This window comes from Arthrobacter sp. NEB 688 (genome assembly GCF_013201035.1).
GTDB lineage: Bacteria > Actinomycetota > Actinomycetes > Actinomycetales > Dermatophilaceae > Phycicoccus.
In genome coordinates this window covers 1,240,333-1,354,374 of record NZ_CP053707.1, presented here as the reverse complement: position 1 = coordinate 1,354,374, position 114,042 = coordinate 1,240,333, and the positions used below count along the sequence as shown (strand labels likewise).

General features: G+C 74.4%; 106 protein-coding genes, 3 tRNA genes and 1 other RNA gene (2 of these 110 cut by a window edge). 44 read left to right on the top strand and 66 right to left on the bottom strand.

Features of this window, described 5'->3' with window-relative positions; translation table 11 throughout:
- Nucleotides 1-266, bottom strand: the start of a protein-coding gene (gene tdh, locus HL663_RS06435; RefSeq protein WP_173027583.1) for an L-threonine 3-dehydrogenase. It extends 775 nt beyond the left edge of the window; only the first 266 of its 1,041 coding nucleotides appear in the window; it begins with the start codon at nt 264-266; its stop codon lies off the left edge, out of view.
- 212 nt (nt 267-478) lie between these two features.
- Between tdh and HL663_RS06430 the strand changes: the two genes are divergently transcribed.
- The 3 genes from HL663_RS06430 to HL663_RS06420 all read left to right on the top strand — a co-directional run bounded on the left by HL663_RS06430 (nt 479) and on the right by HL663_RS06420 (nt 3,201).
- Complete coding sequence (locus HL663_RS06430; protein ID WP_173027582.1) at nt 479-817, top strand: DUF485 domain-containing protein; 339 nt, start codon at nt 479-481, stop codon at nt 815-817.
- Between the two features lie 2 nt (nt 818-819).
- On the top strand, nt 820-2,469 hold the full coding sequence (locus HL663_RS06425; RefSeq protein WP_216842692.1) for a monocarboxylic acid transporter: 1,650 nt from the start codon (nt 820-822) through the stop codon (nt 2,467-2,469).
- 150 nt (nt 2,470-2,619) lie between these two features.
- On the top strand, nt 2,620-3,201 hold the full coding sequence (locus tag HL663_RS06420; RefSeq protein ID WP_173027581.1) for an AMIN-like domain-containing (lipo)protein: 582 nt from the start codon (nt 2,620-2,622) through the stop codon (nt 3,199-3,201).
- A gap of 28 nt (nt 3,202-3,229) precedes the next feature.
- On the opposite strand, the gene HL663_RS06415 is transcribed toward HL663_RS06420, so the two are convergent.
- On the bottom strand, nt 3,230-4,135 hold the full coding sequence (locus tag HL663_RS06415; protein WP_286175983.1) for a phenylalanine 4-monooxygenase: 906 nt from the start codon (nt 4,133-4,135) through the stop codon (nt 3,230-3,232).
- A 335-nt stretch (nt 4,136-4,470) separates the two neighbouring features.
- Between HL663_RS06415 and acs the strand changes: the two genes are divergently transcribed.
- From acs to HL663_RS06400, 3 genes are all read left to right on the top strand, one after another.
- Nucleotides 4,471-6,438 (top strand): acetate--CoA ligase, encoded by a 1,968-nt coding sequence (acs, locus tag HL663_RS06410; protein WP_173027580.1) that lies wholly within the window; start codon nt 4,471-4,473, stop codon nt 6,436-6,438.
- Between the two features lie 189 nt (nt 6,439-6,627).
- Nucleotides 6,628-7,998 (top strand): Na+/H+ antiporter NhaA, encoded by a 1,371-nt coding sequence (nhaA, locus tag HL663_RS06405; protein WP_173027579.1) that lies wholly within the window; start codon nt 6,628-6,630, stop codon nt 7,996-7,998.
- Between the two features lie 50 nt (nt 7,999-8,048).
- Nucleotides 8,049-8,438: a phage holin family protein gene (locus HL663_RS06400; RefSeq protein WP_173027578.1), complete on the top strand. Its 390-nt coding sequence runs from the start codon at nt 8,049-8,051 to the stop codon at nt 8,436-8,438.
- A gap of 16 nt (nt 8,439-8,454) precedes the next feature.
- Here the strand turns inward: HL663_RS06400 and HL663_RS06395 are convergent, their stop codons facing one another.
- The 3 genes from HL663_RS06395 to nth are packed head-to-tail and all read right to left on the bottom strand — an operon-like array spanning nt 8,455 to nt 11,207.
- Nucleotides 8,455-9,666: a MarP family serine protease gene (locus HL663_RS06395; RefSeq protein WP_173027577.1), complete on the bottom strand. Its 1,212-nt coding sequence runs from the start codon at nt 9,664-9,666 to the stop codon at nt 8,455-8,457.
- Nucleotides 9,663-10,358: an NUDIX hydrolase gene (locus HL663_RS06390; RefSeq protein WP_286175982.1), complete on the bottom strand. Its 696-nt coding sequence runs from the start codon at nt 10,356-10,358 to the stop codon at nt 9,663-9,665. Before HL663_RS06390 ends, HL663_RS06395 begins: the two co-directional genes overlap by 4 nt.
- A 60-nt stretch (nt 10,359-10,418) precedes the next feature.
- Complete coding sequence (nth, locus tag HL663_RS06385; protein ID WP_173027575.1) at nt 10,419-11,207, bottom strand: endonuclease III; 789 nt, start codon at nt 11,205-11,207, stop codon at nt 10,419-10,421.
- 114 nt (nt 11,208-11,321) lie between these two features.
- On the opposite strand from nth, the gene HL663_RS06380 reads away from it, so the two are divergent.
- Nucleotides 11,322-11,999: a Crp/Fnr family transcriptional regulator gene (locus HL663_RS06380; protein WP_286175981.1), complete on the top strand. Its 678-nt coding sequence runs from the start codon at nt 11,322-11,324 to the stop codon at nt 11,997-11,999.
- A gap of 176 nt (nt 12,000-12,175) precedes the next feature.
- Here HL663_RS06380 and HL663_RS06375 read toward each other — a convergent pair whose 3' ends face one another.
- The 4 genes from HL663_RS06375 to sp36 form a co-directional block, all read right to left on the bottom strand.
- Nucleotides 12,176-13,030 (bottom strand): MBL fold metallo-hydrolase, encoded by an 855-nt coding sequence (locus tag HL663_RS06375; protein WP_173027574.1) that lies wholly within the window; start codon nt 13,028-13,030, stop codon nt 12,176-12,178.
- Nucleotides 13,031-13,134: 104 nt separating this feature from the next.
- Nucleotides 13,135-13,842: an NUDIX hydrolase gene (locus tag HL663_RS06370; protein ID WP_286175980.1), complete on the bottom strand. Its 708-nt coding sequence runs from the start codon at nt 13,840-13,842 to the stop codon at nt 13,135-13,137.
- Nucleotides 13,835-14,308, bottom strand: a complete 474-nt coding sequence (locus HL663_RS06365; protein WP_173027573.1) for a RidA family protein — start codon at nt 14,306-14,308, stop codon at nt 13,835-13,837. Before HL663_RS06365 ends, HL663_RS06370 begins: the two co-directional genes overlap by 8 nt.
- Nucleotide 14,309: 1 nt before the next feature.
- Nucleotides 14,310-14,462, bottom strand: a complete 153-nt coding sequence (sp36, locus tag HL663_RS06360) for a Sp36 family protein (protein ID WP_173027572.1) — start codon at nt 14,460-14,462, stop codon at nt 14,310-14,312.
- A gap of 47 nt (nt 14,463-14,509) precedes the next feature.
- Between sp36 and HL663_RS06355 the strand changes: the two genes are divergently transcribed.
- The 3 genes from HL663_RS06355 to bagB are packed head-to-tail and all read left to right on the top strand — an operon-like array spanning nt 14,510 to nt 17,517.
- Nucleotides 14,510-15,298, top strand: coding sequence for an alpha/beta hydrolase family protein (locus tag HL663_RS06355; protein WP_173027571.1), 789 nt, complete (start codon nt 14,510-14,512; stop codon nt 15,296-15,298).
- A 30-nt stretch (nt 15,299-15,328) separates the two neighbouring features.
- Nucleotides 15,329-16,342, top strand: coding sequence for an ATPase BagA (gene bagA / locus HL663_RS06350; RefSeq protein WP_173027570.1), 1,014 nt, complete (start codon nt 15,329-15,331; stop codon nt 16,340-16,342).
- Entirely contained in the window at nt 16,342-17,517 is a 1,176-nt protein-coding gene (bagB, locus tag HL663_RS06345) for an ArsA family ATPase (protein ID WP_173027569.1), read from the top strand. The genes bagA and bagB overlap by 1 nt, the downstream gene beginning before the upstream one ends.
- A gap of 166 nt (nt 17,518-17,683) precedes the next feature.
- Here bagB and HL663_RS06340 read toward each other — a convergent pair whose 3' ends face one another.
- Nucleotides 17,684-18,007: a WhiB family transcriptional regulator gene (locus HL663_RS06340; RefSeq protein WP_173027568.1), complete on the bottom strand. Its 324-nt coding sequence runs from the start codon at nt 18,005-18,007 to the stop codon at nt 17,684-17,686.
- 236 nt (nt 18,008-18,243) lie between these two features.
- On the opposite strand from HL663_RS06340, the gene HL663_RS06335 reads away from it, so the two are divergent.
- A complete protein-coding gene (locus tag HL663_RS06335) occupies nt 18,244-20,658 on the top strand; it encodes a transglycosylase domain-containing protein (RefSeq protein WP_173027567.1) in 2,415 nt (804 codons plus the stop codon).
- Nucleotides 20,659-20,732: 74 nt separating this feature from the next.
- On the opposite strand, the gene HL663_RS06330 is transcribed toward HL663_RS06335, so the two are convergent.
- Complete coding sequence (locus HL663_RS06330) at nt 20,733-21,197, bottom strand: GatB/YqeY domain-containing protein (RefSeq protein ID WP_173027566.1); 465 nt, start codon at nt 21,195-21,197, stop codon at nt 20,733-20,735.
- 80 nt (nt 21,198-21,277) lie between these two features.
- Between HL663_RS06330 and HL663_RS06325 the strand changes: the two genes are divergently transcribed.
- A complete protein-coding gene (locus HL663_RS06325) occupies nt 21,278-22,258 on the top strand; it encodes a metallophosphoesterase (RefSeq protein ID WP_173027565.1) in 981 nt (326 codons plus the stop codon).
- A 109-nt stretch (nt 22,259-22,367) separates the two neighbouring features.
- Nucleotides 22,368-22,441, top strand: a tRNA-Pro gene (locus tag HL663_RS06320).
- A 280-nt stretch (nt 22,442-22,721) separates the two neighbouring features.
- Here HL663_RS06320 and HL663_RS06315 read toward each other — a convergent pair.
- Nucleotides 22,722-24,626, bottom strand: a complete 1,905-nt coding sequence (locus HL663_RS06315) for a potassium transporter Kup (protein WP_173027564.1) — start codon at nt 24,624-24,626, stop codon at nt 22,722-22,724.
- 55 nt (nt 24,627-24,681) lie between these two features.
- On the bottom strand, nt 24,682-25,851 hold the full coding sequence (locus HL663_RS06310) for an ROK family transcriptional regulator (RefSeq protein WP_173027563.1): 1,170 nt from the start codon (nt 25,849-25,851) through the stop codon (nt 24,682-24,684).
- A gap of 94 nt (nt 25,852-25,945) precedes the next feature.
- On the opposite strand from HL663_RS06310, the gene HL663_RS06305 reads away from it, so the two are divergent.
- Nucleotides 25,946-27,241, top strand: coding sequence for a DUF1479 domain-containing protein (locus HL663_RS06305; RefSeq protein WP_173027562.1), 1,296 nt, complete (start codon nt 25,946-25,948; stop codon nt 27,239-27,241).
- Nucleotides 27,242-27,301: 60 nt separating this feature from the next.
- On the opposite strand, the gene HL663_RS06300 is transcribed toward HL663_RS06305, so the two are convergent.
- The 5 genes from HL663_RS06300 to HL663_RS06280 are packed head-to-tail and all read right to left on the bottom strand — an operon-like array spanning nt 27,302 to nt 34,293.
- Nucleotides 27,302-28,891 carry an alpha-amylase family glycosyl hydrolase gene (locus HL663_RS06300; protein ID WP_173027561.1) on the bottom strand — a complete coding sequence of 530 codons (1,590 nt, stop codon included), beginning with the start codon at nt 28,889-28,891 and terminating at the stop codon, nt 27,302-27,304.
- Nucleotides 28,892-28,917: 26 nt separating this feature from the next.
- On the bottom strand, nt 28,918-31,083 hold the full coding sequence (locus HL663_RS06295; RefSeq protein ID WP_173027560.1) for an alpha-galactosidase: 2,166 nt from the start codon (nt 31,081-31,083) through the stop codon (nt 28,918-28,920).
- Nucleotides 31,080-32,012 carry a carbohydrate ABC transporter permease gene (locus tag HL663_RS06290; protein ID WP_216842691.1) on the bottom strand — a complete coding sequence of 311 codons (933 nt, stop codon included), beginning with the start codon at nt 32,010-32,012 and terminating at the stop codon, nt 31,080-31,082. The genes HL663_RS06295 and HL663_RS06290 overlap by 4 nt, the downstream gene beginning before the upstream one ends.
- Complete coding sequence (locus tag HL663_RS06285; protein ID WP_173027559.1) at nt 32,009-32,917, bottom strand: carbohydrate ABC transporter permease; 909 nt, start codon at nt 32,915-32,917, stop codon at nt 32,009-32,011. The genes HL663_RS06290 and HL663_RS06285 overlap by 4 nt, the downstream gene beginning before the upstream one ends.
- 20 nt (nt 32,918-32,937) lie before the next feature.
- On the bottom strand, nt 32,938-34,293 hold the full coding sequence (locus HL663_RS06280) for an ABC transporter substrate-binding protein (RefSeq protein ID WP_173027558.1): 1,356 nt from the start codon (nt 34,291-34,293) through the stop codon (nt 32,938-32,940).
- A gap of 235 nt (nt 34,294-34,528) precedes the next feature.
- Between HL663_RS06280 and HL663_RS06275 the strand changes: the two genes are divergently transcribed.
- The 5 genes from HL663_RS06275 (at nt 34,529) to HL663_RS06255 (ending at nt 40,156) form a co-directional block, all read left to right on the top strand.
- Complete coding sequence (locus HL663_RS06275) at nt 34,529-36,517, top strand: beta-galactosidase (protein ID WP_173027557.1); 1,989 nt, start codon at nt 34,529-34,531, stop codon at nt 36,515-36,517.
- A complete protein-coding gene (locus HL663_RS06270) occupies nt 36,517-37,323 on the top strand; it encodes a DeoR/GlpR family DNA-binding transcription regulator (RefSeq protein WP_173027556.1) in 807 nt (268 codons plus the stop codon). The genes HL663_RS06275 and HL663_RS06270 overlap by 1 nt, the downstream gene beginning before the upstream one ends.
- On the top strand, nt 37,320-38,438 hold the full coding sequence (galT, locus tag HL663_RS06265; RefSeq protein ID WP_173027555.1) for a galactose-1-phosphate uridylyltransferase: 1,119 nt from the start codon (nt 37,320-37,322) through the stop codon (nt 38,436-38,438). Before HL663_RS06270 ends, galT begins: the two co-directional genes overlap by 4 nt.
- Nucleotides 38,439-38,691: 253 nt before the next feature.
- Entirely contained in the window at nt 38,692-39,366 is a 675-nt protein-coding gene (locus HL663_RS06260) for a ScbR family autoregulator-binding transcription factor (protein WP_216842690.1), read from the top strand.
- A 100-nt stretch (nt 39,367-39,466) separates the two neighbouring features.
- On the top strand, nt 39,467-40,156 hold the full coding sequence (locus HL663_RS06255; protein WP_286175979.1) for an HNH endonuclease family protein: 690 nt from the start codon (nt 39,467-39,469) through the stop codon (nt 40,154-40,156).
- Between the two features lie 22 nt (nt 40,157-40,178).
- Here the strand turns inward: HL663_RS06255 and HL663_RS06250 are convergent, their stop codons facing one another.
- From HL663_RS06250 to HL663_RS06220, 7 genes are all read right to left on the bottom strand, one after another.
- The gene (locus HL663_RS06250) at nt 40,179-40,484 is read right to left on the bottom strand and encodes a hypothetical protein (RefSeq protein WP_173027554.1); all 306 of its coding nucleotides are present in this window, start codon (nt 40,482-40,484) and stop codon (nt 40,179-40,181) included.
- Nucleotides 40,485-40,531: 47 nt separating this feature from the next.
- Nucleotides 40,532-41,254, bottom strand: coding sequence for a cysteate racemase (cuyB, locus tag HL663_RS06245; RefSeq protein WP_173027553.1), 723 nt, complete (start codon nt 41,252-41,254; stop codon nt 40,532-40,534).
- Complete coding sequence (locus HL663_RS06240; RefSeq protein WP_173027552.1) at nt 41,251-42,495, bottom strand: carboxylate--amine ligase; 1,245 nt, start codon at nt 42,493-42,495, stop codon at nt 41,251-41,253. Before HL663_RS06240 ends, cuyB begins: the two co-directional genes overlap by 4 nt.
- Nucleotides 42,496-42,607: 112 nt before the next feature.
- Nucleotides 42,608-43,354, bottom strand: a complete 747-nt coding sequence (locus tag HL663_RS19340) for a class F sortase (RefSeq protein ID WP_173027551.1) — start codon at nt 43,352-43,354, stop codon at nt 42,608-42,610.
- Nucleotides 43,351-44,322, bottom strand: coding sequence for a DUF4397 domain-containing protein (locus HL663_RS06230; protein ID WP_173027550.1), 972 nt, complete (start codon nt 44,320-44,322; stop codon nt 43,351-43,353). Before HL663_RS06230 ends, HL663_RS19340 begins: the two co-directional genes overlap by 4 nt.
- A 71-nt stretch (nt 44,323-44,393) precedes the next feature.
- Nucleotides 44,394-45,911, bottom strand: a complete 1,518-nt coding sequence (locus HL663_RS06225) for a hypothetical protein (RefSeq protein ID WP_173027549.1) — start codon at nt 45,909-45,911, stop codon at nt 44,394-44,396.
- Between the two features lie 282 nt (nt 45,912-46,193).
- Nucleotides 46,194-47,873: a phospholipase D family protein gene (locus HL663_RS06220; RefSeq protein WP_173027548.1), complete on the bottom strand. Its 1,680-nt coding sequence runs from the start codon at nt 47,871-47,873 to the stop codon at nt 46,194-46,196.
- A gap of 103 nt (nt 47,874-47,976) precedes the next feature.
- On the opposite strand from HL663_RS06220, the gene HL663_RS06215 reads away from it, so the two are divergent.
- Nucleotides 47,977-48,675, top strand: a complete 699-nt coding sequence (locus HL663_RS06215; protein ID WP_173027547.1) for a response regulator transcription factor — start codon at nt 47,977-47,979, stop codon at nt 48,673-48,675.
- 4 nt (nt 48,676-48,679) lie between these two features.
- Nucleotides 48,680-49,900, top strand: a complete 1,221-nt coding sequence (locus HL663_RS06210; RefSeq protein ID WP_173027546.1) for a sensor histidine kinase — start codon at nt 48,680-48,682, stop codon at nt 49,898-49,900.
- Nucleotides 49,901-50,128: 228 nt separating this feature from the next.
- Here the strand turns inward: HL663_RS06210 and HL663_RS06205 are convergent, their stop codons facing one another.
- The 5 genes from HL663_RS06205 to HL663_RS06185 all read right to left on the bottom strand — a co-directional run bounded on the left by HL663_RS06205 (nt 50,129) and on the right by HL663_RS06185 (nt 54,798).
- Nucleotides 50,129-50,362, bottom strand: coding sequence for a hypothetical protein (locus tag HL663_RS06205; protein ID WP_173027545.1), 234 nt, complete (start codon nt 50,360-50,362; stop codon nt 50,129-50,131).
- A gap of 13 nt (nt 50,363-50,375) precedes the next feature.
- Entirely contained in the window at nt 50,376-51,575 is a 1,200-nt protein-coding gene (locus HL663_RS06200; protein WP_173027544.1) for a pyrophosphate--fructose-6-phosphate 1-phosphotransferase, read from the bottom strand.
- 169 nt (nt 51,576-51,744) lie between these two features.
- The gene (locus HL663_RS06195) at nt 51,745-52,431 is read right to left on the bottom strand and encodes a YoaK family protein (RefSeq protein WP_173027543.1); all 687 of its coding nucleotides are present in this window, start codon (nt 52,429-52,431) and stop codon (nt 51,745-51,747) included.
- Nucleotides 52,428-53,522 carry an aspartate-semialdehyde dehydrogenase gene (locus HL663_RS06190; RefSeq protein WP_173027542.1) on the bottom strand — a complete coding sequence of 365 codons (1,095 nt, stop codon included), beginning with the start codon at nt 53,520-53,522 and terminating at the stop codon, nt 52,428-52,430. The genes HL663_RS06195 and HL663_RS06190 overlap by 4 nt, the downstream gene beginning before the upstream one ends.
- Before the next feature lies 1 nt (nt 53,523).
- On the bottom strand, nt 53,524-54,798 hold the full coding sequence (locus HL663_RS06185) for an aspartate kinase (RefSeq protein WP_173027541.1): 1,275 nt from the start codon (nt 54,796-54,798) through the stop codon (nt 53,524-53,526).
- 407 nt (nt 54,799-55,205) lie between these two features.
- On the opposite strand from HL663_RS06185, the gene HL663_RS06180 reads away from it, so the two are divergent.
- On the top strand, nt 55,206-56,336 hold the full coding sequence (locus tag HL663_RS06180; protein WP_173027540.1) for an NAD(P)/FAD-dependent oxidoreductase: 1,131 nt from the start codon (nt 55,206-55,208) through the stop codon (nt 56,334-56,336).
- A 25-nt stretch (nt 56,337-56,361) separates the two neighbouring features.
- On the opposite strand, the gene HL663_RS06175 is transcribed toward HL663_RS06180, so the two are convergent.
- The 5 genes from HL663_RS06175 to HL663_RS06155 form a co-directional block, all read right to left on the bottom strand.
- Nucleotides 56,362-56,937, bottom strand: coding sequence for a DUF5063 domain-containing protein (locus HL663_RS06175; RefSeq protein WP_173027539.1), 576 nt, complete (start codon nt 56,935-56,937; stop codon nt 56,362-56,364).
- Entirely contained in the window at nt 56,930-57,532 is a 603-nt protein-coding gene (gene recR, locus HL663_RS06170; protein ID WP_173027538.1) for a recombination mediator RecR, read from the bottom strand. The genes HL663_RS06175 and recR overlap by 8 nt, the downstream gene beginning before the upstream one ends.
- An 85-nt stretch (nt 57,533-57,617) precedes the next feature.
- Complete coding sequence (locus HL663_RS06165; protein WP_173027537.1) at nt 57,618-57,839, bottom strand: heavy-metal-associated domain-containing protein; 222 nt, start codon at nt 57,837-57,839, stop codon at nt 57,618-57,620.
- A gap of 73 nt (nt 57,840-57,912) precedes the next feature.
- The gene (locus tag HL663_RS06160) at nt 57,913-58,608 is read right to left on the bottom strand and encodes a lysophospholipid acyltransferase family protein (protein WP_173027536.1); all 696 of its coding nucleotides are present in this window, start codon (nt 58,606-58,608) and stop codon (nt 57,913-57,915) included.
- Nucleotides 58,605-60,788, bottom strand: coding sequence for a DNA polymerase III subunit gamma and tau (locus HL663_RS06155; protein ID WP_173027535.1), 2,184 nt, complete (start codon nt 60,786-60,788; stop codon nt 58,605-58,607). Before HL663_RS06155 ends, HL663_RS06160 begins: the two co-directional genes overlap by 4 nt.
- An 85-nt stretch (nt 60,789-60,873) precedes the next feature.
- Between HL663_RS06155 and HL663_RS06150 the strand changes: the two genes are divergently transcribed.
- Genes HL663_RS06150 through HL663_RS06140 form a run of 3 tightly spaced genes read left to right on the top strand, consistent with a single transcriptional unit; the run spans nt 60,874 to nt 63,824 of the window.
- The gene (locus HL663_RS06150) at nt 60,874-61,518 is read left to right on the top strand and encodes an ABC transporter ATP-binding protein (protein WP_173027534.1); all 645 of its coding nucleotides are present in this window, start codon (nt 60,874-60,876) and stop codon (nt 61,516-61,518) included.
- Nucleotides 61,515-62,963, top strand: coding sequence for a hypothetical protein (locus tag HL663_RS06145; protein ID WP_173027533.1), 1,449 nt, complete (start codon nt 61,515-61,517; stop codon nt 62,961-62,963). The genes HL663_RS06150 and HL663_RS06145 overlap by 4 nt, the downstream gene beginning before the upstream one ends.
- A gap of 36 nt (nt 62,964-62,999) precedes the next feature.
- The gene (locus tag HL663_RS06140) at nt 63,000-63,824 is read left to right on the top strand and encodes a DsbA family oxidoreductase (RefSeq protein ID WP_173027532.1); all 825 of its coding nucleotides are present in this window, start codon (nt 63,000-63,002) and stop codon (nt 63,822-63,824) included.
- A gap of 37 nt (nt 63,825-63,861) precedes the next feature.
- On the opposite strand, the gene ffs is transcribed toward HL663_RS06140, so the two are convergent.
- Nucleotides 63,862-63,958, bottom strand: an RNA gene (ffs, locus tag HL663_RS06135) — signal recognition particle sRNA small type.
- A gap of 235 nt (nt 63,959-64,193) precedes the next feature.
- Between ffs and HL663_RS06130 the strand changes: the two genes are divergently transcribed.
- From HL663_RS06130 to HL663_RS06120, 3 genes are all read left to right on the top strand, one after another.
- A complete protein-coding gene (locus tag HL663_RS06130) occupies nt 64,194-65,555 on the top strand; it encodes an MFS transporter (RefSeq protein WP_173027531.1) in 1,362 nt (453 codons plus the stop codon).
- Nucleotides 65,556-65,813: 258 nt separating this feature from the next.
- On the top strand, nt 65,814-66,938 hold the full coding sequence (locus HL663_RS06125) for a ScyD/ScyE family protein (RefSeq protein ID WP_173027530.1): 1,125 nt from the start codon (nt 65,814-65,816) through the stop codon (nt 66,936-66,938).
- Nucleotides 66,939-67,093: 155 nt separating this feature from the next.
- Entirely contained in the window at nt 67,094-67,558 is a 465-nt protein-coding gene (locus tag HL663_RS06120; protein ID WP_173027529.1) for a DUF3817 domain-containing protein, read from the top strand.
- Between the two features lie 18 nt (nt 67,559-67,576).
- On the opposite strand, the gene HL663_RS06115 is transcribed toward HL663_RS06120, so the two are convergent.
- Nucleotides 67,577-68,389 carry a hypothetical protein gene (locus HL663_RS06115; protein WP_173027528.1) on the bottom strand — a complete coding sequence of 271 codons (813 nt, stop codon included), beginning with the start codon at nt 68,387-68,389 and terminating at the stop codon, nt 67,577-67,579.
- A 112-nt stretch (nt 68,390-68,501) separates the two neighbouring features.
- On the opposite strand from HL663_RS06115, the gene HL663_RS06110 reads away from it, so the two are divergent.
- A tRNA-Ser gene (locus HL663_RS06110) sits at nt 68,502-68,589 on the top strand.
- Between the two features lie 184 nt (nt 68,590-68,773).
- Here the strand turns inward: HL663_RS06110 and HL663_RS06105 are convergent.
- From HL663_RS06105 to HL663_RS06055, 11 genes are all read right to left on the bottom strand, one after another.
- Nucleotides 68,774-69,859, bottom strand: coding sequence for a hypothetical protein (locus HL663_RS06105; protein ID WP_173027527.1), 1,086 nt, complete (start codon nt 69,857-69,859; stop codon nt 68,774-68,776).
- Nucleotides 69,860-69,873: 14 nt separating this feature from the next.
- Nucleotides 69,874-70,806, bottom strand: coding sequence for a BadF/BadG/BcrA/BcrD ATPase family protein (locus HL663_RS06100; RefSeq protein WP_173027526.1), 933 nt, complete (start codon nt 70,804-70,806; stop codon nt 69,874-69,876).
- A 13-nt stretch (nt 70,807-70,819) separates the two neighbouring features.
- Nucleotides 70,820-71,764, bottom strand: a complete 945-nt coding sequence (locus tag HL663_RS06095; RefSeq protein ID WP_173027525.1) for a carbohydrate ABC transporter permease — start codon at nt 71,762-71,764, stop codon at nt 70,820-70,822.
- Nucleotides 71,761-72,660: a carbohydrate ABC transporter permease gene (locus tag HL663_RS06090; RefSeq protein WP_173027524.1), complete on the bottom strand. Its 900-nt coding sequence runs from the start codon at nt 72,658-72,660 to the stop codon at nt 71,761-71,763. Before HL663_RS06090 ends, HL663_RS06095 begins: the two co-directional genes overlap by 4 nt.
- A gap of 97 nt (nt 72,661-72,757) precedes the next feature.
- Nucleotides 72,758-74,050: an ABC transporter substrate-binding protein gene (locus HL663_RS06085; protein ID WP_173027523.1), complete on the bottom strand. Its 1,293-nt coding sequence runs from the start codon at nt 74,048-74,050 to the stop codon at nt 72,758-72,760.
- Entirely contained in the window at nt 74,047-75,027 is a 981-nt protein-coding gene (gene murQ / locus HL663_RS06080) for an N-acetylmuramic acid 6-phosphate etherase (RefSeq protein ID WP_173027522.1), read from the bottom strand. The genes HL663_RS06085 and murQ overlap by 4 nt, the downstream gene beginning before the upstream one ends.
- Before the next feature lie 57 nt (nt 75,028-75,084).
- Nucleotides 75,085-75,960 carry a MurR/RpiR family transcriptional regulator gene (locus HL663_RS06075; RefSeq protein ID WP_173027521.1) on the bottom strand — a complete coding sequence of 292 codons (876 nt, stop codon included), beginning with the start codon at nt 75,958-75,960 and terminating at the stop codon, nt 75,085-75,087.
- Nucleotides 75,961-75,969: 9 nt separating this feature from the next.
- Complete coding sequence (locus HL663_RS06070; RefSeq protein ID WP_216842688.1) at nt 75,970-77,694, bottom strand: serine hydrolase domain-containing protein; 1,725 nt, start codon at nt 77,692-77,694, stop codon at nt 75,970-75,972.
- Entirely contained in the window at nt 77,691-78,995 is a 1,305-nt protein-coding gene (locus tag HL663_RS06065) for an exo-beta-N-acetylmuramidase NamZ family protein (RefSeq protein ID WP_173027520.1), read from the bottom strand. Before HL663_RS06065 ends, HL663_RS06070 begins: the two co-directional genes overlap by 4 nt.
- A 32-nt stretch (nt 78,996-79,027) precedes the next feature.
- The gene (locus HL663_RS06060) at nt 79,028-80,845 is read right to left on the bottom strand and encodes a glycoside hydrolase family 3 protein (protein ID WP_286175978.1); all 1,818 of its coding nucleotides are present in this window, start codon (nt 80,843-80,845) and stop codon (nt 79,028-79,030) included.
- Between the two features lie 105 nt (nt 80,846-80,950).
- Nucleotides 80,951-81,793: a helix-turn-helix domain-containing protein gene (locus HL663_RS06055; RefSeq protein ID WP_216842687.1), complete on the bottom strand. Its 843-nt coding sequence runs from the start codon at nt 81,791-81,793 to the stop codon at nt 80,951-80,953.
- Nucleotides 81,794-81,850: 57 nt separating this feature from the next.
- Here HL663_RS06055 and HL663_RS06050 point away from each other — a divergent pair, with 57 nt between their 5' ends.
- Entirely contained in the window at nt 81,851-82,222 is a 372-nt protein-coding gene (locus tag HL663_RS06050) for a VOC family protein (RefSeq protein ID WP_173027519.1), read from the top strand.
- Between the two features lie 21 nt (nt 82,223-82,243).
- Here the strand turns inward: HL663_RS06050 and HL663_RS06045 are convergent, their stop codons facing one another.
- Both HL663_RS06045 and HL663_RS06040 read right to left on the bottom strand, forming a co-directional pair.
- The gene (locus HL663_RS06045; RefSeq protein ID WP_173027518.1) at nt 82,244-84,331 is read right to left on the bottom strand and encodes an acyltransferase family protein; all 2,088 of its coding nucleotides are present in this window, start codon (nt 84,329-84,331) and stop codon (nt 82,244-82,246) included.
- A complete protein-coding gene (locus HL663_RS06040) occupies nt 84,328-84,810 on the bottom strand; it encodes a hypothetical protein (RefSeq protein WP_173027517.1) in 483 nt (160 codons plus the stop codon). Before HL663_RS06040 ends, HL663_RS06045 begins: the two co-directional genes overlap by 4 nt.
- A gap of 201 nt (nt 84,811-85,011) precedes the next feature.
- Between HL663_RS06040 and HL663_RS06035 the strand changes: the two genes are divergently transcribed.
- Both HL663_RS06035 and HL663_RS06030 read left to right on the top strand, forming a co-directional pair.
- Entirely contained in the window at nt 85,012-86,919 is a 1,908-nt protein-coding gene (locus tag HL663_RS06035) for a propionyl-CoA synthetase (protein ID WP_286175977.1), read from the top strand.
- Between the two features lie 148 nt (nt 86,920-87,067).
- On the top strand, nt 87,068-87,460 hold the full coding sequence (locus tag HL663_RS06030; protein WP_173027515.1) for a hypothetical protein: 393 nt from the start codon (nt 87,068-87,070) through the stop codon (nt 87,458-87,460).
- Nucleotides 87,461-87,503: 43 nt separating this feature from the next.
- Here HL663_RS06030 and HL663_RS06025 read toward each other — a convergent pair whose 3' ends face one another.
- Entirely contained in the window at nt 87,504-88,976 is a 1,473-nt protein-coding gene (locus HL663_RS06025; protein WP_173027514.1) for a hypothetical protein, read from the bottom strand.
- 2 nt (nt 88,977-88,978) lie between these two features.
- Nucleotides 88,979-90,628, bottom strand: coding sequence for a helicase HerA-like domain-containing protein (locus HL663_RS06020; RefSeq protein ID WP_173027513.1), 1,650 nt, complete (start codon nt 90,626-90,628; stop codon nt 88,979-88,981).
- Between the two features lie 70 nt (nt 90,629-90,698).
- Here HL663_RS06020 and HL663_RS06015 point away from each other — a divergent pair, with 70 nt between their 5' ends.
- Nucleotides 90,699-90,989, top strand: coding sequence for a type II toxin-antitoxin system VapB family antitoxin (locus HL663_RS06015; RefSeq protein ID WP_173027512.1), 291 nt, complete (start codon nt 90,699-90,701; stop codon nt 90,987-90,989).
- Between the two features lie 7 nt (nt 90,990-90,996).
- Nucleotides 90,997-91,542, top strand: a complete 546-nt coding sequence (locus tag HL663_RS06010; RefSeq protein WP_173027511.1) for a LytR C-terminal domain-containing protein — start codon at nt 90,997-90,999, stop codon at nt 91,540-91,542.
- 24 nt (nt 91,543-91,566) lie between these two features.
- On the opposite strand, the gene HL663_RS06005 is transcribed toward HL663_RS06010, so the two are convergent.
- From HL663_RS06005 to HL663_RS05990, 4 genes are all read right to left on the bottom strand, one after another.
- On the bottom strand, nt 91,567-92,187 hold the full coding sequence (locus HL663_RS06005; protein WP_286175976.1) for a DedA family protein: 621 nt from the start codon (nt 92,185-92,187) through the stop codon (nt 91,567-91,569).
- 440 nt (nt 92,188-92,627) lie between these two features.
- Nucleotides 92,628-92,717 (bottom strand) — tRNA-Ser (locus HL663_RS06000).
- 126 nt (nt 92,718-92,843) lie between these two features.
- Nucleotides 92,844-93,098, bottom strand: coding sequence for a GlsB/YeaQ/YmgE family stress response membrane protein (locus HL663_RS05995; protein WP_173027509.1), 255 nt, complete (start codon nt 93,096-93,098; stop codon nt 92,844-92,846).
- 105 nt (nt 93,099-93,203) lie between these two features.
- On the bottom strand, nt 93,204-93,653 hold the full coding sequence (locus HL663_RS05990; RefSeq protein WP_173030027.1) for a nucleoside deaminase: 450 nt from the start codon (nt 93,651-93,653) through the stop codon (nt 93,204-93,206).
- Nucleotides 93,654-93,705: 52 nt separating this feature from the next.
- Between HL663_RS05990 and upp the strand changes: the two genes are divergently transcribed.
- The 5 genes from upp to HL663_RS05965 all read left to right on the top strand — a co-directional run bounded on the left by upp (nt 93,706) and on the right by HL663_RS05965 (nt 98,295).
- The gene (gene upp / locus HL663_RS05985; protein WP_173027508.1) at nt 93,706-94,347 is read left to right on the top strand and encodes a uracil phosphoribosyltransferase; all 642 of its coding nucleotides are present in this window, start codon (nt 93,706-93,708) and stop codon (nt 94,345-94,347) included.
- Nucleotides 94,348-94,479: 132 nt separating this feature from the next.
- Nucleotides 94,480-94,647, top strand: a complete 168-nt coding sequence (locus HL663_RS05980) for a hypothetical protein (RefSeq protein WP_169742028.1) — start codon at nt 94,480-94,482, stop codon at nt 94,645-94,647.
- Between the two features lie 3 nt (nt 94,648-94,650).
- Complete coding sequence (locus HL663_RS05975) at nt 94,651-95,640, top strand: PH domain-containing protein (RefSeq protein WP_173027507.1); 990 nt, start codon at nt 94,651-94,653, stop codon at nt 95,638-95,640.
- Between the two features lie 75 nt (nt 95,641-95,715).
- Entirely contained in the window at nt 95,716-97,203 is a 1,488-nt protein-coding gene (locus HL663_RS05970; RefSeq protein WP_173027506.1) for an amino acid permease, read from the top strand.
- A gap of 156 nt (nt 97,204-97,359) precedes the next feature.
- Nucleotides 97,360-98,295, top strand: coding sequence for a putative endonuclease domain-containing protein (locus HL663_RS05965; protein ID WP_173027505.1), 936 nt, complete (start codon nt 97,360-97,362; stop codon nt 98,293-98,295).
- A 156-nt stretch (nt 98,296-98,451) separates the two neighbouring features.
- Here HL663_RS05965 and purF read toward each other — a convergent pair whose 3' ends face one another.
- On the bottom strand, nt 98,452-100,068 hold the full coding sequence (gene purF, locus HL663_RS05960) for an amidophosphoribosyltransferase (RefSeq protein WP_173027504.1): 1,617 nt from the start codon (nt 100,066-100,068) through the stop codon (nt 98,452-98,454).
- 89 nt (nt 100,069-100,157) lie between these two features.
- Nucleotides 100,158-100,400, bottom strand: coding sequence for a hypothetical protein (locus HL663_RS05955; RefSeq protein ID WP_286175975.1), 243 nt, complete (start codon nt 100,398-100,400; stop codon nt 100,158-100,160).
- A 187-nt stretch (nt 100,401-100,587) separates the two neighbouring features.
- On the opposite strand from HL663_RS05955, the gene HL663_RS05950 reads away from it, so the two are divergent.
- From HL663_RS05950 to HL663_RS05935, 4 genes are all read left to right on the top strand, one after another.
- The gene (locus HL663_RS05950; RefSeq protein WP_173027502.1) at nt 100,588-102,174 is read left to right on the top strand and encodes a molybdopterin-dependent oxidoreductase; all 1,587 of its coding nucleotides are present in this window, start codon (nt 100,588-100,590) and stop codon (nt 102,172-102,174) included.
- A 425-nt stretch (nt 102,175-102,599) separates the two neighbouring features.
- Entirely contained in the window at nt 102,600-103,247 is a 648-nt protein-coding gene (locus HL663_RS05945; protein ID WP_173027501.1) for a fasciclin domain-containing protein, read from the top strand.
- Nucleotides 103,248-103,269: 22 nt separating this feature from the next.
- Entirely contained in the window at nt 103,270-103,872 is a 603-nt protein-coding gene (gene sigK / locus HL663_RS05940) for an ECF RNA polymerase sigma factor SigK (protein WP_286175974.1), read from the top strand.
- Nucleotides 103,869-104,651: an anti-sigma factor gene (locus HL663_RS05935; protein ID WP_173027499.1), complete on the top strand. Its 783-nt coding sequence runs from the start codon at nt 103,869-103,871 to the stop codon at nt 104,649-104,651. Before sigK ends, HL663_RS05935 begins: the two co-directional genes overlap by 4 nt.
- Nucleotides 104,652-104,670: 19 nt before the next feature.
- Here HL663_RS05935 and HL663_RS05930 read toward each other — a convergent pair whose 3' ends face one another.
- Both HL663_RS05930 and HL663_RS05925 read right to left on the bottom strand, forming a co-directional pair.
- On the bottom strand, nt 104,671-105,528 hold the full coding sequence (locus tag HL663_RS05930) for an LLM class flavin-dependent oxidoreductase (RefSeq protein ID WP_353654114.1): 858 nt from the start codon (nt 105,526-105,528) through the stop codon (nt 104,671-104,673).
- Nucleotides 105,525-105,902, bottom strand: coding sequence for a sterol carrier family protein (locus HL663_RS05925; RefSeq protein ID WP_173027498.1), 378 nt, complete (start codon nt 105,900-105,902; stop codon nt 105,525-105,527). Before HL663_RS05925 ends, HL663_RS05930 begins: the two co-directional genes overlap by 4 nt.
- A gap of 43 nt (nt 105,903-105,945) precedes the next feature.
- On the opposite strand from HL663_RS05925, the gene HL663_RS05920 reads away from it, so the two are divergent.
- Complete coding sequence (locus HL663_RS05920; protein ID WP_286175973.1) at nt 105,946-106,752, top strand: spermidine synthase; 807 nt, start codon at nt 105,946-105,948, stop codon at nt 106,750-106,752.
- A 20-nt stretch (nt 106,753-106,772) separates the two neighbouring features.
- Here HL663_RS05920 and HL663_RS05915 read toward each other — a convergent pair whose 3' ends face one another.
- From HL663_RS05915 to purL, 6 genes are all read right to left on the bottom strand, one after another.
- Nucleotides 106,773-108,893 (bottom strand): xanthine dehydrogenase family protein molybdopterin-binding subunit, encoded by a 2,121-nt coding sequence (locus HL663_RS05915; protein ID WP_286175972.1) that lies wholly within the window; start codon nt 108,891-108,893, stop codon nt 106,773-106,775.
- Nucleotides 108,890-109,891 (bottom strand): FAD binding domain-containing protein, encoded by a 1,002-nt coding sequence (locus tag HL663_RS05910; RefSeq protein WP_173027497.1) that lies wholly within the window; start codon nt 109,889-109,891, stop codon nt 108,890-108,892. The genes HL663_RS05915 and HL663_RS05910 overlap by 4 nt, the downstream gene beginning before the upstream one ends.
- The gene (locus HL663_RS05905) at nt 109,888-110,394 is read right to left on the bottom strand and encodes a 2Fe-2S iron-sulfur cluster-binding protein (protein WP_173027496.1); all 507 of its coding nucleotides are present in this window, start codon (nt 110,392-110,394) and stop codon (nt 109,888-109,890) included. The genes HL663_RS05910 and HL663_RS05905 overlap by 4 nt, the downstream gene beginning before the upstream one ends.
- Nucleotides 110,395-110,477: 83 nt before the next feature.
- The gene (locus tag HL663_RS05900; RefSeq protein WP_173027495.1) at nt 110,478-111,596 is read right to left on the bottom strand and encodes a winged helix DNA-binding domain-containing protein; all 1,119 of its coding nucleotides are present in this window, start codon (nt 111,594-111,596) and stop codon (nt 110,478-110,480) included.
- Nucleotides 111,593-112,042 carry a DivIVA domain-containing protein gene (locus tag HL663_RS05895; protein ID WP_173027494.1) on the bottom strand — a complete coding sequence of 150 codons (450 nt, stop codon included), beginning with the start codon at nt 112,040-112,042 and terminating at the stop codon, nt 111,593-111,595. Before HL663_RS05895 ends, HL663_RS05900 begins: the two co-directional genes overlap by 4 nt.
- A gap of 20 nt (nt 112,043-112,062) precedes the next feature.
- Nucleotides 112,063-114,042, bottom strand: the 3' portion of a protein-coding gene (gene purL, locus HL663_RS05890; RefSeq protein WP_173027493.1) for a phosphoribosylformylglycinamidine synthase. 1,920 nt of this gene lie beyond the right edge of the window; 1,980 of the gene's 3,900 nt are visible here — the last part of the coding sequence; its start codon lies beyond the right edge, outside the window; its stop codon occupies nt 112,063-112,065.

The following is a 114,042-nucleotide window of genomic DNA, read 5'->3' as shown; positions in this document are numbered from 1 at the left end:
CCCTCGCCGGAGACACGGTCACCGACGGTCACGTGGTCGACGTCCGCCCCGACCTCGACGACCTCGCCGAAGAACTCGTGGCCGAGCGTCATCGGGACCTGCACGGTGGCGGCGGCCCACTCGTCCCACTGCTCGAGGTGGAGGTCGGTGCCGCACAGGCCGGCCCGCAGCACCCGGATCTTGACGTCCTTCGGGCCGCAGACGGGTTCGGGCACGTCGACCAGCGACAGCCCCGGACCGGCGGAGACCTTCCTCAGCGCACGCACGGCGCCCATCATGCCGGGACGACCGCTCGGCGCACCACGCGCCCCGTTCGGCGCAGTGTGACCCACCGCACACCGTGGTCCGCGGCCCGCCCACCGACCCGGGGCGCCGCCCGCCGCGGGACCCGGCGCGGGGTCTCGCCAGCGCACCCCCGGCGCGACCACCCTTGGGGCGTTCCGGGCAGAGCCGCTCGGACCCGACCCTGGAGGTGACCGTGAGCAACGAAGCTCGCACGCAGGCCGAGGACCCGTACCTCGCCCTGCAGACCACGTCGGAGTTCCAGGAGCTGCGCCGCAAGTTCCGGGGCTTCGTCTTCCCCATGACGGCGTTCTTCCTCGCCTGGTACTTCCTCTACGTCCTGCTGTCGATCTTCGCCCCGGGGTTCATGGGCACCAAGGTCGTCGGCAACATCACCATCGGCCTGCTCTTCGGCCTCGGCCAGTTCGTGACGACCTTCGCGATCACGATCATCTACTCGCGCTGGGCCACCCGTGAGTTCGACCCGGCCGCCGACGCCCTCGGCGCCCGCCTCGACGCCGACAAGGAGCACTGACCATGGCGCTCACCCTCCCGATGGCCGACGCGGCCACGACGGTCGGCTCGCCGGCCCTCAACATCGGCATCTTCGCGGCGTTCGTCGTCGTCACGCTCGTCATCGTCATCCGCGTCGCCGCGGGCAAGAAGACGGCCGAGCAGTACTACACCGCCGCCGGCGCCTTCAACGGCCGCCAGAACGGCATCGCCATCGCCGGCGACTACCTCTCGGCGGCGTCCTTCCTCGGCATCGCCGGCGCCATCGCCCTCCAGGGCTACGACGGCTTCCTGTACTCGATCGGCTTCCTCGTCGCGTGGCTCGTCGCGCTCCTGCTCGTCGCCGAGCTCCTGCGCAACACCGGCCGCTTCACGATGGCCGACGTCCTCAGCTACCGCCTCAAGCAGCGCCCGGTGCGCATCGCGACCGCCATCTCGGTCATCGCGGTGTCGTTCTTCTACCTGCTCGCGCAGATGGCCGGCGCCGGCGGCCTCGTGTCGCTGCTGCTCGGCATCTCGGGCGAGTTCGCGCAGGACCTCGTCATCGCGATCGTCGGCATCATCATGATCGCCTACGTCCTCATCGGCGGGATGAAGGGCACGACCTGGGTCCAGATCATCAAGGCGCTCCTGCTCATCGCGGGCACCTTCGTCATCACGGTCTGGGTGCTCGGCAAGTACTCGTTCAACATCAGCTCGCTCTTCCAGGCCGCGGCCGACAACTCCCCCAAGGCCGGCGAGAAGCTCTTCGAGCCGGGCCTGAAGTACGGCAAGAACCTCACGACGAAGATCGATTTCATCTCGCTGTCGATGGCGCTCGTCCTCGGCACCGCCGGCCTGCCGCACGTGCTCCAGCGCTTCTACACGGTCCCGACGAGCAAGCAGGCCCGCAAGTCGGTCGAGTGGGCCATCTGGCTCATCGGCGGCTTCTACCTGCTGACCCTCGTCGTCGGCTACGGCGCCGCCGCCCTCGTCGGCCCGGCGACCATCAACGCCGCCCCCGGCAAGGCCAACGCGGCCGCCCCGCTGCTCGCCTACGAGCTCGGCGGCTCGGTGCTCCTCGGCATCATCTCGGGTGTCGCGTTCGCGACGATCCTCGCGGTCGTCGCCGGCCTGACCATCACCACCTCGGCGACCTTCGCCCACGACCTCTACAAGGAGGTCTTCAAGCGGGGCACGGGCAGCCAGGAGCAGGAGGTGCGGGTCGCCCGCATCGCCGCGATCGTCATCGGCGTCGTCGCGATCGTCGGCGGCATCTTCGCCAAGAGCCAGAACATCGCCTTCCTCGTGGCGCTGGCCTTCGCCGTCGCCGCCTCGGCCAACCTGCCGACGATCCTGTACTCGCTGTTCTGGAAGGGCTTCAACACCCGCGGCGCCCTGTTCTCCATCTACGGCGGCCTCGTCAGCGCGATCGGCCTGATCATCTTCAGCCCGGTCGTGTCGGGCAAGCCGCCGCTGGAGCCGGGCGGCCCGAGCCAGTCGATGATCCAGAACACCGCGATCGACTTCCACTGGTTCCCGCTCGACAACCCGGGGCTGGTCTCCATCCCGCTCGCGTTCTTCCTCGGCTGGCTCGGCTCGGTGACGAGCAAGGAGCACAACGCCGCGAAGTACGCCGAGATGGAGGTGCGCGCCCTCACCGGCCACGGGGTCGGGGAGGCGATCGACCACTGAGCGGTCGGGGTCGGGGGACGCCTCCCCCGACCCAGACCCACGGGACAGCAGCGGCCGCGGGGCTGGAGAGCCCTCCGCGGCCGCTGCGTCGTCCCCGGGGTCTGGCGGGTCGCGCCGAACCGGCGTATACCGGCGGTGAAGGAGGCGACCATGTCCACGACCCGACCCGCCCACCGCCGCTCCTCCCGCACCACCCGGGGCCGGGTCACGGTCCTCGCCGCGGCGCTCGCCGTCGCGGCGCTCCCCGCGCTCGCCACCGCCGCCCCGGCCGGCGCCACGGCCACGGCACCCGCGGCGGCCACCGCGTGCTCGACCGCGTGGGGGTCCCTCCCGAAGACCTCGGCGCCGCTCGCGACCGGCCGCCTCACGGGCGTGCGCGCGGGGCACCACGCCTGCTACGACCGGCTCGTCGTCGACATGACGGGCGTCGCCCCGGGGTACGACGTGCGCTACGTCAGCCAGGTGCACGCCGAGGGCTCGGGAGCCGTCGTGCCGGTCGCCGGCGGCGCGCGCCTCGCCGTCGTCGTCAAGAAGGGCGCGACGAGCGTGCCCGCGATGCCGTCCGTCGCCGGCTACCCGACCTTCCGGCAGGTCCGCTGGGCCGGCTCGTTCGAGGGGTACACGACGATCGGGCTCGGCGTGCGGGCCCGACTGCCGTTCCGGGTGTTCACCGTCGACGACACCGCGACCCGCACGAGCCGCCTCGTCGTCGACGTCGCCCACACCTGGTGAGCACGTCGGCGGGCGAGCGGGGTCGGGGTCAGACCGCGGCGCCGGCCTGCGCCCGCAGGCGCGCCGCGAGGTCGTCGTCGACCGTCTCGAAGAACGCCCCGACGACGTCCTCGAGGTGGTCGACGCCCTCGGCCCGGAAGAGCACCGGCTGGTAGGCGGTGATGTCGTAGTTGAGCGTCCCCATCGCGACGAGGTCGAGCGGGCGGATCTCCATCGAGCGGAACTCGTCCATCTCGCCGTAGCTGCTGAGGATGCCGGCGCCGTAGGCCTTGAGCTCGTCGCCGTCGGCCATGACGCCGAACTCCATCGAGAACCAGAAGACGTCGGCGACGAACTTGACGGCCTCGTCGGTCTCGAGGCGGGTCGTGGCCTCGCCGGCCGCCTGCGTCACCGCGGCGAAGCGGGGGCTCGCGAGCTGGTTCCCGTGGCCGACGACCTCGTGGAGGATGTCCGGCTCGGGCGTGTAGAGCGGCCGGCTGTCGTGGCGCAGGTACTGCGTCGAGCTGAACACCCGGTGGCCGAGGTCGCGGTAGAAGTCGCGCAGGGGCACCAGGCCCGGCGCGCACGTGTAGGACCAGCCGGTCAGCGGCAGGAGGCGCTCGGTGACCTCGTGCAGCTGGGGCACGTGGTCGACGGGCAGGTCGAGGGCGGCCTTGCCGCGGAGGAACTCGGGGTGCGCGTAGCGCTCGTGCTTCGGCGCGAGCTCGGTGCTCACCGTGCGCCACACCGCGTGCTCGGCGTCGGTGTAGTCGACCGTCGGGACGGGGTCCCCGGGGCGGTGGGCCAGCGACACGGCGGCGATCTCGCCGCGGCGGAGCAGGTAGGCCTCGTCGTGCAGCCCGGGGTGGTTGTCCGACAGGTGCACCCTGACGGTGCCGTCGTCCTCGGTCGTCACGGCCGAGTACAGCTGTCCTTCCTCGAACACCGCGCTCACCTCCTCGTGAGTGGTCGTGGCCTCGTGGGCCGGACCCCCACGGAAGCACGGGAGCGCGCACAGCGGAACCCTTGACCCCGTCGGTGGTCAACGAGCGCACAGTTTCGCCAGCCCGATGGGCGTGTCACTGGGCAGGATGTCCAGCCGGCGGCGAGGCCGCCGATCCCTCGCGCTGCCGCCCCGATCTCGCCCCGCCGACCCCACCTCGTCCGGCCGGCGACCCGCTCGGCGCGCCGCACGCCCCGCTGGACCGCTCCCTCCGGACGGACGGTTGCCTCGCCCGCCCGCGTCGGGTTGGCTGTGGCCGTACCCGCACTCGACGACGAGGAGGACCCGTGAGCGACGACAGCCTGTCGAGCCACCTGCACGAGCTGGACCTGAGCCCGGACCCGGCGTTCACCGCCGCGGCCAACGGCACCGCGGAGATGTACGACGAGGCCGCGGCCGACCACGAGGGCTTCTGGGCGCGACAGGCCCGCGAGCGGATCACCTGGGCCAAGGACTTCGAGCAGACCCTCGACTGGAGCGGCGCCCCCTTCGCGAAGTGGTTCGTCGGCGGCGAGCTCAACGTCGCGTACAACTGCGTCGACCGCCACGTCGAGGCCGGGAACGGCGACCGCGTCGCCATCCACTTCGAGGGCGAGCAGGGCGACACCCGGACCATCACGTACGCCGACCTCCAGCGCGAGGTGAGCAAGGCCGCGAACGCGCTGGCCGCGCTGGGAGTCACCACGGGCGACCGCGTCGCGGTCTACATGCCGATGATCCCCGAGACCGTCTTCACGATGCTCGCCTGCGCCCGCCTCGGCGCCCCGCACTCGGTCATCTTCGGCGGGTTCTCGGCCGAGGCCCTGCACACCCGCATCGCCGACGCCGAGGCCAAGGTCGTCGTGACCACCGACGGCCAGTGGCGCCGCGGCAAGCCCGCGCCGCTCAAGGCCGCGGTCGACGCCGCCATCCACCACGGTGACGACGAGTCCCCCGTCGAGAAGGTGCTCGTCGTCAAGCGCACCGACACCGAGGTCGAGTGGGACGACGAGCGCGACGTCTGGTGGCACGACCTCGTCGAGGCGCAGTCCGACTCGCACGAGGCGGTGCCCGTCGACAGCGAGCACCCCCTGTTCATCCTCTACACCTCGGGCACGACGGGGAAGCCGAAGGGCATCTTCCACACGACCGGCGGCTACCTGACGCAGGCCGCGTACACGAACGCCGTCGTCCACGACCTGCACCCCGAGAGCGACGTCTACTGGTGCACGGCCGACGTCGGCTGGGTCACCGGCCACAGCTACATCGTCTACGGGCCGCTCGCCAACGGCGCGACCCAGGTGCTCTACGAGGGCACCCCGGACACCCCGCACCAGGGCCGCTGGTGGGAGATCGTCCAGAAGTACGGGGTGTCGATCCTCTACACGGCGCCGACGGCCATCCGCACGTTCATGAAGTGGGGCACCGAGATCCCCGCGAAGTACGACATGAGCTCGATCCGCGTCCTCGGCAGCGTCGGCGAGCCGATCAACCCCGAGGCGTGGCTCTGGTACCGCAAGCACGTCGGCGGCGACAAGGCCCCGATCGTCGACACCTGGTGGCAGACCGAGACCGGCGCGATCATGATCAGCCCGCTGCCCGGCGTCACGACCCTCGAGCCCGGCTCGGCGCAGCGCCCCATCCCGGGCGTCTCGGCCGAGATCCTCGACGACGACGGCAACCCCTTCACCGAGGCCGAGAAGGTCGGCTACCTCGTCCTCACCAAGCCGTGGCCCTCGATGCTGCGCGGGATCTGGGGCGACCCGGAGCGCTACCAGGAGACGTACTGGTCGCGGTTCGGCCCGAAGTACTACTTCGCCGGTGACGGGGCGAAGTACGACGAGAAGGGCAACATCTGGCTGCTCGGCCGGGTCGACGACGTCATGAACGTCTCCGGCCACCGGCTCTCGACCGCCGAGATCGAGTCGGCCCTCGTGTCGCACCCGTCGGTCGCCGAGGCCGCGGTCGTCGGCGCGGCCGACGAGACGACCGGCCAGGCCGTCTGCGCGTTCGTCATCCTGCGCGGCGGCGCGGCCGACAACGGCGAGGAGACCGTCCAGGAGCTGCGCAACCACGTGGCGAAGGAGATCGGCCCGATCGCCAAGCCGCGCCAGGTGATGATCGTCCAGGAGCTGCCGAAGACGCGCTCGGGAAAGATCATGCGCCGCCTGCTCAAGGACGTCGCCGAGAACCGCGAGGTCGGCGATGTCACGACGCTCGCCGACAGCTCGGTGATGAACCTCATCAAGCAGGGGATGTCCTCCGGCTCCGACTGACGCCGGCCCTGCCGACGACGGGGCGCCACCCATCCCGGGTGGCGCCCCGTCGCGCGTCCCGGGTCGTGGCGCGACCCACCGGCCGCGCTCCACCCTCGCTAGGATGGGACGCGGTGCGCCGGGAAGTCTGGTCGGCAACGACCTCGCCGCGCCCGCCCGCGGTCCGCCCCGTCCGCCAGGAGCCGCCCGATGAGCACCTCCGCACCCCCCGGCCGTCGCCCCGAGGGCCACCGCCTCCTCTCCCGCCCGTCCACCTGGGCCGAGACCAAGCACGTCGCCGACGCCCTGCGCACCGAGACCATCGGCGGCGCCGTGCTCCTCGTCGCCGCCGTCGTCGCGATCGTGCTGGCCAACAGCCCGTGGAGCGACGCCTACTTCTCGTTGCGCGACACCGAGGTCGGCACCGACTGGTTCCACCTGCGCCTGAGCCTCGGCCACTGGGCGGCCGACGGCCTGCTCGCCATCTTCTTCTTCGTCGCCGGGCTCGAGCTCAAGCGCGAGTTCCTCGTCGGCGACCTCCGCTCCCCGGCGAAGGCCGCCGTCCCGGTCGTCGCCGCCTTCTGCGGCGTCGCCGTCCCCGCGCTCGTCTTCGTCGGTGTCGTGTCGGTCATGGGTGGCGAGGGTGACGCCCTGCGCGGCTGGGCCATCCCGACGGCCACCGACATCGCCTTCGCCCTCGCGGTGCTGGCGGTCATCGGCTCGCACCTGCCCTCGGGGCTGCGCTCGTTCCTCCTGACCCTCGCCGTCGTCGACGACCTCATCGCGATCACGATCATCGCCGTCTTCTACACGGCCGACCTCGACGTGGGGATGCTCCTGCTCGCGCTGCTGCCGCTCGCCGCGTTCGCCGCGCTCGTGCAGCGCCGGATCGCCGCGTGGTGGCTGCTCGTGCCGCTCGCCGCGCTCACCTGGGCGCTGGTCCACGCGTCCGGCGTCCACGCCACCGTCGCCGGCGTCCTCCTCGGCCTCGTCGTGCCGGTGAGGCCGCGCCGGCGCGGGGTCCCCTCGGTCAGCACGCTGTCCGCCGACACCGACGTCGCGCACCGCTTCGAGTACCGCATCCGCCCGCTGTCCGCCGGGGTCGCGGTGCCCGTCTTCGCGTTCTTCGCCTCGGGCGTCGCCGTGCTCGGCGGCGGCTTCGGCGAGACGCTGCGCGACCCGGTGGCCATCGGCGTCGTCGCCGGCCTCGTCGTCGGCAAGCTCGTCGGCGTGCTCGGGTCGACCTACCTCATGGCGCGGTTCACGCGGGCCCGGCTCGACGACGACCTCGCGTGGTCGGACATCGCGGGGCTGGCGATCCTCACCGGGGTGGGCTTCACGGTCTCGCTCCTCGTCGGCGAGCTCGCCTTCGGGGCGGGGTCCGAGCGCGACGAGCACGTCAAGCTCGGCATCCTCCTCGGGTCGCTCATCGCGGCCGCCCTCGCCGCGGTCGTCCTGCGGCGGCGCAACGCCGTCTACCGGCGCATCCACGAGCAGGAGACCCGCGACGACGACGGCGACGGCGTGCCCGACTGCTTCCAGGAGGAGCACGCGGACCCCGGGCCCGCGAGCACTCGGTAGGGTCGGGGCGGACCACTTCGCAGGGCAGGACCGACACGAGCTGAGGACGCATGGCACCCGAGAGCACCGAGCGCACCATCGGACAGCTCGTCGCCGACGCGACGCACGACGTCCAGGGCATCGTCCGCGGCGAGATCGCCCTCGCCAAGGCCGAGGTCGCGCAGGGCGCCAAGAAGGTCGGCGTCGGGGCGGGCCTGCTCGCCGGGGCCGCCTTCGTCGGGCTGCTGGGCCTGGTCTTCCTCTTCCACACCCTCGCGCAGGTCCTCGGGATCTGGCTGCCGCTGTGGGCCGGCTACCTCATCGTCACCGTGCTGATGTTCGTCGTCGCCGGGGTCCTCGCGCTGCTCGGCAAGAACGCGCTCCAGAAGGCCAAGCCGGCGCCCGAGCGGGCCATCGCGCAGGGCAAGGAGACCGTGGCCGCCCTCAAGCACCAGGGCTGAGCGGCACCCCGCTCGGTCAGGCCGCCCCGCGGCACTGGCCGGTCGAGACCGTCGGGTCGCCGACGCCCGAGCCGCGCACGACCGGCGCGAGCTCGGAGTACGTCATCGCGTAGCCGGTCTGCGGGTCGTCGAGCGAGGTCGCGAAGACCATCCCGACGACGTGGCCCTCGGGGTCGACCATCGGGCCGCCGGACGCGCCCCGCCGCACCTCGGCGCGCAGCGAGTAGATCTCGCGGACGGTGCCGTCGCCCCCGTAGATGTCGGCGCCCTTCGCCTCGAGGACGCTGCGGACGCGAGCCGGCCCGACCCACAGGCCCCGGTCGCCCGGGAAGCCGGCGAGGACGGCGTCGTCGCCCCGCCCGAGCGCGTCCCCGCGGGTCAGGGCGGGGGCGCCCAGCCGGGAGGTGACGACGACGGCGACGTCGCGGTCGGGGTCGAAGCGCACGACCCGGCCGGTCACCTGCGGCCCGGTCCCGCGCACGCTCAGCTGCACGGTCCGGGCGCCGGCGACGACGTGGGCGTTGGTGACGACGACCCCCGGCGAGAGCACCCACCCCGAGCCGACCTGGGTCTGGCCGCAGCGGGGCGAGGAGGCCCGGACGTGGACGACCGAGCGCAGGGCGCGCGAGACCGCTGCGTCCCGCACGAGCGCCCGGTCCGGCGGCTGGACGGACGCGATCGGCTCCGGGCCCAGGCCCTCGAACACCCGCGGGAAGCCGCCGCTGTCGAGCGCCTCGGTGAGGTCGTCGACGAGCGTCTGCGCCGAGCGGGGCACGACGGCGTCGACCGTGCGGACCACCGTCGAGGACGCGATGGCGGTGCGCAGCCCGACCGGGCCGCTGACGCGGGCCGCCCCGGCGACCACCCAGATGACGAGGACCGACGCCACGAGCACGGCGACGGCACCGAGGAGGTTGTCGACGAGCCGCAGCCCGGCCAGCCCGATGACCCGGCGGACCCGGGCGGCGAGCAGGAGCATCACCCACTGCCCGAGCGTCGCGGCGACGAGGACGATCCCGATGAGCAGGAGCGTGCCGGCCGGGCTGCCGAGGTCGATGCCGCCGCGGCCGTCGATGAGCCCGGGCGCGATCTTCACGGCCGCGAAGGCGCCGGCGAGCAGGCCGACGAGCCCGAGCACCGCGGCGACGAGGCCCTGGCGCCAGCCGCTCCAGGCGTAGGCGAGCAGGACGAGCGCGAGGACGACGTCGAGGACGGTCGAGCCGGTCACGGGGCGTCCTCGATCTCGCGTGGGTCGAGGTGGTCCTCGGCCCCCCGCATCCACGGCGAGCGCACCCGGTCCGGCAGCGGGCGCTCGAGCCCCTGGTCCCACGGCCGGGTCAGGCCGGCGAGGTCGAGCAGGGTGTCGAGGAGCATCGCGGTGAATCCCCAGACGAAGAGGCCGTCGACCTCGAAGCCGGGCCCGCGGTAGGGCCCGAAGACGGCGGTGAAGCGGTGGCGGGGGTCGAGGAGGTCCTCGACCGCGACCCGGTCGACGCGGGCGACCTCCGCGGTGTCGACGACCCCGACGGGCACCGGGCGCGGCCACCAGCCGAGCACCGGCGTCACGGCGCTGCCGCTCGGCGCGAGGTGCAGGGCGGGGTAGGCCGCGAGCACCTCGACGCCCTCGGGCGCGAGCCCGACCTCCTCCTGCGCCTCGCGCAGGGCGGTGCCGACCGGGCCGTCGTCACCGGGGTCGGTGCGGCCCCCGGGGAAGGAGACCTGACCGGGGTGCGAGCGCAGGGTGTGCGCCCGCTCGGTGAGGACGACGTCGGTGCGTCCGTCCGGGCCGGGCCCGAAGAGGACGAGGACCGCCGAGGAGCGCGCGCCCTGCGGCGGCGCCGGGTGCTGTGCGAACCACGGGTGGTCACCGACGTCGGCCCGGGTGGCCAGCCGCGTCAGCCACTCGGGTGCGGGGGTCATGGGCGTCATCGTAGGCACGCCGGGTGTGGGCGCCCTGCGAGTCCGCCGGGAGCCGGCCGCTCAGCCCTCGTCGGGCAGCGGGCCGGGGGGCGGGTCGGGCAGGACGGCGCCGGGGGCCAGCTCGAACCTGAGGAGCTTCGTGGCCTTCTCGGGGTCGGTCTCGCCCTCGCCGTAGGAGGGACACCAGCGCGTGACCGGGCAGGCGCCGCAGGCGGGCTTGCGGGCGAAGCAGGTGCGCCGGCCGTGGAAGATGACGACGTGGCTGAGCATCGTCCAGTCACTCCTGGGGATGATCGCGGCGACGTCGGCCTCGACCTTGACCGGGTCGGTCTCCTGCGTCCATCCCCAGCGGCGCACGAGCCGGCCGAAGTGGGTGTCGACGGTGAGCCCGGGGACGCCGAACGCGTTGCCGAGCACGACGTTCGCGGTCTTGCGGCCGACGCCGGGGAGCGTCACGAGGTCCTCGAGCCGGCCGGGGACCTCGCCGCCGTAGCGCTCGACGACCGCCTGCGCGAGGGTGATGACCGAGTTGGTCTTGGCCCGGAAGAAACCGGTGGGCCGCAGGACGGCCTCCATCTCGGCGCGGTCGGCGGCCGCGAGCGCCTCGGCGGTGGGCCAGCGCGAGAAGAGCGTCGGCGTCACGGTGTTGACCATGACGTCGGTGGGCTGCGCCGACAGCACCGTGGCGACGAGGAGCTGGAGCGGGGTCTCGAAGTCGAGCTCGCAGTGGGCGTACGGGTAGCGCTCCAGGAGCGCCCGGTACGTGCGGCGGGCGCGACGGGTGCGGGCGACCGGTGACTCGTCACCGGTGGCCGCGCGACGGACGGCGGGCGAGGGGCGGACGGGCACGGCGGCAGCCTACGGCCGGGCGCCGACAGGGCCCCGGGAGCGCGCGGTCCGGGGCCCGCCCGGGGCCCGTGACCACCCGGCCCCGGACCTGCCCGTTCTGGCACACTGTCCGTCGTGGACCACGACGTCGTGCGCAAAGCCCCGCTCCTGTCCCCCCTCGACGACGGTGCGGCGGAGGGGCTCATCGCGCAGATGAACCCCTCGCGCCTCGAGCGCGGCGACGTCCTCTTCCACGAGGGCGACCAGGGCGACCGGCTCTACGTCATCGGCGAGGGCAAGATCAAGCTCGGCCGCACGAGCACCGACGGCCGCGAGAACCTCCTGGCCATCCTCGGCCCCGGCGAGATGTTCGGCGAGCTCTCGCTCTTCGACCCCGGGCCCCGCACGGCCACCGCGACCGCCGTCGCCGAGACGCAGCTGCTCTCGATGGGCCACGAGCAGCTCAAGGACTTCCTCCACGAGCGACCGGGTGTCGCGCTCACGCTGCTGAGCGCGCTGGCCCGCCGGCTGCGCCGTACCAACGACGTCCTGGCCGACCTCGTCTTCACCGACGTCCCCGGCCGCGTCGCGAAGGCGCTGCTCGACCTCGCCAAGCGCTTCGGCCGCCCGGTCGAGGAGGGCGTCATGGTCTCGCACGACCTGACCCAGGAGGAGCTCGCGCAGCTCGTCGGCGCCTCGCGCGAGACGGTCAACAAGGCGCTGGCCGACTTCGCCTCGCGCGGGTGGCTGCGCCTGGAGGCGCGGGCGGTCCTCCTCATGGACGTCGAGCGCCTGCGCCGCCGCGCGCGCTGACCCATCCCGCTCCGCCCCCGAGTCCCACGCACCCTCCCCGAGTCACGCGCACCCTCCCCCGCGTCACACGAGTATCGGGTCACCCGATACGGGCGCGCTTCACCCCGGAACCGTTCCCGGGTGAGGCGCAGGCGTATCGGGTCACCCGATACGCGTGAGGTCTGCGGGCGGCGGGGTCAGCCGGGGATGCCGAGGTGGTCCAGCTGGGCCCGGATGGACATCCGGGCGGCGGGCCAGACGTCCGGCGACACCTCGGCGTAGACGCGCCGCAGCACGCCCTCGACCGGGTCGTCCTCCGCGGCCGCACCGTCGAGCAGGGCCTGCCGGACCTGCTCCAGGCGCTGCGCCCGGTGCGTCCGGTAGAACGCGACCATCGCGGCGGCGTCCGGGACGACCGGCCCGTGCCCGGGCAGGATGCGCGTCACGGCGCCGTCGCCGGTGAGCGCGGCGATCCGCTCGAGCGAGCCGAGGTAGGCGTCGAGCTCGCCGTCGGGGTGCGCCACGACGGTCGTGCCGCGGCCGAGGACGGTGTCGCCGGTGAGCAGGGCGTGGTCCGCGGCCAGCGCGAAGGACACCGAGTCGGCGGTGTGCCCCGGGGTCGCGACGACCCGCAGCTCGAGCCCCCCGACCGTCAGCACGTCGCCGTCGCCGAGGTCGTCGTGCCCGGCGCCGACCGCCCGCGTCGGGGCGCCCGACAGCTCGGCGAAGCGCGGCGCGGCCTCGGCGTGGTCGTGGTGGCCGTGGGTGAGGACGGTCAGCGCGACCCGGGCGCCGCGGGCGGCGACGAGGTCGAGCACGGCCCGCAGGTGCGCGTCGCCGTGCGGCCCGGGGTCGACGACGACGGCCTCGGTCGAGCCCGGTTCGAGCAGCACCCAGGTGTTCGTGCCGTCGAGGGTCATCGGGCCGGGGTTAGGCGCGAGGACGCAGTGCGCCCGCTCGGTGACCGCTCCGCCGGCCCACGGGTCCCGGACCGAGGCCGGCGGCTGCGCGGTCGGGTCCGGCGGCGGGGATGACGGGGTCGCTGGCGTCATCCGGTCACCCTAGGCCCGTCTCCTGCGCGCGACCTGCGCGGATCCCCCTGCGGTCGCACCCGGACCACCGCAGGTCGCGCGGAGGAGGGACGGAGGCGGCCCGGTCAGAGGGCGGTGACGAGGACGAGCGTGCCGTCCGGGTCCTGCTCGAGCACCGGCACGACGCGCCGGATGTCGGGACGGTCGGCGAGGAAGGCCGCGGCGGAGTCGAAGCGGTCGAGCGCCTCGAGGGCCCAGACCTGCGGCGGCATCATCCGGACCTCGCCCCGCTCGGCGCGCTCGAGCAGCACCGACGCGCGGGCCCATCCGCCGCCGTCGCTCTCGCCGCTCGTCTCACCGGCCTCCTGGCCCTCGGGCATCCCGGCGGCGAGGATCCACGTGTCGTAGCGCCGCGGCTCGAAGGCCGGCGTGATCCAGTGGCCGCGCCCGCGCAGGGCCGCGACCTCGATGCGCACGCCGCACTCCTCCTCGACCTCGCGGACGGCGGCCGCCGCGAAGGGCGCCGCCTCCTGCGGCGTCACCCCGAGGTGGGACGCGAGGTCGGCGAGCCCGGGGGTCGCGGGGTCGAGGCCGGCGTCGGCGGGGTCGACCCGCCCGCCGGGGAAGACGACCATCGACGGCGCGAAGGCCATCGTCGCCACGCGCCGCTGGACGTACACCTCGGGCCCGGCGTCGGTGTCGCGCACGAGCATCACGGTCGCGGCGGGGCGCGGCTCGGCGCCCTCGGACGCCCCGGCGGCCACCCACGCCTGCGCGCGCTCGAGCAGCCCGACGTCCTCCACCGGCCGGCGGAGCACGGTCCGCTCAGTCACGGACGTGGGCGATGACCTCGACCTCGACCGGCGCCCCGAGCGGCAGCGCGGCCACCCCGACGGCCGAGCGGGCGTGGACGCCGGCGTCGCCGAAGACCTTGCCGAACAGCTCGCTGGCGCCGTTGACGACACCGGGCTGGCCGGTGAACGAGGGGTCGGAGGCGACGAAGCCGGTGACCTTGACGATGCGCTCGACACGGTCGAGGTCGCCGACGACGGAGCGGATGGCCGCGATGGCGTTGAGCGCGCAGACCGCCGCGAGCTCCTGGGCCTTCTCGGGCGTCACGAGGCCGACGAGCTCGCCGACCTGGCCGGTCGCGGGCAGCACGCCCTCGACGAACGGCACCTGCCCGGAGACGTAGACGCGCGAGCCGTCGAGCACCGCCGGGACGTAGGCCGCGAGCGGCGGGACGACCTCGGGCAGCGTCAGCCCGAGCGCGGCGATGCGGTCCTCGACGGCACCCACGTCAGGCCCGGGGGCGCTTGAGGTAGGCCACGAGGTTGCCCTCGGGCATCGCGAGGACCTGGACGAGCTCCCAGCCGTCCTCACCCCACTGGTCGAGGATCTGCTTCGTCGCGTGGACGATGAGCGGTACGGTCGCGTACTCCCACTTCTGCATGCGCGCCACCCTAACCGCGCGCCCCGTCCACGGCTACGGTGGCCGGGATGAGCGACGACGTCATGAGCCGCAGCGCCCGACAGCCCGACCGCACCGAGGTGACCGGGCCGGAGCAGACCGACGTCTACGACGTGTTCGAGCCCGACCCGCACCGCGCCCGCGGCTACACGGTCGCCCTCGTCCACGGGGGCTTCTGGCGCCCGACCCACGACCGGACCCACCTCGGGCCGCTCGCCGAGGCGCTCTCGCGCGACGGCTTCCACGTCGTCAACCTCGAGTACCCGCGCCCGGGGATGCCCGGCGGCGGGTGGCCCGGCACCGCCGACGCCCTCCTCGCGAACCTCGCGGCGGCCCACGCCGACACCGACCTGCCCGACGCCGTCGTGCTCGTCGGCCACTCGGCCGGGGGCCATCTCGTGACGTGGCTCGCCTCCGAGGACCGCGTGCCCGACCTGCTCGGCGCCGTCGCGCTCGGACCCGTCGCCGACCTCGCGACCGCCGACCGCCTCCACCTCGGCGACGACGCCGCCCGCGCCTTCCTCGGCGGCTCGCCCGACGAGGTGCCGGACGCCTGGGCCGCCGCCGACCCCGGCCGCCTGCGCCTGACGGCCCCGGTCGCCCTCGTGAGCGGCGAGCACGACGACGTCGTGCCGCCCGAGGTCGCGCAGGCGTACGTGGCGACCCGCACCGCCGAGGACGCCAAGGCCACGACGGCCCTGGCCCGCGGCGCCGACCACTTCGACCTCGTCGACCCCGAGCACCCGGCCTACCTCCTCCTCCTCGCCGAGGTGGAGGAGCTCACCCTCGGCCGGGGTGGACCGCACCACCCGGCCTGAGGGCCCGGCTGCCCGATCTAGGCTGGCCGCATGGCCGCTCCTCCTCTCGCGCGCGTCCTCGAGGGCGTCCGGCTGCACGTCGTCACCGGCAAGGGCGGCGTCGGCAAGACGACGGTCGCGAGCGCCCTCGGGCTCGCCCTGGCCCGGCAGGGCCGCCGCGTCCTGCTCGTCGAGGTCGAGAACCGGCAGGGCATCAGCCAGACCTTCGGGGTGCCGCCGCTCGGCACCGACGAGGTCCGTCTCGTCCAGGACCCCTCGGGCGGCGAGCTCTGGGGCCTCTCGGTCGAGGCCAAGGCCGCGCTGCTCGAGTACCTCCAGACGTTCTACAAGCTCGGCCGGGCCGGCGGGGCGCTCGAGCGGATGGGCGTCGTCGACTTCGCGACGACGATCGCGCCCGGCGTCCGCGACGTCCTGCTGACCGGCAAGGTCTACGAGGCGGTCGGCCGCACGACCGGGGGCAAGCGCGGCCAGGGCTCCCCCGTGTGGGACGCCGTCGTCCTCGACGCCCCGCCGACCGGCCGGGTCACCCGCTTCCTCGGGGTCAACGAGCAGGTCGCCGGCCTCGCGCGGATGGGCCCCATCCACCAGCAGGCCGAGTCCATCACCCGGATGCTGCGCGCCCGCAGCAGCCTCGTCCACGTCGTCACCCTCCTCGAGGAGATGCCCGTGCAGGAGACCGCCGACGCCGTCGCCGAGCTCTCGGCCGCGGGCTTCGGCGTCGGCGCCGTCGTCGTCAACCAGGTCCGCGAGCCGCTGCTGCCCCCGGACCTCGTCGAACGGCTGGCGAGCGACCCGGCCGGGCTCGAGGAGCAGGTGCGCGCGGACCTCGCCGCGGTCGGGGTGCGCTCCGGCGCGAAGACCGTCGGGGGCCTGCTCGCCGAGGGCGCCGACCACGCGGCCCGCCTCGCCCTCGAGCACGAGCTCGGCGCCGAGGTCGACGGGCTCGGGCTGCCGACCGTCACCCTCCCCGCCCTGACGACGGGCACCGACGACGGCGGGGTCGGCGTCCTCGCCGACGAGCTGCACGAGCAGGGGGTGCGCTGATGGCCGCGCGCACCGCCGCCGACGCGTTCGACGTCGACGCCCTCCTCGCCGACCCGGCCACCGGCATCGTCGTCTGCTGCGGCAGCGGCGGCGTCGGCAAGACGACGACGGCCGCGGCCCTCGGGGTGCGCGCCGCGGAGGCCGGGCGCCACGTCGTGGTCCTCACCATCGACCCGGCGCGCCGGCTCGCGCAGTCCCTCGGCCTCACGGCGCTCGACAACACCCCGCGCCCCGTCGAGGGCGTCGGGGTCGAGGCCGGTGGCTCGCTCGACGCGATGATGCTCGACATGAAGCGGACCTTCGACGAGGTCGTGCTCGCCCACTCGACCCCCGAGAAGGCCGCCCAGATCCTCGAGAACCCCTTCTACCAGGCGGTCTCCAGCTCGTTCGCCGGCACGCAGGAGTACATGGCGATGGAGAAGCTCGGCCAGCTGCGGGCGCAGGCCGACGCCGACGGCACGTGGGACCTCGTCGTCGTCGACACCCCGCCCTCGCGCTCGGCCCTGGACTTCCTCGACGCCCCGAAGCGCCTCGGCTCCTTCCTCGACGGCCGGTTCATCCGCCTGCTCATGGCCCCCGCGAAGGCCGGCGGGCGCGCCTACCTCAAGGTCTTCTCGGTCGGCGCCAACCTCGCGGCGGCGACCCTCTCGAAGGTCCTCGGCGGGCAGTTCCTCTCCGACGTCCAGACCTTCGTCGCCGCGCTCGACACGATGTTCGGCGGCTTCCGCGAGCGCGCCGACGTCACGTACGCCCTGCTCAAGGAGCCGTCGACGGCGTTCGTCGTCGTCGCCGCCCCCGAGCGCGACGCGCTGCGCGAGGCCGCCTACTTCGTCGAGCGCCTCGAGGCGGAGTCGATGCCCCTCGCCGGGGTCGTCGTCAACCGGATGCAGCAGCTCGCCGCGCCCGGCCTCAGCGGGTCGCGGGCGTCCGCCGCGGCCGAGCAGCTCGAGGACCGCGCCGACGACGCCGACACCGCCGCCCCGGGCACCGGCCCGACGCCGGCGCTGCTGCGGCTGCACGCCGCCGTCGCCGAGGTGGCGACCCGGCACGAGGCGCGGGTGCGCCGGTTCGTCGCGACCCATCCCGGCGTCCCGGTGCGGACGGTCCCGGCAGCCGCGACCGACATCCACGACCTCGACGGGCTGCGGGCGGTCGGCGACGCGCTCGGCGGCTGACGCGGACCGCGGCCGCCGCGCCCCCCGCGCACGAAAGAGCCCCGGCGGGGCCGACCGGTGCCCGTGACTGCAGGGGGTGCCACGGGCGTGCAGGGGGGATGGTCGGCCCCACCGGGGGGTCTGGGGGTCGGGCGGTGGCGCCGTCGGCGGCCACGGGCCCGAGGGGTCAGGCGATGGCGCCCTCGGCGCCACGGGACTTGGCGGCGGACAGCAGGGCCGTCCACGAGCGCACGTCGGGGCGGCGGCGCAGCAGGGCGCGACGCTCCCGCTCGGTCATGCCGCCCCACACACCGAACTCGGTGCGGTTGTCGAGCGCGTCGGCCAGGCACTCGGCCACGACCGGGCAGCCCTTGCACACGACCTTGGCGGCGCGCTGCGCCTTGCCCTGGACGAAGAGCGCGTCGGGGTCGCTGCCGGCGCACTTGCCGAGCGGCGCCCACTCCGTGACCCACTGGCCCTCGGTCGGGGCCGTCACCGGTGAGATGCTCATGTCCACCTCTCTTCGCTGTCTCGGGGTCCTCGCCCCCCTCTCGGATGAGGACATGCAATTACCGTAGGTCGCCCGGTGACCTGCACACATCGGCCGAATCGGTCCCCGGGTTGGCCGAACGGACGACCCGCCCGCCGCACGCCTGACCCCCTCCCCGGCCCCACCGCGGACCCCCGCCCGCGCGCCGCCGTCTCGGCCCGCGGGCATCGTCAGGTCCCCGCGTTACCCTGTCGCGCATGGACGGACGTGCGCAGAACTTCCCGGCCGTGCTCAGGCTGCTCCTCGGTTTCGTCGTGCTGAGCACGGTGGCGGGCCTGCTGCTGGCGGGCATCGCCGTCCCCGCGATCGGCGCGAGCGGCCAGGCGGCCAAGAGCGGCGTCGACTTCTTCAACGACCTGCCGGGCGACTTCACGGTCTCCCCGCTGGCCCAGCAGTCGAAGATCGTCGACGCGAAGAACCACGTCATCGCCAACCCCTACGACGAGAACCGCATCATCGTCCCGCTGAACAAGATCTCGAAGAACATGCGCAACGCGCAGATCGCGATCGAGGACGCACGGTTCTACGAGCACGGCGGCCTCGACCTGCGCGGCTTCACCCGCGCGCTCGTCTCCAACGCCCGCACCGGCAGCACGCAGGGCGCCTCGACGCTGACCCAGCAGTTCGTCAAGATCACCCTCCAGGAGCAGGCGCTGCGCGCCGGCGACAAGGAGGCCGCGGCCGCCGCGACGGCGCAGACCTACTCCCGCAAGGTGCAGGAGCTCAAGTACGCGGTCAACGTCGAGGACAACTTCACCAAGGACCAGATCCTCCAGGGCTACCTCAACCTCGTCTACTACGGCGACCAGGCCTACGGCGTCGAGGCCGCGGCCCTCAACTACTTCGGCGTCCACGCGAACAAGCTCTCGCTCGGCCAGGCCGCCCTGCTCGCCGGCATCGTCCAGCAGCCCACCGCCTACAACCCGGTGCTCAACCCCAAGCAGGCCCAGGCCCGGCGCGACGTCGTGCTCACCCGGATGCAGCAGCTCGGCTTCGCCTCCGCCAAGGACGTGGCGGCGGCCAAGAAGCAGCAGGTCAAGAAGATGATCAAGAAGAAGCCGGTCGAGGGTGTCTGCCACCGCTCGTCCGAGCCCTACTTCTGCGCCTACGTCATGGCCTACCTCCAGCACGCCCCGGAGCTCTCCGCCCTCGGCAAGACCCCCGAGGAGCGCCTCAAGCGGATCAACCAGGGCGGCCTGACCATCCGCACCTCGCTCGACCCCGAGATGCAGAAGACCGCGCAGCAGCAGATCGAGAAGGCCATCCCGGTCGGCAACAAGAGCAACCTCGGCGGCGCCGTGTCCATCGTCCAGCCGGGCACCGGCCGGGTCCTCGCGATGGCCCAGGCGGCCGACTTCGACAAGGACCAGACGAACGTCAACGTCGACCAGGTCTACGGCGGCGGGCCCTACGGCTACCAGTTCGGGTCCACGGCGAAGATGTTCATCCTCGTCACCGCGCTCGAGCAGGGCATGCCCCTCAACGGCACGATCAACGTCCCCTTCGCGACGAACAAGATCGACCACGTCTTCGACGGCCCGAAGGTCGTCGGCGCCCCGTGCGGCTCGAACCTCCCGTGGAAGGTCGGCAACGACTACCCGATCGGTGGCGGTCCGATGACCCTCTCCGAGGGCATCTCGAAGTCGGTCAACACGTGGGCGGCGCAGCTGTCCATCGAGGTCGGCCCCTGCAACGTGCAGAAGACGATGACGAAGATGGGTCTGCACCAGGCCGACGGCAAGCCGATCGAGGGCACCCTGTCCAACGTCACCCTCGGCTCCGGGGTCACGACCCCGCTCAGCCTCGCCAGCGCCTACGCGACCCTCGCCGCGAGCGGCAAGTACTGCACCCCGAACCCGATCGTCTCCATCACGACCCCGGACAAGAAGGAGATCAAGGTCAAGGGGCCGGAGTGCAAGCAGGCCATCTCCAAGGAGGCCGCCGACGGCGCCGCCTACCTGCTCAAGGGCACGCTGCGCCCGGGCGGCACGGCCGACAACTTCTGGGACGTCAGCGCCCGCCCGGCCGCCGGCAAGACGGGCACGACCGAGAAGCACAACCAGGCGTGGTTCGCGGGCTTCACCCCGCAGCTGTCGACCGTCGTGTGGATCGGCAACGTCAAGGTGGCCGACAAGAACGGGAAGTTCTACTCGCTCAACGGCAAGTGCTTCGGCAGCTACGGCTGCTTCCAGGAGGTCTTCGGCGGCACGGTCTCGGTGCCGGTCTGGACGGCGATCATGAAGAAGATCACCGCGGACATGCCGGCCAAGGACTTCCCCGCGCCGAGCGCGGCGGCCCAGCGCGGCAACCTCGAGCCCATCCCCAACGTCTACGCCCGCAACACCGGGTCGGCGACGGCCATCCTCCAGGGCGCCGGCTTCGGGGCCACGGTCGGCCAGACGATCTCGAGCAACGCGCCCGCCGGCACCGTGGCGGGCACCTCCCCCTCGGGCTCGGCGATGAAGGGCTCGACGATCACGCTGCTCGTCTCCTCCGGCCCGGCAGCCGCGCCCGCGGTCAACGTCAAGCCGACCCAGCCGGTCAAGCAGACCAGGCCCCCGACCCGGGGCAAGCCCAAGCCCGGCAACACCAGGCCGCCGGGCAGGGGCTGACGCCCACCGCACGACGAGGGCCCGACCGGTACATCCGGTCGGGCCCTCGTCGTCGGTCCGGAGGGGAGCGGGGCTCAGCGCCCGGCGAGCACCGCCCTGACGACGCCCGCCACGCGGCCGCCCTCGGCGCGCCCGGCGACCTCGCCCTGGGCGGCCTTCATGACCCGGCCCATGTCGGCCGGACCCGTGGCGCCGCTCGCGGCGACGGCGCGCTCGACGATGGCCCGCAGCTCGTCGTCGCCGAGCTGGGCGGGGAGGTAGGCCTCGAGGACCACGAGCTCGGCGTCCTCGACGGCCGCGAGCTCGGGGCGCTGCGCGTCGCGGTAGGCGGCGGAGGACTCTCGGCGCTTCTTGGCCTCCTTGACGAGGACCTTGAGCACGTCGTCGTCGGTGAGCTCGCGCGCCTCGTCACCGGCGACCTCGGCGGTCGTCACGGCCGTGAGGGCCATCCGCAGCGTCGAGCTGCGGACCTTGTCACGGGCCCGCATCGCGTCGTGGAGGTCGCTCTGCAGCTGCGCCTTGAGGCTCTGGGCGTTCATGCCCGCCAGTCTCCCACCCGCTGCGTGACGGGGTCACCCGGGATTCTCCGGGCGGCGGGTCGGTGAGCGAGGATGGGCCGATGACGACCCCCGCCCGCACCGCCCTGCGCGCCGTCGGCGGTCTCGTCGGCGCCGGCCTCGCGGGGGTCGCCTACGCCTCCCTCGTCGAGCGCACCTGGTTCACGCTGCGTCGCTTCACCGTGCCGGTCCTGCCGGCCGGGTCCGCGCCGGTGCGCGTCCTCCAGGTCTCCGACCTGCACCTGACCCCCGGCCAGCGCCGCAAGATCGAGTGGGTCCGCTCCCTCGCCGAGCTGCGCCCGGACTTCGTCGTCAACTCCGGCGACAACCTCGCCCACGTCGAGGCCGTCCCGCCGCTGCTGCGGGCGATGGAGCCGCTCATGGAGTTCCCCGGGGCCTTCGTTCTGGGCTCCAACGACTACTTCGCCCCCATCCCCAAGAACCCCGCGCGCTACCTGACCGACCGCTACGCCATCGCCCCGAAGACCCGCAGCGACCTGCCGGTCGGCGAGCTCGTCGCCGGGCTGCGCGGCGGCGGCTGGTCGGACCTCGACAACGCCCGCACGGTCGTCACGATGGGCGAGCACCGCGTCGAGCTCGTCGGCGTCGACGACCCGCACGTCGACTTCGACCGCTACGCCCGGGTCTCGGCCCCGGCGCGCGACGACGTCGCGCTCACCGTCGGGCTGGTCCACGCCCCCTACCAGCGCGTCCTCGACGCGATGGTCTCCGACGGCGCCGGCCTCGTGCTCGCCGGGCACACCCACGGCGGCCAGCTCGCGGTGCCGTTCTACGGCGCGCTCGTCACGAACTGCGACCTCGACACCGGCCGCGTCAAGGGCGTCTCCCGCTGGTGGGAGGGCGCCGGCCCCGGTGGCGGCGAGGGCCCCGTGCAGCCGTCGTCGGCCGCGCCGGCGGACGCCGCGTGGCTGCACGTCTCGGCCGGGCTCGGGACCTCGCCGTACGCGCCGGTGCGCTTCGCGTGCCGTCCGGAGGCGACGCTGCTCACCCTCGTGGCCCGCGGCGACGACGGCCTCGGCTGAGGTCCCCCGGCCCTCCCGGCGACCATCGGGGGGACCGATTTCGGATGCTCGTGGGTGGTCGGCTATCCTCGGGTGTCGCGGCGGCCCTCGGGTCGTCGATGACGTGCCACGGGGTGTGGCGCAGCTTGGTAGCGCGCTTCGTTCGGGACGAAGAGGTCGCAGGTTCAAATCCTGTCACCCCGACATCACGAGAGGGCCGGGCCAGATCGACGCAGTCGATCCGGCCCGGCCCTCTCGCTCGTCGGGGGACAGGATGCCGGGAGGCGGTCCCGGTGGTGAGGGACGAACCAGCGGGACCGCCGGCGTCCTGTAAACCCCGTCTCAGCGTGGCCAGCGCACCCCGACCCCACCGCGCCGCCCCGACCCCGCCTCGCCGCCGCCATCCCGCCGCGCCGACCCGCCTCGGCACCCCGGCAGGGCGAGACCACCCCGCCACGACGAGCGCACCCCGAGCCCGCGGGCGTCAGACGTGCAGCTGGGCGCCGACGACGACCGTGCGGTCGATCGGCAGGCGGAAGTACTCCGTCGGGTCGGCGGCGTTGTGCGACAGCGCGATGTAGACCCGCTTGCGCCAGCGGGACATCCCCGGGCGGTCGGCCGCGGCGTGCACCGAGACCCGCGAGAGGAAGTACAGGGCGGTGTCGCGGTCGAAGGAGAGGTCCGGGGTCTGCGCGGCGAGCGCCAGCGCGGCCGGGACGTCCTGCTCGTCGGCGAACCCGAAGTGCAGCCGGACCAGGCAGATGCCGTCCCACTGGTCGCCGAGGTCGTCGACGACGACGCGCTCCTCGTCCGGCACGTGCGGGACGTTCATCCGGATCGTGTTGGTGATGATGACGTTCTCGTGGAGGACCTTGTTGAAGTCGACGTTCTCGCGCAGCGACAGCGGGGTCGTGTCGTGGCTGGTGTGGAGGAAGACCGCCGTCCCGGGGACGCGCTGGAGCCCGCCGGAGTGCGCCTCCTCGAGGAACTCGGCGAGCGGGCGCTCGACCTTGGCCCGGCGTGCCTTGACGACGCGCTGGCCCTTGGACCACGTGAGCATGACGAACGCGATGACGGTGGCGAGCAGCACCGGCAGCCAGCCGCCGTGGGTGATCTTCGTGGCGTTGGCGGCGACGAAGCTCAGCTCGACCCAGAGGAAGAGCCCGCCGAACGCCCACAGGCGCCAGCGCGGCCAGTCGAGCGCGGCGTCGGCGTAGACGAGGAAGAGACACGTCGTGAGCGCCAGCGTGGCGGTGACGGCGAGGCCGTAGGCGACGGCCAGGTGCTCGGAGCTGCGGAAGCTGAGCATGAGGACGAGCACGCCGCCGAAGAGGACCCAGTTGACCGCCGGGACGTAGATCTGGCCGCCCTCGTGCTCGGAGGTCTGGCGCACGGTGAGGCGGGGCAGGAAGTCGAGCCGCTCGGCCTGCCGCGACACCGAGAACGCGCCCGAGATGACGGCCTGCGAGGCGATGACCGTCGCGGCCGTGGCGAGGACGACGAGCGGCAGCGTCGCCCAGTCGGGGCCGAGGTGGAAGAAGGGCCGGTCGATCGTCGCGGGGTCCTTGACGATCAGCTCGGCCTGGCCGAGGTAGTTGAGGGTGAGGCTCGGGAAGACCAGCCAGAACCACCCCGTGGCGATGGCGGGGCGGCCGAAGTGCCCCATGTCGGCGTACAGGGCCTCGGCCCCGGTGATCGCGAGGACGACCGCGCCGAGGGCGAGGAAGCTGACGAGCGGGTGGGCCACGGCGAACTGCAGGGCGAGGTGCGGGCTGAGCGCGAGCAGCGCCTGGGGGTAGGCCAGCACGTGCGGCAGCCCGAGCGCCGCGAGCGTGAGGAACCAGAAGACCATGACCGGCCCGAAGAAGCGCCCGACCCGGTCGGTGCCGTGGCGCTGGACGACGAACAGCAGCGTGATGACGGCCGCGCCGAGCGGCAGCACCCACTGCTGCAGGCCGGGCTCGACGACCTCGAGCCCCTCGACGGCGGACATCACCGAGATGGCGGGGGTGATGACCGAGTCGCCGTAGAAGAGCGCGGCCCCGATGACGCCGAGGACCATGACGAGCCGGAACCGCTTGCCGCCGGGGCGGACCGAGCGTCGGGCGAGGAACGCCAGCGAGAGCACCCCGCCCTCGCCGTCGTTGTCGGCGCGCAGCACGAAGAGGACGTACTTGACCGAGACGACCAGCGTGATGGCCCACACGACGGTCGAGACCACGCCGAGCGCGTTGTCGCGGGTCGGCTCGACGATGCCGCCGTCGAGCGCGAAGACGGTCTGCATCGCGTAGAGCGGGCTGGTGCCGATGTCGCCGAAGACGACCCCGAGCGCGCCGAGGACGAGGGCGCGCCGGGCGGTCGTCGGGGCCGTGGCGGACGGTGCGTTCACGCAGCAGAGCGTAGGCCGCGAGCACGCCCCGCCCCCGGGACTCGTGCGGACCTGGTCAGCCCGCGGCGGACCCTGTGACGACGCGCTCGCGCAGCCGGCGCAGCGCCTCCTGCCGGGCGCCCGCGAGGGAGGGCTGCTCGAGCACGGCGGGCGGCCGCAAGGGCACGTGTCGCGGCATCCGGCCGAAGCGCTGCCCCACCCGCGCCAGGAACGTCGGGTCCGACCCCCAGGCGCCGCCGAGCACGACCGCCGCGGGGTCGGTGAAGGCGACCAGCGCGGCGAGGACACCGCAGACCGCGACGACGAGGGCGTCGACGGCACGCTCGGCGCCGGGGTCGCCGCCCGGCGCCGCCGCGAGCTCGAGCAGGCGCAGGACGGCCGCCGTGTCGACGGCGGTGCTGCCCGGCTCGCGCAGCCCCAGGGCCGCGAAGACCTCGATGAACGCGCTCGCCCGGCCGTCGGGGCCGGTGGTCACGACGTGCGCGACCTCCCCGGCGAGCCCGCCGACCCCGCGCAGCACGACCCCGTCGGCGACGACCGCGCAGCCGAGCCCGCGGTCGAGGTAGAGGTAGGCGACGCCGTCCGCGGCCTCGTCGGCGCCGGAACCGGGGTCGTGGGTGGCGGCGAGCTCGGCGCGGGCGGCCCAGTTGACGTCGTTGTCGACGACGACCTCGCCGTCGACGAGCGGGGCGAGGAGCGCGACGGGCGAGAGCTCGCCGACGAGGAAGGGCGCGTCGGGCAGGTGCACGAGGGCGCCGGTGGCGCGGTCGACCGGGTCCGCGGCGCTCACGACGGCCACGCGCACCGCCCCGGCCGCGCCCGCCGCCGCCCGGGCGACGACCGCGGGCAGGAGGGCCTCGAGCCGGTCGGGCGTGGTGGGCAGGGCCAGCCCCTCCGTGGCCCTGCTCACCACCCGTCCGTGGACGTCGACGACCTCGGCCAGCACGCCGTCGGGGGCGATGCCCACCGCGAGCGCGACGCCGAGGTCCGGGGTCAGGGCGAGGATGGTGCCGGCCCGGCCGCGGCCGCCGGTGCGGTCCCCGGTGTCGCGGACGACGCCGGCCTCGGTGAGCCGGCGCACGCTCTCGCCGACGGTGGGCTTGGAGAGGCCGGCGCGGGTGGCGATCTGCGCCCGGGTCAGCTCCGGCTCCTCGAAGAGCACCCCGAGCACGTGCCGGTCGGACAGCTGCCGCAGCAGCCGGAGCGAGGGCTTCGGGGGCTCCACGGACACGATCCTAGTAAGGACCCTTGCCGAAATCGACCCCCAGGCCGTAGTCTCGGTATTCAGTCAGGAGTCCTTACTGAATGGAGACCGGTCGATGACCACCACCGCCGAGCCGCAGGTCCTGCCCGCGCTCCCCCACTGGGAGCAGCCCCCCGCCGACCTGCGGGCCGCGACCCGCGAGGTCAAGGCCGCGCTGCGCGCCCGCCTCGAGGCCTCCGGGCGCAGCGTCGAGGAGGTCTTCGCCGTCGTCGAGGCCCGGGTGCGCGCCGCCGTCGAGGAGGTCGAGGCGCAGCGGGCCCGCGGGGAGGAGGTGTGGCCGGTGCTCGAGTACGCCGACATCACCTCGGGCGCCGTCACCCCGGACGACCTCGCCCGGCTGCGCCGCCGGGGCTGCCTCGTCGTGCGTGGGCACTTCCCGCGCGAGCAGGCCCTGGCCTGGGACGCCGGCATCGTCGACTACGTCGAGGGCAACCGGTTCTTCGAGGACTACCGCGGCCCCGGCGACGACTTCTTCGGCAGCGTCGGCTCGCGCCCCGAGATCTACCCCGTCTACTGGTCCCCGGCGCAGATGGAGGCCCGCCAGAGCGAGCGGATGGCCACCGTCCAGCGCTTCCTCAACGGCCTGTGGCGGCACGAGTCCGAGGGCACGACGTGGTTCGACCCGGAGCGCGACTCGCTCTACCCCGACCGCATCCGCCGCCGTCCGCCGGGCGCCGACTCCGGCGGCCTCGGCACGCACCTCGACCCCGGCACGCTCGACCTGTGGATGACGCAGGCCTACCAGCGCGCCTTCCGCCACCTCTTCGACGGCAGCGTCGAGCAGTACGACCCCTGGGACGCCGCCCACCGCACCGCCGGCCCGCAGTACCCCGGCACGACGATGTGCTCGGCCTTCCGGACCTTCCAGGGCTGGACCGCGCTATCGGACATGGACCGCGACCAGGGCGTGCTGCACACCGTCCCGGTGCCCGAGGCGATGGCCTACCTCATGCTCCGTCCGCTGCTGGCCGACGTCCCGGACGACGACATGTGCGGCGTCACGACGAACCAGGTCTTCCCGGCCACCGAGCGCTGGCACTCGCTGCTCCTGAGGGCGGTCAGCGGCATCCCCGACGTGCGCGCCGGCGACTCCGTCTGGTGGCACTGCGACATGATCCACGGCGTCGACCCGGTCACCGACCAGCAGGGCTGGGGCAACGTCATGTACATCCCGGCCGCGCCGTGGTGCCCGCGCAACGAGGCGTACGCCGCGTCGGTGCGCGAGGCCTTCGCGGACGGCAGCAGCCCCACGGACTTCCCGGCCGAGCACTACGAGCGGGAGTGGCCGGACCGCTTCGCGCCGGAGCAGCTGAACCGCACCGGCCGGCGGGGTCTGGGCCTCGACGACTGACGCGACGCGGGGCGTCGACCTCCCGTCGGAGGCCGGCGCCCCGGGCGCGCTCAGGCGAGCTCAGACGCGCTCGAAGATCCCGAACGAGAAGCCGGACGCCTCGACGTTCCCACCCGCGACGCGGACGCCCTCGACCTCGAGCTCCCGCGCCCCGTCCCACCCGGGCGGCACTGCGGCGGAGGCCGGCTCGCGCCGCGGGTTGACCACGACGAGGTGCGTGCCGCCGCGGACGTGGACGAAGGGGTAGTCCTCGGTCAGCACCTCGAGCGACCCGCCGGCGCCGAGCGCGGGGGTCGCGTGGCGCAGGGCGAGCAGTCGGCGCACGAGGTGCAGCAGCGAGCCCTCGTCCGCCCGCTGGGTCGCGACGTCCGGCCGGTCCGGCGAGGGGTCGAGGGGCAGGTAGAAGTCCGACTCGGGTGCGGTCGAGAACCCGGCACCGGGCCCGGGCTCCCACTGCATCGGCGTCCGCGAGCCGGTGCGGTCCTGCGTCGACTGCAGGAGGCTGCCCTCGGTGTCGGGCAGTCCCTCGACGTACCGCATCCCGATCTCGTCGCCGTAGTAGATCGTCGGCAGCGCCGGCCACGTGGTGACGAACGCGAAGGCGGCCCGGGCCATCTGCGCCGTCCGCGGCCCCGTGACCAGGCGCGCGTAGTCGTGGTTGGCGCTCGGCAGCGCGACGTGCCCGCCGTCGACGCCGATGGCCTCGGTGGCCCGCCGCCACTCGCGCAGGAAGGTGTCGATGCCGCCGCTGCCCTCGGGGTCGAAGAAGTAGCGACCCGTGTCGGTCCACGACGGGTCGTAGGTACCGACCCCGGTGTGCCACAGCGACCGCAGCCCGGGGCGGCCGAAGTGGAGGAAGAAGTCGGCGTGGAAGCCGGCCGGCACCGCGACGGCCGGGTCGCCCCACTCGGAGAGCAGCGCCTTGTCGGGGTGCTCGGCGTCGAGCCAGTCGCGCATCTCCGTCCAGAGCCGGGCGGTCTCCACGTGGCCCGGGTCGTCCTTGACGAGCGAGGCCGCCATGTCGACGCGGAAGCCGCCGATGCCGAGGTCGAACCAGTGCGCCATGACGTCGCGCAGCGCCTGCCGGTTGGCCCGCGGGCCCTCGGCGTCGACCGGGTCGCGCCACGGCTGGTCGGCGCGCTGCCGGGCGAAGCCGAAGTTCAGCGCGGGCTGGCAGGGGTAGAAGTTCATCTGGTAGTAGCCGCCGCGGCGCCCCGGCACCGGGCACCAGCTGCCGGCCGGCGCGGCCACCCGCTCGTTCCAGATGTAGCGCCCGTCCGCGGGGTCGTCGGCCCAGGCGCGGAACCACGGGTGCTGGTCGCTCGTGTGCCCGGCGACGAGGTCGAGCAGCACCCGGATGCCCCGGCGGCGGGCGGCCTCGACGAACGCACCGAGGTCCTCGTTCGTGCCGTAGCGCGGGGCGACGGAGAGGTAGTCGGCGACGTCGTACCCCGCGTCCGCGAAGGGCGAGGCGAAGAGCGGGCTGAACCACACCGCGTCGACCCCGAGCCACGCGAGGTGGTCGAGCCGCTCGGTCGCGCCGGCGAGGTCGCCGATGCCGTCGCCGTTGCCGTCCGCGAAGGTCTGCGGGTAGATCTGGTAAAGGACCGAGTCGGCCAGCCAGGCCGGCTGGGGGCGGGTGCTCGTCATCACCCGACCCTAGCGAGGCCGGACCCTCAGCCCTCGGCTCGCAGGTGCAGCAGGTAGCCCTGGCCCGGTGCGAGCGCCGGCACCGGCAGCCCGTGGTCGCCGAGCACGGCGCCGGAGGCGAGCACCCCGTCCGCGGCCTGCGCGTCCTCGAACCACCGCGGGCCCCGCACCTGCTGGCTCTCGGGGAGACCGGCCTCGGGGCGCACCCGCACCCGGTAGCGGCGGGCGGGGTCGAGCCCCGGCAGGGGCACCGCACCGGGCGTCACCCCGCGCCCGCTCGCCACGCGGACGACGGTGAGCACGGCCTCGGAGCGGTCCTCGGCGACGACGCCGCCGAGGACGAGCGAGGGGTCCGGGTGGTCGGAGCGCACGACGTCGCCGGAGTGCAGCAGGGGCCGCAGCTCGCGGTACAGGCCGCTCCAGGCCCGCAGCGCGTCGAGCTCCTGCGGCGAGCACCCGGAGATGTCCCACTCGAGGCCGGCGTGCCCGCCGAGCGCGACGAGCATCCGCAGCGACAGGTCGAGGTCACGGTGCGTCGTGTGCGCGCGCCCGGGCCCGATGTGCGTGCCCATCCGCTCCGGCGGCACGAGCAGCCCGGTCCAGCGCTGGATGGCCACGCGCTCGAGCGCGTCGTTGCAGTCGGAGGTCCACACCCGGTCGGTGCGGGCGAGGACGCCGAGGTCGACGCGGGCGCCGCCGCTGGAGCACGACTCGATCTCGAGCGCGGGGAAGCGCTCGCGCAGGGTGTCGAGCAGCCGGTAGGTGGCGCGGGTCTGGAGTGCGACGGCCGGGCGGTCGGTGCCGGTGGCGTCGGTGCGGACGGCCTCGTGGAGGTCGCGGTTGTGGTCCCACTTGACGAAGTCGACGCCGTGGGTGCCGATGACCTCGGTCATCGCCGCGAGGACGTGCTCGAAGGCGTCGGGGTTCGCGAGGTCGAGGACGTGCTGGTGGCGCGAGGGGGCGGTCGGGCCGGCGGCCGGGCCGAGCACCCACTCGGGATGGGCGCGCACGACGTCGGAGTCGAGGTTGAGCATCTCGGGCTCGAACCAGAGGCCGAACTCCATCCCGAGGCCCTTGACGTGCTCGACGAGCGGGCCGAGGCCGTCGGGCCACACGTCGGTCGAGACCTGCCAGTCGCCGAGGCCGCGCGTGTCGTCGCGGCGCGAGCCGAACCAGCCGTCGTCGAGGACGAAGCGCTCGACCCCGATGGAGGCCGCGGTGTCGGCGAGCCGCTTCAGGTGCCCGAGGTCGGTCTCGAAGTAGACGGCCTCCCACGTGTTGAGGACGAGCGGGCGCGGCCGCCCGGCGCGGTAGTCGTCGCCGGCGCGCTGGTGACGCACGAGGCGCGCGGTGAGACCGTCGAGCCCGGCGTCGGACCAGACGGCGACGACGTCGGGGGCCGTCCAGGTCCCGCCCGGGCCGAGCCGGACCTCGCCGGAGGCCAGCGCCTCGCCCGCGCCGATGACGGCCGCGTGGGCGCCGGCGCCCTCGGGGAGCCGCTCGACGAGGTGCTCGTGGTGGCCGCTCCAGGCGGCGTGGACGGCCCAGACCTCGCCGTGGCGGAAGCCGAACCCGGCCGTGCCGGCGGTCATGAGCAGGGTCGCGTCGTGCCCGGTGCGGCCGCGGCGGCCGGTGCGCAGCCACGTGCCGTCGGCGACGAGCCGGCGCTGCGGGGTCCGCTCGCGCACCCAGCGACCGCTGAGGTCGAGGACCTCCTCGGCGCGGGCCGGCAGGGGCAGGAGCGTGCGCAGGGCCCCGACCTCGAGGGGCGCCGTGCCGGCCTCGGCGGTCGAGGTCACCGACGTCGAGGTGGTGAGCACGCCGTGCTCGTCGAGGGCCAGGACGAGCTCGACGACGGCCTCGACGTCGGTGGCCTCGGCCCGCACGGTGCAGCGGGCCCCGCCCCCCTCGAGCGTCGCGACCCAGCGCGGCGCGGCGGACCCGCCGGCGCGCTGCAGGGCGACGCCGGGGGTGCCGAGCCAGCCGTCGCCCGAGGTCGGCAGGACCGTGAGGTCCCACGGCTCGTCGAGGGCGTTGTTCGCGACCGGGGTGTCGCGCAGGAGGACGAGGTCGGCCGCCGCCTCGTCGGGCAGGTCGGCCCCCCAGTGCAGGACGGCCGGCAGGCCGCCGTCGCGTCGGGCGAGGACGAGGGCGACGCCCCCTCCGCGCAGGACGGTGAGGTCGGCGCTCACCCCTTGGTCGACCCGAGCGTGAGGCCGGAGACGAACTGCTTCTGGAGGACGAAGAACACGACGAGCACCGGCAGGGCGACGATGATCGAGCCGGCGGCCACGAGGTTGGTGTCCGAGAAGAACTGGCCGCGCAGGTTGTTGAGCGCGCTCGTCACCGGGTACTTGTCGCCGCGCGAGATGAGCACGGTCGCCCAGAAGAACTCGTTGTAGATCCAGGTGACCTGGAGGGTCGCGAGGGCGGCGAGGGCCGGGCGGACGAGCGGCATCGTCAGCTGCCAGTACTGGCGCCACACGCTCGCGCCGTCGAGCTCGGCGGACTCGTAGATCTCGTGCGGCAGCGTCTTCATGTAGTTGCTCAGCACGAAGGTGCAGAACCCCAGCTGGAAGGCCGTGTTGACGAGGATCAGGGCCCAGAAGCTGTTGAGCATCGTGCCGGTCTCGCTCATGAACTCCGGCAGCGGGATCTCGCGGAACATCCGGAAGACGGGGATGAGCAGCGCCTGCGGCGGCAGGAGGTTCGCCGCGAGGAAGACCCCGAGGAGGGTGAGGTTGAAGCGGTACGAGAACCGCGCCAGGACGAAGGCCACGAGCGAGGACAGGAAGAGCGTCAGCGCCACGGCCGGCACCGTGATGAGGAGCGAGTTCTTGAAGTGCAGGCCGAAGTTGCCTCGGCTCCAGGCGTTCTCGTAGTTCTTGAACGTCCACCCGCCGAACGACAGGTACCCGTTGGTCTGTGTGTACGAGTAGTCGCGGAAGGAGTTGTAGAGCGCCCACAGGAGCGGGAAGAGCCACAGGATCGCGAGGACCAGCATGATGACCGTCGCGACCTTGCCGCGGCGCTTGTTGAGGACGCCACCGGAGGGGCCCCGGCTCTTCAGGGGGTTGCCCGTCGTGCCGGGCACGGCGGTGGGGGCGGTGGCGGTGGTCATCGGCGGTCCTCCCGGAAGACGATGCGCAGGTAGATGGTGATGAACACCGACGAGATGACCATCATGATGACGGCGAGCGCGGAGCCGAAGCCGTACCGCGTTGCCTCACCGATGACGTTCTGCGACACCAGGGCCGAGATGAGCTCGAGCCCGTTGCGACCCTTGTTGATGATCCAGACGAGGTCGAACGCGCGCAGCGACTCGATGACGACGATGACGAGGACGATCATGTTGATCGGGCGCATGACCGGGAAGATGACGTTGAAGAACGTCTTCACCTCGTTGGCGCCGTCGACGGCCGCGGCCTCGCGCAGCGAGCCGTCGACGCCCTTGAGGCCCGCCAGGTAGATGAGCATGATGTAGCCGGTGTGCCGCCAGGCGGTGGCGACGAGCACGGCCCAGAGGTTGACGTCGGGGTCGCCGTACCAGTCGACGTTGCCCTTGAAGATCTCGTTGATCAGGCCCTGGTCGGTCGAGTAGAAGAGCTGCCAGATGAAGCCGACGAGGGCCAGCGACAGCACGACCGGCAGGTAGAAGGCGGTCTGGTAGAACCGGCTCCCCCACATCTCGCGGTCGAGGACGACGGCCAGCAGCACCCCGAGGATCGTCGGGAAGACGAAGAGGAACACCAGCCAGATGAGGTTGTGCTGGATCGCCGGCCAGAAGGGCGGGTAGATCGTCGCGATGTCGACGTAGTTCTTCGTGCCGACCCACTGGATCGCGCTGAACTTGAACCCGTTCCACTTCGTGAACGACAGCGCCACCGAGGCCGCCGCCGGCAGCCAGACGAGCCAGACCACGAGGAGCGTGGGGACCCCGATCATCAGGGAGACGACCAGGCGGTCGCGTGCTCCTCGTTTCTTCTCGACCCGTCGTGACTGCCGGCGTGCGGTCTTGGTGGCCATCGTTCCTCCTCGTCCCCGGCTCAGCCGAGGATGGACGCGGCCTGCTGCTGGATGGAGGTCGTGACCTTGTCGATGTCGTTCGGGTTCTTGATGAAGTCCTGGAGCGCGACGGTGACGACGGTGTTCGCGAGGTCGGCGTTGGTGTCGCGGTCGAGGAACTGCGCGATGTTCTTCGCGTTCTGGACGACCTCGACCGACTTCTTCTGCAGCGCACCATACTTGGCGGTGCTCGCACCCGAGTTGGCGGCGATGAACGGGGCCGAGCCCGCGTTGTTGCCGGCGTCCGCGGCCTCGGCGCTGCCGAGCCACTTGATGAACGCCTTGCCGGCCTCGGTGTCCTGCGCGCCCTCGGCGACGCAGAAGCCGTCGATGGGGGCGTCGAGCGCGTCGGCGCCGATGCTCGCGTCGAGGGCCGGGAAGGTGAAGAAGTCCAGGTCCTCCTGGGCCTCGGTGGGCACGCCGTCGACGACGAAGGTGCCGAGGAGGTACATGCCGCACTCGCCCTTGGCCATCGAGGTCGCGGCCTCCTGCCAGGTGCGGCCGAGCGAGTTCTCCTGGTGGTAGGGCAGGAGGGTCTTCCAGGTCTCGAAGACCTTCTTGACCTCGGGGCTGTCCCACTTCTGCTCGCCCTTGGTCAGCTGCATGTGGAAGTCGAAGCCGTTGAGGCGCATGTTGAGGATGTCGAAGGTGCCCATCGGCGCCCAGGCGTCCTTGGCCGCGAAGGCGAAGGGGGTGATCTTCTTGCCCTGCATGTCGGTCATCAGCGCGTTGAGCTCGTCCATCGTCTTCGGCTCGGTCCAGCCGTTCTTCTCGAAGACCGACGGGCGGTAGAAGACGGCCCACGGGTAGTAGCTGATCGGGACGAAGTACTGCTTGCCGTCCGCGGCCGTGGCGGCCTGCTTGAAGGCGTCGCTCATGCCGTCGATCGGCCACACGTCCGAGAGGTCGGCGATCTGGCCGGCCTCGGCGAACTGCGACATGCGGTAGCCGGCGAACCACGTGAACACGTCGTCCGGGCTGCCCTGGAGGTAGGTGGTGATGCTCTCCTGGAAGGTGTTGTGGTCGACGGCGTTGACCGAGACCTGCACACCCTCCTTCTTCGCGTAGGCGTCCGCCATGCCCTGCATGCGCTCGTAGGCCGGCCCGGAGCCCTTGGCCTCGTTGACGCCGAACTTGACGTTGCCGGCCTTGGCGGAGGCGCCGCCACCGCCGCCGGTGGCGGGCGCGTCGTCGCTGCCGCAGCCGGCGAGCGAGCCGGCCCCGAACAGGGCGCCGGCACCGAGGGCGCCCGACAGGAGGGTCCGGCGGTTCACCCCACGGACGGAGGCGGGAAGGGAGCTCGCGAACCGGGGGTCGCGCGGGGCCGGGCGTGCCATGGGTGTCTCCTTTGACGAACGTGCCGCCTCTGACAGTTTCGATCAGAAACGAACAACCGATGACGTCAGAGTGTGGAGACGGGTCGGGCGGGTGTCAAGGGTCGTGACCAACGTTTGACCTTTGCCCCGGCGCGGGACAGCGCATTTGGGCGCGTGTCGGTCGTCCCACCCGGCCGTGTCGCGCTGTGTTGGTATCTGTTGACAGATGTCGATTCCGCCCAACACACTGTCCGCCATGCGTCAATGGCCAGACGACCGCGTCGCCTTCGGTGGGGACTACAACCCCGAGCAGTGGCCGCGGGCGGTGTGGGACGACGACATGCGGCTGATGGCCGCCGCGGGGGTCAGCTTCGTGACCCTCGGCGTCTTCTCGTGGTCCTGGCTGGAGCCGACCAAGGGCGAGTACGAGTTCGGCTGGCTCGACGAGATCATGGACCTCCTCCACACCCACGGCATCGCCGTCGACCTCGCGACCGCCACCGCGACCCCGCCGCCGTGGCTGAGCGCCGCCTACCCCGAGATCCTCCCCGTCGACCGCGAGGGCCACACCCTCTGGCCCGGCAGCCGGCAGGCGTGGTGCCCGTCCTCGCCGCTCTACCGCGACTTCGCCCTGGCCCTCACCGACCGGATGGCCCAGCGCTACCACGACCACCCGGCGCTGGCGATGTGGCACGTCTCCAACGAGTACGCCTGCCACAACCTGCCCTGCTACTGCGACACCTGCGCCGCCGCGTTCCGGCGCTGGCTCGAGCGCCGCTACGGCACCCTCGACGCCCTCAACGAGGCGTGGGGCACCGCGTTCTGGAGCCAGCGCTACACCGCCTGGGACGACGTGCTGCCCCCGCGGATCACGACGACCTTCGGCAACCCGACCCACGAGCTCGACTACCACCGCTTCGGGTCCGACACGCTGCTCGACTTCCACGTCGCCGAGAAGGAGGTCATCCGCCGGCACTCGGCCGACGTCCCCGTGACGACGAACTTCATGACGATGAGCAGCTTCCGGCTGCTGGACTACCACGACTGGGCGCCGCACCAGGACGTCGTGAGCACCGACCACTACGTCGTCGACGCGCTCGAGCACCCCCGCGCCGAGCTCTCCTTCCACGGCGACCTGACCCGCGGCCTCGCCGGCGGCGCCCCGTGGATGCTCATGGAGCACTCGACGAGCGCGGTCAACTGGCAGCCGGTCAACCCGGCCAAGCCGCCGCGCGAGACCCTCCTCGACAGCCTGACCCACGTGGCCCGCGGCGCCGACGCGCTCGGCTTCTTCCAGTGGCGCCAGTCGCGGGCGGGCTCGGAGAAGTTCCACTCCGCCCTCGTGCCGCACGCCGGCGAGGACAGCGACCGCTTCCGCGAGGTCTGCGAGCTCGGCGCGGTCGCCGGGCGGCTCGGCGAGCTCGTCGGCTCCCGCGTCGAGGCCGAGGTCGCCGTCCTCTGGGACTACGAGGCGCAGTGGGCGGTCAGCGGGCCGTGCATGCCCTCGACCGAGCTCGACTACCCGCAGGCGGCGCACACGGTCCACCGCCTGCTGCGCGACGCCGGCGTCACCTGCGACGTCGTCCACCCCGACACCGACCTCTCCGGCTACCGGGTCGTCGTCGTCCCCACGCTCTACCTCGTCTCCGACGCGGCGGCCGAGCGCATCGCGGCCGCCGCCGAGGCCGGGGCGCACGTCCTCGTCACCTACTTCTCCGGCATCTCCGACCTCGACGACCACGTCCGGCTCGGCGGCTACCCGGGCGCCTTCCGCGACCTGCTCGGGGTCCGCGTCGAGGAGCTCTTCCCGCTGCGGGTCGGCGAGAGCGTCGCCCTGCGCGGGGGCGGGACCGGCTCGGTGTGGTCCGAGGACGCCCGCGGCCGCGACGCCGAGGTGCTCGACTCCTACGCCGACGGGCCGCTCGCCGGCCGCGCCGCCGTGACCCGTCGACCGGTCGGGCAGGGCGCCGCCTGGTACCTCGGGACGCTCCCGGACGACGCGACGCTCGCCGCCCTCCTCGCCCGGGTCGTCGACGAGTCCGGGGTCGCCCCGGTGGCCGAGGTCCCGGCCGGCGTCGAGGTCACCCGCCGCCGCTCGGCCTCGGGCTCGTGGCTCTTCGTGCTCAACCACACCGACGCCCCGTGCGAGGTCGCCGTCTCCGGCCACGACCTCGTCGCCGGCACCGACGTCGGCCCGGTCGCGACGGTCGCCGGCCGCACCGTCGCCGTCGTCCGGGAGGCCTGATGCTCGCCAGCCAGCGCCGCGCCGCGATCCTGTCGATCGTCGAGGAGCACGGCGCCGCGCGCGTCTCCGAGCTCGTCGACCAGCTCGGCGTCTCGGACATGACGGTGCGCCGCGACATCGAGCGGCTCGACGGCGACGGCCTCCTTGAGCGGGTCCACGGCGGCGCCGTCGCGGTCACCCCGCGTGCCACGGACGAGCCGGGGTTCACCGCGAAGTCGACGCTCATGACCGCCGAGAAGCAGGCCATCGCCGCCGAGGCCGCGCGGCTCGTGCAGCCCGGCGCGACGATCGGCATCTCGGCCGGGACGACGACCTACGAGCTCGCCCGGGCCGTGCGCGACGTCCCGCAGCTCACGGTCGTCACCAACTCCGTCCCCGTCGCGCAGCTGCTCCACGAGTCGCAGGCGGCCGCGCACGTCGTCGTCCTCACCGGCGGCGTCCGGACCCCCTCGGACGCGCTCGTCGGCCCGGTCGCGGTGACGGCCCTGGCCGGCCTGCACGTCGACCGCCTCTTCCTCGGGGCCCACGGCATCGACCGTGCGGCGGGCCTGACGACCCCGAACCTCGTCGAGGCCGAGACCAACCGCGCGCTCGTGCGCTCGGCGCGCTCGGTGTGCGTCCTCGCCGACCGCTCGAAGATCGGCATCGTCGGGCTCTCGACCTTCATGGACCTCTCGGAGGTCGACACCCTCATCACCGACTCGGGCATCCCGGCCCGGGCCCGGCAGGTGCTCGTGGAGTCGGTCGAGCAGCTCGTGCTCGCCGAGCCCGGTCGTGCGCGGCCGGCGAGCGAGGGTGTCGGGTGACGACGACCCGCGCCGTCCGGCGCACCGTGCGCACGCTCGCCGACGGGCGCGAGATCATCTACTTCGACGACTCCCCCGACGCTCCCGAGCGCACGACGGTCGACGCCCGCGAGCTCGGCGAGCGGGCCCCCGCCGGCCACGTGCGCTACGACGCGCTCGTCGGCGACTGGGTCGCGGTCGCCGGCCATCGGATGAACCGCACCTTCCTGCCGCCCAAGGACGAGTGCCCGCTGTGCCCCACCGGGCGAGGCAGCGTCCCCTCCGAGATCCCCGACGCCGAGTACGACGTCGTCGTCTTCGAGAACCGCTTCCCCTCCTACGCACCCGTCGCCGTCGACGACGTCGTCGCACCCGAGGGCTACCTCCACGGCCCGGCCGGTGGCCGCACCGAGGTGGTCTGCTTCACGAGCGACCACGACTCCTCGTTCGCGGCCCTCGGCCCGGAGCGCGTGCGCACCGTCGTCGACGTCTGGGCCGACCGCACCGCCGAGCTCGGCGCGACGCCGGGCGTCGAGCACGTCTTCTGCTTCGAGAACCGCGGCCAGGAGATCGGGGTGACCCTCCACCACCCGCACGGGCAGGTGTACGCCTACCCCTACGTCCCCGCCCGCACCGCCGAGATCCTTGCGCGCGCCACCGAGCACCACGCCCGCACCGGTCGGCTCCTCGGCGCCGACCTCCTCGCGGCCGAGCAGGCGGACGGCTCGCGCGTCGTCCTCGCCGGCGAGCACTGGACGGCCTACGTCCCCTACGCCGCGCGCTGGCCGGTCGAGGTGCACCTGGCCCCGCACCGCGACGTGCCGGACCTCGTCGCCCTCGACGACGCCGAGCGCGAAGAGCTCGCGCACGTCTACCTCGAGCTGCTGCGCCGCCTCGACGGCTACCACGTGGGCGAGGACGGCCCGGTGCGCCTGCCCTACATCGCGGCGTGGCACCAGGCCCCCGCGCGCCGCGGCCGCGAGGTCTCGCGGCTGGTGCTCCAGGTGATGTCGGTCCTGCGCGGGCCGGGCAAGCTCAAGTACCTCGCGGGCTCCGAGAGCGCGGTCGGCGGCTGGGTCACCGACACCCGCCCCGAGGCCGTCGCGGCGCGGCTGCGCTCGCTCGCCACCGGCTGACACCCCCGGACGCCCTCGGTGGTGCCCGACGGAGGCGGACCTCCGTCGGGCACCACCGGTGCGCACCCCTCGCCCCTCCTCGAGCGGTCACGCACCCCCTGCACGGGTGTGCCCCGGCCCGCATCGTACGACAAACCGACCGACCGGTCTGTTTGCCGTCCGCGCCGGGGTGGACCCGCCCACGTCGGGCCGCACAGCGAGCACGCGTAGCGTGAGCGCCGCCCCGCCCGTCCCGCCCCCCAGGAGGAGCCCCGTGCCCCGGCAGCAGCGAGCCGTCGCCACGCGCAGCAGCATCCTGCGCGCCGCGGCCGCCGTCATCGACCGCCACGGCTACGAGGCCGCGACCGTCGCCGAGATCGTCCGCGCGGCGGGCATCACCAAGGGCGCGCTCTACTTCCACTTCCCCTCGAAGGAGGCGCTCGCGGAGGCGGTCATCGCCGAGCAGGACGAGTGGCGCACCCAGCGCGGTCCCGGCGCCGGGCCCCCGGTCCAGGCCGTCGTCGACCTCACCTACTCCTTCGTCGAGGCCCTGCTCACCGACCCGCTGATGCGCGCCAGCGTCCGGATGACCCTGGACCGGGCGGCCGGCGACGACGTCATCCGCGCCGGGTACCTCGGCTGGATCGAGGCCGTCGCGGACATGCTGCGCGAGGCCGAGGCCGCCGGCTCGCTCGTGCCGGGCACCGACCCGGACCGCTTCGCCTACGTGGTCACCTCGGTCGTCACCGGGATGCAGCTGACGAGCGAGGCGCTGACCGGGCGGGCCGACCTGCCGCAGCGGGTCGAGGACTTCTGGCGGCTCGTCCTGCCCGTCCTCGTGCGGGCCGAGCTGCTCGACACCGTCGACCCCCGGCCCCCGGCCTCGCGGGCCGGCGGCGCCGCGGGTCGCTCGTCGCCCCGGTCGCGCACGCCGGCCCGACCGTCCTGACCCGCGGTTGACCGACGGGGGACGCGCCTGACCGGACGCGTACCGGATGCCGGGGCACGCTTGGGCCGGGGCTGACCCCGGCCGAGCAGGCTGTTCTCCCGTGAGCACCCCGACCTCCGCCGCCCCGTCCACCCGCCGCCCCCACCGCCTCGGCCGCCCCTCCCGCGGGCTGCGCCGGGCCGCCGCGGCCCTGCTCCTCGTCGCGCTCGGCGCGCCGGCCGCCGCGAGCGCCGCCCAGGCGCTGCCCCCGGCGCCCCCGAGCGTCGCCGACGCCCGCGACCAGCTGGCCGGGCTGCACGTCGGCTACGAGGACAACGTCGGCTACGACCGCACCGCCTTCACCCACTGGGTGACGATCAGCGGCACGTGCGACACCCGGGAGACCGTGCTGAAGCGCGACGGCTCGGGCGTGAGCACCGACTCCTCGTGCCGCGCGACCTCCGGCACGTGGCGCAGCGTCTACGACGACACGACGTTCACCAGCGGCTCCGACCTCGACATCGACCACGTGGTGCCGCTCGCCGAGGCCTGGGGCTCCGGCGCCAACCTCTGGACCGACGCGCAGCGCAAGGCGTTCGCCAACGACCTGGCCATCCCCCAGCTCATCGCCGTCTCGGCCTCGAGCAACCGCAGCAAGTCCGACCAGGACCCGGCCGAGTGGCAGCCCTCGGCGAGCGGCTGGCGCTGCGAGTACGCCCGCTCGTGGATCGAGGTCAAGTACAAGTACGACCTCGAGGTCGACAGCCGCGAGAAGACGGCCCTCACGGGGATGCTCGACGCCGACTGCTGACCGGCCGGGCGGAGGGACGCCGTCAGGGCGAGGTGACCCCGGCGCGACGAGGTGACCGCGGCCCGGCGGCGACCCGGCGGCGTCGGGCCCGGACGAGGGCGACGACCGCGCAGCCGAGCATCCCCGCCGCGAGCAGGAACGGCGAGGCCATCATCCCGAGGAGCAGGACGCCCTCGGCCGGCGGGAGCGTGCACCCCCACCCGATACCCTCGCACTGGCCGCCGGCGTTGTGGTCGGGCAGCGAGAAGTGGAGCCCCGCGACGAGCACCGTCGGCAGCAGCCAGAGGACGCCGAGCACGACGAGGTACGGACGGAGGGATCGCAGCACCCGTCCACCGTGCCACGGCCCGGGCGGGGCCGCCTGAGGAGCAGTGCTCAGGCGCGCAGCCGCGCGCCGGCCCGCCGGATGGTCGCCACGGCCACCGCGTCGATGGAGTCGACGACGAGCGGGTCCTCGACCCCGAGGTCGCCCCGCAGCACCGACAGCTCGGTGCAGCCGAGGGCGACGGCCTCGGCGCCCTGGGCCCGCAGGTGCTCGACGAGCGCGTCGAAGCGGCTGCGCGGGACCGGGTTCCCGGCCTTGACGCCGTCGTAGATGACGCTCATCGTCTCGCGCTGGTGCTCGGGGTCAGGGAGTACGAGCTCGATGCCGGCGCGCTCGGCGGAGCGGGCGTAGGTGCCGGCCGAGAGCGTGCCGTCGGTGGCGAGGACGCCGAGCCGCCGCAGGCCGGGGACGGCCTCGCGCGCTGCGGCGACCGTCTCGTCGACGGTGTCGAGGACCTCGATGCCGACGGCGGCGCGCATCTGCTCGACCCAGACGATCGCGGTGTTGCACGGGACGGCCACGAACGTGGCGCCCGCCCGCTCGAGGGCCTGCACGTCGGCGACGAGCGCGGGCTCGGGGCTCTCGTTCTCGCCGCGGAGGAAACCGGTGCGGTCGGGGATCGAGCCGTGCTGCCAGACGAGCAGGTCGACGTGGTCCTGGTCGCGGTGCGCGTCGGTCAGCTCGACGACGCGGCGCAGGAAGTGGACGGTGGCGGCCGGCCCGAGCCCGCCGAGCACCCCGCCCGGCTGCCCGGGGACCGCGGCGCCGGTCATCGGCGGTCCGTGAAGTGCTCGCGGAACTTGCGCACCTGGTTGACGTGGTACGCGAGGTTGTACGCGCGGCGCTTGAGGGTGAGGTCGGGCGCGTAGACGTTGGGGTCGCTCGCCCGGCCCGAGCGCATGAGCCCGAGCGCCTTGTCGCGCAGGGCCTCGTCGAGGACGTAGTGCTTGACGACGTGCTTCGGCACGAACGCGAAGAGGTGCTCGCCGCGGGCGATCGTCAGCCCCTCCATCGGCTCGTGGCGCACCCAGTCGCGGACGTACCACTCCGAGACGTTGTTCCCGCCGGCCGTCACGTAGAAGTTCGAGCGCCCGAGGCGGACGTTGATCTCGAAGAACTTGTACGTGCCGTCGCGCCGGTCGTACTTGAGGTCGAAGTTGCTGAACCCGACGTACCCGATGTGCTCGAGGAAGCGCTTGGCCTGCTCGACGACCTCGTCGATCTCGGTCGTGATGATGACGCAGGGGTTGCCGATGGCGAGCGGGTGGTGCTCCTCGAGGAGGACGTGCCCGACCGAGCCGAAGACGACCTTGCCGTCGCGGTCGGAGTAGCAGGTGAGCACCCGCATGTTCGTGTCGTCGCCGGGGACGAAGTCCTGGAGGAGGAAGTTGCCGTCGTAGCTGCTGGCCCGGACCCGCCGCAGGGTGTCGGCGAGCTCCTCGGGGGTGTCGCAGACGTAGACCTTCTTCTTCCCCTCGAAGCTCGCGTAGTGGTACAGCGCGCTGTCGGCCGGCTTGGCGACGACGGGGAACTGCCACGGCAGGTCGCGCTCCTCGCCGTGCTCGCCCGAGCAGTCGACGACGATCGTCGCGGGGTGCGGGACGCCGACCTCGTCGAGGATCCCGTAGAAGACGTCCTTGCGGACGATCCGGTCGAGCAGGTCCAGGTCGATGTACGGGATGGTGAACCAGGCCGAGAGCCGGTCCTTGTGCTCGATGATCATCCGCACGTACCAGTCACCGGCGGCGACGAGCAGCAGCGGCGGGCGGCCCTCGCCCCCGTGCTCGCGGCCCACGCGCTCGAGCTCGCGGACGAAGGTGTCGGCCTCCTCGAAGCCCGCGACGTACTCGTGGTCGCAGAGCGTCGAGAGGGCGACCGGGCCGCCCTCGCTCATGTTGACGACGAGCGGCCGGACGCCGTAGGCGGCGTGGAAGGTCCGCACGAGCGTGTAGGCGGTGATGTCGCCACCGAGGATGACGGGGCGGAAGTCGGTGGCGGGAGCGGCAGGAGGCACGCGGGGGTCCTTCGCGGCAGGGGGCGGCTGGCTCGGCCACCCATGATCCCCCATCGGCCGGGCCGGGCCGAATCGCGGCGCGCGAGCCGGGGCGCCGGGCCCGCCGCCGGGCTCAGGAGGCGAAGACGACCGTGTTGTCGGTGTAGTGGCCGGTGGCGGGGTCGATCTCGCCGCTGCAGGTGACCAGGCGCAGGACCGGGCCGGGCTGCGGCCCGTAGACCGCCTCGGTCGGGAAGTCGTCCTTGGCCACCTGCACCGACGAGCGGACGGTGAACCGCACGACGTCCCCGTCGCGCTGGACGACCTCGACGTCGTCCCCCGGCCGTAGCTCGCGCAGCCGGACGAACACCGCCGGGCCTGTGTGGGTGTCGACGTGCCCGGCGATGACCGCCGGCCCGCGCTGCCCCGGTGCGGCGGCCGCGGTCAGCCAGCCGGCGAGCGCGGGGTCGCGCGGCACCTCCATCGTCCCGTCCGGGGCGATCCCGAGGTCGACGAGGCGCGAGTCGACCCCGATCGACGGGATGCGCACCCGCGCCGGCCGGTCCCCCGTCGCCGCGGAGCCCCCCGTCGCCCGCGCGGGCAGCGAGGCGTCGTTGGGTCCGCGACGGGTGACCGCGACGGAGTCCGGCACGTCCGGGCTCGGCCAGGCGTCCGGTGCGAGCTGGGCGAACCCGCCGGGTCCGGCGACCGTGGCCGGGGCGGTCGGCGAGGGGCCGGCCGTCGGCAGGGCGCTCGCCACGACGGGGCCGGCCGTCCGGGCGGGCTCGTCACGGGTCGCGGCGAGCGCCGCGACCGCGAGGCCGCCGACGGCGGCGAGGGCCGCGGCGCCGCCGAGGAGGCGGACCGCGAGGGGCTTCACCAGGCCGGCCCCGGGCGGGGGCGGCGGCGCCGGCCGACGACGGTGAGCAGGAGGAGGATGCTCGTGCCGATGGCCCCGACGGTCAGGCCGGCGCGGACGGCGGTGTCGCCCGGCCGGCTGGCCACGCCGCCGAAGCCGGTCTGCACGCCGTCGACCGGGGTCGCGCTCGCGCCCATCGCGTCCGAGACCGGCTTGAGGACGACGCCGCCGTCGCCGTCGCCGAGGACGAAGACGGTGTACGCGCCCCCGCCGCCGACGTCGACGGTGGAGTCGAGCGGCGTGATGTCCGCGGTCCCGCCGGTCGTCGTGAGGGTGAGGTCCCACGTCCCGGCGGGCACCGTGCGGTAGGCGGTCGGCTGCCCGTAGGCCGCGTCCCGCGCGATGACCGGGCCGCCGTCCGCGCGCACCGAGATCGCCGAGACCTGCGGGAGGGCGGGCAGGAGGCGCACCCGGGCCGTGCCGGAGGCCGGGCTGGCGGGGCTGTCGGTGATGATCTCGACGCGCGGGTCCTTCTTCGTGCCACCGAGGGCCGCGAGCGTGACGGCCTCGCCGGGGCGCGCCTCGAAGGTCCCGGTGAGCACCGGCGGCCCGCTCGTGCCCGAGCCCACCGGCCGGATCGTCACGGCGTAGACGCCGGCCGGCACCTGGCGGTAGTCCCCGATGCCGCCGTAACCGACCGCGGGCTCGAGGACCCGGGTCTGGCCCTCGGCGACGGCCTCCGGCACGCTGCCGCTCGGCACGTCCGAGAGCGCGGACCCGGCGAAGGGCACGAGGCGGATCGTCATCGTCCCCACGCCGGGGACGAGGTGCGCGGCGCGGACCCAGGCGGTCGACGTCGCCGCCGGGAGATGCCGCCCGGCGGCGGCCGCACCCGGGGCCGCCGCGACGACGGCGAGGACGGTGACGAGCACGGCGAGGAGCGCGGCGGGGAACGGGGACCGGGGCCGACCCGTGGGGCGTCGAGACATGGTGGTCCTCTCGGGTCGGCGCCGCCCGCACGGGGGGCGGCCGGTCGGTGACGGGGACTGCGGGCGGGAGGTCATGCGTCCTCCCGCGGGAAGGTGAGCAGGACGGTGGGACCGCCGTCGACGGCGGCGGCTCGCTCGTAGTCGACGAGCGGGTGGAACTCGGGGCTCTGGGCGTCGAGGACGGCGAGGAGGTCGGCGGTCGCGCCGGCGTCCCGGGTGGCCGGCGCCCCGGCGAGCGCGCTGATGCGCACCGCCCGCAGGAGCCCGGTGTCCGCGGCGTCGGCGGGCGGGAAGGCGTCGACCTGGACGGACTGCGTCCCCGCGACGGTCGCGAGGGTGGCGAGCACGCGGGGGTCGACGCGGCCGGCCTCGAGGTCGGCCCGCGCCGCCCCGCTGAGCCGGACCGCCGGGTTGGCCGCCAGCTGCGCACCGGCGCGGGCGAGCAGGGCGTCGGCGGCGGGTGCCGGCGGGAGCTCCGGTGCGGTGGTCGGGGTCACCGGGGATCCGGTGTCGGTCGGGGTCGGGGCCGTGGTCGTCGCGGGCGGCTGCGCCGTCACGGAGGCCTCCGGCGTGACGGTCGGCGCGGGCGTCGGAGAGGTGGCGACGACCGAGGGAGCGGCGGTGGGTGTCGGGGCCGGGGTGGACGCGCCCGTCGCGTCCGGCCGGGCCGACGCGACGGGGCCGGCGGCGGCGACCGTGCCGGCCGGGACGAGCCGCGACGCCCAGCCGGGGACGACGGCCACGACCGCCGCGACCGCCGCGACGACCGCGGCCGTGAGCAGGGGGCGGCGCACGTCGTGCCCCGCGAGCCGGGTGGGCGCGTAGCGGACGAAGCCGTCGGCCACGGCGAGCGCGAGGGTGAGGAGCACGACGGCGGCGACGACGGCGAGCGCCGCGGGCACCGGCCCGGGGAGGGCGAGCGCGACGACGAGGGCGACACCCGTGGTGGCGAGCGCGCGGACCCGCCGCAGCAGCAGGCCCCCGGCCACCGCGAGCAGCGCGAGGAGGGTCGCGAGCAGCCCCACGTCGAGCGGGTCGGGGGTGGCCGGCCCGCCGACCTCGGCGAGACGCACCCCGGCGCCGAGCGCGGCGGCGCCCGTGGCGATCAGCGCCGCCCGGCGGGGCGCGGCGTCCGGCGCGGACCGTCCTCCCTCGACGGCCAGGGCCAGGGCCGGTCCCGCGAGCGCGACGAGGAGGACCGGCTCGAGGACCGCCGCGGCGGCGACCGTCACGGCGGCGGCGACGAGCCCGGCCGGGTGCGCGGGCCGCACGACGAGCAGGCCGAGACCACCGACGAGGAGCACGGCGGCGAGGAGCGGGAGCGTCTCGCCGCGCGCGGCCGCCGACGCGACGGGCGGGCAGAGGGGGACGAGGACGACGACCACCGTGGCCGCCCACCGGGGCAGGTCCAGCCGCCGGGCGAGGACCCAGAGCGCGAGGCCCAGCAGGAGGACGAGCGCGCTCGCGAGGTCGTCCCGCACGTCGCCGCGGGCGGGGGGCCCGACCTCGCGCAGCACGGTGGCGGCGAGGAGCGCGGGAGCGAGCACCAGCACCTCGCCGGCCGCCCCGGGGCGCGTGTCATCGGCCATCCCCGCCTCCTCCCGGGCACGGCGGACGGCAGGGTCGGGCAGGTGGCCGTGGCGCCCCTGCCGCGCCGAACCTCGATGACCGTAACCCGGCGACCCCCGTCGTGGGAAGACCCCCGGACCCACGACCTCGCAGGTCAGGGCCGGTCGTGCCGGGCCCGTCGGGACGCTGCGCCCGCGCGGTCGTCGTGCGGCGAGGGCGCGGCCGGGGTTCCTGCGCGATGCGCACGCAGCTGCCGGGGCATCCGGCAGGATCCCCGGCGGCGGGTCGCGTCCGACCGCGGGTCAGGCCTGCTCGAGGCCGTTCGTCAGCCCGATCGTCCCGTTGGGGTCGAAGACGTCGTAGAGGCGCGGGGCCACGAGGTTCTGCCACCCGCGCAGCTCCGGGGGGCCGATGCGACGCAGCCGACCGGCCGGCCGCGGGACGCCGGCCACCCCGATGGCGGGGCGGCCGCGTCGGCGCCAGCGCACGGCCGTGCCCTTGAGCGGTGCCTTGGGCCGCGGCACGTGCACCCGGCCGCGCGAGGGCCCGGCGTCCCCGTACCAGGCGTCGAGGGCGTCGGCCGTGCGGGCCATGAGCTCCCAGACCTCCATCGGGTCGTCCGGGACCTCGTCGGCGGGCAGGCCGACGTGCTCGCCGACGAGCTCGCGCCGCAGCCGGCGCGCGAACGCGTCCCGGGGGGCGCCGTCGTCCCCGCGCGGGCGGTCGTCCTGGATGCCGAGCGAGAGCTCGGAGTCGTTGGTCCACGAGCGGCGGTTGAAGTTGTCCGAGCCGACGCTGGCCCACACGTCGTCGACGATGCAGACCTTCGAGTGCACGTAGACCGGGTAGCCCGCGGGGCTCGTCAGGCCGTAGAGCGCGACCCGGTCGGGCGCGGCGTCGAGGAGGAGGTCCATCGCGAGGCGGCGACCGTGCAGCTGCGCGGCGAGGGTCAGCGCGCCGTCCATGTCGGGGACGATGGGGATGACCGCGACGAGGTGGAGGTCCGGCTGCTCGCGCAGGGCCTCCCCGAAGTGCCGGCCGACCTCCTCCGACCAGAGGTACTGGTCCTCGAGGTAGACCAGCCGCCGGGCCGAGCGCACGGCCTTGGCGTTGGCCGCGGCGATGCTCCGCTCCCCCTTCGGCGCGAAGTCGAAGCCCTGGGTGAGCAGCTCGGGGTAGGTGCGCAGCACCTGGACCGCCTCGTGCCCGCCCTCGACCGGCGGCGGGGGCGGGGCCTGCTCCGGCAGCGGCCCCGGGTCGAGGTCCTCGCCCTGGAGGCGGCTCGAGGCGAAGCGGCCGGGGTTGCTCGTCAGCGGCGTCGAGTCCTCCCAGCGCTCGCGGAAGGTCGTCTCGACGTCGTGCACCGCGGGCCCGGTCAGCGCCGCGTGCACGTCGTGCCAGGCCGGCCGCGGGCCGAACACCTGGGGCATCGCGATGGGCTGCGGGTCGCCGTCGTGGTCGGCGGTGTCGCGTCGGCTGTGGCACAGGTCGATGCCGCCGACGTAGGCGACGTCGCGGGAGGGGTCGTCCCCGTGGCGCAGGACGACGAGCTTCTGGTGGTGCGAGCCGCCGGGCGCCACCCGCATGTCGCGCAGGCACTGCCCGCCGGCCTCGTTGATCTCGAGGCCGAGCAGCCGCGACTTCTCGGAGTGGAAGCCGAACTTGCGCCAGTGCGAGCGCCACAGCAGGCCGCGGACGGTCGCCCCGCGCCGGGCCGCGCCGGTCAGGGTGGCGCTGAGGGTCGAGGCGGGGTCGTCGGTCAGCTGCTCGTCCGGGTCGCCGCGCCAGTCCGCGAAGAGGAGGAGGTCGCCGGGCCCGAGCGCGGTGATCCGCTCGTGGAGCTCGGCGAAGTACGCGGCGCCGTGCGCGATCGGGCGCACGTGGTTGCCGGTGCTCCACGCGACGTCGTCGGGGTGGCGCGCATCGACCCGGGTGTGCGGGTTGCCACGCTCCTGCGGCAGGAGGAACACGTCGGAGAGCATCGGCCCCATCCTGTCGGATGCGCGGCCCCCGCGGGAGGGGTGGGTCGTGGTCCGCGTCACGGACCTCCCGATCCCACCCGCGGCGCGCACCTACGATGCGGTCATGGCCGGGATGCGGGTGGTGCTCGCCGAGGACAACGCGCTGCTGCGTCGGGGTCTCGCGGCGCTGCTCACCGAGCACGACGCCGTCGCGTCCGTCGTCGAGACCGGGGACCTCGACGAGCTGCTGGCGGCCGTCGCCCACGAGCGACCCGACGCCGTCCTCACCGACATCCGGATGCCGCCGACGCACACCGACGAGGGCATCCGGGCGGCCGCGGCGTTCCGCTCGAGCGACCCCGACCTGGGCGTCGTCGTCCTCTCGCAGCACGCGGACGCCGACGGCGCGCTGTCGCTCGTGTCGGGGGGCAGCCGGGGGCGGGCCTACCTCCTCAAGGAGCGGGTGTCGGACGTCGACCAGCTCGTCGCGGCGCTCACGGCGGTCCGGCGCGGCGAGAGCGTCATCGACCCCCACGTCGTCGACGCCCTCATGCAGCACCGGATGCGGTTCGAGGGACCCGTGGCGCGGCTGACCGCCCGCGAGCGGGAGGTGCTCGGGCTCATCGCGACCGGGGCGTCGAACTCCGCCATCGCGGGGCGCCTGCACGTCACCTCCCGGGCGGTCGAGAAGCACATCAACTCGATCTTCAGCAAGCTCGACCTGCCCGAGGGCGAGGCGCTGCACCGGCGGGTCAAGGCGGTGCTGCTCTACCTCGCCGAGAGCGGCGCCGCCGGGAGCGGCCCGCGGCCGGCGAGGGGCTGACCCCGTGGCACGGGTGCGGCTCCCGTCGTGGGTGCGCGGACCCGGTCCCGACGGCTCGACCGAGGCCCGGGTGCGGGCCTACCTCGTGCTCAACCTCGGGGCCATCTGGCTCTCGGTCGTCTTCCTCACCGTGCTCGACCGGGCCATCGGGAGCTCGGTCTCGTTGCGGCAGAACATCGCCGCGCTCGTGCTGGCGGGTGTCGCGTACGGCGTCGCCCTCGGGCTGGCGCGGGGCGGGCGGCTGCGCGGCGCGGCGGCGACCGCCATCGTCGCGACCTGGTTCGTCGCCTTCTCCCTCGCCTGGGCGACCCCGTTCACGACGCCGGTCGCGCTCCTGGTCCTCCACGTCCCCTCGCTCATCCTCACCGACGCCCTCGGGATCCGGCTGCGCACGGCGCTGCTCACGGCGACGATCGGGCTGACCGGCGCGCTCGTCGCCCTCGGCGAGTGGCGGCGCCCCGCGTGGCAGGCCGACCACCCCGACCTGCCGATGACGCCGGCGCTCGTCGGGTTCTTCACGGTCGTCGTCGCCGCCGTGCTCGTCCTCGGCATCCGCGACGCGGTGCTGCGCCTGGCCCGCAGCCGTGACGAGCTCGAGGACTCGCGCGCCCGCCTGGCCGGCGCCTCCATCGAGGCCCGGCGCGAGATCGAGCGGGACCTGCACGACGGCGCCCAGCAGCGCCTCACCACCCTGGCCGTCGACCTCGGCCGGCTCGGGCGCGTCGTCGACCGCGACCCGGAGCAGGCCCGGGTGCTCGTCGACGGCCTCCAGGAGCAGCTCGCCGAGGCCATCCGCGAGCTGCGCGACCTCGCGCACGGCATCTACCCGCCGCTGCTCGCCGAGCGCGGTCTCGCCGGCGCCCTGCCCGCGGCGGCGCGGCGCACGACGCTGCCGTGCGCGGTGGAGGTCGCGCTGCTCGGCGGGCGGCCGGCGCCGGAGGTCGAGGCCGCCGTCTACTTCTGCTGCCTCGAGGCGATGCAGAACGCCGACCGGCACTCGGGCGGATCGCTCATCACCGTGAGCGTGGAGGACGAGCAGGGGCTGCACTTCTCGGTGTCGGACGACGGGGTCGGCTTCGACACCGCCGCGCGGGCCGACGCCTCCGGGCTCACCGGGATGCGCGACCGGATCCAGTCCGCCGGAGGCGTGCTCGACGTCGTCTCCGTGCCCGGGGTCGGCACCTCGGTGGTGGGCTCCTTCGCGCCCCGCTCCCAGCCGCACTGACGCCGGGGCGGTGCCGGTGCGGCGTCGGTGGCGGGGGTGGTGCCAGCACCACCCGGGAGTCGGGGGTCGGCCCTACCGACAGGGCGGACGGGATGGGGAAGGCTGGGCGCGTGGCCGTCGCAGGGGACGGTGCACGCACATCACACGGGCGAGCGCATGCGCCCCGGTGACGCCTGGTGGGCCCACGGACCGCACGTCCGTGGGCCCACCCGTGCGTCGTGGCGGCGGTCAGATGGCGAAGAAGGCGATGAACACCGCGAACAGCAGCGGCACGCCGAAGACGACGTCGAGGACGTGGAAGGGCACCCAGAACAGGTGGGTCACCTTCCAGCCGTAGTCGGCGTCCGGCCACTCCGGCGGCACCCAGCGCCGGGCGCGGTAGAGCCGCTGCCCGAGCAGGAGGGCGGCGTAGATGACGACGGCCACCCACCAGCCGTCGATGAACCCCGTCGTCTCCCTCATCGTCGCGGCCGGCTCACGCCTGGCCGAGGGACTCCAGCAGCTCGGTGAACCACGGGACGCTCGGGTCGAAGGCCTTGCCACCGCGGATGCGCGGGAACTCGACCGGACGCAGCTCGTCGCCGCGCTCCTCGTCGTGCCCGATGACGCCCGGCTCGCCGCGCAGCGCCGCGTCGACCGCGAGGTCGGTGCACTCCTTGATGAGGGCGAGGTCGCGCTCGTTCGCCGGGGCCGAGCGGGAGAAGTAGCCGGACTTCTGGACCATCGTCTTCTCGGCGCCGAGGACCTCGGCGAACTGCTTGGCGAACCAGGCGCCGGGGTTGACCTTGTCGAGCTGGACGTGGCCGAACGGGTCGCGCGGGACCTCCTGGCCGCTCGCCTCGAGCTGCGCGACGACCTCCTCGACGCCGGCGCCCTCGGACAGGAAGATGTTGACGCAGCCGACCTCGTCCATGACCGCGCGCAGGCGCGCGCCCTCGGCCTCGATGTCGATGTGGCGCTCGGGCACGAAGACGGCGTGCACGTCCCAGGCGCGCGGGTCGTTGCCGATGGCCGGCACGTACTCCTGCTCGCCGACCCAGCGGTGGTACTCGGCGGCCGTGGCGGCGGTCAGCCAGCCGCAGTGCCGGCCCATCACCTCGTGGACGATGAGCATCCGCGGGTTGGAGGAGTGCTCGGCGATGACGTTCTGCGCGAACCGGCTCCCCTGCTCGGCGGCCGTCCAGGCGCCGAGGCTCTGGCGGATCGGGACGACGTCGTTGTCGATCGTCTTCGGCAGGCCGACGACGGTCAGCTCGTAGCCGTTCTCGTGGAGGTAGGCGGCGAGGTCGGCGGCCGTCGTGTTGGTGTCGTCGCCGCCGATCGTGTGCAGGACGTCGACGCCGTCCGCGGTCAGCCGCTCGGCCGCGACGTGCAGCGGGTCCTGGCCCTCCTGGACGAGGCCGCGGCGCACGCAGTCGGCGACGTTGGTCAGCTTGACCCGGCTGTTGCCGATCGGGCTGCCACCGAAGCGGTGCAGCAGGTGGGCCTTCTCGCGGACCTCGGGCGTCACCTCGACGTACTCGCCCTTGAGCAGGCCGGTGTAGCCCCCCGTGTAGGCGATGATCCGCACGTCGGGCGCGACCTCGGTGTACCGCTCGATGAGGCCGCCGACGGCCGACGAGAGGCACGGGGCCAGGCCACCGGCGGTGAGCATGGCGACGGTGCGGACGGTCATGGTGCGGGCTCCTTCGATGGACGGTGCGGCACGGCCATTCTGGCAACGATCGGGCCGGCGTGTGGCGGCGGTCACCATCGCGGACGGCACGCCGCCCCCGGCACGCGGCACCTCCCACCCCTCCCGCGACCTCTGCGGCGCCGTGGGACCTCCTGCGTGACCCGTCCGGTCAGGCGCGCACGAGGCGGCTGCCGAGGAGGACCAGCCCCACCGGCACGAGCTGGACGAGGGGGACGGCCGCGGGCGCGACGCGCACGAGGGTCGCGCCGAGCCCCGCTCCGGCGACGAGCCCGGCGAGGATCGTCAGGGAGTGACCCACGGCCCGCAGGCCGTGCCCGGAGACGAGCCGGCCGACGACGCTCGTCAGCGTGCCGGTCAGGTAGGTCGTCGACAGGCCCGGTACCCCGAAGCGCTGGATCGCGCTGCTCTGGATGCCGAGCGCCACCGCGTTGAGCGCGAGCAGCGGGAGGAACGCCGGCTCCGGCGGCGCGGCGCCGAGGCCCCACCACGCGAGGGCGAACACCGCGAAGAGCGCGAGCTCGACCCCGAGGGCGGCGCGGATCCGCCTCGGCCACACCGGGTCACCGGTGCGCGGGGAGCCGGCGATCCGGGCGCCGAGCGCGGCTCCGGTGACGAAGGAGCCGATCGCGACGGCGGTCAGCGCGAGGGCCGCACCGTCGCCGCGGGCCAGCCCCATCCCGAACAGCACCATGTTGCCGGTCATGACGCTCGTGAACGCGCTGCCGAGGGCGAGGAAGCCGACGGCGTCGGTCGCGCCGCTCGTCACCGCGAGCAGGACGACGAGCCCGTCGCGCACGCTCGTCGGCGCGGCCCGGTGCAGGACGGTGGGGGTCACCGGCCCCGGAGGTCGGCGGCGACGAGCTCGGCCGTCTGCACCATGTTGAGCGCGGCGCCCTTGCGCAGGTTGTCGCCACAGATGAAGAGGTCGAGGGTCGTCGGGGCGCCCGGGTCCTGCCGGATGCGCCCCGCGAAGCGCGGATCGGCGCCGACGACGTCGTTGGGCGTGGGGAACTCCGGCTCGTCCGGGTCGTCGAGGACGACGACGGCCGGCGCCTCGACGAGGGCCTGGCGGGCGGCGTCGACGTCGACCTTGCGGCCGAACGACGCGTGCAGCGAGACCGAGTGCGACGACACGACCGGGACGCGCACGCACGTGGCGGAGACGGGCAGGTCGGGCAGGTCGAGGATCTTGCGGGTCTCGTCGCGGACCTTGATCTCCTCGGAGGTCCAGCCGGCGCCCTGGTGGTGCCCGACGAAGGGGACGACGTTGAGCGCCAACGGGGCCGGGAACGGCGAGGCCACCCCGAGCTCGTGCTCGACGAGCCGGCGCACGTCGCCCGGGCGGGTCCCGAGGTCGCGGTCGGCGGCGACGACCTCGAGCTCGTCGCGCAGCCGGGCCATCCCCGCGCGGCCGAGGCCGGAGGCGGCCTGGAAGGTCGTGACGACGAGCTCGGTCAGCTCCCAGCCGCTGTGCAGCACGGCGAGGACGTCGATCATCGTCATGACCGTGGCGCCGGGGTTGGCGATGATGCCGCGCGGCCGGTCGGCGACGCGGCGCGGGTTGACCTCGGGGACGACGAGCGGGACGTCGGGCTCGGTGCGGAAGACCGTGCTGTTGTCGATGCACACGACGCCACGGGAGGCCGCGAGCTCGACCCACTCGCGGGCGATGCTCGGCGGGATGTCGAAGATCGCGACGTCGAGGCCGTCGAAGAAGTCCGGCGCCACCGCCTCGACGGTCAGCTCCTCGTCGCCGACCCGCAGCATCGTCCCGACGTCCTCGGCGCCGGCGGCGACCCGCACCTCGCCCCAGACGTGCCGGTGCATCGGCAGGACCTGGAGGACGACCCGCCCCACGGCCCCGGTGCCGCCGACGACCCCGAGGGTGGGGCGCCGGCCGGTGCGGGAGGAGGCGGAGGAGGGCACGTCAGCGGCCGGAGCCCCCGTAGACGACGGCTTCGCCCTCGCTGGAGTCCAGCCCGAACGCGGTGTGGACGGCGCGCACGGCGTCGTCGAGGAGCTCGTCGCGGGTGACGACCGAGATCCGGATCTCCGAGGTCGAGATCATCTCGATGTTGACGCCGGCCACGGCGAGCGCATTGAAGAAGGTCGCGCTGACCCCGGGGTTGGAGCGCATCCCGGCGCCGACGAGGCTCAGCTTGCCGATCTGGTCGTCGTACTGGACGTGGGTGAAGCCGACCTCGGGCTGGATGCGCTGCAGCGCCTGGACCGCGGTCTTGCCGTCGGTCTTGGGCAGCGTGAAGGAGATGTCGGTCAGGCCCGTCTCCACCGCGGAGACGTTCTGGACGATCATGTCGATGTTGATCTCGGCGGCGGCGACCGCCTCGAAGATCTTGGCGGCCATGCCCGTGCGGTCGGGCACGCCGACGACGGTGACCTTGGCCTCGCTGCGGTCGTGGGCGACGCCGGCGATGATCGGGGCTTCCACGGGGACTCCTTCGGGGGCGGGCTGGTCGGAGACGACGGTGCCGGTCTTCTGCGAGAACGAGGACCGGACGTGGATCGGGATGTCGAAGCGGCGCGCGTACTCGACGCTGCGCAGGTGCAGGACCTTGGAGCCGCTGGCCGCGAGCTCGAGCATCTCCTCGTTCGTGATGCGGTCGAGCTTGCGGGCGGCCGGGACGATGCGCGGGTCGGCGGTGAAGACGCCGTCGACGTCGGTGTAGATCTCGCAGACGTCGGCCGAGAGGGCCGCGGCGAGCGCGACCGCCGTCGTGTCCGTGCCACCGCGCCCGAGCGTGGTGATCTCCTTGGTGTCCTGGCTGACGCCCTGGAACCCGGCGACGATGACGACGTGCCCCTTGCCGAGGGCCTCGGTGATGCGCCCCGGCGTGACGTCGATGATCTTCGCCTTGCCGTGCACGCTGTCGGTGATGACGCCGGCCTGGCTGCCGGTGAAGCTGCGCGCGCTGTGGCCGAGGTCGGTGATGGCCATCGCGACGAGGGCCATCGAGATGCGCTCGCCGGCCGTCATGAGCATGTCGAGCTCGCGCGGGGGCGGCAGCGGGCTGACGTCCTGGGCGAGGTCGAGGAGCTCGTCGGTGGTGTCACCCATCGCCGAGACGGCGACGACGACGTCGTGGCCCGCCTTCTTCGTCTCCGAGATGCGCTGGGCGACGCGCTTGATGCTCTCGGCGTCGGCGAGCGAGGATCCGCCGTACTTCTGGACGACGATGGACACGGTGGTACTCCCGGGTCGTGGCGCTGCAGGGTCGGGACCACTGTAACGAGGTGTCCACGGACCGGACCGCGCGCCCACCATCCGGATGCCCGCCCGACCGTGCACAAACTGACGAAAGCGACGATCGATGCACGCCCGACCGTGCAAGAACTGACGAAAGCGACGATCGATGCACGGGTCGGGCACGGGGTGCGTGCAGGAAGTGACACTTTCGTCGATTTCTGCACGCCCGACCGTGCAGGAACTGACGAAAGCGACGATCGATGCACGGGTCGGGTGCTGGGTACGTGCAGGAAGTGACACTTTCGTCGGTTGCTGCACACCCCCGGGGGCCGGAGCACGGACGGCCGCGGCATCCCGGCGACGCTCGCGCCCCCGTCGGCGGGGTGCGACGCTAGCGTCGGAGCATGTCGATCGTCATCGTCGGAGCAGGGCTCGCCGGAGCCACCGCCGCCACCGAGCTGCGGGAGCAGGGCCACACCGGCCCGATCGTGCTCCTCGGCAGCGAGGAGCACCCCCCGTACGAGCGCCCGCCGCTCTCGAAGGGCTACCTCCTCGGGGACGACCCCTTCGAGAAGGCCCTGGTCCACCCGCGCGAGTGGTACGCCGAGCACGACGTCGACCTGCGCCTCGGCGTGACCGCGACGGGCCTGGACACCGACGGCCACGTCCTGTCGACGAGCGACGGCGACCTCACCTACGAGAAGCTGCTGCTGGCCACCGGCGCCGAGCCCCGGGTCCTCGACCTCGCCGAGGACGCCGGCGTACCGGTCGCCTACCTGCGCACCAAGGACGACGCCGACCGGCTGCGCGAGGCCTTCGCCGAGGGCCGCAAGGTCGTCGTCGTCGGCGGCGGCTGGATCGGCCTCGAGGCCGCGGCCGCCGCCCGCAAGGCCGGGGCCGAGGTCACCCTCTTCGAGCGCGAGGAGCTGCCGCTGCTGCACGCGCTCGGCCCGACCGTCGCCCGGGTCTTCGCCGACCTGCACCGCGAGCACGGCGTGCAGCTGCGCCTCGGCACCGACGTGACGACCGACGACCTCAAGGGCGCCGACCTCGTCGTCGCCGGCATCGGCGTCAAGCCCCGCGTCGAGCTCGCGCACGCCGGCGGCCTCGACGTCGACAACGGCGTGCTCGTCGACTCGCGCCTGCGCTCGTCGGTGGCGTCGGTGCTCGCCGTCGGCGACATCGCCAACCACGCCCACCCGCGCCTCGGCCGGCGCATCCGGGTCGAGCACTGGGACACCGCGATCAAGCAGGCCAAGGTCGCCGCGCACAACCTCGCCGGGGCCGACGAGGAGTACGAGGAGATGCCGTACTTCTTCACCGACCAGTACGACCTCGGGATGGAGTACGTCGGCAGCGCGAGCGAGGACGACGAGGTCGTCGTGCACGGCAGCCTCGAGGACCGCGAGTTCCGCGCCTTCTGGCTGCGCGACGGCGACGTCGTCGCGGCGATGCACGTCAACGACTGGGACGCCGGCGACGTCATCAAGGCGGCCGTCGACTCGGGCGAGCTGCCCGAGGACGAGAGCGACTGACCGGCGCGGGCGCCGGGCGCGACGCCTACGGGTGCAGCGCGTCGAACTCCGCCTCGGCGACGGCGTCCGCGTCGGCGTCGAGGCGGACGTGCGCGAGCAGGCTCTGGACGACCCGGAGCGAGGAGGCGGCGCGCTCGCCCCAGTGCGACAGGTAGCTGAACTGCCACCACCAGAGGGCCTCGAGCGGCCGGCCGGCGTCGTGGTGCTCGAGCCCGTGGGCCAGGGCCGCGGCGACGTCGACGAGGTCGTTGCTCACCGTGCCCACCCCGAGCTCGGGGGTGGTCAGCGGGTCGACGACGTCGGCGTACTCGTCCAGGCCCTCGAAGATGTTGCGCAGGTTCTCGCGCAGCGGGTCGAGCTCGGGGTCCGGGCCGGGGTCGGGCTCGAAGCGCTCCTCCGGCACGACGTCCTGGACGGCGCCGAGCCGCGCCCCCGCGAGGAGCACCTGCGAGAGCGCGAGGAGCAGCATCGGCAGCGCGGCGTCGGGCGCCTCGCCGGCCGCGACCTCGCGGATGGTCACGAGGTAGGTGCGGGCGTCGAGCGCGGTCTCGTCGGCGAGCCGCGCCCAGTCGCCACCGAGCACGCCGGGGGCCTCAGACATCGAGCAGCCTCCGTCCCTCGAACGCCCGGCCGAGCGTCACCTCGTCGGCGTACTCGAGGTCACCGCCGACCGGCAGCCCGGACGCGAGCCGGGTGACGCGCTGCACGCCGATGTCGCGCAGCATCCGGGAGAGGTAGCTCGCCGTCGCCTCGCCCTCGAGGTTGGGGTCGGTCGCGATGATGACCTCGGTCACGGTGCCGTCCCCGAGCCGCGCGAGCAGCTCGCGGACGCGCAGGTCCTCCGGGCCGATGCCGTCGATCGGGCTGATCGCCCCGCCGAGCACGTGGTAGCGGCCGCGGAACTCGCGGGTGCGCTCGATGGCGACGACGTCCTTGGGCTCCTCGACGACGCAGATCGAGGCGTCGTCGCGGCGCGGGTCGGCGCAGATCCGGCAGCGCTCGCCCTCGGCGACGTTGAAGCAGACCGCGCAGAAGCGCACCCGCGCCTTGACCTCGGTCAGGGCGTGCGCGAGGCGCTCGACGTCGGCGGGGTCGGCCTGCAGGAGGTGGAACGCGATGCGCTGGGCGCTCTTGGGGCCGACACCCGGCAGCCTGCCGAGCTCGTCGATGAGGTCCTGGACCGCGCCTTCGTACACGCCGACGAGACTACGGCCTCACGGCCCGGATGGGCGGTCCGGGGCGTCCACGGGATGGTCGGCGCGGCGGGCGCGGCGGGGAGCGTCAGCCCGTGACGAGCGCGTAGTCGCCGGCCTCGTCGAGCGCAGCCGCGACCTCGGCGTCGGTCAGCCCGCGCCCGGTGACGGTGACGAGCGACTCCCCGCCGCTCACGACCTCGACCGCCACCTCGTCGACGCCGTCGAGGGCGGTGAGCTCCTCGGTGACGGCGTGGGCGCAGTGGCCGCAGGTCAGACCGGTGGCGCGGAACTGCTGGGTGCTCGGCACGGGCCGGCTCCTCTCGTCGACGGATACCTCCCCCCAGTATGCGCCGGGCTCCCCCGGGGTCGGCTCGGCGGCCTCAGATGCCGACGGCCGCGCCGGTGCTCTCGGGCGGGAGCTCGTTGTGGGTGTCGGCCCGCTCCTGGCCGCTCAGCCCCGCGATGGCGTCCATCACCGCGTCGGTCATCAGGCGGCGCGCCTTGCCGGCGGGCATCCCGGCGTAGGGACCGGGGTGGATCGGCGGCCCGAACGAGACGCGGACCTTCGCCCGCCGCGGGAAGCTGCTGCCGACCGGCTGGACGGCGTCGGTGCCGACGAGCCCCACCGGGACGACCGGCACGCCGGCGGTCAGCGCGAGCCACGCGACCCCGGTGCGCCCCTTGTAGAGGCGGCCGTCGCGCGAGCGGGTGCCCTCGGGGTAGATGCCGAAGGCGCGCCCGGCCCGCAGCACCTCGAGCGCGGCGTCGAGCGACTCCTGCGCCGCGCGCGAGGAGTGCCGGTCGACGGGGATGGCGCCGATGGTCTCGAAGAAGCCGCGCCGTACCGCGCCGCCGACCCCGGGGCCGGTGAAGTAGTCGGACTTCGCGAGGAAGCTGACCGGCCGCGGCGCGACGATCGGGATGGCGAAGGAGTCGATGAACGACAGGTGGTTGGAGGCGAGGACGACCCCGCCGGTGCGCGGCACGTGGTGGGTCCCGGTGACCGTCGGTCGCCAGAGCAGCTTCGACGCCGGCGCGATGACGAGGTGCCCGGCCCGGTAGGCGACCCGGCTCACCGGTCCTGCTCCTGGATGACCGTGCCGCCGAGGATGCGCTCGACGACCGGGACGCCGACGTCGGAGAGGTCGTCGATCGACTCGTCGTCCTCGCTGATCGCGGTGTCGTCGACGACGTGCTGCTGCGCGACGACCTCCTGCTCGGACTCGGCCGCCACGGCGGCCTTGGCCTGCTCGAGGGGGCTGGCCCACGACGGCGCGGACTCCGGCGGCGGCGGCGCGTCGGACCAGCTCGGGGCGTCGCCGCGCGGGCCGGGGCCGGCCGTGACGCCCATCTCGGCCGGGGACGGGCCGCGGTCGCGCGTGGGCTCCGGCGGGGGTGGGGCGTCGTGGCCGGACGGACCGGGGTCCGGGGGCGGCGGGACGTCGGCGGGCTCGGGGGTCTGCGGCACCTGGACGTCGCCGGGGCGGCCCTCGACCTTGGCGTCGACCCCAAGGACGTCGATGAGCGCCTGGCGGACGTACTCGGCGTGCGCGCCGCGGCGGAAGGTCTCGGCCAGGCCGCTCGTCGAGATGGCGAGCATGACCCGCACGCCGTCGTACTCGACGACCTGCGCGTTCTGCGAGACGAAGGTCCACGTGACGCGCTTGTGCCGGCTCAGCCAGTCGAGGACGTCGGGCCAGGAGCGGCGGATGGCGTCGGTGTCGATGCCGCCCGGGCCGCGCGGCGCACCGGCGGCCGGGGCCGGGGGGCGCTGGGACTGCGCCGGCTGCTGGTGCGGCGGGGCGGCCTGCTGCGGCGCACTCTGCTGGGGCGGTGCGTCCTGGTGCTGGGCGGCGGGTCGGGACGGGGCGCTCTGCGGCGGGGCGGACTGCTGCGGCGGGGCCGGTGACGACGCGGGCGCCGGGGTCTCGCGCTCGGGAGTGGGCGGCTCGACGGGCGCGGGACGCGGCGTCATCGCCTCGGGGGCCGGCGCGGCGGGCGCGGCCGGAGCGGGCGCGGGGGCAGCGGCGGGGACCGCGGCCGGAGCAGCGGAGGCGGGTATCGGCGAGGAGGCTGCGGCGGCGCTCGGCACGCCCCCGACCTCGAGGCGCCGCTCGAGCCGGTCCAGGCGGGCCGCGTAGCCGGCCTCCCCCGCCGCCCCGGGCAGGAGGATGCGGGCCGCGAGCAGCTCGAGCTGCAGGCGCGGCGCCGTGGCACCGGACATCTCGGTGAGGCCGGCGTTCGCGACGTCGGCGGCCCGCGAGAGCGAGCCCGCGCCGAAGGCGGCGGCCTGGCGGCGCATCCGCTCGAGCTGGTCCTCGGGCACGTGCCGCAGGACCTGCGCGGCGCCCTCGCGCATCGCCTCGACGACGATGAGGTCGCGCAGCCGCTCGAGGAGGTCCTCGACGAAGCGCCGCGGGTCCAGGCCGGTCTCGACGACGCGGTCGATGGCGCGGAAGACGGCGGCGGCGTCACCGGCCGCGAAGGCCTCGACGGTGGCGTCGAGCAGCTCGCCGTCGGTGAACCCGAGCAGCGCCGCCGCGGACTCGTAGGTCAGCCCCGCCTCGCCGGAGCCGGCCATCAGCTGGTCGAGGACCGACAGCGAGTCGCGGACCGAGCCGCCGCCCGCGCGGACGACGAAGGAGAGCACGCCCGGCGCGACGGCGACGCCCTCGCGCCCGCAGAGCTCCTCCATGTACGCCTGCAGCCGGGCCGGCGGCACGAGCCGGAAGGGGTAGTGGTGCGTGCGCGAGCGGATCGTGCCGATGACCTTCTCGGGCTCGGTCGTCGCGAAGATGAACTTCACGTGCTCCGGCGGCTCCTCGACGATCTTCAGCAGGGCGTTGAAGCCCTGCGGCGTCACCATGTGCGCCTCGTCGATGATGTAGATCTTGTAGCGGCTCTGCGCCGGGCCGTACGACGCGCGCTCGCGCAGGTCACGGGCGTCGTCGACGCCACCGTGGCTCGCGGCGTCGATCTCGATGACGTCGACGGTGCCGGGCCCCCCGCGGGCCAGCGCGACGCACGAGTCGCACGTCCCGCACGGCTCGGGCGTGGGCCCCTGCTCGCAGTTGAGGCACCGGGCGAGGATGCGCGCGCTCGTCGTCTTGCCGCACCCGCGCGGCCCGGAGAAGAGGTAGGCGTGCCCGACCCGCCCCGTCCGCAGCGCCTGCATGAGGGGCTCGGTCACGTGCTCCTGCCCGATGACGTCGACGAACGTCTCGGGCCGGTAGCGGCGGTAGAGGGCGGTGCTCACCCGGTCGACCCTAGCCGTCGGCGAGGACACCCGGAACGGCCGTCCCGCGGCGTGTGGACGGCCCGCGGGTGAGAGGGTGAGGCCCGTGACCGGTACCCGTGTCGAGGTCCGCGACGCCTCCAAGAGCATCGACGGCGCCGTGCTCCTGCACCCCACGTCCTTCGCCGTCCGCCCCGGGACGTGCGTCGTCCTGCGGGGCCCCAACGGGGCCGGCAAGACGACCGCGCTGCGCCTCGCCGCCGGCCTGACCTCGCCCTCGACCGGCACGGTCACGCTCGACGGCGAGCCGGCCGACGAGCGGCGCCCGGCCACCCGCGAGGCCGTGGCGGCCCTCCTCGGCACCCCGGCCGGCTGGCGCGACCTCACCCTCGTCGACCACCTGACCCTCGTCGACGCCTCCTGGGGTCGCGACCCCTCCACCTGCCACGAGCGCGTCCTCGCCGCGCTCGACGAGGTCGGCATCGCCCACCTGCCCGACCGCTTCCCGCACGAGCTCTCCTCGGGCCAGACGCAGCTGTTCCACCTCGCCCTGACGCTCTTCCGCCCGGCGCGGCTGCTCGTCCTCGACGAGCCGGAGCAGCGCCTCGACACCGACCGCCGGATGCTCCTCGCCGGCCTCCTGGCGGCCCGGCGCGACCGCGGCACGACGATCCTCCTCGCGTGCCACGACCCCGCGGTCACCGAGGCCGTGGCCGACGGCGTCGTCGACATCGACCCGGGGCACCGGTGACCGACACACCGGTCGACGACGAGCCCGTCGGCACCGACCGCGAGCGACTCACGGACGTCCAGCACGTCCTGCACGGCCCCGAGGGCTCCGGCTCGTGGCGCTCGCTGCTCTACACGCTCTACGTCGTCGCGCTGCTCAGCGGCATCTACGGCTTCACCGTGCTGCGCGGCGTCGTGGAGGTCGCCGACCTGCCCGCACGCGGCATCTCGCTGGCGCCCACGTCGGGCGTCGGCGCCCTCGTGCTCGGCGGGGTCGTCCTCCTGGTCGTCGTCCTCGTGCTCCTCGCCCACGCGACGGGGCGGCGCCGCGGCCCGGTGACGCCCGACCTGCCCTGGCTCGACCACGTCGCCACCGGGCCGGCCGACCGCGGGCTCGTCCTGCGCGAGGCGTGGCTGCTGCCCGCCACCGGCCTGCTCGTCGGCGGCACCCTCGTCGGGTCGGTGCTCGGCGCGGCGGTCTGGGGTGGCGGGGCGGCGGGCCCGGCCGCGGCCGGCACCGGCCTGGCCGCCGGGCTGCTCGGGTCGGGCGCCGTCCTGGTCGCCTGGCTCGCCGGCCAGCTGGCGGCGGACGACCACGCGGAGCTCGGCACCGGCGCCGCCGTGCGTACCGCGGCCCGTCCCCGGACGGCGCTGCGCACCCTCGGCCTCGACGGGCTGCGCGCCCACAGCGCCCGCTCGGCCCGCCTCGGCGGCGCGGCCCTGGCGGGCGACCCGCGGGCCATCCGCCTCGAGGCCGCCTCGCCCGTCCGCCGCGGCCGGAGCTGGCGGCTGCGCTCGCGCGGCCCGGTCCGCACCGTCCTCGCCCGCGACGTCCTCGGGCTGCGCCGCCAGCCGTTCCTCGTCGTCGGCAGCGCCGTGCTGCTCCTCGCCGCGGGGGTCGCGCTCGGGGCCGTCGTCGCGGGGCGCCCGGGCAACATCGTCCCCGCCGCCCTCTGCGCCCTCCTCCTGCACCTCGGGGTGGGGCCGGTGTGCGAGGGCCTGCGGCTGCTCGGCGACACCCTCGGGGCGCCGCGCCTGCTCGGCGGCTCGGTCGCGCGCGAGGCGGCGGCGCACACCGCCGCCCCCGCCGCCCTCGTCCTCGTCGTCGCCGTGCCCGCCGCGACGGTGACCGCCGGCCTGCTCGCCGGCGGGGTGCCTGCCGCGACGGCCGCCCTGGTCACCGCCTCGGCCGGCGCCGCGGTGCTCGGGTCGCAGTGGCTCGCCGCCTTCCGCGTCATGCCGCCGTCGTTCGCCCTCCTGCCCGAGGTCGGCCCGCAGGTGCTCCTCGCGTGGCTCGCGGTGCCCCTCATCGTCTCGGCGGGTGCCGGGGTCGTCGTCGTCCAGACCCTCCTCGCGGCGACCGCCGGGGTGCCGCTCGCCGCCGCGTCCGCCGGGCTCGCGGTCGTCGTGGTGTGGCTGCGCGCGAGCAGCGTCCTGGGGCGCGCGTCCTCCGCCCACCGGGACTGAGCCCCGACCGTCAGGAGCGTGACCTACCCTCGGGGGGTGCGCATCGACGTCTGGTCCGACATCCTCTGCCCGTTCTGCCACCTGGGACGGCGCCACCTCGAGCTCGCCCTCGAGCAGTTCGAGCACGCCGACGAGGTGGGGGTCGTCTGGCACAGCTTCCAGCTCGACCGCAACGCGGCCGCGGTCGACGACACCCCGCAGATCGACCGCATCGCCGAGAAGTACGGCACCCCGCGCGAGCAGATGGTCGCGCAGCACGAGCAGATGGCCCGTGACGCCGCCGACGTCGGCCTCGAGTTCGCCTGGGAGCGGCTCGTCGGGGGCAACTCCTACGACGCCCACCGCCTGCTGCACCTCGCGCGCTCGCGCGACCTGGAGCAGCCGGTGACCGACCGCGTGCTGCGGGCCTGGTACTCCGAGGGCGCCGCGATCGGCGACCACGAGACGCTCGTGCGCCTCGGCGTCGAGGGCGGTCTCGACGAGCAGGCCGTCCGCGACCTCCTCGCCTCCGACGACTTCGGCATCGACGTCCGCACCGACGAGGCGCTCGCCGGCCAGATCGGCATCACCTCGGTGCCGACGTTCGTCCTCGACCAGAAGTACGGCGTCACCGGCGCCCAGCCCGTCGAGGTCATCCTCCAGGCGATCCGCCAGGTCTGGGACCTCCAGGGCACCGAGCCCGAGATGCCGGCCGCCGGCGGCGGGTGCGGGGGCGGCTGCTGCGGTGGCGCGTGCGGCAGCGGTGGTGGCGCCGAGGCCGCGCAGCCCGAGGCCTCCGGCTGCGGCTGCGGCGCGGGTGGCTGCGGCGGGGTCTGCGGCCCCGACGAGCACGTGGCGCAGGCCGAGCCCGCCACGCGCTGACCTCATCGGTCCGGTCGGCCCCGCGGCCGGGTCCGGACACGAGGACACCCCGCGTACCTGGAAGAGCCCACCTGCCCTTGCTGCATTCCTGCCCTGGGGGAGTTCAGTGGGGTACCACCACGCGGGGTGCCGGGCACGATGCTACGGGGTGGGCGCCGCCCGGCGGAAATCACCGGGTGGCCACCCGGGCGGTCACCCGCGCCGTCACCGGCTGATCCACGGGTCCCCGCGCCCCGCGACGACCCCGGCGGGCCGCCCGCGACGCACCTCCCCCGTGCTCGGGTGTGGCGGGGCACCCCACCTCCCGGGCGAAGATGTGGTCGTCACGCACGCCCCTCTTGCGCCACGACGCCCCTACGGTTGCGGCTCATGTCCGACACCGTCGTCAGTCCCGCCGGCTCCGCGTCCCCGACGCCGACCCGCCCCAACATCGTCAAGATCGTCTTCGCCAGCGTCGTCGGTACCGCCGTCGAGTGGTACGACTTCTTCCTCTACGGCTCGGCCGCGGCCCTCGTCTTCGGCAGCCTCTTCTTCCCCGACAGCGACCCCCTGACCGGCACGCTGCTCGCCTTCGGCACCTACGCCCTCGGCTTCGTCGCCCGTCCGCTCGGCGGCGTCGTCTTCGGCCACTACGGCGACCGGGTCGGCCGCAAGAAGATGCTGGTCATCTCGCTGCTCATGATGGGTGGTGCGACGGTCGCCATCGGCCTGCTGCCGACCTACGCGACGATCGGCATCGCCGCGCCGATCCTCCTGCTGGTCTGCCGCCTCGTCCAGGGCTTCGCCGTCGGCGGCGAGTGGGGCGGCGCGGTCCTCATGGTCGCCGAGCACGGCAAGGACGAGCACCGCGGCTTCTGGTCGAGCTGGCCGCAGGCCGGCGTGCCGTTCGGCAACCTCCTCGCGACGGGCGTGCTCTGGCTGCTCTCGGTCTTCCAGACCGACGAGGCCTTCAACGCCTGGGGCTGGCGCATCCCGTTCCTCCTCTCGGCCGTCATGGTCCTCATCGGCCTCTGGGTGCGCGTGAGCCTCGAGGAGTCCCCCGTCTTCGCCGAGGCCAAGGCCGAGATCCAGTCCTCCGAGAAGTCCCACCTGCCGATCCTCGAGGTGCTGCGCCGCTACCCCCGTGAGGTCCTCCTCGCGATGGGCATGCGGATGGCCGAGAACATCAGCTACTACATCTTCACGATCGTCGTCATCACCTACGTCACGACCTACCTCGGGGCGCAGAAGGGCGTCGTCCTCGGGGCGCTGCTCGCGGGCGCGGCGATGCAGTCGGTGCTCATCCCGCTCATCGGCGCCCTCTCGGACAAGGTCGGCCGCCGGCCGCTCTACCTCGTCGGGGCCGTCGGCGTCGGCGTGTGGGGCTTCGTCTACTTCGGGATGATCGACAGCCTCAGCGGCCCGCAGATCATGCTCGCGACGCTCGTCGGCCTCTTCTTCCACGCCCTGATGTACTCGCCGCAGGCCGCGTTCTTCTCCGAGCTGTTCGGCACCTCGGTGCGCTACACCGGTGCCTCGGTCGGCTACCAGCTGGCGTCCATCTTCGCCGGGGCCCTGGCGCCGATCATCGCCCTGCAGCTGCTCGGCTCGACGGACGAGAAGAACACCGGCGCGGTCGCGATCTACCTCGCGGTGGCGTCGGCCGTCACCGTCGTCTCCGTCCTCCTCGCCAAGGAGACCAGGGCGACCTCGCTGCGGCACGACCGCGTCCTCGACGGGGCCCGCGACTGACCTCGCGGGCACCGCACCACCCCCACGGACCCGGTCCGAGCCACCGCTCGGGCCGGGTCCGTCGCTCCCCCGGCATGGCTCGACCGGGCCATTGACCTGCGGTGTCACCGGCCGGAAGCATGACCGCCGGCGCCACACCGTGACCCGCTCGACCGGGGGTCACCACCGCGGCGGCCGAGGGGGGACCACCCGCCTGCGCCGTCGCCCAGCACCGCCGACCGCGCGACCAGGGGGCCGCGCACCGCAGGGAGACCACGCATGACCAGACCCACCAGGATGCTCGCCGCCGTCGCGGCCGCGAGCGCGTTCCTCCTCGTCCCACCGGCGACGGCCTCGGCCCACGGGGGACGACCGACGCCCCACCCGGTCCCGCGCTCGGACCAGCTCGCCGCCCCGTTCAACATCGACAGCTCCGCCGGCTCCGTCCTCGTCGCGGACGGCGGGCCCGGCCTCGTCGGGCGGCTCCAGCGCGACGGTTCGGTCAAGCCCATCGCCACCGACCAGCCCGGCGCCTCCGGCGTCGCGCGCTCGCGCGACGGCAAGCGCATCGCCTGGACGACGACCGTCACCGACTTCTCGACCTTCGAGAACTCCGAGAGCGGGCTGACCATCCGCGACGGCCGCGGCCGGACGACGTACGCCGACACGCACGCCTACGAGGTCGCGAAGAACCCCGACGCGTGGGTGCACTACGGCGTCCGCAACCCGAGCCAGTGCGTGACCGACGCGTTCACCGCCGCGCAGTTCCCGGTGTCGTACACCGGCGGCGTCGACTCGCACGCCTACTCCGTCGCCGCCACGCGCAGCGGCTGGGTCGTCGCCGACGCCGGCGCCAACGCCCTGTTCTCGGTGTCGAACTCGGGCCGCATCCGCACCCTCGCGGTGCTGCCGGCCCAGCGGACGACGTTCACCGCCGAGATGGCCGCCGCCCTCGGCCTGCCCGACTGCGTCGTCGGCGTGACGTACGCCTTCGAGTCGGTACCGACCGACGTCGAGGTCGGCCACGACGGGATGCTCTACGTCACGACCCTGCCGGGCGGGCCCGAGTCGCCGGTGCTCGGCGCGCGGGGCTCGGTCTACCGGGTCGACCCGCGCAGCGGCGAGGTCCGCCGGGTCGCGCGCGGCTTCCTCGGCGCGACCAACCTGGCCCTCGGGCGACACGGCGAGATCTACGTCGCCGAGCTCTTCGCCGGCCGCATCTCGGTGGTCCGGCACGGCCAGGTGAAGCCCTACCTCGACCTGCCCGGCGTCGTGGCCGTCGAGTCCGGGCGCAACGGCACGCTCTGGGCCGCGACCCTCGGCAACGAGGACCCGCCGGCACCCGGCACGATCGTGCAGATCTACGACGGGAAGAAGCACTGGCGCGGCACCTGGGGCGGCTGAGCCACCGCCCGTGAGGAGGTGACCCGCCGGCGCGTCGACCGCGTCGTCGGCGGGTCACCTCCTCCCGACGCCCGCCCGGGCCGGCGGGGGCGCCGACACCGCTCCCAGCATCGTCACGGAGGATGGTGGCGCCCCCGCCACGACCCGAGGACGTCATGACCCCCGCGACCCTGTACCCCGCGCTCGCCCGCACCGAGGCCGTCACCTGGGCCCTATTGCTGCTCGGCATGACGCTCAAGTACGTCACCCGCACCACCGAGCTCGGGGTGGCCGTCTTCGGGCTCGTCCACGGCGTCGTGTTCCTCGCCTACGTCCTCGTCACCGTCGTCGTCGCGCTCGACCAGCGCTGGTCGCGGCGGCTCACCCTGCTGGCGCTCGTCGCGGCCCTGCCGCCGTTCGCGACGCTCTGGGTCGAGCGGCGCGTGGAGCGCAGCGGCCGCCTCGCGACGTCGTGGCGGCTCGCCCCGGGCGGCGAGCGCCCGGGCCACGTCCTCGAGCACGCCCTCGCGCGGGCGCTCGCCCGGCCGGTGCTGTCGGCCGTCGTCGGCGGCGCGCTCGTCCTCCTCGCGACGGCGGCGCTGCTCGTCGTCGGCCCTCCCGGCGGCCGCGCCGGCGCCTGACCGCCGCCGGTCGGCTGCTCAGGGCCGGACGAGCCAGAGCCAGTGGGTGGCGTCGGCGAGCGTCGTGAGCACCCCGGCGACCAGCACCCCGCTCAGGATCGCGACGCCCAGCCCGAGCCACCCTCCGCGGCGCGGGCGCTGCCCCGCGCCGAGCGCGGGGGCAGGGCGGACCTGCTCGAGGACCGCGTAGGCCAGCACACCCAGGCCCAGCGGCACCCAGAGCTGCCAGAACCAGAACCAGCGGCTGCCGCGCGTGGGCCGGGGACCGACGCCGACCGAGACCAGCATCATGAGCAGCAGCGGCAGGGCCGCGAAGACCACCACCTCGCGGCTGGGCCCGGCCGTCTCGAACGGGAAGACGTGGGGCGCCGGCGGCACACCCGCCGCCCGGAGCACGGCCGCCTCCGCGTCCGCGCCGCCGCCGAGCGTCCCGGGGTCGACGATCCGGCGCGGGGCGAGGACGGAGTCGACGTGGTACTCGACGCTCGGACGCCCGCCGAGCGCCTCCTGCTCCGGGTCGAGGGTGCCGTCGGGCCGCATCGCGGGGAGGGCGACCGCCGGGTCCGCGGCCCAGCCGTCGCGGCCGACGTCCTGCACGTCGACGAATCGCCAGTCCGTCACCCGCCCGGCCGCGAGGTCGTCCCGCAGCCGGTCGGGGGACACGAGGCGGGCCTGGGTCATCCCGGTGAGGACGAGCCACGCCACCCACAGCAGCACCATGACGACCCCGAAGACCCGGTCGCTGCGCCGTGGTGGGCGCGACGACCCGTCGACCGGTGGCGTCCACGCCCCCCGTGGTGACCGCGTCGAGACCTTCGCCCCCTCGTCCATGCCCGGATGGTGGCAGCGGTGCCCTCGCCTGTCGACCGCTCCTGCGGGACTTCGCAGCCCCGCGGACGCCCCGATTTCGGATGCACCCCTGCCCTCGGGTAGCCTCCTCGGCGGAGGATTCGCATAGTGGCCTAGTGCGCACGATTGGAAATCGTGTTGGGATAAAACCCTCGGGGGTTCAAATCCCCCATCCTCCGCCACACCGGAACCCCCCTCGGGAGCATGCGACCGAGGGGGGTTCCGCGTCGGCGCCCACCGGGTCGAGGTGAAACCCGACCGCGCGAGGGTCCCCTTTCACCTCGAAGCGCTGGGGCATCCGGTGGGTCGAGGTGAAACCCCACCGCGAGAGGGTCCCCTTTCACCTCGACCCGCCGGCGTCGGCGCTCAGGCGAGGGGCAGGCGCTCCGCGACGCCGGTGCGCTCGTCGTGCAGCTCGACGAGCCGCTGCTCGTCCGGCCCCGGCAGCGGCCCCGACGCGCTGACGAGCCGGCACACCGCGTACTCGCCGACGGCCGCCTCGTAGGTGTCGACCCAGCGCAGGTACGCCCGCTCCTCGGCGTCGTCGCGGCACGGCCAGGGCACCGTCAGCGCGGTGCGACCGACGCGGAAGGGCTTGGGCGTCAGCCGCGCCCGGTAGCTGGCGTGCATCGCACAGAGCTCGACGTAGAGGGGGTCGGACTCGAGCTCGGTGAGCAGGGCGCGGGCCTCGTCCGACTGCGGCGCCAGCCCGGCGCCGGTGACGACGACGCGCAGCCCGGCCGCCGTGCGGTACACGCGCACACCGAGCTCGGGGTGGCGACGCCCGAACTCCCAGGCGTTCTCGGCGGCGAGGCAGTCGGCGACCGACGGCCCGCCGGGCCCGGTGGCGGTGACGACCCGGCCGTCCTCGCCGGGCAGGTCGGGGTACGCCTCGTACCCCGAGGCCCCCGCGGACGACGCGGACCCACCCGCCGGTGCGGCGACAGGCTCGGGCCCGTCGAGCCCGGCGGCGTCCTCGCCGGAGGGCTCCATCGGGGTGGGGTCCGGCCGGCCGAGCACGAGCCGCCGGAAGAACCCCCCGACCCCGCGGCCCCGGTCCCCCGGCGTCGAGCGGGTCGCGCGGCGGCGGGCGGCCGGACGCTCGTCGGCGAGCTCGGGGCAGTCGACGTCGGCGATGAGGAGCAGGTCGGTGCACAGGACCTCGCAGCCCATCCGGTTGCGGGTGACGACCCCGATGAGCCGGCCGTCGTCGGCGCGGACCTCCTCGAGGACGGGCTCGCGCAGCGGGGTGCGCGGGTAGTAGCCGCGCGTCTCGGGCAGGCGCCCCTCGCGCGCGACCCGCTCGAGCAGCTCGGCGAGCCGCTCGCGCCCGACCCGCTCGGCGTCCGCGTCGGAGGTGGTCGACCAGCCCCACACCGACAGCGGCGCGCCGGACCGCCCGAGGTGGGGGCTGAAGCCCTCGACCCGGACCCAGTGCTGCGGGATCTCCATGGCGCGAGAGTCTGTCAGGCCCCGGCGACGTGCACGTACCGCGGATGCCCCGGCAGCGCGCCGTCCGCGTCGAGCCGCGCGGCGAGCAGCAGCGCGCCGTCGAGCGCGCCACCGACGGCCGGCTCGACCCGCGCCCCGACGCCGGCGACGACGGCCTCGAGCTCGCGCCGCACCGCGGAGGCCGACAGCAGCCCGCCGGTCGCGACGAGCCGCGGGTCCGCCAGCCCGGCGGCGGCCGCGAGCAGCGACTCCCCGAGGGCCCGGCCGGCGGCGGCGCAGACCCCGGCGGCCACGTCGTCGCCCGCCTCCGCGGCAGCCGTCACGAGCGGGGCCACGGACGCGAGGGCCTCGGGGGCGTCGGCGCCGGTCATCACCCGGCGGGGCCAGGTCTCGCAGGGCCCGAGCAGCCCCTCGGCGTCCGCGAGCAGGCCGGGCGAGCCGGCGCCCACCCCGTCGCGCGCGCGCAGCGCGGCCCGCAGCCCCTCGAGCCCGACCCACGCGGCCGAGCCGCGGTCGCCGAGGACGTGCCCCCAGCCGTCGACGCGGGTCCAGTGCTCGCCGAAGTCGGAGCCGAAGGCCACGGCCCCCGTGCCGGCCGCGACGACGGCTCCGGGCTCCACGGCCCCGAGGGCGCCGACGAGGTTCGCCACGGCGTCGCTGACGACCGCGGTCCGCCTCCCCCGCAACGCGGCCGCCACCGACCGCAGGACCTCGGCCGGCTCGGCGAGGAAGAGCAGCCCGCGCATCGACCAGCAGACGGCGTCGGGGGCGTCGACCCCCTCGGCGTCCAGCAGCGTCCGCGCGTCGGCGGCCAGCGCCGCGACGTCGAGCCCGGAGGCGCCGACCCGCGCCCCGACCCCCCGGCGTGGGTCGCCCGCGACGCCGTCCCGCTGCACGACGAGCCGCAGGCCGCTGCCCCCGACGTCGACCGCCACGACCGTGCTCACGGCCGTGAGCCGATCACTTGGCCATGCCCGCCGTCAACCCGGCGACGATCTGCTTGGTGGCGACGAGGAACAGGACGATGAGCGGGATCGTCGTGATGACGAGCCCGGCGAAGACGGCCGCGTAGTTGGTCGCGTTCTCGCCGAAGAACGTCGTGAGTCCGACCGGCAGCGTGTACTTGTCCTGGCTGCGCAGGAGCACGAGCGGGAAGAGGAAGTCGTTCCAGATGGGGACGAACCGGAAGACCGCGACGGTCGCGACGGCCGGCCGCACGAGCGGGACCATGATGCGCCAGAACGTCCGCCACGAGCCGGCGCCGTCGAGGGTCGCGGCCTCCTCGAGCTCGGCGGGCAGCTGCCGGAAGAAGGTCGTGAGGACGAAGATCGAGAACGGCACGCCCGAGGCGCCGTACATGAGCGCCAGGCCGAGCCGGGAGTCGATGAGCCCCACGCCGTCGAAGAGGTAGAAGATCGGCAGGATCGCCAGGTGGATCGGGAGCATGAGCCCCGAGAGGAACAGCGACTCCAGCCACCGGAAGATGCGCGAGCGGCCGCGGGCGAGGGCGTAGGCCGCCATCGTCGAGACCGTCGTCGACAGCAGCACGGCGCCGATGGTCACGAGCAGGCTGTTGCCGAAGTACGTCGCGAAGTTGCCTGCGGTCCAGGCCTCCCGGTACGCGTCGAAGGACAGCGGCCAGGGCGCCCCGAGCGGGTCGGAGATGAGGTCGCCGTTGCTGCGGAAGGAGCTGCTGACCATGAGCAGCAGCGGGATGAGCGCGAAGGCGGCGTAGACCCACAGCAGCACGCTCGCGGTGCGACCGCCGACCGGCTTCTGCCGACCACGCGTGCCACGGGGGCCGCGGCGCCCGGACGGGCCGCTCGGGGTGAGGACGCCCTCGGGCGTGCTCGTCACGTCGGTGCGCTCGTCGGCGGCACCGATGCCGGCGGGGACGACGCTCATCCGGTGATTCCCTTCTCGTGGCGGCGCAGGACCGCGGTGGCGCCGAACGCCCCTCCGAAGATCAGGAGGAAGAGCAGGGTCGCGAGGGCCGACGAGGTGCCGATGGCGTCGGTCGACCCGGAGTCGAACGCGGTGCGGTAGAAGAGGAGCGAGAGGAAGTCGGTCGACCCGGCGGGGTTGCCGGTCGAGCCGCCGAAGGCGTAGGGCAGCGCGAACGCCTCCATCGCGAAGATGAACGTCAGGACGCTCACGGTGCCGATCGCCGGCACGAGCAGCGGGAAGACGACCCGCCGGAAGGCCTGCCCGTTGGAGGCGCCGTCGACGCGCGCGGCCTCGGTCAGCTCGTCGGGGACGCCGCCGAGCGCCGCGCCGTAGAGCAGGACGGGGAAGCCGATCCACTGCCAGACGCTCACGAGGATGACGACCCAGAGGGCCGTGTCGGGGTCGCCGAGCCACGGCAGGGCCCACGACTCGAGGCCGACCTTGGTCAGCAGCGTGTTGACCGGTCCGAAGGTCGGCGAGAGCAGCAGCGTCCAGAGGTAGCCGATGACGATCGGGCTCACGAGGTAGGGCATCGCGTAGAGCGTCTGCAGCGCGCGGCGGGTGGTGGCCCGCCGGTGCAGGAGGAACGCGATGGTCAACCCGATCGTGTTCTGCACGAGCATCGTCCCGATGAAGAAGAGGACGTTGTGCCACAGGGCGCGCGGCAGGTCGGTCGTGAACGGGGCGCGGGTGAACAGCGCGGTGAAGTTCTCGAGGCCGACGAAGCCCTGGCGCGCCGTGCCCGCCCACCCGTAGAAGGCGTAGGAGAACGAGGTGAGCATCGGGTAGAGGACGAACACCCCGAACAGGGCGAGGGCCGGGGTGACGAAGAGCAGTCCGGTGCGTCGGTTCATGGTCTTCCGGGGTGGAGGTCGGGATGGGGTGGCCGACCGGCTCGCCCGGCGACCGACGCGGTGCACGCGCCGGTCGCCGGGGCCGGTGTCGGGAGGCTCAGCTGGTGGGCTTGAACCAGGTCATGACGCCCTCGTTGAGCTCGCTGCTCACGGCCTGGGCGTCCTTGCTGCCGAGGAAGAGCTCCTGGGTGCCCTTGCCGAGCAGGTCGGTGCCGGAGGGCGACCCGTAGCGGAAGTCGGTGAGCAGCAGGTAGGGCGAGCCGTTGGCGTCGAGGTTGGCCGCGACGTCCTTGAGGACCGGGTCGGAGTAGGTGACACCGGGGACGGCCGAGATCTGCTTGATGTCGTCGGCGACCATCTGGCCGAACTCGGGGGTGGCCATCCACTGGACGAGCTTCGTGGCGGCCTCCTTGCGCGGCGACTTCGCGTTGACGGCGAAGTTGCCGTCGGCCCAGCCGGCGGTCGTCGCGTCCGAGCCGCTCGGGGCGCCCGGCGCCGGGGGCACCTGGAAGACACCGAGGTCCATCTCGGGGTTGGCCGTCTGCAGCGCGGCGAGGTCGTAGGAGCCGCCCGGGTACATCGCGGCCTTGCCGGAGGAGAACAGCGTCATCGCGTCGGTGACGGCGACGCCGGTGACGCTCTTCGGCATGTACTTCTCGAGGCCCTTGAGGACCTCGACGGAGGCGACGAAGTCGGGGTCGGTGAAGTCCTTCTCACCGGACTGCACGGCCTCCTGGAACGCCGCGCCGCCGAAGCGGCTGGCCCCGAGGACCTCGTGGACGATCGGGAGGGTCCAGTCGTCCTTGGCGCCGACGGCGAGCGGAGTGACGCCCTTGCCGAGCAGCGTGTCGTTGACCGAGATGAACTGGTCCCACGTCGTCGGGACCTGGATCCCGTTGTCCGCGAACATCTTCTTGTCGTAGAAGAGGACGGTCGCCTGGCGGGCGAGCGGCACGGAGTACAGCTTGCCGTCGTCCTTGCCCTTGGCGCCGGCGACGATGTTCTCGTCCCAGCTCGACAGGTCGACCGCGCCGTCGAGCGGCACGAGCGAGCCCGAGGCGACGGTGGTCTGCAGGCCGCCGTACGAGCGGACCTGCGGCACGTCCGGGCCGTCGGAGCCGGCGAGGCCCGTCGCGAGGATCTTGTTGTACTCGGTCGCCTTGAACGGCTTGAAGTCGACGGTCACGCCCGGGTTCTTCGCCTCGTAGGCGTCGAAGATCTTCTCGTAGGCGGCCTTGTCCTCGACGCGCCAGGACCAGACGGTCAGGGTCGTCGAGTCGCCGTCGCCCGCCGCGCCGTCCGAGGACGACGAGGGGGCGCAGGCCGCGAGGGCGAGGAGGCCGGCACCCACCACGAGGGCGGTGCCGGTCCTGCGGGTCCGGAAGGTCATGCGGGGTCTCCTGTCGGGACGGGGGCCGAGGGCCGGGGGGTGCTGCTGTCGGTGGGGACGGACGGGACGGAGGGGACGGGCAGGGCGGCGAGCGCGTGGGCGACCGAGCCCTGGGCGGCCGCGAGGGAGCGGCGGGCGGTCGGCGCGTCGACCCCGGCGAGGAGGGCGACGAGCGCGGGCTTGAGCTCGCCGTCGCAGGCCTCGAGGGCGCGGCGGGCCTCGTCGTCGGTGGCGCCGGTCGCCTCGCGCAGGATGCGCACGACGCGCCCGCGCAGCTTGGCGTTCGTCGCGACGACGTCGACCATGAGGTTGGACCAGGTGCGCCCGAGCCGGATCATCACGGCGGTCGAGAACGCGTTGAGGACGAGCTTCTGCGCGGTGCCGGCCTTGAGGCGGGTGGAGCCGGTGATGGCCTCGGCGCCGGTGTCGACGGCGAGGCAGTGGTCGGCCAGCGCCCCGAGCTCGGGCGCCGGGTGGGCGGTGACGAGGGCGGTGACGGCGCCGCGCTCGCGGGCCAGCCGCAGGGCCCCCGCGACGTACGGCGTGCGCCCCGAGGCGGTCAGCCCGACGACGACGTCGCGCGCGGTGACGTCGTCGAGGTCGAGCGCGCCCTGGTCCGCGTCGTCCTCGACGTTCTCGACGGCCCGCAGCAGGGCGGCCGGGCCACCCGCGTGGTGGGCGACGACGAGTCCGGGCGGGGCGTTGAACGTGGGCAGGAGCTCGGCGGCGTCGAGGACGGCCAGCCGCCCCGAGGTGCCGGCCCCGACGTAGTGGACCGTGCCGCCCGCTCGCACCGCCGCGACGGCCGCGTCGACGAGGGCCGCGAGCTGCGGCAGCACGAGGGCGACCGCGGGCGCGACCCGGGCGTCCTCGGCGTTGAGCAGCCGGAGCACCTCGAGGGTGCCCAGGGCGTCGATGCCGACGGTGCCGGGGTGACGCTCCTCGGTGGGGGCCAGGACGCTCGCCTCGGTGATCACGGCGGCGATGTTACTTTCCTACGCCCTCTGCGTCAACGGCGTGAACAAGTTACGAGATCAGTAGCGGACATGGTGCCCGGCGACGGCCCGGCGGGTCTGCTCGACCGCGTCCTGGGCCCGCACGAGGTCGTGCTGGGCGACGGCGATGTAGAGGCAGTCGACGACGGTCAGCGCGGCGATGCGGCTGGCGGTCGCGCCCGAGCGCAGGCTCGACTCGCGCGCCGCCGTCGCGAGCACGTGGTCGGCGCCCTCGGCGAGCCGGGAGACCGGGAAGTTCGTCACCGCGACGGTCGTGGCTCCCCGGCTGCGCGCGAGCTCGAGCGCCTCGACCGTCTCGGTCGTCGTGCCGGAGTGCGAGATGCCGATGGCGACGTCGCCCGGGCCGAGCAGCGTCGCGCTCGTCAGGGCGATGTGCGGGTCGTTCCACGCGAAGACGACCGTGCCGATGCGGTGCAGCTTCTGCTGCAGGTCCATCCCGACGAGGGCGCTCGCCCCGATGCCGTAGACGTCGACCCGCCCCGCGCGCGAGATGGCCTGCGCGGTGGCGACGAGGGCCTCGCGGTCGATGGTCTGGGCGGTCTCCTCGACGGCGCTCGCGTCGGCGTAGGCGACCTTGGCGATGACGTCGTCGACCGTGTCGTCGGCGCTGATGTCGCTCGTCGGCGCCGTGGGGCGACCGCCCGTCGAGGCCTCGGCCAGGGCCAGGCGCAGCTGCGGGTAGCCCCGCAACCCGAGGCGCTTGCAGAAGCGCAGCACCGTCGTCTCCGACGTCGAGGCCGACACCGCGAGCTCGCTGATCGTCAGGCCAGCGGCCGCCCGCGGGTCGGCGAGCACCTGCTCCGCGACGCGGTCCTCGGCCGGTGAGAGCGAGGGCCGGACGCCGCGGAGCCGGACGAGGAGGGACGGTGCGCCGTCGGTCGGCTGGGTGGACATGCGCCCAACCTAGGACGCGCGCTGGACGACGCTCCACCCGCGGGGGTCGAACACGCCGGGCCGGCGCTCGCCGTCGAGGAGCACCCGGTGCCCCGCGGTGGCCCGGACCCCGTCGACGAGCACGCCGCGGCCGAGATAGGTCGCGTCGGTCGTCATCCGCCAGCGGATCAGCTGGTCGCCCTGCGGCAGCTCGGCCCGCGCCTGCATCCAGCGCCGCCCGTGCTCCCCCGAGACGGTCCCGTCGGTCTGCTGCGCCGGACCGCGGTCGCGCAGCGAGAAGGGCAGCGGCGTCCACGTGGCGCCGTCGTCCGCCGAGGTCTCGAGGGTGAGGACGTCGGTCTCCTCGGTGTCGACGAACACGTCGAACCCGAGCCGGGCCCCGCCCCGCGGCACGTCGACCGGCGCGCTGAGCGTGGCGGTCGTCGCGTTGGTCCCGCCGGCGGCCCAGGCGGTGCGGCCGTGGCGCGGGTCGACGGGCATCGCCTGTGCGAGGCCGCGGGCCCACTCCTGGCGCGCGGGGTTGTTGCTGCCCCACTCGCGCGAGGGGTGCACCCGGTTGGTCAGCAGGATCGCGAAGGAGCGGCTGTCGAAGTCGATGACGATCGAGGTGCCGGTGTACCCGGTGTGCCCCGCCGTGCGCGGCCCCGAGAGGGCGTCCATGTACCAGCGCTGGTCGAGCTCGAAGCCGAGGCCGTGCGCGTCACCGGGGAAGTCCTCGGTGAAGTTCGTGACGAGCATCTCGACGCTGCGCCGGTCGAGGATGCGGTGGCCACGGTAGGTGCCGCCGTTGAGCAGCGCCTGCGAGAGCACCGCGAGGTCGTCGGCCGTCGAGAAGACGCCGGCGTGGCCGGCGACGCCGCCGAGCGACCACGCGTTCTCGTCGTGCACCTCGCCGCGGACCATCCCGCGCGGCGGCGCCGTCTGGTACTCCGTGGCGGCGGTTCGCGAGGGGTCGGTCGGGTTGTAGCCGGTGTCGCGCATCCCGAGCGGGGCGGTGATGCGGTCGTGGACGACCCGGTCCAGGGGCTTGCCGGTGAGGCGCTCGACCATGACCCCGAGGGTGATGAGGTTGAGGTCGCTGTAGAGGTACGTCGACCCCGGTGCGTTCGTCGGCGGCTGGTCCATGACGGCCTTGATGCGCGAGGGCACGTCCGGGTACTTCGACCACAGGGGCAGCCACGAGGTGAAGCCCGAGGTGTGGGTGAGCAGCATCCGCACGGTGACGTCCTGCTTGCCGTTGACGCCGAACTCGGGCAGGTAGCGGGCGACCGGCGCCTCGAGGTCGACGGTGCCGTCCTCGATGAGCTGCACGGTCGCGAGCGAGGTGAAGAGCTTGCTGACCGACGCGAGGTCGAAGACGGTGTCGCCGCGCATCGGCTCCCACTGCTCGCGCGGGAGCTCGGTCGTGGCGTCCTTCCAGCGCGAGGCCCAGCCGCTGGCGTGGCGGGCGACGACGGCGCCGTCGTGGCCCATGACGCCGACCGCGCCGGCGTACATCGGGTGGCCGCCGGAGGCGGGCGCCTCCTCGTGCGACGCGATGAGCCGCTCGGCCTCGGCGATGGGCGCCGGGTCGAGGCCGACGCGCTCCGGGGCGCGGTCGCGCAGGACGGTGTTGGCGGGCATGAACCCCTTCTCGGGTCGGTCGAAGTCGTTGGCGGACACCGGGCTCGCCGTGGCCACCGACGCCGCGAGCACGCCCGCGACGGCGACCGCCCCCCAGCCGCGGCGGCTCACGCGCGGCCCCCGCGGTAGAGGAGGTACGGACGGCGGCGGCGTTCGAAGGCGGCCAGCTCGGAGCGCCACGCGGCGACGACGGCGTCGGCCGAGGCGCCCGCGTCGACCATCTCGCGCAGGCGCGGCGAGCCGGTCAGCTTGTCGACCCAGTAGGGGCGCTGCGGGTCGTACGCGTCCTTGCGCCAGGCGAACTCGGGGTAGAGCGCCCTGGCGGCGACCAGCATCTCGGCGCCGAGCCGTGGGCCGTCGAGCCGCTCGGGGTCGGTGACGTGCACCTGCACCCCGCCGCAGACGACGCCGACGTGCTTGCTCTGGATCGGGTTGAAGTACGCCTCCCGGAAGTCGACGCCCGGGACCCGGCGGGCCTGCAGCCGCTCGGCCCAGCGGTGGTCGACGAACGGGGCGCCGACGAGCTCGAACGGGCGGGTCGTGCCGCGCCCCTCGGAGAGGTTGGTCCCCTCGAACAGGCAGGTGCCCGGGTAGACGAGCGCGGTGTCGGGGGTCGGCATGTTCGGGCTCGGCATGACCCAGGGCAGGTCGGTGCCGGCGAAGAGGGTGTCGCGCCGCCAGCCGGAGACCTCGACGACCTCGAGCGCGTCGCCGAGCCGCTTGCCCTCGTCGCCCTCGAGGAACTCGCCGTCGAAGAAGCGGGCGAGCTCGCCGACGGTCATCCCGTGGGCCTGGACGATCTCCTTGGCGCCGACGCCGGTCGTGAAGGCGGTCGTCATCATCGGGCCGCGGGCCGTGCCGCCGATCGGGTTCGGGCGGTCGAGGACGACGAACGAGCAGCCGGTGCGGACGGCGGCCCGCATCGCCGTGTACATCGTCCAGATGTAGGTGTAGAACCGGGCGCCGACGTCCTGGATGTCGAAGACCACCGTGTCGACGCCGGCCTCGCGGACCATCGCCGAGAGCGAGTCCGCGCCGGCGCCGTACGCGTCGTAGACGGTGACGCCGGTGCGGGGGTCGGTGTGCGTCGCCTCGGCGTCGCCGGCCTGCGCCGTGCCGCGGAAGCCGTGCTCGGGCCCGAAGACCGCGCGCAGGTCGACGCGGCCGCTCCCGTGCATCTCGTCGACGACGCTGCGGAGGTTGGCGAGGATGCCGGTCGGGTTGGTCACGACGCCGACCTTGCGGCCGCGCAGGACCGCCCAGCGGTCGGCGGCGGCCCGGTCGGCGCCGGTCGTGACGCCGCACCCGTGGCCGGGGCGGCCCGAGGCGTGGGCGACGGGGGCGCCGACCGCGGTGGCGGCGGCGGTGACGGCGGTGGCCGCGAAGAGGGTGCGGCGGTCCAGGGAGGTCATCGGGTCTGCTCCTGATCGAGGGGTCGGCGGTCTCAGTAGCCGAGGCCGTGGCCGAAGGGGTGGAGGACGGTGGTGGGGTCGCCGGCGACGGGGATGTCGACCGGCAGCTTCCCCGTGGGGGCGACGGCGCCGGCGATGACCCGGGCCGCGGCCTCGAGCGCGACCGGGCTGTAGCTGTACGTCGCGAGGTAGGTCTCGGTGTCGCCGAGGTAGGCGATGTCGTAGGGGTCGCGGGTGGCGACGACGACGACCGGGACGCCGGTGGAGCGGAGGGCGGCGACGAGCTTCTGCTGGCCGCGGTTCTTGTCGGTCACGGCCGAGTCCCAGGCCTTCATCGTCGTGACGACGACCGCGTCGCGCCCGGCGGCGGCCGCCACGGCCGCCGCGACCTGGGCGTCGGTCGGCGCGCTGCCGGTGACGAGCACGGTGCTCCTCGCCCCCTGCGCGTCGAGGCCGGCCGCCAGGGTGCGCGTCGTCGTGTCGCCGTACCCGGTGACGAGGAGGTCCTTGCCGCGCACCGCCATCGGCAGGACGCCGTCGTCGTTGCGGACGAGGGTGGTCGTGCGGTTCGTGACGGCGGCGGCGGCCGCGAGGTGCTCGGGCGTGCCGACGACGCGGTCGACGCGCTTCGGGTCGGCCCAGGGCTGGTCGACGACGCCGCGCTCGGCCTTGAGGGTGAGGACGCGGCGGACCTTGGCGTCGAGGTCACGGCGGCTGATCCGGCCGGACTCGACGGCGGCGACGACGGCCTCGAAGGCCGCGGGGAGGGCCGGGCTCATGAGCAGCTGGTCGGCGCCGGCGGCGAGCGCGCGCACCGCGACCTCCTCGTCGCCGTACCGGTCGCGCACCCCCTGCATCTCGAGGGAGTCGGTGATGATGACGCCCTCGTAGCCGAGCTCCTCGCGCAGCAGGCCGGTGAGGATGGGGCGGCTCAGCGTCGCGGGGTCGCCGGAGTCGTCGAGCGCCGGGAAGGAGAGGTGCGCGGTCATCACCATGTCGATGCCGGCGGCGATCGCGGCCCGGAACGGCGGGGCGTCGATCTCCTCCCACTGCTGCCGCGTGTGGGTGATGACCGGGAAGGCGACGTGGCTGTCGGTGGCGGTGTCGCCGTGGCCCGGGAAGTGCTTGGCGGCCGCCATGACGCGCCCGTCACGCTGGTAGCCGGTGACCTGGGCGGCGACCATCTCGGACGCGAGCGCCGGGTCGGACGAGAAGGACCGCGTGCCGATGACCGGGTTGAGCGGGTTGACGTTGGTGTCGGCGTCCGGGGCGTAGTTCGTCGTGATGCCCATCGCCCGCAGCTCCTCGCCGGTGATCGCGGCCGCGGTGCGGGCGTCCCTCGTGCTGCGCCCGGCGCCGAGGGCCATCGAGCCGGGGAACTGGGTGGCGGGCGGGCCGATGCGGGTGACGACGCCCTGCTCCTGGTCGACGCCGACGGCCAGCGGGATGCGCGCCTTCGTCCGTCGGGTCATCGCGGCCTTCTGGAGGCCGTTGCTCAGGGCGGTGATCTGGTCGGGGTCCTTGACGCTGTCGGTCCACGCGAAGTAGATGACACCGCCGAGCGCGTACTTCTGGACGACCTCGGACGGCTTCGCGACGCCGTAGAGCGGCACGTTGCGCTCGTCCGGGGCGTCGGCCACGCTGCCGTAGACCTGCTGGACGAAGAGCTGGCCGACCTTCTCGTGCAGCGTCATCCGCGCCATGGTCGAGGTCACCCAGCCGTGGTGGCGTCCGGGGCGGGGGTGACCCGGGCGGTGGCCTCCGGCCGAGGCGGCGGGCGCGGCGGCGCCGGCGAGCGCGAGCGCCATCGAGGCGGTGAGGGCGGTGCGGCGGGTGGGCGTCGAGGGCACGGGGAACCTCCGGTGCGTAACTTGTTCACGTCATTGTGGGACGCGATGAAACTTAGTCACACATCGAGCATCCGGCAACGGGAGCGACCGGTCGTGGGCGGGGGCTCAGCCGCGGGCGTCGCGGTAGCGCCCGGGGGTCACGCCGACGAGCGCCGTGAAGTCGCGGGTGAAGTGCGCCTGGTCGTACCAGCCGTGGTGCACGGCGAGGTCGGTCAGCGTGCCGTCGTAACCGGCGTCGAGGGCGGCGACGACGTCGTGCATCCGGTAGCGGGCCAGGACCCACTTGGGCCCGACCCCCACGTACCGCGCGAAGAGGCGCTGGAGCCGGCGCGGGCTGCAGCCGTGCCGCTGCGCGACCTCCCCGACCGTGAGCAGCGCGGGGTCGGCGAGCATCGTCGCGACGACGGCGAGCACCTCGTCGTAGCGCTCGTCCGGGCCCGGGTCGAGCGCCGCCAGCCCGGCCTCGACCGCCGCCTCCCAGGCGGCCGGGTCCCGCGCGAGGTCGGGGTCGGCGAGCCGGTCGACGAGCGGGGCGGGCAGCACCGAGCGCGCCGGCACGGTGCGGTCCGACCAGGTCGAGGCGTCGGCGCCGGTCAGCGCGGCGAGCCCGCCCGGGCGGAAGCGCACCCCCAGCACGAGCCCGCTCCCCCGCACGTCGACGTCGAACCGCCGCGTGCAGACGCCCGTGACGACGACCCGGTCCCCCGGTGGCATCCCCTCCCGCGGGTGCGTCGCGACCTCGAGGGTCAGCGAGCAGGTCGGGTGCGGCAGGACCTCGCTCGCGTACGAGCGGCCCGGCGGGAGGTCCCAGGCGAGGCGCCAGTGGTTCTCGACCCACGGGGCGACCGCGTCCCCGGCCGGCCGGCGGTCGAGCGCGACGTGCCGCGCGAGCGCGTCGGGGCGCAGCACGCCGCCACTCGTCGCCGTCGCGTTCGTCCTATCCGCCACGCGGCCAGCGTAGGCATCGTGGCCGACACCGACCCGCTCCCGACGAGAGGACACCCCATGGCCACCGCCGCCCTCAAGATGGTCACGCTCGACAGCTCCGACGTCCGCCGCGACGTCGCGTTCTGGCACGCCGTGCTCGGCTGGGAGGTCGCCCACGCGCAGGACGAGTACGGGATGCTCACGAGCCCCGACGGGCTCGCGCTCGGGTTCGGCCTCGTCGAGGGGTACGAGGCTCCGGGCTGGCCCAACGCCCACGGCAGCAAGCAGTTCCACCTCGATCTCGCGGTCGACGATCTCGACGCCGCCGCGCAGGAGATCGTCGGCCTCGGCGGGACGCTGCCCGACGAGCAGCCCGGCGAGACCTGGCGGGTCGTCCTCGACCCCAGCGGCCACCCCTTCTGCCTCACCCGCGCCCAGGCCTGGGGCTGACCTCGTCCGGCCGCCCGCGGGTCAGCCCGCGGGCTCCGCCTCGAGCAGCCGGGCCATCGCCGCCTCGAGGTACGGCGTCAGCGTGCGCACGTAGGAGTCGGTCAGGTGGTTGCTGTCGCGGTAGACGACGACCCCGCCGATGACCGGCGCGCACGTGGCCTGCGGGCAGATCCGGTCCGTCAGGTCGATCGAGCCCAGACGCGGCCGGGCCGCGAGCAGCTCCGTCATCCCGGTGCCGATGCGGGCCAGGCCCTCGCTGCGCGGGAAGGCGCACTCGGTGAACCGCCCGGGGTGCTGCACGAGGCAGTCGGCCATGTTGCGTCCCGGCCGGGGGGTGTCGCGGATGACGGCCACGGCGCCGGCGTGCTCCGCGAAGCCGTCCGCCGCGCGCTCGACCCCCGCGAGGAAGCGGGCCTGGTCGACCTCGTTCGTGTAGCGCGCCCACGAGAGCAGCACGAGGTCCGGCTCCACCCTGGCGACCTCGGCCTGGGTGTTCTCGTTGAAGGTCGCGCACGAGGTGTAGCCGCCGGCGCCGGCGTTCGGGAGCGTGTAGCCGAGCACCGGCGGGCACGAGCTCTTGGAGAGGACGACCACCCGCCAGCCGCGCTCGCGCCCGGCCACGTCGTAGGCCGCCGCCCACTGCGCGGCGTGCGAGTCCCCGACGACCAGGACCGTCTTCTCGCCCTGCGGGTCGCCCAGCGGGCAGGGGACGAGCGCCGACCCGACGAGGTCGGCCGAGCACGGGTCCCTCGGCAGGGCGGTGTGGACGTCGGTGGCGACCTGGTCGACCGCGGGCTGCACCGGCCCCGGGTCGTCGACCGGACGCCCCGCGGGCGAGGTCGCCGGGTCCTCGCCGAGGAGCTGGGCCCCGGACGGCCCCCGGGCCGCGAGGACCGCCGCGGGCACGGTGCGGGCCCCGACCTCGTCCGGCACCGACGGCGGCCAGACGGCCAGCGCGAGGACGACGCCGAGGACCGCCCCGGCCAGGGACAGCTGCGCCCCGGCCCACAGGGCGCTGCGGCGCCGCTCGGGCGCCGGCAGGTGCTGGCCCGCGACCCGGAAGGGCTCCTCGACGTAGCGGTAGGACAGCCACGCCGGCACCGCCGAGGCCGTGACCGCCGCGAGCCCGAGCCACACCGGCGGCGTGCCCTGGCCGGTGACCGCCATGACGGCGACGACGAAGGGCCAGTGCCACAGGTAGAGGCTGTACGAGATGTCGCCGACGAGCTGGACGGGCCGCGGGGACAGGAGCAGGACGGGCCCCCGCGCCCCGGCGGCCGGCCCGGCGACGAGCACCGCGGCGGTGCCGAGGGTCGGGGCGAGGGCGGCGACCCCGGGGAAGGGCGTCTCGGCCGTGATGAGCGCCGCCGAGAGCAGGACGACGGCGAGCCCGGCCCACCCGAGCCCGAGGGCGAGGACGCGCGGCATCCGCGGCCAGCGCCGGACCCCGACGGCGACGAGACCGCCGAGCGCGAGCTCCCAGACGCGGGTCCACGTGACGAAGTACGCCTGCGCGGGCTCCGACGCCGTGAGGACGACGGACGCCGCGAGCGAGAGACCCCCCGCCGCGACGAGGCCGACGAGCGCCCACCGGCGCAGGCTCCCGCCGAGCCGCTTGGCCAGCAGCGCCAGCAGCCCGAGCAGCACCGGCCAGACGAGGTAGTACTGCTCCTCGACCGAGAGCGACCAGTAGTGCTGCACCGGGCTCGGCAGCCCCTCGTGGGCGAGGTAGTCGACCGAGCTCGCGGCCATCCTCCAGTTGACGACGTAGAGCGCGCTCGCGACGACGTCCTTGCCGATGGCGACCCACTGCGTCGACGGGACGACCGCGACGGTGACGGCCACCGCCCCGAGCAGCGCGGCGACGGCGGCGGGCAGCAGCCGGCGGGCGCGCCGGGCGTAGAACGTGCCGAGGTCGACCCGCCCGTCGCGCTCGATCTGGGTGAGGAGCACCCCGGTCATGAGGAAGCCGGAGATGACGAAGAAGACGTCGACCCCGACGAAGCCGCCCGGGACGAGCGCGGGGTGGGCGTGCCAGAGGACGACGGTGAGGACCGCGACGGCGCGCAGGCCCTGGATGTCGGCGCGGAAGCCCCGGTGGCCGCTCACCGGCGCCCCCGGACGAGGCGGGCGGCGAGCGAGCCCGCGAGGGCCACGACGAGCGCGGCGGCAGCGACGAGCGCGAGCAGGAGCAGCGAGGGGCGCCCCTCGGGTGACGTGGGCGGCGTGGCGGTGCGGGTGCGCTCGACGAGGTCGGCGGTGCTGCCGCGGTCGAGGAGGAGGACCGCGGTGTCGACGGTGTCGCGCGCCCGCTCGGGGTCGACGTCGCGGGCCGTGACGAGGACCCGCTGCCCGTCGACGGCGGCGCTCAGGGGCGGGATGGCCGAGGCGGGGTCGGCGGACAGGGCCGTCGCGACCTGCGTCCGGAAGCCGGGGGCCTCGGCGCGCTCGGCGACGCGCTGGGCGGCGCCGGCGTCGACCGCCCCGGCCGTGGCCGTCGCTCGGTACTCGGGCTGGCGCCCCAGCAGGAGGGCCAGCCCCGCGAGGAGGGTCACGAGCAGCACGAGCGTGCGTGCACCTCGGCCCATCCCCGTCCTCTCTCGCGTCACCCGGATCGCCGGGTGACAGGGTACGGCGCCCGCCCGGGAGCCCACGAACCCCGAGGTCGCCCTCGTGCCCGGCCGTCCGGCGCGCCGGGGCCGGCCGCTCGTCGCCGCGTCCCGGCCGCCCACGGAGTGATGCGTCACGAGGCGTGGACGGAGCGCGCGCGACGGGCCGAGGATGGACCCATGAGCACCGGCGCCTACCGAGCGGCCCACGAGCAGTCGATCTCCGACCCCACCGCGTTCTGGAGCGAGGCGGCGCGGGCCATCGAGTGGAGCACCCCGCCGACGACCGTCCTCGACGACTCGAACCCGCCGTTCTACCGGTGGTTCCGCGGCGGCCGGCTCAACACCTGCTTCAACGCGCTCGACCGCCACGTGCGCGACGGCCGCGGCGACCAGGCCGCGCTGCACTACGACTCCCCCGTCACCGGCACGCGCGCGACGTACACCTACGCCGAGCTCCTCGACCGGGTCGCGCGCTTCGCCGGCGCCCTCGCCTCGCTCGGCGTCGAGCAGGGCGACCGCGTCGTCGTCTACATGCCGATGGTCCCCGAGGCCGTCGTCGCGATGCTCGCCTGCGCCCGCCTCGGCGCGGTCCACTCGGTCGTCTTCGGCGGCTTCGCCCCGGCCGAGCTCGCCGCCCGGCTCGAGGACGCGCAGCCCAAGGTCGTCGTCTCGGCCTCGTGCGGCATCGAGCCGAGCAGGGTCGTCGAGTACAAGCCGATGCTCGACGGCGCCCTCGACCGCAGCAGCCACAAGCCCGAGTCCGTCATCGTCCTGCAGCGCGAGCAGGCGCCGGCCCAGGTGGGCGTCCGCGACACCGACTGGGAGGAGATGACCTGGGACGAGGTCGTCGCCGACGCCGAGCCCGTCGGGTGCGTCGACGTCGAGGCGACCGACCCCCTCTACATCCTCTACACCTCCGGCACGACCGGGCGCCCCAAGGGCATCGTCCGCGACAACGGCGGCCACGCCGTCGCGCTGCGCTGGTCGATGGAGAACGTCTACGACATCGGCCCCGGCGACGTCTGGTTCACCGCGTCCGACGTCGGCTGGGTCGTCGGCCACTCCTACATCGTCTACGCGCCGCTGCTGACGGGCGCGACCACCGTTCTCTACGAGGGCAAGCCGGTCGGCACCCCCGATGCCGGCGCGTTCTGGCGCGTCGTCGAGCAGTACCGGTGCAAGGCGATGTTCACCGCCCCCACCGCGTACCGGGCCATCAAGCGCGAGGACCCGACCGGCGCCCTGACGAAGGAGCACGACCTCTCGTCGCTGCGGTGCGTCTTCCTCGCCGGCGAGCGCCTCGACCCCGACACCTACGAGTGGGCGACCTCGGTGCTCGGCGTGCCGGTCGTCGACAACTGGTGGCAGACCGAGACCGGGTGGCCCATCGCCGCCAACCTGCGCGGCCTCGACCCGATGCCCCTCAAGGCCGGCTCGCCGTCGGTGCCGGTGCCGGGCTACGACGTGCAGGTGCTCGACGAGCAGGCCCGGCCGGCGCCCGCGGGCACGGAGGGCGCCATCGCCATCCGGCTGCCGCTGCCGCCCGGCACGCTCCCGACGCTCTGGAACGACGACGAGCGCTACGTCGCCGGGTACCTGTCGGTCTACGAGGGCTACTACCTGACCGGGGACGGCGGGATGATCGACGAGGACGGCTACGTCCACGTCATGGGGCGCACCGACGACGTGCTCAACGTCGCGGGGCACCGGCTCTCGACCGGTTCGATCGAGGCGGCCCTCGCCGGCCACCCGGACGTCGCCGAGTGCGCGGTCATCGGCGTCGCGGACGACTTCAAGGGCCAGGTCCCGCGCGGGCTCGTCGTCCTCAAGGGCGGCGTCGACGAGGAGGCGGAGGGCGAGCGCATCCGCCGCGAGCTCGTGCAGCGCGTGCGCGACGAGGTCGGGGCGGTGGCGAGCCTCAAGCAGGTCGACGTCGTCGGCGCGCTGCCGAAGACGCGCTCGGGGAAGATCCTGCGCAAGACGATGCGCGAGATCGCCGACGGGAAGACGCCGACCGTGCCCGGGACCATCGAGGACGCCTCCGTCCTCGACACCCTGGCGCCGGTCCTGCGACCCCGGGGGTGAGGGGCCGGGCGGGCGCGGCGCCCCGGGTGCCGCGCCCGCATCCGACCGGCGCCACCCGGGGCCGGGAGGCGGCGCCGGGCCGGGCAGTGGTGCCGATGCCGCTGCACGGACCTCACCGTGCGGCGCCCGCGCGGGTGACACTGGGACGGTGATCACCGTCGAGCTGGCCCGCGACCTCGTCGAGGCCGGTGTGCTCTGGGAGCCCGCGGCCGGCGACCGCTTCGTCATCGACGCCGAGCTGCTGACCGGCGACGTCTTCTGGATCTCCGACCTCACCGTCGAGGTGCGCTCCTACGGCGGCCGCTCGCTGCTCGGCTTCAACGGCACGACCGAGTGGGCGCTCGACTCGGTCACCCTCGACCAGGCGCTGTGGCTCCCTCGCGAGGACCAGCTGCGCGGCCTCCTCGGCGACCGGCTGTCGGCGGTCGTGCGCACCGCCACCGGGTGGCGGGTCGACTACGCGACGGGCCCGGGCGACCTGCACTCGGTGCAGGACGCCGACCTCGAGTGCGCCTACGCGCGAGCCGTGCTGGCGCTCTGACCGCCGGGCTGCGCTCCATCCGGACGAGGGTGGCCGACCGGCGTCAGACCGCCGCGAGCTCGGGTTCCCGCGCGAGGAAGCGGTGCAGCAGCACCTTGTCGAAGCGGTCGCGCGCGGGCAGCGAGAGCATGAGCTCGATGAGCGTGCGGTCGGCGAAGGGCAGCGCGACCCGGTGGCCCATGTCGCCCTCCTGGAACTTGCGGGCCGCCCACTTGGCCATCCGGTGCTCCCAGTACGTGATGTCGTGGAAGTCGTGGCCGGCCAGCGCGTCCGCGGTGAAGCCGGTGTACTCGACGAGCCGCTCGAACTCGGCGACGTACGCCGGGCGGCCGGCGGTCGGCTTGCCGTAGGTGAGGACCGCGAGCGCGCGGGGCGTCGGCTCGGGGTCGACGCGGCGCTCCTCGCCGTAGAAGTACGTGCCGATCTCGGCGAGGATCGACTGCAGCTCGACGAAGTCGTGCGGGAGGTCGTGGAACATCGCGGTGGCGGCGCCGAGCGACGAGGCGAGACCCGGGAACGACTGCTCGTGCGCGATCCGGAAGGGGTCCTCGGGGCCGGGGTTGCGCCAGCGGATCACCCTGTGCCGCAGCCCCGCCCGGAAGGCGAGCTCGTTGGCGCCGTAGAGGTCCTCCTGCACACCGGGGTTGATCGGCAGGTCGCGCGGGTTGAGGTAGGTGTAGGTGAAGTCCTCGGGGTCGAGGTGCGGTCGCGCTCCGACGAGGGTCGTGCGCGAGTCCAGGCCGGCGGTCAGGCTGATGCCGACCCGGCCGAGGCCCGCGGTGAGCCGCGCGAGGGCGTCGAAGCGCTCGGCGAACCGCGGGAAGACCTCGTCGGCGCTCGAGGGCACCCGCTCGCGCACCGGCCACACGCGGCGGTGCACGGCGCGGTCGGGGGCGGCGAGGTCGACGTCGAGCACGCAGTTGGGGAAGACCGGCAGCACCCCCTCGTGCGTCGTCCTCAGCCCCGGCATGAAGATCGTCCCCTTGGGCCGGAAGTCGCGGATCCGCTCGTAGAGCTCGATGCCTTCGTGGTCGGGGCCGGCGTCGACGACCCCGGCCGCGAGCACCGCGTGCGACCCGATCGCGAGCGCGGGCCTGCGCAGCACCCGCCGCGGGCGCGCCGACCAGAACACCGGCTGGGTGGCGTGCGAGTCCGGCGAGACGACGAGCCGGGAACCCTTGCGCAGGAACGCCGTCCAGCGTCCAGACAGGGCGGACAGCGCCTCGAGGACGGCGTCGTCACCGATCCGCAGCGCGGCGAGCACGCGGTCGGCGACGACCGCGCCGTCGGCCGTGCCGGCGTCGACGTCGAGCGGCTGCCCGCAGACGACGACCTGGAGGCTCTCCTCCGGTGCACCGGCCGACGCGTGGACGACCGTGCGCGGGTGCGTGCGCAGCACCGCCTCACCGACAGGACGGGTCGGCCAGCCCTCGACGTGCGCCGGGACGGCGCCACCGAGCTGGAGGAGGTAGCCGTGCCCGAAACGGGCGTGCTCGATCAGCTCCTGGGCCTGCACGGTCAGCGCCTCCGGGCGGTGCCGAAGATGGACCGGGTGATCTCGCGGCCGAGCGCCGTCCCGGCCGAGCGCAGCATCGAGCGGAAGGCCGAGGACTGCACGACCTGCTCGACCATGCCCGGGTCCTGGGCGCGGCGGCGCTCCTCCGCGGCCCTGGCCTTCTCGGCCGCCGCCTGCTCCTTGGCCGCCGCCTGCTCGGCCGCGGCGCGCGCCTTCGCGGCCTCCTGGGCGGCTGCGGCGTCGGCCTTCGCGCGCGCCTCGGCCTCGGCGGCCGCCTGCTGGGCTGCGGTGCGCTCCTGCGTCGCCTTGCCGAGCATCTCGGCCGCGGAGTCGCGCTCCTGCGCCTGGGCGTACTGCGCGGTCAGCGGCGAGGCGGCCACGGCGGCGTCGACGACCGCGTCGGGCGAGGGGCCCATGAGTGACTCGGGGGCGCGCATCCGCGTCCACGCGACGGGGGTCGGGACCCCCTTCTCGGACAGGACCGTGACGACGGCCTCGCCGGTGCCGAGCGAGGTGAGCAGCTGCGCGAGGTCGTAGTCGGTCTTCGGGTAGGTCTTGACGGCGGCCTTGAGCGCGGCGGCGTCGTCCGGGGTGAAGGCCCGCAGCGCGTGCTGCACCCGGTTGCCGAGCTGGGCGAGGACGTCGCCCGGGACGTCCTTCGGCGACTGCGTCACGAAGAACACGCCGACACCCTTGGAGCGGATGAGCCGGACGGTCTGCTGGATGGCGTCGACGAACTCCTTCGACGCGTCCGAGAAGAGCAGGTGCGCCTCGTCGAAGAAGAAGACGAGCTTGGGCTTGTCGAGGTCGCCGACCTCCGGCAGGTCGTGGAAGAGGTCCGCGAGCAGCCACATGAGGAAGGTCGAGAACAGCTGCGGCCGGTCCTGCACCGCCGGCAGCTCGAGCATCGAGACGAGCCCGCGCCCGTCAGGTGCGGTGCGCAGCAGCTGTGCGGTGTCGAGCTCGGGGAGGCCGAAGAACGCGTCGGCGCCCTGGTCGGAGAACGTGATGAGCTCGCGGAGGATGACGCCCGCCGTCGCCGACGACAGCCCGCCGAGCTCCTTGAGGTCCGCCTTGCCCTCGTCGGAGGTCAGGTGCTGCACGACCGCGCGCAGGTCGGCGATCGTGTCGAGGAAGAGGCCGCGCTTGTCGGCGTAGTGGAAGACGAGGCCGAGGCTGGACTCCTGGGTCGCGTTGAGCCCCAGCACCTTCGCGAGCAGCGTCGGCCCGAAGGTCGACACCGCGGCGCGCACCGGGATCCCCTTGCCCTGGCCGCCGAGCGCGAAGAACTCGACCGGGTAGGCGGTCGGGGTCCACGGCAGACCGACGTCCTGGGAGCGCGCCGTGACCCGGTCGTTCGCCTCGCCGGCGGTGGCCATCCCCGACAGGTCGCCCTTGACGTCGGCGAGGAACACCGGCACGCCCTGGGCCGTCAGCTGCTCGGCCATCAGCTGGAGCGTCTTCGTCTTGCCCGTGCCTGTGGCGCCCGCGACGAGGCCGTGGCGGTTCATCGCCGACAGGGGGATGCGGACGACGGCGTCCGGGTGAGCGGTGCCGTCGACGACCGCCGCCCCGAGCTCGAGGGCCGGGCCCTCGACGGTGTAGCCGGCCCGGATCGCGTCGAGGAGGGGGTTCTCGGTGCTGTCGCTCACGCGCGTCAATCTAACCCCCGCCGGGGTTTCGCGGCCGGACCTCGCGGGCTCGGCCCATAGAGTGGTCGCCGTGATCTTCAAGGCCGTCGGTGACGCGCGCCCGTACCCGGACCACGGGTACACGGGGCGGCAGTGGTCGACCGTGCCGCCGCGGCTCGTGCGCCTCGACGAGCTCGTGACGACCAAGCGCGAGCTCGACCTGCACGCGCTGCTCGCCGAGGACTCGACCTTCTACGGCGACCTCTTCGCGCACGTCGTCGAGTGGGAGGACACGCTCTACCTCGAGGACGGTCTCCACCGCGCCCTGCGCGCCGCGCTGCACCAGCGCCCGACCCTGCACGCCCGCGTGCTGACCCTCTGAGCCCGTCGTGAGCGAGTACACGAGCGAGTCGCCGGCCTCCGTCGAGGCCCGGGCGCGGCGCCGTCGCTCGGCCGTCGTCATCGGCGTCGTCCTCCTCGGGCTGTTCTTCGCGTTCTGGTACGGCCTCTCCTACTACCGCGCCGACGAGCAGGCCCGCGCGAGCCGCCCGCCCGCCGCGACGTGCCGGCCCTTCGACCCGGACGAGCGGGTGCCGGGACAGGTGACGGTCGACGTCTACAACGCGACGAACCGCGCCAACCTCGCCTCCCGCACGGCCCAGCTCCTCGAGAAGCAGGGCTTCGTCGTCGGCAAGGTCGGCAACGACGAGTCGGGGCGTAAGACTCCCGCGGTTGCCGAGGTCCGCTACGGCCCCGCCGGCCGCGCCGACGGCCAGTTCCTCCTCACGGTCATGCCGAAGGGCTCGAAGGCGGTCAACGACAAGCGGGCCGACGGCAGCGTCGAGATCGCGCTCGGCACGAAGTTCACGACGCTGCGGCCCTACGTCGCGCCCACCGGCGGGCTGCCGATGTGCCCGGAGCCGTCGGCCTCCTGAGCCGACGGCGGGGCGGTCCCGGGGTCAGGCCGCGGAGCGCTGCACCGTGCGGCGGCGACGGTGGACGAGGACCGCGGCCACGACGACGAGCGCGACGACGACCAGCGAGCCCGTCCCGAGCCAGCTCTCGAGGCGCTGGTAGCTGCGCCCGGCGAGGTAGCCGCCGACGACCGTCGCGAGCCCCCAGGCGAGGCCGCCGAGCAGGTTCCACACGAGGAAGGTCGGGTAGCGCAGGCCCGAGGAGCCGGCGAGCGCCGGCACGACGGCGCGCAGGAAGGCCGTCCAGCGGGCGAGGAAGACCGACACCGCGCCGCGGCGGACGAGGAAGTCCTGGGCCTGCTCGATGCGTGGCCGCGCGCGGCGCAGCACCCGCGCCTCCGTGAGCCGGGGCCCGAGCACCCGCCCGACCTCGTAGCCGATGCTGTCGCCGACGATCGCGGTGCCGACGACGACGAGCGCCACCCAGGGCAGCGAGGTGTGGCCGATGGCGGCGGTGACGCCGCCCAGGATGGCCGCCGTCTCGCCGGGCACGACGAAGCCGACGAAGAGCGCGTCCTCGACGAGGACGACGAGCCCGACGACGAGGTAGACCACCCACGCCGGCTGGCCGAGGATCTGCTCGAGGAGGCTGGACACGAGCGCCATCATCCCCCGCCCGGCCAGGACGTCGGCCGGGAGGGCGCTGTGGGTCCGCTGTGCGTCCCGGCCTGCCCCGCCCCCGGGGCGCCCCCTCCCGACCTCCCCCCACCGCGGGAGGGAAACCTGCCGCAGTGGGAGCGAAACCTCCCGCGGTGCGAGGGATCGGTGCGGGACCGGGTCGAGCCCGTCCCGACGGGGCCGGATCGCCCTGCCGGGGTGCCGTGGCAGGTCGGCGCGGCGAGATCAGACCGGCAGTGCGAGGCGGGGCGGCGCAGCGAGGTCGGGGCGGCGCGGCAAGGTCGGGGCGGCACGGCGAAACGGGGGCGGCACGACGACATGGGGGCGGCACGGAATGGTCGGGCCGGCGCGATGGATGTCGGGGACCGCGGTCCCCGGCCCCGGGCAACAGGAAAGCCCCCGGCGTCGTGCTCCCGGGGGCTCCTGCCTGGCGGTGGCGGTGGGATTTGAACCCACGGAGGGCGTAAACCCTCACACGCTTTCGAGGCGTGCTCCTTAGGCCGCTCGGACACGCCACCGCCGGAGAGGCTACCCGAGCCCCCGGACCGGCCGGAAATCGGGGCCGGGGACGCCACGACGCCGCCCCCGCGGAGGGTGGGGGCGGCGTCGGGAGGGGGCGGCCGGTGATGTCCGGCCGAACCGGGTCAGGCCCGCTTGGTGACCGCCTTGACGGCGAACAGGAGGATGCAGGCGCCGATGAGCGCGGTGATGAAGCTGACGATGACGCCGCTGCCGTCCGTGTCGACGCCGAACGCGCCGAGGAGGAAGCCGCCGATGAGGGCGCCGATGATGCCGACGACGATGTTGAGGATGATGCCCTGCTGCGCGTCGGTGTTCATGATCTTGCTCGCGACCCAGCCGGCGAGACCGCCGATGATGATCCAGCCGATGATGCCCATGGGGTGGCCCTTTCGTGTCACACGTGCACGGCCCCGGTCGGGACCGTTCGTGTCGAACCTAGCAGGAACCTTCGACAGAGTTTTGACACGGTGCAGACCAACTGGTCAGGACCCTGCCGGACCCCCGCGGTGGCCGGCGAAGAAGTCCCGGACGAGGGCACCGCACTCCTCCTCGAGCACCCCACCGACAACCTCGGCGCGGTGCGTCACGCGCCGGTCGCGCGGCACGTCCCAGACCGAGCCGCACGCCCCGAGCTTGGGGTCCCACGCCCCGAGGACGACCTGGGCGACGCGGGCGAGGACGAGGGCGCCGGCGCACATCGGGCAGGGCTCCATCGTCACGACGAGCCGGCACCCCTCCAGGCGCCACGTCCCGAGCGTGCGCGCGGCCGCCCGCAGCGCGACGACCTCGGCGTGCCCGGTGGGGTCGCCCTCGGCCTCGCGGACGTTGAAGCCCTCGCCGACGACGACGCCGGCGGGGTCGACGACGAGCGCCCCGACCGGCACGTCCCCCGCGGCCGCGGCGCGCCCGGCGAGGGCCAGCGCCCGGCGCATCCACGCCTCGGCGGCGGGGTCGGGTGGAGTCGGCACGCGCTAAGTTTCACCCATGCGCGTGATCAACCCGGACCACCGGCTCATCGCCCACAAGCTGACCTACCTCCGGGACAAGCGGACGGACTCGCCGACCTTCCGCCGCCTCGCCGAGGAGCTGATGACCCTCCTCGCCTACGAGGCGACGCGCGAGGTGCGCATCGAGCCGTTCGAGATCGAGACCCCGGTCGCGCCGACGACGGGCATCAAGCTCTCCAACCCCAAGCCGCTCATCGTCCCCATCCTGCGCGCCGGGCTCGGGATGCTCGAGGGCATGGTCCGGCTGCTGCCGAGCGCCGAGGTCGGCTTCCTCGGGATGCAGCGCGACGAGGAGACCCTCGAGGCGGTCACGTACGCCAACCGGCTGCCCGACGACCTCTCCGGCCGCCAGGTCTACGTCCTCGACCCGATGCTCGCGACGGGCGGCTCGATGGCCGACGCCATCCACTTCCTCGCCGAGCGCGGCGCCGACGACATCACCGCCGTCACGCTGCTCGCCGCCCCCGAGGGCATCGCGCACCTCGAGGAGTCGGTCGCCGACATCGCGGCGCCGGTCACCCTCGTCACCGGCGCGATCGACGAGAAGCTCAACGAGGTCGGCTACATCGTGCCGGGCCTCGGCGACGCCGGCGACCGCCTCTACGGCGTCGCCCAGTAGGTCCCCGACCCGGCCGGGGCCGGGCGCGACACGCCCGGTCCCAGCCACCTCGTCCGTCACACCCGTCACATCTGGGACGATCATCGGCGAGGCGTGCCCCACGCCGCGCCCGCACGCAGGAGGATCCACGCCATGCCCCCGGTCAAGAAGATCGTGATGTGGCTCGTCGTCGTCTTCCTGCTGTACGCGATCCTCACCTCGCCCGACTCCGCCGCGAGCATCTTCGGCTCGGCCTGGGACGTCGTCTCCAACGGCGTGAGCAACATCGGCCGCTTCTTCGACAGCCTGCTGAACGGCTGACCCGTGCGCCGGGCCCACTCCGTCACGGACGGGACCCCGGACAGCGTCGAGGTCGACCTCGAGGCGATGCCCCGGCGCGTCGCCCGGAGCCTGGAGCGCCAGCTCGCCGAGGGCGAGCGCATCGTCATCCGCACCCGTCAGCACCCGGCGGTGCTCGTGCGGCAGGCGCTCTGGCCGCTCGCCGCGTTCGTCGTCTACGTCTGGTTCGACGCGGGGCTGCACGTCGCCGAGCCGCTGCTGCGGCTGACCGGCATCGTCCTGCTCGTCGGCCTGGCCCGCCTCGGCTGGGCCGAGCTCCAGCGGCGCTACCGCTGGATCGTCGTGACCAACAAGCGCATCCTCCGGCACGAGGGCGTCCTCGACGTCAGCGTGCCGATGATGCGCCTGACCAAGGTCACGGACATGACCTACCGCCGCCCGCTGGTCGGTGAGCTGCTCGGGTTCGGCACCATCATCATCGAGAGCGCCGGCCAGGAGCAGGGGCTGCGCGAGCTGACGTTCATCCCCGAGCCCGACCACGTCAACGCCGCGCTCAACTCCGAGATCTTCGGCGAGAAGCCGCGCGAACGCCGTTCCGGCACAGGGCGGTCGTGGCCGAAGCTGCCCCGCCGCCCGCGGCGCGGCGGTGACGGACCAGAAGGCCCCGACGGCCCGGACGACGGTGGCGGGGGTCCGCCACGGGGTCGCGGGCCGCGCGACCCCGGCCCGATCCTGCCCGGCGGCGGCGTCTCGGTCACCGACCCCGGCTACCCCGCGATGCCCGAGGGGCTGTCCGGGGGCTCCCCCGAGTCCTGGTACCGCAGCTCCAACCTCGCCCCCCGGCTGCTCGGCGACACCGGCGAGATCCCGGTCGTGCGCACCGGATCTCGCGCGGACGACGTCCCCTTCGACCAGGACTCCCCGGCGCCGCGCGCGGACGACGGCACCCGCGACGACCACGTCCGGGCCATCCCGCTCTACCCGCCGCGCGACTGGGTCGACGAGCGGCCCTGACCGCATCCCCCGCAACCGCCGGGTGGTCCGCTAGCGTCGCGGGGGCCGGGGAGCAGCGACGATGGGAGACCTGTCATGGGCGTGATGCGGACCAAGTCGATCGAGGAGTCGATCCGGGAGACCGAGGACCCGGAGTACCAGCTCAAGAAGAAGCTGTCCGCCGTCGACCTCACCGTCTTCGGGATCGGCGTCATCATCGGCGCCGGCATCTTCACGCTGACCGGGCGCGCGGCCGCCAACTACGCGGGCCCGTCGATCGCGATCTCGTTCGTGCTCGCCGCCGTCTGCTGCGGCCTGGCCGCCCTCTGCTACGCCGAGTTCGCCTCCACCGTGCCGGTCTCCGGCTCGGCGTACACGTTCTCGTACGCGTCCCTCGGCGAGATCGTCGCGTGGATCATCGGCTGGGACCTGCTGCTCGAGCTGATGCTCGGCGCGAGCGTCGTGGCCCAGGGCTGGTCGCAGTACGCGACCCTCCTGCTCGACAAGTTCGGCATCACGGTGCCCGAGGCCGTCGCGCCCGGGTCGCACTTCGACCTGCCGGCCTTCGTCCTCGTCGCGCTGCTCACGGCGCTCATCGCGATCGGCATCAAGGAGTCGCTGCGGGTCAACCTCGTGCTCGTCGCGGTCAAGCTCTTCATCGTCCTGTTCGTCATCTTCGCCGGGCTCTCGTTCGTCAACACCGCGAACTACTCGCCGTTCATTCCGCCGGCGACCGCGGGCGAGCAGACGAGCGGCCTGACGGCCCCGCTCATCCAGGTGCTCTTCGGGCTCGAGCCGACGACGTACGGCGTGCTCGGCATCGTCTCCGGCGCGGCGATCGTCTTCTTCGCCTACATCGGCTTCGACGTCGTCGCGACGACGGCCGAGGAGGCCAAGAACCCGCAGCGCGACCTGCCGATCGGCATCATCGCCTCGCTCGTCATCTGCACGGTCCTCTACGTGGCGACGACGCTCGTCATCACGGGGATGGTCAAGTACGACAAGATCGACCCCGACGCCGCGCTGGCCGCCGCGTTCGAGTCGGTCGGGAAGCCGGGGTACGCGACGCTCATCGCCGCCGGCGCCGTGGCGGGTCTCATGACCGTCGTCATGACGCTCATCATCGGCGCGACCCGCGTGACGTTCGCGATGTCCCGTGACCGGCTGCTGCCGCCCTCGCTCGGGCGCACCAACCCGCGCACCGGCACCCCGGTCCGGCTGACCGTCATGATCGGTGCCGCCGTCGCGCTCATCGCCTCGCTGACGCCCATCGGCAAGCTCGAGGAGATGGTGAACATCGGCACGCTGTCGGCGTTCGCGCTCGTCTCGCTCGCCGTGCCGGTGCTGCGCAAGCGCCGCCCCGACCTGCCGCGCGCGTTCCGCGTCCCCGGCAACCCGGTGCTGCCGGTGCTCGCCGCGCTGATCAGCCTCTACCTCATGCTCAACCTGTCGGTCGAGACGTGGCTGCGCTTCCTCATCTGGATGGCGCTCGGCTTCGGCATCTACGCCTTCTACGGGTACAAGCGCTCGCGGCTGCACGGCCGCACCGACGGCGACGAGGCGAAGGTCCGCGCCGACGCCTGACCGCGCCCCCACCACCCCGTTCGAGGTGAAACCCGACCCTCTCCCGGTCGGGTTTCACCTCGACTCGTTCTCCACAGGGGTCGATGGCGTGCCGCGTCGTCCACAGATGCCGCCCAGGGACTCGTGGCGACCGCGCCGTCGGAGCACTCTCGGCGGATGGACGGACGAGCGACGGTGGCGGCGCGCCGACGGGCGGCGCGCGACCTGGCCGCCCCCTACGGCGGCGTGCTCTCGCGCGCCCTGCTGCGCACCGTCGGGGTCGACCACCGGATGGTGCGCCGCGAGGTGTCGGCCGAGCGCTGGGCCACGCACGGGGTGCAGACGGTCGCCACGTTCACCGGCCCCCTCGACGCCCTGGCCCATCGATGGCGCGGCGTCTGGGAGGTCGGTGACCGGGTCGCGGCCGTCGACGGCGTGACCGCGCTGCACCACGCGGGGATGACCGGGTACGACGACGACCGCGTCCACGTGTCCGTCCGGCACACGACGGAGGTCGAGGACGTCGAGGGCGTCGTCATCCACAAGGTGGTGCGCAGGGTCGAGGGTGAGCTGCTCGAGGGCGGCCTGCCGCGCACGCGCCCGGCGGTGGCCGCGGTGCGGGCGGCCCACTGGGCGGTCAGCGACCGGCAGGCGGCCCTGCTCCTCGTGCTGCCGGTGCAGCAACGGCTGTGCACCGGCGAGCAGCTCGTGGCCGCCGCCGACGAGGTCCGGATGCGCACCCGGCGTGCGCTGGTGCCCCGCCTGGCCAGGGACGTCGCCGACGGCGCGCACTCCCTCGGCGAGCTCGACGTCGTGGCGGCGTGCCGTCGTCGGGGGCTGCCCGAGCCGTCCAATCAGACCGTCCGCCGGCTCCCGGGTGGCCGGGCCTACCTCGACGTCGAGTGGCGCGAGGCGCGGCTCGTCGTCGAGGTCGACGGGGCGGGTCACGTCGCGGGTCTGCAGCCGGGTGACGACACGCTGCGCCAGAACGCCGTCGCGCTGGGCGACGACCTCGTCCTGCGCGTCGGGCTGCTCGGGTGGCGCCTCACCCCGGAGGTCTACCTCGACCAGATCTGCGCCGCCTACCGGTCACGACTGACGCGGGCGGCGTGACCACGACCGCGGCCCTCATCCGGGTCGAGGTGAAACAAGACCTTCTCGCGGTCGGGTTTCACCTCGACGCGGGGAAGCCCCGCCGGGGTCGAGGTGAAAGAAGACCCTCTGGCGGTCTCGTTTCACCTCGACCTGCCGCACCCTCGACCGGTGGAGTCAGGGGCGCAGGACGGCCTCGGAGGCGCCACCGGCCGCCGAGGTCTGCACCCCGTCGACGTCGAGCACCGGCACGTCGAGCACCGGCGCGTGGCGCTGCGGGTGCCGCTCGCCGAGCGGTCGCTGCGCCGGCGCGGCGTCGTCACCGAGGGGCAGCTCGAGCTCGAGCACCCCCTTGCCGAGCCGGCCGTCCTCGGGCAGCGTCACGGGGTACTGCCCCGAGAAGCACGCGGTGCACAGGCGCCCGCGCGGCTGCTCGGTCGCCCCGATCATCCCGTCCTCCGAGATGTACCCGAGGCTGTCGGCGCCGATCGAGTTGCGCACCTCCTCGACCCCGAGCCCGGTCGCGATGAGCTCGGCACGGGTCGCGAAGTCGATGCCGTAGAAGCACGGCCAGCGCACCGGCGGCGACGAGATGCGCACGTGCACCTCGGCGGCCCCGGCCTCGCGCAGCATCCGGACGAGCGCCCGCTGCGTGTTGCCGCGGACGATCGAGTCGTCGACGACGACGAGCCGCTTGCCGCGGATGACGTCGCGCAGCGGGTTGAGCTTGAGCCGGATGCCGAGCTGCCGGATGGTCTGCGACGGCGCGATGAACGTCCGCCCGACGTAGGAGTTCTTGACCAGGCCCTGGCCGTAGGGGATGCCCGACTCCTGCGCGTAGCCGATGGCGGCCGGCGTCCCCGATTCCGGCGTCGGCATGACGAGGTCGGCCTCGACCGGGTGCTCGCGCGCCAGCTGCCGACCCATCTGCACCCGCGACTCGTGGACGCCGCGGCCGTTGATGGTCGTGTCCGGGCGGGCGAGGTAGACGTACTCGAACACGCAGCCCTTGGGCTCGGCCTCCGCGAAGCGCTGCGAGCGCAGCCCGTCCTCGTCGACGGCGATGAGCTCACCGGGCTCGACCTCGCGGACGAACGAGGCGCCGACGATGTCGAGCGCCGCGGTCTCGGACGCCACGACCCAGCCGCGCTCGAGGCGGCCGATGACGAGCGGCCGGATGCCCTGCGGGTCGCGGGCGGCGTAGAGCGTGTGCTCGTCCATGAAGACGAGGCAGAAGGCGCCGCGCAGCATCGGCAGCACCTCGAGGGCGGCGGCCTCGACGGTGCGGTCGGGGTCGGAGGTCAGCAGCGCCGTGACGAGCGCGGTGTCGGTGGTGTTGCCGCGGGCGAGCTCGCCGCGCTGGCCGTCGACCCGGTGGCCGGCGACGACGTCGCGCAGCTCGGCCGAGTTGATGAGGTTGCCGTTGTGCGCGAGCGCGACCGTGCCGCCGGCGTGGCCGTCGAGGGTCGGCTGGGCGTTCTCCCAAGTCGAGCCGCCGGTCGTCGAGTAGCGGCAGTGGCCGACCGCGAGGTGGCCGCGCAGCGCCCCGAGAGAGCGCTCGTCGAAGACCTGCGAGACCAGGCCCATGTCCTTGTAGACGAGCAGGCGCGTGCCGTCGGAGGTCGCGATGCCCGCGGACTCCTGGCCGCGGTGCTGCAGCGCGTACAGGCCGTAGTAGGCGAGCTTGGCGACCTCTTCCCCCGGCGCCCAGACCCCGAACACGCCGCACGCGTCCTGGGGTCCCTTCTCACCGGGAAGGAGGTCGTGGCTGAGGCGTCCGTCTCCGCGTGGCACGTGCTCCATCCTCTCACGCGGGCGGCCGGGCCCCGGGGGAGTCCGGCGGCCGGACGCGGCGGACGCGGCCCGGGAGCCGACCGGAGGGCTCAGCCCCGGCGCGAGAAGCGCTCGAGGGCCAGCGCGAGCAGCGCGGCGGCGAGCGCGAAGAGGCAGGCCCCGAGGACGCCGAGGTAACCGACGGCCGTCGTGGCCGAGTACTGCTGCTGGGCCAGCGCCGAGTCGGTGTCCTCCAGCCAGCCGAAGTCGGCGATCGCGGCGCCGACCACGAACCCGAGGACCGCGCCGGTGATGATGAACGGCAGGAAGCGGGGAGGGCGTGCGGTCTTCACGCCTCCCACGGTAGGTGACGCGGCGGGTGGCGGCCGCATCCACGGCCGCCGCCGTCGAGGGTTGGCCGACCCGCCACGCCGGCCGGGGCGCGGGCGCGCGGGCGCCGCTCGGGGCCCGCCTGCGGGGCGAGGATGGGAGGGCACCCCCGCCGCCATCCACCGGCCCCGCCCGCTCCGAAGGACTGACATGACCACCACCTCCCCCCAGACCGCAGCCCGGCAGCGGCCCGCCCGCGGCTGGTACGCCCTGGGCACGCTGCTCGCGACGGCCGCCGGGGCGGGCGTCGGCCACCTCGTCGCCGGCTTCGTGGCCCCCGAGTCCTCCCCCGTGCTCGCCGTCGGCTCCACCGTCATCGATGCCACGCCCACCCCCGTCAAGGAGTGGGCGGTCTCGACGTTCGGCACCGCCGACAAGCCGATCCTCGTCGGGTCGGTCACGATCGTCACGCTGCTCCTCGCCGCGCTCGCCGGGGCCGTCGCCCGCACCCGCCGCACCGTCGGCCTCGCGGTCGTCGGCGTCCTCGCGGTCCTCGCGCTGGCCGCCGCGGCGACCCGCCCGACGGCCTCCGGCGCCTCGCTCCTCCCGGGCTTCGCGACCGCCGTCGTCGGTGTGCTCGCGGCCGGATGGTTCCTCGGCGTGCTCGACCGGTGGGGCGCCGACGCGGCCGACCCCGCCTCGGGCGCCGGACCCGACCGCACCGCCCACGGCGACGGCACGAGCGGCCGACGCACGGTGCTCGTCGCGGCCGCCGGCCTCGGCGCCGTCGCGGCGACCGGTGGCGGCGTCGGCCAGGCCCTCGCCCGCAGCACCACCTCGACCGGCGACATCGTCCTCCCGACCCCGGCGACGACGCTGGAGCCCCTCCCCCAGGGCCTCGAGGAGATGGTCCGCGGGGTGTCCTCCTTTCGCACGCCGAACGACGCCTTCTACCGGATCGACACCGCCCTCGTCATCCCCCGGGTCAGCGTCGACGGGTGGAAGCTCACCGTCGACGGGATGGTCGACAACCCGTTCTCGCTGACCTTCGAGGAGCTGCTCAAGCTCCCGATGATCGAGAAGGACGTCACCCTGACCTGTGTCTCGAACGAGGTCGGCGGCCCCTACGTCGGCTCGGCGCGCTGGCTCGGCGTCCGCGTCCGCGACCTGCTCGAGCGGGCCGGCGTGCAGCAGGGCGTCGACCAGATCTTCAGCGAGTCGACCGAGGGCATGACCATCTCGACGCCGCTCCAGGCCCTGATGGACGACCGCGACGCCCTCGTCGCCGTCGGGATGAACGGCCAGCCGCTGCCCCCGGTGCACGGCTTCCCCGCGCGCCTCGTGACGCCCGGTCTCTACGGCTTCGTCGGCGCGACGAAGTGGCTGACCAAGCTCACCGCGACCACGTACGCGCAGAAGACGGCGTACTGGACCGGCAAGGACTGGGCCACGGACGCGCCCATCTACACCGAGAGCCGCATCGACACCCCGAAGCCGCTCTCCACGACCAAGGCCGGGAAGGTCGTCGTCGGCGGCGTCGCCTGGGCGCAGCAGCGTGGCATCGAGAAGGTCGAGGTCCGCGTCGACGGCGGGGACTGGGCCGAGGCGAAGCTGGGCAACGACGCCGGTATCGACTACTGGCGCCAGTGGTACTGGGAGTGGGACGCCCCCGCCGGCCGGCACACCCTCGAGGTGCGCGCGACCGACGAGACCGGCGAGGTGCAGACCGACAAGCGGCAGACACCGTTCCCGAAGGGCGCCACCGGCTGGCACTCGGTGATCGTCACCATCGAGTGACGACGCCCTCGGCACCCGACAGCGCATCGGGTCGTCCGACAGACTGATCCACGACACGTACGGCGGTCGGTCCCTCACGGGGCCGACCGCCGTCGCGTGTCTGCCGGCGCGCAGCGCCCCGCAGCCGGGCGACGTGCCCCGCCGGTCGGTGCTCGGGGCCCGAGCCGTCCGGCGGCCACGAGACCCGAGACCCGGGACACGGGTTCGGCTCCGAGACAGGGCTTCCGAGGTCCTGTCTCGTCCACATCTCGGGGCGACCCCGAGAAGTCGGGGTTTCGGGCGGGTGAGAAGTGGTGGTCGGGGGCCGGCGCGACACCCGATCTGAGGAACTTCGAAAAAAGTTGCCCGGCAACCCATCCGGTCACCGAGCAGCTCCGAACCAGATGTGTACGCAGGACAACGACACACCGCAAGGAGACACCCCCATGCGCAAGACCCGCCTCACCGTCGCCGCCCTGGCTCTCGCCCTCCCCCTGAGCCTCGCGGCCTGTGGCTCGGACGACACCGCCACGAGCGGCTCGGGCACCAGCTCGTCCGCCGCCGCCACCTCCGCGGCCCCCTCGGCCAGCCCCTCGGACTCCGCCACCACGGCGAGCGCCCCGTTCGGCTCCGCCTGCTCGGCCGTCCCGGCCGACGGCGCCGGCTCGTTCGACGGCATGGCGCAGGACCCGGTCGCCACCGCGGCCAGCAACAACCCGGTCCTGTCCACCCTCGTCACCGCGGTCGGCGAGGCCGGCCTCGGCGACACGCTGAACAGCGCCAAGGACATCACCGTCTTCGCCCCGACCAACGACGCCTTCGAGGCGCTCCCGAAGGCCACGCTCGACGCGGCCATGAAGGACCCGAAGGGCCTGCTCACCACGGTTCTCACGAACCACGTCGTCGAGGGCCGGCTCTCCCCGGACCAGGTCGCCGGTGAGCACAAGACCCTCTCGGGCAAGTCGATCACCGTCGAGGGCTCCGGCGAGGACTTCACCGTGACCCCGGGCGACGCCAAGATCGTCTGCGGCAACGTCCAGACCGCGAACGCCACGGTCTACATCATCGACAAGGTTCTCGTCCCCGAGAGCTGATGCATCAGCGATGATGGTCGACATGACAGCCGCCTCCTCGGGACAGCCCACCACTGAGCCCGGGGGGGCGGCTGCCACCGCGTCCGACCTGGCGGAGCTCCTCCGCCGGTCGGCGCGTGGCGACGAGGAGGCGTTCGCCGCCCTGTACGACGCGACCTCACGGCGCGTCTTCGGGCTGGTGCTGCGCATCGTCCGGGACCACGCGATGAGCGAGGAGGTCACCCAGGAGGTGTACCTCGACGTGTGGCGCACGAGCTCCCGGTTCGACGCCACGAAGGGCAGCGCCCTCTCGTGGCTGATGACCATCGCCCACCGCGCGGCGGTCGACCGGGTCCGCTCCAGCGAGGCCTCTCGCCGTCGCGACGACGCCCACTCCGTCGCGACCCGCGAGGTGGAGTTCGACCAGACCGCGGAGGCCGCCCAGACCTCCCTCGAGGGCCAGCGCGTGCGCCGGGCCCTCGCCACCCTCACCGAGGCGCAGCGCAGTGCCGTGGAGCTCGCCTACCTCGGGGGGTACACGCACACCGAGGTCGCGAAGCTGCTCGGCGTGCCCCTCGGCACAGCGAAGACCAGGATCCGGGACGGCCTCATCCGCCTCCGGGACACGTTGGGAGTACCGGCATGAGCCCCGATCTGCACCACCTGAGCGGCGCCTACGCGGTCGACGCACTCGACCAGGACGAGCGGTCCGCCTTCGAGCGGCACCTGTCCGCCTGCGCCTCCTGCCGCGCGGAGGTCGGCGAGCTGACCGACGCCGCGCACTCCCTCGGCGCCCTCACCGAGGCCACCCCGTCCGCCGAGCTGCGCTCGGCCGTCCTCGCCGGCATCGCCCGCGTGCGGCCGCTGCCCCCGCTCGTCACCGAGCTGCGCGCCGACGACGAGCCCGTCGTCGTCACCCCCGGCGTGCCGACGGTCGGCGAGGCCGCCGCCACCGGGACCGGCGCCCGCGTCATCCCGCTCCTCCGTCGCACGAGCACCTGGCTCGTCGCGGCCGCCGCCGCCGCGGTCGTCGCGGTGGGTGGCGTCGCGTGGAGCCCGTGGTCGGGCGACCAGCCGGCGCTCACCGCGATCCAGCAGGTCGAGCGCGCCCAGGACGCCGCCACGGTGACCAGCCACAAGGGGGCGACGACCGCGACCCTCGCCTACAGCCGGCAGATGGACCAGTCGGCGATCACCGTCACCGGGATGCCCCCGGCGCCGGACGGCAAGGTCTACCAGCTCTGGTACGTCGGCTCCGACGAGATCGCCCGGTCCGCCGGCTTCCTCACGCCGGCCGACGGCCGCGGCCAGGCCGTGCTCGACGGGCAGATCGACGGCGCGGCAGCGGTCGGCGTCACCGTGGAGCCGGCCGGCGGCTCGACCGCCCCGACGACGACGCCGATCCTCGTCATGGCCGTCGCCTGACGGACCCGAGCACCGCGCGTCAGCGCCCGAGCGACCCCGCCACCTCCTCGAGGACGGCGGGGTCGCCCGCGTAGGGGCCCTCCGCCCGCGGCCAGTGGCTCACGACGTCGGTGAAGCCGAGCTCGGCGGCGCGGCCGGTCATCTCGGCGTGCAGGCCGGCGGACTCCAGCGAGAACCGCGGCGAGGAGTCGAGCGAGAGGTAGCGGTCGAGGGGACCGCGCCCCGAGGCCGCGACCGCGTCGTCGAAACGGCTGACGAGCTCGCGGACGTGGTCGAACCAGGCGTCGAGCGTGTCGCCCTTGCCGCCGTAGGTGACCCAGCCGTCGGCGTGCTCGGCCGCCAGCCGGACCGAGCGCGGGCCGTTGGCGGCGACGAGCAGCGGCACCCGGTGGCGCACCGGCCCCGGGAGGGTGCGCGCGTCCTGCGTCGTGTACCAGGCGCCGTCGTGGTCGACGTGGTCCTCGCGCAGGAGCCGGTCGAGCAGCGGCACGAACTCGTGGAAGCGGTCGACCCGCTGCCGCAGCGCGAGGTCGGAGCCGAGCAGACGGGCGTCGAGGTCGCCGCCGGTGCCGACGCCGCAGAGGAACCGGCCACCCGTCAGGTCGTCGAGGGTGATGACGTCGCGCGCGTACGTGTAGGGGTGGTTCTGGTTCGGCGAGGAGACGAAGGTGCCCAGGCCGATGCGCCCGGTGACCCCGGCCGCCGCGGCGAGGGTCGGCATCGCGCTGAACCACGGGCTGTCGGGAAGCCCGCCCCACACGAGGTGGTCGTAGGTCCAGGCGTGGTCGAAGCCCATCTCCTCGACGGCGCGCCACCGCGGCGCGGTGACCGCCCACGGCTCGTCGGTCAGGAGGACGACGCCCCGGCGGATGCTCACGCGCGCGCCTCCCGGGTCAGGGGCAGCAGCCCGGAGAGGTCGGCGCGGGTGCCGCTGACGCGCAGCACACCCTCGGCGAGGGCCTGCGACCACGGGATCTCGCCCTGGACCAGGCGCAGCCACGTCTCGGCGTCGGTCTCGACGACGTTCGGCGGGGTGCCGCGCGTGTGCCGGGGGCCCTCGACGCACTGGACGACCCCGTAGGGCGGCACCCGGACCTCGACGCTGTTGCCCGGGGCCCGGGTCGCGAGCTCCTCGAGGGCGTACCGGACGGCCGTGCCGCGCGTGGCGCGGTCGGTGCCGTCGGGGTCGGCGTGCCACGCGCGCAGGGCGCTCCGGCCGAGCTCGGGGTCGGTGCGGCGTCGGGGAGGCATGCCCCCGACGCTACCGAAGCCCACCGACGCATAGCCTTCCCCCGTGGGCGAGGTGCGCATCGAGGTCGAGGGCGGGGTGGCCGCCGTGCTCCTCGACGGCTACCCGCAGTCGGCCGTCGAGCTCGAGGACCCCACCGTCCTGCACTTCGAGTACGTCCAGCACCTCGCGCTCGTCGTCGACGCGCTCGCCCCCGCCGGGACGCTGCGCGTCACCCACGTCGGCGGCGGGGGGCTGACCCTGCCGCGCTGGGTGCAGGCGACGCGCCCCGGCTCGCCGCAGATCGTCATGGAGCCCGACGCCGCCCTCACCGAGCAGGTGCGCCGCGACATCCCCCTGCCCCGCGGCCACCGGATGCGCGTGCGGCCGGTCGGCGGCGAGGAGGGGGTCGCCGCCCTGGCCGACGGCAGCGCCGACGTCGTCGTCCTCGACGCGTTCGTCGACGGCCGGGTGCCGCCGGGCCTGACCACCGTCGAGTGGCTCGACGACGTGCGGCGGGTCCTCGTCCCCGGCGGCCTATTGCTCGCCAACGTCACCGACGAGCCGGGGATGCGCTACGCCGCCCGGGTCGCCGCCGGCGCGCAGGAGGTGTTCGGGCACACCGCGTTCGTCGGCCTGCACGAGGTCCTCAAGGGACGGCGCTTCGGCAACGTCGTGCTCGTGGCGTCCCCGGGGCCCCTCGACCTCTACACGCTGCGGCGGGCCGCCGCCTCGGCCGTCCTGCCCACCGGGGTGCTGCCGTGGACCGACGTCGCCCGCCGCGTCCCGGGCGCCCGCCCGCTGCGCTCCGGCGACGGCACGGCGGCGGCGTCCCCCGAGCCCCCGGACCCCGGCGGGTGGCGGGTGCGCTGACCCCGACCACCCGCCGGTGGTCAGGACAGGAAGCGGTCCGGCGTGAGCGGCAGCTCCCGCACCCGCACCCCCGTCGCGTGGTGCACGGCGTTGGCGATCGCGGCCGCCGTGCCGACGATGCCGATCTCGCCGATGCCGCGCGAGCCCATCGGCGTGAAGGCCTCGTCGGACTCCTCCAGCCACTCGGCCTCGACGTCGAGGACGTCGGCGTGGGCGGCGACGTGGTAGCTCGCGAGGTCCTGGGTCACGACGTGGCCGAAGCGCGGGTCGCGCCAGGACTCCTCGAACAGCGCGACCGACAGGCCCATGACGAGCCCCCCGACGAGCTGCGAACGGGCGGTCACGGGGTTGAGGACCCGCCCGACGGAGTAGACCCCGAGCAGCCGGGGCACGCGCACCTCGCCGGTCCAGTGGTTGACGCGGGCCTCGCAGAACACCGCCCCGAAGGAGTGGTTCGCGGTCTCGGTCTCGGCCGGGCTCTTGGCCGCCGACGCGGTGACCTCCGCCCCGGGCGCGGGGTCGGCGCCGTGCTCGGCGCGGAAACGCTGGGCGGCCGCGACGACGGCGCTGCCCCACGAGCTCGTGCCCGAGGAGCCGCCCGCGACGGACGCCGGGGGCAGGCGCGTGTCCGCGACCTCGAGGTCGACGTCGCCGGGCTCGACCCCGAGGGCGTCGGCGGCGATCTGCGTCAGCACGGTCCGTGCACCCGTGCCGATGTCGACGCAGCCGATGGCCACGCCGTACCGTCCGCCGGCCAGCGCCGTGACGCGCGCCTGGTTGCCCGGCATCTTCATCGCGGGGTAGGTCGCGGCGGCGACGCCGGTGCCGACCCACCACTCGCCCTCGCGGCGGGCCCGGGCCTGCGCCGGGCGGTCGGCCCAGCCGAAGCGCTCGGCGCCGCGGCGCAGGCACTCGGGCAGCCGGCGGACGTCGAAGGGCTTGCCCGTCTCGGGGTCGGTGTCCGGCTCGTTGCGCAGCCGCAGCTCGACGGGGTCGATCCCGCAGGCGAGCGCCAGCTCGTCCATCGCGACCTCGCCGGCGAACATCCCGGGCATCTCGCCGGGCGCGCGCATCCACGAGGGGACGGCGACGTCGAGGACGGCGAGGCGGTGGCTCGTGCGCCGGGCCGGGGCGGCGTACATCATCCGGCTCGGGGAGGCCGTCTGCTCGGCGAACTCCTTGACGGCCGAGGTCTGCTCCTGCACCCGGTGCTCGAGGCCGACGAGCCGCCCGTCCGCGTCGGCGCCGAGGCGCACGTGCGAGATGGTGGCCGTCCGGTAGCCGGTCAGCGAGAACATCTGCTGGCGGGTGACGGCCAGGCGCACCGGGCGGGGCCGGACCGCGTGGGCGGCGAGCGCCGCGGCGACGACGTGGGCGTGCGGCTGGCCCTTGCTGCCGAAGCCGCCGCCGACGTAGGGGGCCCGGACCCGCACCTGCGCGGGCTCCAGGCCCAGCACCGGCGCGACCGCGGCGGCGACGGCGTGGACGCCCTGCGTGGAGTCGACGAGGTCGAGGACCTCGCCGTCGGTGCCGTCCTGCGCCCAGCGGGCGACGGTGGCGTGCGGCTCCATCGGGTTGTTGTGCTCGTAGGGCGTGCGGTAGGTCTGCTCGACGAGCACCGCGGCGCCGGCGAGGGCGGCGTCGACGTCGCCGTCCTCGGTGTCGGTCTCCATCGACGGGTTGACCGTGTCGGGGCGGTAGGTCGCGTTGTCCTCGCGCAGCTCGGCCTCGAACGCCTCCTCGCGGTAGCGGACGTCGACGAGTGCGGCGCCCTCGCGGGCGGCCTCGGAGGTCTCGGCGAGGACGAGCGCGACGACCTGGCCGCGGAAGTGCACGGTGGCGTCCTGGAGGATGGCCAGCTCGCCGTCGTCGGTGTCGGCCAGGCGCATCGCGCTCGTGTGGTCGAGGACGGCGACGACCCCGGGGTGGGCGAGCGCCGGCGCCGGGTCGAGGCGCTCGACCTCGCCCTTGGCCACGGTCGACCGGACGAGCCAGACGTGGAGGGGGTCGCCGGTGTCGTGGGCGGCGCTCTCGACGGCGTAGGTCGCGCGGCCGGTCACCTTCTCGGGGCCGTCGACGCGGTCGAGGCGGGTGCCCATCGAGCGCGGGGTGACGGGGGTGGTGCTCGTCCCGGTGCTCACGAGAGGTCCTTCCCGGCGAGGCGGAGCAGGGTGCGCGTGGTGGCGCCCCGCAGCATCGGCAGCTTGTAGGCGGTCTGGTCGGTGGTCGTGGCGGCGGCCAGCTCGGCGTCGACGGCGGCGCGGACGGCGTCCTCGTCGAGCGTCGTCCCGGTCAGGGCCTCCTCGGCGGCGGTGGCGCGCCACGGCTTGTGCGCGACCCCGCCCCAGGCGATGCGGACCTCCCGGACGACGTCGCCCTCGAGCTCCAGCGCGGCCGCGACGGACACGAGCGCGAAGGCGTACGAGGCGCGGTCACGGACCTTGAGGTAGGTCGAGCAGCGGGCCGCGTCGGTGAAGGGCAGCTCGACCCCGGTCACGAGGTCGCCGTGCTCGAGCGTCGTGTCGACGTCGGGTCGGTCGCCGGGCAGGCGGTGCAGCTCGCGGACGGGCACGCGCCGCTCGCCCTGCGGGCCCCGCACGACGACGACGGCGTCGAGGGCGGCCATCGCGACCGCCATGTCGGAGGGGTGGGTGGCGACGCAGTGCTCGCTCGCCCCGAGGACGGCGTCCTGGCGGCCGTAGCCGCCGACCGCCGAGCAGCCGCTGCCGGGCTCGCGCTTGTTGCACGGGGTCGACACGTCCTGGAAGTACACGCAGCGGGTGCGCTGGAGGAGGTTGCCGCCGGTGCTCGCCTGGTGGCGCAGCTGCCCGGACGCACCCGACAGCAGCGCGCGCGACAGCACGGGGAAGGCCGAGCGGACCACCGGGTGCGCGGCGAGGTCGCTGTTGCGGACGTTCGCGCCGACGTGGAGGACGCGCCCGTCGGAGCCGTCCTGCTCCTCGACGCCGTCGAGGCCGAGCCGGCTGACGTCGACGAGGCGCGCGGGCCGCGCGATGCCGAGCTTGAGGTGGTCGACGAGGTTGGTGCCGCCGCCGAGGTAGCGGGCGTCGGGGTCGCCGGACACGAGGGCGACCGCCTCCTCGACGTCGCTCGCGCGGACGTAGTCGAGCTCCCTCATGCTCCCACCGCCGCCTTCACCGCGGCGAGGATGCCGGGGTACGCGCCGCAGCGGCACAGGTTGCCGCTCATCCGCTCCCGGATCTCGTCGTCGGTCAGCTCGACGTCGGCCTCGAGGTCCTCGGTGACGTGGCTGGGATGGCCCTGCTTCGCCTCGTCGAGGACACCGACGGCCGAGCACACCTGGCCCGGCGTGCAGTAGCCGCACTGGTAGCCGTCGTGCTCGAGGAAGGCCTCCTGCACGTGGTGCAGCGCGTCGTCGGTGGCCAGCCCCTCGGCCGTCACGACCTCCGAGCCGTCGAAGGCGACCGCGAGGGCCAGGCAGGTGAGGTGCCGGCGGCCGTCGAGGAGCACCGTGCACGAGCCGCACTGGCCGTGGTCGCACCCCTTCTTCGGCGAGGTGACCGCCAGCCGCTCACGCAGGGCGTCCAGGAGGGTGGTGCGGGTGTCGACGGTCAGCTGCCGCCGCTGCCCGTCGACGGTGAGCTCGATGGTGGTGTCCATTCCCATGTTGTACCCCCTCCGGGACCCTCCGACCCGTGCCCGAGCAGGGTGGGGGCACCCCGGGCCGAACCTCCGTCGCGGGCTCAGGCGCCGGGGTCGACGACGGTGAGGGCGAGCTCGCGCCCCAGCCAGCCGGCGAGCGCCTCCGCCTCGCGCCCGAGCGCACGCCGCTCGGCGGCGCCCAGCGGCCGGTAGGGCGTGACCTCGACGGCCAGCGTCCCGCCCCGGACGGTGCGCCGCGCCACGCCGGCGACCTGCGCGTCGACGACGAGCAGCCCGATCGACGGCTCCCGCCCCACCGGGTGCAGGCCGGCGACGTCGACGACCCGCCGCGAGTCCTGGTAGCCGCGGTACCACTCGTCGAGCAGGTGGACGAGGTGGACCCGCGGTGTCCTCGACCGGGCCGGCGGCTCCTCCCCCGGTGCGTGCCACCAGGTGCGCCCGTCGTGCTCGAAGGACCCCAGCCCGCCCGCGGCCGCGGCGAGACCGGCCCGGACGTCACCGAGCGGCAGGGTCGCCCAGTACGCGAGGTCGCGCTCGGTCACCGGCCCGTGGCCCACCGCATAGCGACGCGCCAGCTCGCCCAGCGCCTCGGCCCGGTCCATCGACGGGGATGCCGGGAGCCGTTGACCCAGGGGCGCGTACGTGTGCCGACCGGTGCCGCCGTCGGGGCGCGGCCGGCCGCTGCCCACCCGCAGCCCGAGCTCGAGGTGCGTCAGCAGGACCATGAGCTGCATCCCCGTCACCTCCTCGCCGGCCTCCCGCAGCGCGTCGGCGAGCTCGTCGCGCGTCCGGTCGGGCGCGACGGTCAGCACCTCCTCGACGCGGTCGCCGAGGGCGGCCACCCGGGCGGACGGAAGGCCGAGGTCGCGCTCCAGCTGGCGGCCGACCTGGTGGCGCACCCGCGGCCCGGTCAGCTCGAGCAGCCAGCGCACGTCGTCGCGGTGCACGAGGTGCCACGTGGGTCGCAGGACGTGCAGGCGCACGAGCTCACCCGACGCGAGGAGCCCCGCGAGGCCGGTGCGCGTCAGGCCGCTCGTCCGCGAGGCCAGCGCCCACGCGGTCTGCTCGAGGTTCTCGGCCTGGACGGCCAGCAGCGAGCGGACGGCAGAGGGTGCGTCCGGCGCGCTCGCCCCGTCGAGCAGCAGCGTCCGGAACCGCCATCGGGCGAGGGCGAGGTCGTCGAGGACGCGCGGGCTCATCCGCGCGGGTCGCCCCGCAGGACCCGCAGCAGCCGGGCGCCCAGGCCCTCGCGCGGGCCGGACGGCGCCGCGAGCGCACCGGACGGCGCCGCGAGCGCACCGGACGGGGCGGACGGCGGCGAGGCGGTCGGCGGCGCGGTGGGCGGGGCCGCTGCGCCGGCGGGGGCCCCGCCGCGCTCGAGCGCGTCCAGCGCCGTGGCGGCCCGCTCGAGCAGCGCGTCGACCTCGGCCATGTCGTAGCCCCGGCGCATCCGGGTCACCGAGAGCCGGGAGGCACGCAGGCCGGCGGCCGTCAGCGGGCGACGCGGCGGGCGCCCCGTCCCCGCGTGCGCCCGCAGCGTCTCGGCGACGGCGTCGAGCAGGTCGTCGACCTGCCCCTCGTCGTAGCCGTCCCGGAACTGGGTCTGCGTGAACGTGCTGGTCAGCACGTCCTCGGGTGTCAGCACGGCGGCCCCCCTCTCCTCGGTCAGCCCGCGAACACGCGGGCGTTGCGGAACATCCGCAGCCACGGGCTCTCGTCGTCGACGTCGCCGCTGGTCCACGACATCTGGACGTTGCGCGACACCCGCTCGGGGTGCGGCATCATCGCCGTGAAGCGGCCGTCGGTCGTCGTCACCGCCGTGAGCCCGCCGGGCGAGCCGTTCGGGTTGAACGGGTGCGTCGAGGCCGGCGCCCCGTGGTGGTCGACGAAGCGCGCCACCTGGTGCACCGCGCCGAGGTCGCCACGGGCCGAGAAGTTCGCGAAGCCCTCGCCGTGCGCGACGGCGATGGGCAGGCGGCTGCCGGCCATCCCCGTCATGAGCACCGACGGGCTGTCGAGCACCTCGACCTGCGTGAGGCGCGCCTCGTACTGCTCCGAGCGGTTGCGGGTGAACCGCGGCCAGGCCTCGGCGCCGGGCACGAGGTCGGCCAGCGCGGCGAACATCTGGCAGCCGTTGCAGATGCCGAGCCCGAAGGTGCCGTCGCGGTGGAAGAAGTCGCGGAACTGCTCGGTCAGCCTCTGCGAGAACAGGACCGAGCGGGCCCAGCCCTCACCGGCTCCGAGCGTGTCGCCGTAGGAGAACCCTCCGGCGGCCACGAGGCCCTGGACGTCGGCGAGGTCGAAGCGGCCCGACTGCAGGTCGGTCATGTGCACGTCGTAGGCGTCGAAGCCGGCGGCGTCGAGCATGAACGCGGTCTCGACGTGGCTGTTGACGCCCTGCTCGCGCAGCACGGCGACCTTGGGACGCACCCCGGTCGCGAGGTACGGCAGCGCGACGTCGTCGGTCGGGTCGAAGCTCGGGGCCACGACGAGCCCGGGGTCGCCGTCGCGGCCGACGGCGGCGTGCTCCTCGTCGGCGGCGCCGGGGTTGTCACGCTGCACCGACATCCGCCACGACACCTCGTCCCACGCCTGGGCGAGGTCGCGGACCCGCTCGTCGAGGACGCGCGCCCCGCCGGCGGAGACCCGGACGCGACGCTCGCTGACCGTGCGGCCGACGACCGAGGCGAGGTCGGCGAGCCCGTGGGCGCCGAGCACCTCGAGCGCCTCCGGCACGCTGCGCTCGGGCACGCCGAGGACGACACCGAGCTCCTCGGCGAACAGGCCGGCCACCGAGGACGCCTCGACGTCCAGGCCCATCCCGCCGGCGAAGGCCATCTCGCACACCGCGGCCCACAGGCCGCCGTCCGAGCGGTCGTGGTAGGCCGTCACGAGGTCGCGGTCGCGCAGCTCGACGAGCGCGGTGGCCAGCGCGACGAGGCGCTGCGGGTCGTCGAGGTCGGGCACCTCGCGGCCGAACACGCCCGAGACCTGCGCGAGCATCGAGCCGCCGAGGCGGTCGCGGCCGGCGCCGAGGTCGACGAGGACGAGCGAGGAGCCGTCGCGCAGCTGTGGGGTCCACGTGCCGCGGACGTCGTCGAGCGAGGCGAAGGCGGTGACGACGAGCGAGACCGGCGAGGTGACCTGCCGGGTGTCGCCCATGTGGTCGGTCCAGCGGGTGCGCATCGAGAGCGAGTCCTTGCCGACCGGCACCGAGATGCCGAGCGCGGGGCAGAGCTCCATCCCGACGGCGTGCACCGTGTCGTAGAGCGCGGCGTCCTCGCCGGGCTCGCCGCACGCGGCCATCCAGTTGCAGGACAGCTTGACCCGCGAGAGCGCGGCCACCGGGGCCGCCAGCAGGTTGGTCAGCGCCTCGCCGACGGCCATCCGCCCGGAGGCCGGCGCGTCGACGGACGCGAGGGGCATCCGCTCGCCGCTGGCCATCGCCTCGCCGGCGAACCCGACGTGGTCGGCGAGGGTCACCGCGACGTCGGCGACGGGGACCTGCCACGGCCCGACCATCTGGTCGCGGTGCGTCAGCCCGCCGACGGTGCGGTCGGCGATCGTCACGAGGAAGCGCTTGGACGCGACGGTCGGGTGGCGCAGCACGGCGTAGGCGGCCTCGCGGACGTCGAGCGCGTCGAG

Coding starts and splice junctions, on each gene's coding strand:
- HL663_RS06425 (WP_216842692.1), top strand. CDS start 820: ATGGCGCTCACCCTCCCGATGGCCGACGCGGCCACGACGGTCGGCTCG.
- HL663_RS06420 (WP_173027581.1), top strand. CDS start 2,620: ATGTCCACGACCCGACCCGCCCACCGCCGCTCCTCCCGCACCACCCGG.
- nhaA (WP_173027579.1), top strand. CDS start 6,628: ATGAGCACCTCCGCACCCCCCGGCCGTCGCCCCGAGGGCCACCGCCTC.
- HL663_RS06400 (WP_173027578.1), top strand. CDS start 8,049: ATGGCACCCGAGAGCACCGAGCGCACCATCGGACAGCTCGTCGCCGAC.
- HL663_RS06390 (WP_286175982.1), bottom strand. CDS start 10,358: ATGACCCCCGCACCCGAGTGGCTGACGCGGCTGGCCACCCGGGCCGAC.
- HL663_RS06375 (WP_173027574.1), bottom strand. CDS start 13,030: ATGACGCCAGCGACCCCGTCATCCCCGCCGCCGGACCCGACCGCGCAG.
- sp36 (WP_173027572.1), bottom strand. CDS start 14,462: ATGCAGAAGTGGGAGTACGCGACCGTACCGCTCATCGTCCACGCGACG.
- HL663_RS06355 (WP_173027571.1), top strand. CDS start 14,510: ATGAGCGACGACGTCATGAGCCGCAGCGCCCGACAGCCCGACCGCACC.
- bagA (WP_173027570.1), top strand. CDS start 15,329: ATGGCCGCTCCTCCTCTCGCGCGCGTCCTCGAGGGCGTCCGGCTGCAC.
- bagB (WP_173027569.1), top strand. CDS start 16,342: ATGGCCGCGCGCACCGCCGCCGACGCGTTCGACGTCGACGCCCTCCTC.
- HL663_RS06340 (WP_173027568.1), bottom strand. CDS start 18,007: ATGAGCATCTCACCGGTGACGGCCCCGACCGAGGGCCAGTGGGTCACG.
- HL663_RS06335 (WP_173027567.1), top strand. CDS start 18,244: ATGGACGGACGTGCGCAGAACTTCCCGGCCGTGCTCAGGCTGCTCCTC.
- HL663_RS06330 (WP_173027566.1), bottom strand. CDS start 21,197: ATGAACGCCCAGAGCCTCAAGGCGCAGCTGCAGAGCGACCTCCACGAC.
- HL663_RS06325 (WP_173027565.1), top strand. CDS start 21,278: ATGACGACCCCCGCCCGCACCGCCCTGCGCGCCGTCGGCGGTCTCGTC.
- HL663_RS06305 (WP_173027562.1), top strand. CDS start 25,946: ATGACCACCACCGCCGAGCCGCAGGTCCTGCCCGCGCTCCCCCACTGG.
- HL663_RS06300 (WP_173027561.1), bottom strand. CDS start 28,891: ATGACGAGCACCCGCCCCCAGCCGGCCTGGCTGGCCGACTCGGTCCTT.
- HL663_RS06290 (WP_216842691.1), bottom strand. CDS start 32,012: ATGACCACCGCCACCGCCCCCACCGCCGTGCCCGGCACGACGGGCAAC.
- HL663_RS06285 (WP_173027559.1), bottom strand. CDS start 32,917: ATGGCCACCAAGACCGCACGCCGGCAGTCACGACGGGTCGAGAAGAAA.
- HL663_RS06280 (WP_173027558.1), bottom strand. CDS start 34,293: ATGGCACGCCCGGCCCCGCGCGACCCCCGGTTCGCGAGCTCCCTTCCC.
- HL663_RS06275 (WP_173027557.1), top strand. CDS start 34,529: ATGCGTCAATGGCCAGACGACCGCGTCGCCTTCGGTGGGGACTACAAC.
- HL663_RS06270 (WP_173027556.1), top strand. CDS start 36,517: ATGCTCGCCAGCCAGCGCCGCGCCGCGATCCTGTCGATCGTCGAGGAG.
- cuyB (WP_173027553.1), bottom strand. CDS start 41,254: ATGACCGGCGCCGCGGTCCCCGGGCAGCCGGGCGGGGTGCTCGGCGGG.
- HL663_RS06230 (WP_173027550.1), bottom strand. CDS start 44,322: ATGTCTCGACGCCCCACGGGTCGGCCCCGGTCCCCGTTCCCCGCCGCG.
- HL663_RS06225 (WP_173027549.1), bottom strand. CDS start 45,911: ATGGCCGATGACACGCGCCCCGGGGCGGCCGGCGAGGTGCTGGTGCTC.
- HL663_RS06220 (WP_173027548.1), bottom strand. CDS start 47,873: ATGCTCTCCGACGTGTTCCTCCTGCCGCAGGAGCGTGGCAACCCGCAC.
- HL663_RS06215 (WP_173027547.1), top strand. CDS start 47,977: ATGGCCGGGATGCGGGTGGTGCTCGCCGAGGACAACGCGCTGCTGCGT.
- HL663_RS06205 (WP_173027545.1), bottom strand. CDS start 50,362: ATGAGGGAGACGACGGGGTTCATCGACGGCTGGTGGGTGGCCGTCGTC.
- HL663_RS06200 (WP_173027544.1), bottom strand. CDS start 51,575: ATGACCGTCCGCACCGTCGCCATGCTCACCGCCGGTGGCCTGGCCCCG.
- HL663_RS06180 (WP_173027540.1), top strand. CDS start 55,206: ATGTCGATCGTCATCGTCGGAGCAGGGCTCGCCGGAGCCACCGCCGCC.
- HL663_RS06175 (WP_173027539.1), bottom strand. CDS start 56,937: ATGTCTGAGGCCCCCGGCGTGCTCGGTGGCGACTGGGCGCGGCTCGCC.
- HL663_RS06130 (WP_173027531.1), top strand. CDS start 64,194: ATGTCCGACACCGTCGTCAGTCCCGCCGGCTCCGCGTCCCCGACGCCG.
- HL663_RS06125 (WP_173027530.1), top strand. CDS start 65,814: ATGACCAGACCCACCAGGATGCTCGCCGCCGTCGCGGCCGCGAGCGCG.
- HL663_RS06120 (WP_173027529.1), top strand. CDS start 67,094: ATGACCCCCGCGACCCTGTACCCCGCGCTCGCCCGCACCGAGGCCGTC.
- HL663_RS06115 (WP_173027528.1), bottom strand. CDS start 68,389: ATGGACGAGGGGGCGAAGGTCTCGACGCGGTCACCACGGGGGGCGTGG.
- HL663_RS06105 (WP_173027527.1), bottom strand. CDS start 69,859: ATGGAGATCCCGCAGCACTGGGTCCGGGTCGAGGGCTTCAGCCCCCAC.
- HL663_RS06095 (WP_173027525.1), bottom strand. CDS start 71,764: ATGAGCGTCGTCCCCGCCGGCATCGGTGCCGCCGACGAGCGCACCGAC.
- HL663_RS06090 (WP_173027524.1), bottom strand. CDS start 72,660: ATGAACCGACGCACCGGACTGCTCTTCGTCACCCCGGCCCTCGCCCTG.
- HL663_RS06085 (WP_173027523.1), bottom strand. CDS start 74,050: ATGACCTTCCGGACCCGCAGGACCGGCACCGCCCTCGTGGTGGGTGCC.
- HL663_RS06075 (WP_173027521.1), bottom strand. CDS start 75,960: ATGTCCACCCAGCCGACCGACGGCGCACCGTCCCTCCTCGTCCGGCTC.
- HL663_RS06065 (WP_173027520.1), bottom strand. CDS start 78,995: ATGACCTCCCTGGACCGCCGCACCCTCTTCGCGGCCACCGCCGTCACC.
- HL663_RS06050 (WP_173027519.1), top strand. CDS start 81,851: ATGGCCACCGCCGCCCTCAAGATGGTCACGCTCGACAGCTCCGACGTC.
- HL663_RS06040 (WP_173027517.1), bottom strand. CDS start 84,810: ATGGGCCGAGGTGCACGCACGCTCGTGCTGCTCGTGACCCTCCTCGCG.
- HL663_RS06035 (WP_286175977.1), top strand. CDS start 85,012: ATGAGCACCGGCGCCTACCGAGCGGCCCACGAGCAGTCGATCTCCGAC.
- HL663_RS06005 (WP_286175976.1), bottom strand. CDS start 92,187: ATGGCGCTCGTGTCCAGCCTCCTCGAGCAGATCCTCGGCCAGCCGGCG.
- HL663_RS05995 (WP_173027509.1), bottom strand. CDS start 93,098: ATGGGCATCATCGGCTGGATCATCATCGGCGGTCTCGCCGGCTGGGTC.
- HL663_RS05990 (WP_173030027.1), bottom strand. CDS start 93,653: ATGCGCCGGGCGCTGGCCCTCGCCGGGCGCGCCGCGGCCGCGGGGGAC.
- upp (WP_173027508.1), top strand. CDS start 93,706: ATGCGCGTGATCAACCCGGACCACCGGCTCATCGCCCACAAGCTGACC.
- HL663_RS05980 (WP_169742028.1), top strand. CDS start 94,480: ATGCCCCCGGTCAAGAAGATCGTGATGTGGCTCGTCGTCGTCTTCCTG.
- HL663_RS05970 (WP_173027506.1), top strand. CDS start 95,716: ATGGGCGTGATGCGGACCAAGTCGATCGAGGAGTCGATCCGGGAGACC.
- HL663_RS05965 (WP_173027505.1), top strand. CDS start 97,360: ATGGACGGACGAGCGACGGTGGCGGCGCGCCGACGGGCGGCGCGCGAC.
- HL663_RS05950 (WP_173027502.1), top strand. CDS start 100,588: ATGACCACCACCTCCCCCCAGACCGCAGCCCGGCAGCGGCCCGCCCGC.
- HL663_RS05945 (WP_173027501.1), top strand. CDS start 102,600: ATGCGCAAGACCCGCCTCACCGTCGCCGCCCTGGCTCTCGCCCTCCCC.
- sigK (WP_286175974.1), top strand. CDS start 103,270: ATGACAGCCGCCTCCTCGGGACAGCCCACCACTGAGCCCGGGGGGGCG.
- HL663_RS05935 (WP_173027499.1), top strand. CDS start 103,869: ATGAGCCCCGATCTGCACCACCTGAGCGGCGCCTACGCGGTCGACGCA.
- HL663_RS05925 (WP_173027498.1), bottom strand. CDS start 105,902: ATGCCTCCCCGACGCCGCACCGACCCCGAGCTCGGCCGGAGCGCCCTG.
- HL663_RS05910 (WP_173027497.1), bottom strand. CDS start 109,891: ATGAGGGAGCTCGACTACGTCCGCGCGAGCGACGTCGAGGAGGCGGTC.
- HL663_RS05905 (WP_173027496.1), bottom strand. CDS start 110,394: ATGGACACCACCATCGAGCTCACCGTCGACGGGCAGCGGCGGCAGCTG.
- HL663_RS05900 (WP_173027495.1), bottom strand. CDS start 111,596: ATGAGCCCGCGCGTCCTCGACGACCTCGCCCTCGCCCGATGGCGGTTC.